111 protein-coding genes, 2 tRNA genes, 1 other RNA gene, 1 pseudogene and 1 other annotated feature (2 of these 116 running past the window's edge) are annotated in these 114,214 nt (G+C 49.0%); of the genes and pseudogenes, 67 read left to right on the forward strand and 48 right to left on the reverse strand.

Translation table 11 applies throughout. The features are described 5' to 3' along the window. Positions 1 to 304: the 5' portion of a protein kinase YeaG gene (yeaG, locus tag MPHASIOC01_RS04955; RefSeq protein ID WP_064595768.1), read on the reverse strand. Its footprint begins 1,631 nt before the window's first position; the window shows 304 of its 1,935 coding nt (coding positions 1-304); its start codon is at positions 302 to 304; its stop codon lies off the left edge, out of view. A 557-nt stretch (positions 305 to 861) separates the two neighbouring features. Here yeaG and MPHASIOC01_RS04960 point away from each other — a divergent pair. Together MPHASIOC01_RS04960 and MPHASIOC01_RS04965 are read left to right on the forward strand one after the other, a co-directional pair. After that, positions 862 to 1,602, forward strand: coding sequence for a MipA/OmpV family protein (locus MPHASIOC01_RS04960; RefSeq protein ID WP_156519010.1), 741 nt, complete (start codon positions 862 to 864; stop codon positions 1,600 to 1,602). Between the two features lie 136 nt (positions 1,603 to 1,738). Beyond that, a complete protein-coding gene (locus tag MPHASIOC01_RS04965; protein ID WP_064595764.1) occupies positions 1,739 to 2,593 on the forward strand; it encodes an aldo/keto reductase in 855 nt (284 codons plus the stop codon). A gap of 53 nt (positions 2,594 to 2,646) precedes the next feature. Here the strand turns inward: MPHASIOC01_RS04965 and MPHASIOC01_RS04970 are convergent, their stop codons facing one another. Both MPHASIOC01_RS04970 and gapA read right to left on the reverse strand, forming a co-directional pair. Beyond that, positions 2,647 to 3,528 (reverse strand): D-hexose-6-phosphate mutarotase, encoded by an 882-nt coding sequence (locus MPHASIOC01_RS04970; protein ID WP_064595762.1) that lies wholly within the window; start codon positions 3,526 to 3,528, stop codon positions 2,647 to 2,649. A 69-nt stretch (positions 3,529 to 3,597) separates the two neighbouring features. Continuing rightward, positions 3,598 to 4,593: a glyceraldehyde-3-phosphate dehydrogenase gene (gene gapA / locus MPHASIOC01_RS04975; protein WP_036108473.1), complete on the reverse strand. Its 996-nt coding sequence runs from the start codon at positions 4,591 to 4,593 to the stop codon at positions 3,598 to 3,600. 343 nt (positions 4,594 to 4,936) lie between these two features. On the opposite strand from gapA, the gene msrB reads away from it, so the two are divergent. Beyond that, entirely contained in the window at positions 4,937 to 5,350 is a 414-nt protein-coding gene (gene msrB, locus MPHASIOC01_RS04980; protein WP_064595760.1) for a peptide-methionine (R)-S-oxide reductase MsrB, read from the forward strand. A gap of 44 nt (positions 5,351 to 5,394) precedes the next feature. Next, a complete protein-coding gene (locus MPHASIOC01_RS04985) occupies positions 5,395 to 5,676 on the forward strand; it encodes a YeaC family protein (protein ID WP_064595823.1) in 282 nt (93 codons plus the stop codon). Positions 5,677 to 5,914: 238 nt separating this feature from the next. Here the strand turns inward: MPHASIOC01_RS04985 and pncA are convergent, their stop codons facing one another. The 3 genes from pncA to sppA form a co-directional block, all read right to left on the reverse strand. Continuing rightward, positions 5,915 to 6,556, reverse strand: a complete 642-nt coding sequence (pncA, locus tag MPHASIOC01_RS04990; protein WP_064595758.1) for a bifunctional nicotinamidase/pyrazinamidase — start codon at positions 6,554 to 6,556, stop codon at positions 5,915 to 5,917. 11 nt (positions 6,557 to 6,567) lie between these two features. Next, positions 6,568 to 7,581 (reverse strand): asparaginase, encoded by a 1,014-nt coding sequence (ansA, locus tag MPHASIOC01_RS04995; RefSeq protein WP_064595756.1) that lies wholly within the window; start codon positions 7,579 to 7,581, stop codon positions 6,568 to 6,570. 85 nt (positions 7,582 to 7,666) lie between these two features. Beyond that, positions 7,667 to 9,517 (reverse strand): signal peptide peptidase SppA, encoded by a 1,851-nt coding sequence (sppA, locus tag MPHASIOC01_RS05000; RefSeq protein WP_353614111.1) that lies wholly within the window; start codon positions 9,515 to 9,517, stop codon positions 7,667 to 7,669. A 176-nt stretch (positions 9,518 to 9,693) separates the two neighbouring features. Between sppA and MPHASIOC01_RS05005 the strand changes: the two genes are divergently transcribed. The 4 genes from MPHASIOC01_RS05005 (at position 9,694) to MPHASIOC01_RS05020 (ending at position 13,583) form a co-directional block, all read left to right on the forward strand. Further along, a complete protein-coding gene (locus tag MPHASIOC01_RS05005) occupies positions 9,694 to 10,245 on the forward strand; it encodes an NAD(P)H nitroreductase (RefSeq protein ID WP_064595751.1) in 552 nt (183 codons plus the stop codon). A 118-nt stretch (positions 10,246 to 10,363) separates the two neighbouring features. Further along, positions 10,364 to 11,407, forward strand: coding sequence for a selenide, water dikinase SelD (gene selD, locus MPHASIOC01_RS05010; protein ID WP_064595749.1), 1,044 nt, complete (start codon positions 10,364 to 10,366; stop codon positions 11,405 to 11,407). Positions 11,408 to 11,410: 3 nt separating this feature from the next. After that, a complete protein-coding gene (locus MPHASIOC01_RS05015; RefSeq protein WP_353614112.1) occupies positions 11,411 to 13,381 on the forward strand; it encodes a DNA topoisomerase III in 1,971 nt (656 codons plus the stop codon). After that, positions 13,305 to 13,583, forward strand: a complete 279-nt coding sequence (locus tag MPHASIOC01_RS05020) for a YnjH family protein (protein ID WP_074388773.1) — start codon at positions 13,305 to 13,307, stop codon at positions 13,581 to 13,583. The genes MPHASIOC01_RS05015 and MPHASIOC01_RS05020 overlap by 77 nt, the downstream gene beginning before the upstream one ends. On the opposite strand, the gene MPHASIOC01_RS05025 is transcribed toward MPHASIOC01_RS05020, so the two are convergent. Together MPHASIOC01_RS05025 and xthA are read right to left on the reverse strand one after the other, a co-directional pair. Then, positions 13,540 to 13,956, reverse strand: a complete 417-nt coding sequence (locus MPHASIOC01_RS05025; protein WP_064595745.1) for a pyrimidine (deoxy)nucleoside triphosphate diphosphatase — start codon at positions 13,954 to 13,956, stop codon at positions 13,540 to 13,542. The two genes, MPHASIOC01_RS05020 and MPHASIOC01_RS05025, sit on opposite strands and share 44 nt — an antisense overlap. Positions 13,957 to 13,988: 32 nt before the next feature. Beyond that, the gene (xthA, locus tag MPHASIOC01_RS05030) at positions 13,989 to 14,795 is read right to left on the reverse strand and encodes an exodeoxyribonuclease III (protein WP_064595821.1); all 807 of its coding nucleotides are present in this window, start codon (positions 14,793 to 14,795) and stop codon (positions 13,989 to 13,991) included. Positions 14,796 to 15,223: 428 nt separating this feature from the next. On the opposite strand from xthA, the gene MPHASIOC01_RS05035 reads away from it, so the two are divergent. From MPHASIOC01_RS05035 to MPHASIOC01_RS05070, 8 genes are all read left to right on the forward strand, one after another. Then, the gene (locus tag MPHASIOC01_RS05035) at positions 15,224 to 16,444 is read left to right on the forward strand and encodes an aspartate aminotransferase family protein (protein WP_064595743.1); all 1,221 of its coding nucleotides are present in this window, start codon (positions 15,224 to 15,226) and stop codon (positions 16,442 to 16,444) included. Beyond that, positions 16,441 to 17,472, forward strand: a complete 1,032-nt coding sequence (astA, locus tag MPHASIOC01_RS05040) for an arginine N-succinyltransferase (protein ID WP_064595741.1) — start codon at positions 16,441 to 16,443, stop codon at positions 17,470 to 17,472. Before MPHASIOC01_RS05035 ends, astA begins: the two co-directional genes overlap by 4 nt. Then, positions 17,472 to 18,953: a succinylglutamate-semialdehyde dehydrogenase gene (astD, locus tag MPHASIOC01_RS05045; RefSeq protein ID WP_353614113.1), complete on the forward strand. Its 1,482-nt coding sequence runs from the start codon at positions 17,472 to 17,474 to the stop codon at positions 18,951 to 18,953. The genes astA and astD overlap by 1 nt, the downstream gene beginning before the upstream one ends. Continuing rightward, positions 18,950 to 20,278 carry an N-succinylarginine dihydrolase gene (astB, locus tag MPHASIOC01_RS05050; protein WP_353614114.1) on the forward strand — a complete coding sequence of 443 codons (1,329 nt, stop codon included), beginning with the start codon at positions 18,950 to 18,952 and terminating at the stop codon, positions 20,276 to 20,278. The genes astD and astB overlap by 4 nt, the downstream gene beginning before the upstream one ends. A gap of 20 nt (positions 20,279 to 20,298) precedes the next feature. Then, positions 20,299 to 21,285 carry a succinylglutamate desuccinylase gene (gene astE / locus MPHASIOC01_RS05055; RefSeq protein WP_353614115.1) on the forward strand — a complete coding sequence of 329 codons (987 nt, stop codon included), beginning with the start codon at positions 20,299 to 20,301 and terminating at the stop codon, positions 21,283 to 21,285. Between the two features lie 401 nt (positions 21,286 to 21,686). Beyond that, positions 21,687 to 22,181, forward strand: a complete 495-nt coding sequence (gene spy / locus MPHASIOC01_RS05060) for an ATP-independent periplasmic protein-refolding chaperone Spy (RefSeq protein WP_064595732.1) — start codon at positions 21,687 to 21,689, stop codon at positions 22,179 to 22,181. A 388-nt stretch (positions 22,182 to 22,569) separates the two neighbouring features. Beyond that, a complete protein-coding gene (locus MPHASIOC01_RS05065) occupies positions 22,570 to 22,866 on the forward strand; it encodes a YfcZ/YiiS family protein (RefSeq protein WP_064595730.1) in 297 nt (98 codons plus the stop codon). 436 nt (positions 22,867 to 23,302) lie between these two features. Further along, positions 23,303 to 23,851 (forward strand): HutD family protein, encoded by a 549-nt coding sequence (locus tag MPHASIOC01_RS05070; RefSeq protein ID WP_064595729.1) that lies wholly within the window; start codon positions 23,303 to 23,305, stop codon positions 23,849 to 23,851. Positions 23,852 to 23,888: 37 nt separating this feature from the next. Here the strand turns inward: MPHASIOC01_RS05070 and yddG are convergent, their stop codons facing one another. Together yddG and nadE are read right to left on the reverse strand one after the other, a co-directional pair. Further along, positions 23,889 to 24,821 (reverse strand): aromatic amino acid DMT transporter YddG, encoded by a 933-nt coding sequence (gene yddG / locus MPHASIOC01_RS05075; RefSeq protein ID WP_064595727.1) that lies wholly within the window; start codon positions 24,819 to 24,821, stop codon positions 23,889 to 23,891. A 138-nt stretch (positions 24,822 to 24,959) separates the two neighbouring features. Further along, a complete protein-coding gene (gene nadE / locus MPHASIOC01_RS05080; protein WP_353614116.1) occupies positions 24,960 to 25,784 on the reverse strand; it encodes an ammonia-dependent NAD(+) synthetase in 825 nt (274 codons plus the stop codon). A gap of 254 nt (positions 25,785 to 26,038) precedes the next feature. On the opposite strand from nadE, the gene osmE reads away from it, so the two are divergent. Both osmE and cedA read left to right on the forward strand, forming a co-directional pair. After that, entirely contained in the window at positions 26,039 to 26,377 is a 339-nt protein-coding gene (gene osmE, locus MPHASIOC01_RS05085; RefSeq protein ID WP_064595723.1) for an osmotically-inducible lipoprotein OsmE, read from the forward strand. A 196-nt stretch (positions 26,378 to 26,573) separates the two neighbouring features. After that, positions 26,574 to 26,807 carry a cell division activator CedA gene (gene cedA / locus MPHASIOC01_RS05090; RefSeq protein WP_064595721.1) on the forward strand — a complete coding sequence of 78 codons (234 nt, stop codon included), beginning with the start codon at positions 26,574 to 26,576 and terminating at the stop codon, positions 26,805 to 26,807. Between the two features lie 93 nt (positions 26,808 to 26,900). On the opposite strand, the gene MPHASIOC01_RS05095 is transcribed toward cedA, so the two are convergent. The 4 genes from MPHASIOC01_RS05095 to hxpB form a co-directional block, all read right to left on the reverse strand. Further along, a complete protein-coding gene (locus MPHASIOC01_RS05095) occupies positions 26,901 to 28,292 on the reverse strand; it encodes an L-cystine transporter (protein ID WP_064595720.1) in 1,392 nt (463 codons plus the stop codon). Between the two features lie 120 nt (positions 28,293 to 28,412). Beyond that, positions 28,413 to 29,003, reverse strand: coding sequence for a metal-dependent hydrolase (locus MPHASIOC01_RS05100; RefSeq protein ID WP_064595818.1), 591 nt, complete (start codon positions 29,001 to 29,003; stop codon positions 28,413 to 28,415). A gap of 105 nt (positions 29,004 to 29,108) precedes the next feature. Then, positions 29,109 to 29,870: a 2-dehydro-3-deoxy-D-gluconate 5-dehydrogenase KduD gene (gene kduD, locus MPHASIOC01_RS05105; RefSeq protein WP_353614117.1), complete on the reverse strand. Its 762-nt coding sequence runs from the start codon at positions 29,868 to 29,870 to the stop codon at positions 29,109 to 29,111. A gap of 88 nt (positions 29,871 to 29,958) precedes the next feature. Continuing rightward, complete coding sequence (hxpB, locus tag MPHASIOC01_RS05110; RefSeq protein WP_064595717.1) at positions 29,959 to 30,624, reverse strand: hexitol phosphatase HxpB; 666 nt, start codon at positions 30,622 to 30,624, stop codon at positions 29,959 to 29,961. 165 nt (positions 30,625 to 30,789) lie between these two features. On the opposite strand from hxpB, the gene MPHASIOC01_RS05115 reads away from it, so the two are divergent. Then, a complete protein-coding gene (locus tag MPHASIOC01_RS05115) occupies positions 30,790 to 31,326 on the forward strand; it encodes a YniB family protein (protein WP_064595715.1) in 537 nt (178 codons plus the stop codon). A 9-nt stretch (positions 31,327 to 31,335) separates the two neighbouring features. Here the strand turns inward: MPHASIOC01_RS05115 and MPHASIOC01_RS05120 are convergent, their stop codons facing one another. Together MPHASIOC01_RS05120 and pfkB are read right to left on the reverse strand one after the other, a co-directional pair. Further along, a complete protein-coding gene (locus MPHASIOC01_RS05120) occupies positions 31,336 to 32,196 on the reverse strand; it encodes a fructosamine kinase family protein (RefSeq protein ID WP_064595713.1) in 861 nt (286 codons plus the stop codon). Positions 32,197 to 32,352: 156 nt separating this feature from the next. After that, positions 32,353 to 33,282: a 6-phosphofructokinase II gene (pfkB, locus tag MPHASIOC01_RS05125; RefSeq protein ID WP_064595711.1), complete on the reverse strand. Its 930-nt coding sequence runs from the start codon at positions 33,280 to 33,282 to the stop codon at positions 32,353 to 32,355. Positions 33,283 to 33,568: 286 nt separating this feature from the next. Here pfkB and MPHASIOC01_RS05130 point away from each other — a divergent pair, with 286 nt between their 5' ends. The 3 genes from MPHASIOC01_RS05130 to MPHASIOC01_RS05140 all read left to right on the forward strand — a co-directional run bounded on the left by MPHASIOC01_RS05130 (position 33,569) and on the right by MPHASIOC01_RS05140 (position 35,437). Continuing rightward, positions 33,569 to 34,327, forward strand: coding sequence for a YdiY family protein (locus MPHASIOC01_RS05130; protein ID WP_064595709.1), 759 nt, complete (start codon positions 33,569 to 33,571; stop codon positions 34,325 to 34,327). A 265-nt stretch (positions 34,328 to 34,592) separates the two neighbouring features. Beyond that, positions 34,593 to 34,835: a hypothetical protein gene (locus tag MPHASIOC01_RS05135; protein ID WP_353614118.1), complete on the forward strand. Its 243-nt coding sequence runs from the start codon at positions 34,593 to 34,595 to the stop codon at positions 34,833 to 34,835. 263 nt (positions 34,836 to 35,098) lie between these two features. Further along, positions 35,099 to 35,437, forward strand: a complete 339-nt coding sequence (locus tag MPHASIOC01_RS05140; RefSeq protein WP_064595707.1) for a GlpM family protein — start codon at positions 35,099 to 35,101, stop codon at positions 35,435 to 35,437. Positions 35,438 to 35,547: 110 nt separating this feature from the next. On the opposite strand, the gene MPHASIOC01_RS05145 is transcribed toward MPHASIOC01_RS05140, so the two are convergent. The 4 genes from MPHASIOC01_RS05145 to MPHASIOC01_RS05160 form a co-directional block, all read right to left on the reverse strand. Continuing rightward, entirely contained in the window at positions 35,548 to 37,539 is a 1,992-nt protein-coding gene (locus tag MPHASIOC01_RS05145) for a methyl-accepting chemotaxis protein (protein WP_353614119.1), read from the reverse strand. Positions 37,540 to 37,745: 206 nt separating this feature from the next. Continuing rightward, on the reverse strand, positions 37,746 to 39,335 hold the full coding sequence (locus MPHASIOC01_RS05150) for an EAL domain-containing protein (protein WP_064595703.1): 1,590 nt from the start codon (positions 39,333 to 39,335) through the stop codon (positions 37,746 to 37,748). A 366-nt stretch (positions 39,336 to 39,701) separates the two neighbouring features. Further along, entirely contained in the window at positions 39,702 to 41,699 is a 1,998-nt protein-coding gene (betT, locus tag MPHASIOC01_RS05155) for a choline BCCT transporter BetT (protein WP_064595701.1), read from the reverse strand. Between the two features lie 345 nt (positions 41,700 to 42,044). Continuing rightward, entirely contained in the window at positions 42,045 to 42,485 is a 441-nt protein-coding gene (locus MPHASIOC01_RS05160; protein ID WP_064595700.1) for a multidrug/biocide efflux PACE transporter, read from the reverse strand. 115 nt (positions 42,486 to 42,600) lie between these two features. Here MPHASIOC01_RS05160 and MPHASIOC01_RS05165 point away from each other — a divergent pair, with 115 nt between their 5' ends. Beyond that, complete coding sequence (locus tag MPHASIOC01_RS05165; RefSeq protein WP_064595698.1) at positions 42,601 to 43,488, forward strand: LysR family transcriptional regulator; 888 nt, start codon at positions 42,601 to 42,603, stop codon at positions 43,486 to 43,488. A gap of 83 nt (positions 43,489 to 43,571) precedes the next feature. Here the strand turns inward: MPHASIOC01_RS05165 and MPHASIOC01_RS05170 are convergent, their stop codons facing one another. From MPHASIOC01_RS05170 to MPHASIOC01_RS05180, 3 genes are all read right to left on the reverse strand, one after another. Then, positions 43,572 to 44,333: an MBL fold metallo-hydrolase gene (locus tag MPHASIOC01_RS05170; protein ID WP_064595696.1), complete on the reverse strand. Its 762-nt coding sequence runs from the start codon at positions 44,331 to 44,333 to the stop codon at positions 43,572 to 43,574. 66 nt (positions 44,334 to 44,399) lie between these two features. Next, positions 44,400 to 45,125, reverse strand: coding sequence for an alpha/beta hydrolase (locus tag MPHASIOC01_RS05175; protein ID WP_353614120.1), 726 nt, complete (start codon positions 45,123 to 45,125; stop codon positions 44,400 to 44,402). A gap of 43 nt (positions 45,126 to 45,168) precedes the next feature. After that, positions 45,169 to 45,828: an HD domain-containing protein gene (locus tag MPHASIOC01_RS05180; RefSeq protein ID WP_064595692.1), complete on the reverse strand. Its 660-nt coding sequence runs from the start codon at positions 45,826 to 45,828 to the stop codon at positions 45,169 to 45,171. A gap of 200 nt (positions 45,829 to 46,028) precedes the next feature. On the opposite strand from MPHASIOC01_RS05180, the gene MPHASIOC01_RS05185 reads away from it, so the two are divergent. The 6 genes and pseudogenes from MPHASIOC01_RS05185 (at position 46,029) to MPHASIOC01_RS05210 (ending at position 49,298) form a co-directional block, all read left to right on the forward strand. Next, positions 46,029 to 46,994, forward strand: coding sequence for a GlxA family transcriptional regulator (locus MPHASIOC01_RS05185; protein ID WP_064595690.1), 966 nt, complete (start codon positions 46,029 to 46,031; stop codon positions 46,992 to 46,994). Between the two features lie 558 nt (positions 46,995 to 47,552). Further along, positions 47,553 to 47,805: pseudogene (locus MPHASIOC01_RS05190) on the forward strand (antiterminator Q family protein); the annotation flags it as partial. Positions 47,806 to 48,000: 195 nt separating this feature from the next. Beyond that, positions 48,001 to 48,228 (forward strand): hypothetical protein, encoded by a 228-nt coding sequence (locus MPHASIOC01_RS05195; protein ID WP_064595688.1) that lies wholly within the window; start codon positions 48,001 to 48,003, stop codon positions 48,226 to 48,228. A gap of 338 nt (positions 48,229 to 48,566) precedes the next feature. Then, positions 48,567 to 48,779: a cold-shock protein gene (locus tag MPHASIOC01_RS05200; protein ID WP_064595686.1), complete on the forward strand. Its 213-nt coding sequence runs from the start codon at positions 48,567 to 48,569 to the stop codon at positions 48,777 to 48,779. Positions 48,780 to 48,792: 13 nt separating this feature from the next. Then, entirely contained in the window at positions 48,793 to 48,984 is a 192-nt protein-coding gene (locus tag MPHASIOC01_RS05205) for a hypothetical protein (RefSeq protein WP_353614121.1), read from the forward strand. A gap of 86 nt (positions 48,985 to 49,070) precedes the next feature. Continuing rightward, positions 49,071 to 49,298 carry a hypothetical protein gene (locus MPHASIOC01_RS05210; protein ID WP_353614122.1) on the forward strand — a complete coding sequence of 76 codons (228 nt, stop codon included), beginning with the start codon at positions 49,071 to 49,073 and terminating at the stop codon, positions 49,296 to 49,298. Positions 49,299 to 49,461: 163 nt separating this feature from the next. Here the strand turns inward: MPHASIOC01_RS05210 and MPHASIOC01_RS05215 are convergent, their stop codons facing one another. Then, the gene (locus tag MPHASIOC01_RS05215; RefSeq protein WP_353614123.1) at positions 49,462 to 49,566 is read right to left on the reverse strand and encodes a YnaM/YnfT family protein; all 105 of its coding nucleotides are present in this window, start codon (positions 49,564 to 49,566) and stop codon (positions 49,462 to 49,464) included. A 667-nt stretch (positions 49,567 to 50,233) separates the two neighbouring features. Here MPHASIOC01_RS05215 and thrS point away from each other — a divergent pair. The 14 genes from thrS to MPHASIOC01_RS05285 all read left to right on the forward strand — a co-directional run bounded on the left by thrS (position 50,234) and on the right by MPHASIOC01_RS05285 (position 63,157). Further along, positions 50,234 to 52,162 carry a threonine--tRNA ligase gene (thrS, locus tag MPHASIOC01_RS05220; RefSeq protein WP_064595681.1) on the forward strand — a complete coding sequence of 643 codons (1,929 nt, stop codon included), beginning with the start codon at positions 50,234 to 50,236 and terminating at the stop codon, positions 52,160 to 52,162. A 3-nt stretch (positions 52,163 to 52,165) separates the two neighbouring features. Continuing rightward, positions 52,166 to 52,708 carry a translation initiation factor IF-3 gene (infC, locus tag MPHASIOC01_RS05225; RefSeq protein ID WP_072006946.1) on the forward strand — a complete coding sequence of 181 codons (543 nt, stop codon included), beginning with the start codon at positions 52,166 to 52,168 and terminating at the stop codon, positions 52,706 to 52,708. A gap of 90 nt (positions 52,709 to 52,798) precedes the next feature. Continuing rightward, positions 52,799 to 52,996 (forward strand): 50S ribosomal protein L35, encoded by a 198-nt coding sequence (gene rpmI / locus MPHASIOC01_RS05230; protein ID WP_001124225.1) that lies wholly within the window; start codon positions 52,799 to 52,801, stop codon positions 52,994 to 52,996. A gap of 158 nt (positions 52,997 to 53,154) precedes the next feature. Further along, complete coding sequence (rplT, locus tag MPHASIOC01_RS05235; protein WP_013366084.1) at positions 53,155 to 53,511, forward strand: 50S ribosomal protein L20; 357 nt, start codon at positions 53,155 to 53,157, stop codon at positions 53,509 to 53,511. A 113-nt stretch (positions 53,512 to 53,624) separates the two neighbouring features. Further along, positions 53,625 to 53,749, forward strand: a sequence feature (Phe leader region). Continuing rightward, complete coding sequence (pheM, locus tag MPHASIOC01_RS05240) at positions 53,630 to 53,674, forward strand: pheST operon leader peptide PheM (protein ID WP_106120997.1); 45 nt, start codon at positions 53,630 to 53,632, stop codon at positions 53,672 to 53,674. It overlaps the preceding feature by 45 nt. A 128-nt stretch (positions 53,750 to 53,877) precedes the next feature. Continuing rightward, a complete protein-coding gene (gene pheS / locus MPHASIOC01_RS05245) occupies positions 53,878 to 54,861 on the forward strand; it encodes a phenylalanine--tRNA ligase subunit alpha (protein ID WP_064595678.1) in 984 nt (327 codons plus the stop codon). A 14-nt stretch (positions 54,862 to 54,875) separates the two neighbouring features. Beyond that, on the forward strand, positions 54,876 to 57,263 hold the full coding sequence (gene pheT / locus MPHASIOC01_RS05250) for a phenylalanine--tRNA ligase subunit beta (protein WP_353614124.1): 2,388 nt from the start codon (positions 54,876 to 54,878) through the stop codon (positions 57,261 to 57,263). A gap of 4 nt (positions 57,264 to 57,267) precedes the next feature. After that, positions 57,268 to 57,567 (forward strand): integration host factor subunit alpha, encoded by a 300-nt coding sequence (gene ihfA, locus MPHASIOC01_RS05255; protein ID WP_036108549.1) that lies wholly within the window; start codon positions 57,268 to 57,270, stop codon positions 57,565 to 57,567. Between the two features lie 223 nt (positions 57,568 to 57,790). Further along, a complete protein-coding gene (btuC, locus tag MPHASIOC01_RS05260; protein ID WP_064595675.1) occupies positions 57,791 to 58,774 on the forward strand; it encodes a vitamin B12 ABC transporter permease BtuC in 984 nt (327 codons plus the stop codon). An 11-nt stretch (positions 58,775 to 58,785) separates the two neighbouring features. Next, the gene (locus MPHASIOC01_RS05265) at positions 58,786 to 59,337 is read left to right on the forward strand and encodes a glutathione peroxidase (protein WP_353614898.1); all 552 of its coding nucleotides are present in this window, start codon (positions 58,786 to 58,788) and stop codon (positions 59,335 to 59,337) included. After that, on the forward strand, positions 59,338 to 60,078 hold the full coding sequence (gene btuD, locus MPHASIOC01_RS05270) for a vitamin B12 ABC transporter ATP-binding protein BtuD (RefSeq protein ID WP_064595672.1): 741 nt from the start codon (positions 59,338 to 59,340) through the stop codon (positions 60,076 to 60,078). It begins immediately after the preceding gene. An 81-nt stretch (positions 60,079 to 60,159) separates the two neighbouring features. Further along, the gene (locus MPHASIOC01_RS05275) at positions 60,160 to 60,624 is read left to right on the forward strand and encodes an NlpC/P60 family protein (RefSeq protein WP_064595670.1); all 465 of its coding nucleotides are present in this window, start codon (positions 60,160 to 60,162) and stop codon (positions 60,622 to 60,624) included. 294 nt (positions 60,625 to 60,918) lie between these two features. Further along, positions 60,919 to 61,647, forward strand: a complete 729-nt coding sequence (locus tag MPHASIOC01_RS05280) for an EAL domain-containing protein (RefSeq protein WP_064595668.1) — start codon at positions 60,919 to 60,921, stop codon at positions 61,645 to 61,647. Positions 61,648 to 61,702: 55 nt separating this feature from the next. Further along, a complete protein-coding gene (locus MPHASIOC01_RS05285; protein ID WP_353614125.1) occupies positions 61,703 to 63,157 on the forward strand; it encodes a protein adenylyltransferase SelO in 1,455 nt (484 codons plus the stop codon). A gap of 10 nt (positions 63,158 to 63,167) precedes the next feature. Here the strand turns inward: MPHASIOC01_RS05285 and MPHASIOC01_RS05290 are convergent, their stop codons facing one another. Continuing rightward, complete coding sequence (locus MPHASIOC01_RS05290; RefSeq protein WP_353614126.1) at positions 63,168 to 64,223, reverse strand: 3-deoxy-7-phosphoheptulonate synthase; 1,056 nt, start codon at positions 64,221 to 64,223, stop codon at positions 63,168 to 63,170. A 114-nt stretch (positions 64,224 to 64,337) separates the two neighbouring features. After that, entirely contained in the window at positions 64,338 to 65,168 is an 831-nt protein-coding gene (locus tag MPHASIOC01_RS05295; protein ID WP_064595663.1) for a pyruvate, water dikinase regulatory protein, read from the reverse strand. Between the two features lie 652 nt (positions 65,169 to 65,820). On the opposite strand from MPHASIOC01_RS05295, the gene ppsA reads away from it, so the two are divergent. The 3 genes from ppsA (at position 65,821) to MPHASIOC01_RS05310 (ending at position 72,231) form a co-directional block, all read left to right on the forward strand. Beyond that, the gene (ppsA, locus tag MPHASIOC01_RS05300) at positions 65,821 to 68,199 is read left to right on the forward strand and encodes a phosphoenolpyruvate synthase (RefSeq protein WP_064595661.1); all 2,379 of its coding nucleotides are present in this window, start codon (positions 65,821 to 65,823) and stop codon (positions 68,197 to 68,199) included. A 258-nt stretch (positions 68,200 to 68,457) separates the two neighbouring features. Then, entirely contained in the window at positions 68,458 to 69,849 is a 1,392-nt protein-coding gene (locus tag MPHASIOC01_RS05305; RefSeq protein WP_064595659.1) for an MFS transporter, read from the forward strand. A 3-nt stretch (positions 69,850 to 69,852) separates the two neighbouring features. Further along, positions 69,853 to 72,231 (forward strand): glycoside hydrolase family 3 N-terminal domain-containing protein, encoded by a 2,379-nt coding sequence (locus MPHASIOC01_RS05310; protein WP_064595657.1) that lies wholly within the window; start codon positions 69,853 to 69,855, stop codon positions 72,229 to 72,231. 66 nt (positions 72,232 to 72,297) lie between these two features. On the opposite strand, the gene rprA is transcribed toward MPHASIOC01_RS05310, so the two are convergent. Together rprA and ydiK are read right to left on the reverse strand one after the other, a co-directional pair. Then, an RNA gene (gene rprA, locus MPHASIOC01_RS05315) (antisense sRNA RprA) lies at positions 72,298 to 72,403 on the reverse strand. 189 nt (positions 72,404 to 72,592) lie between these two features. Then, positions 72,593 to 73,690 (reverse strand): AI-2E family transporter YdiK, encoded by a 1,098-nt coding sequence (ydiK, locus tag MPHASIOC01_RS05320; RefSeq protein ID WP_064595655.1) that lies wholly within the window; start codon positions 73,688 to 73,690, stop codon positions 72,593 to 72,595. 232 nt (positions 73,691 to 73,922) lie between these two features. On the opposite strand from ydiK, the gene MPHASIOC01_RS05325 reads away from it, so the two are divergent. The 8 genes from MPHASIOC01_RS05325 to sufE all read left to right on the forward strand — a co-directional run bounded on the left by MPHASIOC01_RS05325 (position 73,923) and on the right by sufE (position 83,319). Then, positions 73,923 to 76,979, forward strand: coding sequence for an FAD-binding and (Fe-S)-binding domain-containing protein (locus MPHASIOC01_RS05325; RefSeq protein WP_064595654.1), 3,057 nt, complete (start codon positions 73,923 to 73,925; stop codon positions 76,977 to 76,979). Then, positions 76,976 to 77,386: a 1,4-dihydroxy-2-naphthoyl-CoA hydrolase gene (gene menI, locus MPHASIOC01_RS05330; RefSeq protein WP_064595652.1), complete on the forward strand. Its 411-nt coding sequence runs from the start codon at positions 76,976 to 76,978 to the stop codon at positions 77,384 to 77,386. Before MPHASIOC01_RS05325 ends, menI begins: the two co-directional genes overlap by 4 nt. Positions 77,387 to 77,775: 389 nt before the next feature. After that, a complete protein-coding gene (sufA, locus tag MPHASIOC01_RS05335; RefSeq protein ID WP_064595650.1) occupies positions 77,776 to 78,153 on the forward strand; it encodes a Fe-S cluster assembly scaffold SufA in 378 nt (125 codons plus the stop codon). A gap of 2 nt (positions 78,154 to 78,155) precedes the next feature. After that, positions 78,156 to 79,631 carry a Fe-S cluster assembly protein SufB gene (sufB, locus tag MPHASIOC01_RS05340; RefSeq protein WP_353614127.1) on the forward strand — a complete coding sequence of 492 codons (1,476 nt, stop codon included), beginning with the start codon at positions 78,156 to 78,158 and terminating at the stop codon, positions 79,629 to 79,631. Positions 79,632 to 79,654: 23 nt separating this feature from the next. Then, on the forward strand, positions 79,655 to 80,401 hold the full coding sequence (sufC, locus tag MPHASIOC01_RS05345; RefSeq protein ID WP_353614128.1) for a Fe-S cluster assembly ATPase SufC: 747 nt from the start codon (positions 79,655 to 79,657) through the stop codon (positions 80,399 to 80,401). Then, positions 80,376 to 81,656, forward strand: a complete 1,281-nt coding sequence (gene sufD / locus MPHASIOC01_RS05350) for a Fe-S cluster assembly protein SufD (protein ID WP_353614129.1) — start codon at positions 80,376 to 80,378, stop codon at positions 81,654 to 81,656. The genes sufC and sufD overlap by 26 nt, the downstream gene beginning before the upstream one ends. Further along, positions 81,656 to 82,876 carry a cysteine desulfurase SufS gene (gene sufS, locus MPHASIOC01_RS05355; protein WP_353614899.1) on the forward strand — a complete coding sequence of 407 codons (1,221 nt, stop codon included), beginning with the start codon at positions 81,656 to 81,658 and terminating at the stop codon, positions 82,874 to 82,876. The genes sufD and sufS overlap by 1 nt, the downstream gene beginning before the upstream one ends. Before the next feature lie 26 nt (positions 82,877 to 82,902). After that, a complete protein-coding gene (gene sufE, locus MPHASIOC01_RS05360) occupies positions 82,903 to 83,319 on the forward strand; it encodes a cysteine desulfuration protein SufE (protein ID WP_353614130.1) in 417 nt (138 codons plus the stop codon). A gap of 464 nt (positions 83,320 to 83,783) precedes the next feature. Here the strand turns inward: sufE and lpp are convergent, their stop codons facing one another. The 5 genes from lpp to mdtK all read right to left on the reverse strand — a co-directional run bounded on the left by lpp (position 83,784) and on the right by mdtK (position 88,044). Next, complete coding sequence (gene lpp, locus MPHASIOC01_RS05365; RefSeq protein ID WP_036108615.1) at positions 83,784 to 84,020, reverse strand: murein lipoprotein Lpp; 237 nt, start codon at positions 84,018 to 84,020, stop codon at positions 83,784 to 83,786. Between the two features lie 305 nt (positions 84,021 to 84,325). Then, a complete protein-coding gene (gene pykF, locus MPHASIOC01_RS05370) occupies positions 84,326 to 85,738 on the reverse strand; it encodes a pyruvate kinase PykF (protein WP_064595642.1) in 1,413 nt (470 codons plus the stop codon). A 615-nt stretch (positions 85,739 to 86,353) separates the two neighbouring features. Next, positions 86,354 to 86,430, reverse strand: a tRNA-Val gene (locus MPHASIOC01_RS05375). 13 nt (positions 86,431 to 86,443) lie between these two features. Beyond that, positions 86,444 to 86,520, reverse strand: a tRNA-Val gene (locus tag MPHASIOC01_RS05380). A gap of 150 nt (positions 86,521 to 86,670) precedes the next feature. Further along, positions 86,671 to 88,044 (reverse strand): MdtK family multidrug efflux MATE transporter, encoded by a 1,374-nt coding sequence (gene mdtK, locus MPHASIOC01_RS05385; RefSeq protein WP_064595640.1) that lies wholly within the window; start codon positions 88,042 to 88,044, stop codon positions 86,671 to 86,673. A gap of 227 nt (positions 88,045 to 88,271) precedes the next feature. On the opposite strand from mdtK, the gene MPHASIOC01_RS05390 reads away from it, so the two are divergent. Next, complete coding sequence (locus MPHASIOC01_RS05390; protein WP_353614131.1) at positions 88,272 to 88,928, forward strand: riboflavin synthase subunit alpha; 657 nt, start codon at positions 88,272 to 88,274, stop codon at positions 88,926 to 88,928. A gap of 122 nt (positions 88,929 to 89,050) precedes the next feature. On the opposite strand, the gene cfa is transcribed toward MPHASIOC01_RS05390, so the two are convergent. Together cfa and punC are read right to left on the reverse strand one after the other, a co-directional pair. Continuing rightward, complete coding sequence (cfa, locus tag MPHASIOC01_RS05395) at positions 89,051 to 90,199, reverse strand: cyclopropane fatty acyl phospholipid synthase (RefSeq protein ID WP_353614132.1); 1,149 nt, start codon at positions 90,197 to 90,199, stop codon at positions 89,051 to 89,053. A gap of 281 nt (positions 90,200 to 90,480) precedes the next feature. Then, on the reverse strand, positions 90,481 to 91,671 hold the full coding sequence (gene punC, locus MPHASIOC01_RS05400) for a purine nucleoside transporter PunC (protein ID WP_353614133.1): 1,191 nt from the start codon (positions 91,669 to 91,671) through the stop codon (positions 90,481 to 90,483). 107 nt (positions 91,672 to 91,778) lie between these two features. On the opposite strand from punC, the gene punR reads away from it, so the two are divergent. Further along, positions 91,779 to 92,708 carry a DNA-binding transcriptional activator PunR gene (punR, locus tag MPHASIOC01_RS05405; RefSeq protein WP_064595632.1) on the forward strand — a complete coding sequence of 310 codons (930 nt, stop codon included), beginning with the start codon at positions 91,779 to 91,781 and terminating at the stop codon, positions 92,706 to 92,708. Here punR and purR read toward each other — a convergent pair. Beyond that, the gene (gene purR / locus MPHASIOC01_RS05410; protein ID WP_064595630.1) at positions 92,705 to 93,730 is read right to left on the reverse strand and encodes an HTH-type transcriptional repressor PurR; all 1,026 of its coding nucleotides are present in this window, start codon (positions 93,728 to 93,730) and stop codon (positions 92,705 to 92,707) included. The genes punR and purR overlap by 4 nt on opposite strands. A gap of 292 nt (positions 93,731 to 94,022) precedes the next feature. Here purR and MPHASIOC01_RS05415 point away from each other — a divergent pair, with 292 nt between their 5' ends. Beyond that, positions 94,023 to 94,112, forward strand: coding sequence for a YnhF family membrane protein (locus MPHASIOC01_RS05415; RefSeq protein WP_036108633.1), 90 nt, complete (start codon positions 94,023 to 94,025; stop codon positions 94,110 to 94,112). Between the two features lie 268 nt (positions 94,113 to 94,380). Further along, positions 94,381 to 95,547, forward strand: a complete 1,167-nt coding sequence (locus tag MPHASIOC01_RS05420; RefSeq protein ID WP_064595629.1) for an MFS transporter — start codon at positions 94,381 to 94,383, stop codon at positions 95,545 to 95,547. Positions 95,548 to 95,611: 64 nt separating this feature from the next. Here MPHASIOC01_RS05420 and sodB read toward each other — a convergent pair whose 3' ends face one another. Together sodB and MPHASIOC01_RS05430 are read right to left on the reverse strand one after the other, a co-directional pair. After that, positions 95,612 to 96,193, reverse strand: a complete 582-nt coding sequence (sodB, locus tag MPHASIOC01_RS05425; RefSeq protein WP_036108636.1) for a superoxide dismutase [Fe] — start codon at positions 96,191 to 96,193, stop codon at positions 95,612 to 95,614. A gap of 121 nt (positions 96,194 to 96,314) precedes the next feature. Then, complete coding sequence (locus MPHASIOC01_RS05430) at positions 96,315 to 97,154, reverse strand: C40 family peptidase (protein WP_064595627.1); 840 nt, start codon at positions 97,152 to 97,154, stop codon at positions 96,315 to 96,317. A gap of 330 nt (positions 97,155 to 97,484) precedes the next feature. On the opposite strand from MPHASIOC01_RS05430, the gene MPHASIOC01_RS05435 reads away from it, so the two are divergent. After that, positions 97,485 to 97,829 (forward strand): Grx4 family monothiol glutaredoxin, encoded by a 345-nt coding sequence (locus MPHASIOC01_RS05435; RefSeq protein ID WP_064595625.1) that lies wholly within the window; start codon positions 97,485 to 97,487, stop codon positions 97,827 to 97,829. Positions 97,830 to 97,914: 85 nt separating this feature from the next. Here MPHASIOC01_RS05435 and rnt read toward each other — a convergent pair whose 3' ends face one another. The 5 genes from rnt to eptA form a co-directional block, all read right to left on the reverse strand. Continuing rightward, on the reverse strand, positions 97,915 to 98,580 hold the full coding sequence (gene rnt, locus MPHASIOC01_RS05440; protein ID WP_064595623.1) for a ribonuclease T: 666 nt from the start codon (positions 98,578 to 98,580) through the stop codon (positions 97,915 to 97,917). Positions 98,581 to 98,837: 257 nt separating this feature from the next. Continuing rightward, positions 98,838 to 99,248 carry a lactoylglutathione lyase gene (gene gloA / locus MPHASIOC01_RS05445; protein ID WP_036108645.1) on the reverse strand — a complete coding sequence of 137 codons (411 nt, stop codon included), beginning with the start codon at positions 99,246 to 99,248 and terminating at the stop codon, positions 98,838 to 98,840. A gap of 88 nt (positions 99,249 to 99,336) precedes the next feature. Further along, positions 99,337 to 100,434, reverse strand: coding sequence for an alkene reductase (locus tag MPHASIOC01_RS05450; RefSeq protein WP_064595620.1), 1,098 nt, complete (start codon positions 100,432 to 100,434; stop codon positions 99,337 to 99,339). Between the two features lie 43 nt (positions 100,435 to 100,477). Then, a complete protein-coding gene (locus tag MPHASIOC01_RS05455; RefSeq protein ID WP_064595812.1) occupies positions 100,478 to 101,080 on the reverse strand; it encodes a TetR/AcrR family transcriptional regulator in 603 nt (200 codons plus the stop codon). 78 nt (positions 101,081 to 101,158) lie between these two features. Further along, the gene (eptA, locus tag MPHASIOC01_RS05460) at positions 101,159 to 102,775 is read right to left on the reverse strand and encodes a phosphoethanolamine transferase EptA (protein WP_064595618.1); all 1,617 of its coding nucleotides are present in this window, start codon (positions 102,773 to 102,775) and stop codon (positions 101,159 to 101,161) included. A gap of 234 nt (positions 102,776 to 103,009) precedes the next feature. Between eptA and MPHASIOC01_RS05465 the strand changes: the two genes are divergently transcribed. Then, positions 103,010 to 103,252: a DUF1289 domain-containing protein gene (locus MPHASIOC01_RS05465; protein WP_197499257.1), complete on the forward strand. Its 243-nt coding sequence runs from the start codon at positions 103,010 to 103,012 to the stop codon at positions 103,250 to 103,252. Positions 103,253 to 103,305: 53 nt separating this feature from the next. After that, positions 103,306 to 104,199, forward strand: a complete 894-nt coding sequence (locus MPHASIOC01_RS05470) for an aldo/keto reductase family oxidoreductase (RefSeq protein ID WP_064595615.1) — start codon at positions 103,306 to 103,308, stop codon at positions 104,197 to 104,199. Positions 104,200 to 104,377: 178 nt separating this feature from the next. Here the strand turns inward: MPHASIOC01_RS05470 and MPHASIOC01_RS05475 are convergent, their stop codons facing one another. The 3 genes from MPHASIOC01_RS05475 to MPHASIOC01_RS05485 are packed head-to-tail and all read right to left on the reverse strand — an operon-like array spanning position 104,378 to position 107,504. Then, a complete protein-coding gene (locus MPHASIOC01_RS05475; protein WP_064595613.1) occupies positions 104,378 to 106,399 on the reverse strand; it encodes an FUSC family protein in 2,022 nt (673 codons plus the stop codon). Then, on the reverse strand, positions 106,396 to 107,262 hold the full coding sequence (locus MPHASIOC01_RS05480; protein ID WP_064595610.1) for an HlyD family secretion protein: 867 nt from the start codon (positions 107,260 to 107,262) through the stop codon (positions 106,396 to 106,398). Before MPHASIOC01_RS05480 ends, MPHASIOC01_RS05475 begins: the two co-directional genes overlap by 4 nt. Positions 107,263 to 107,267: 5 nt before the next feature. Then, a complete protein-coding gene (locus tag MPHASIOC01_RS05485; protein ID WP_064595609.1) occupies positions 107,268 to 107,504 on the reverse strand; it encodes a DUF1656 domain-containing protein in 237 nt (78 codons plus the stop codon). 176 nt (positions 107,505 to 107,680) lie between these two features. On the opposite strand from MPHASIOC01_RS05485, the gene slyA reads away from it, so the two are divergent. Further along, positions 107,681 to 108,115: a transcriptional regulator SlyA gene (gene slyA / locus MPHASIOC01_RS05490; RefSeq protein ID WP_156519006.1), complete on the forward strand. Its 435-nt coding sequence runs from the start codon at positions 107,681 to 107,683 to the stop codon at positions 108,113 to 108,115. Between the two features lie 271 nt (positions 108,116 to 108,386). On the opposite strand, the gene slyB is transcribed toward slyA, so the two are convergent. Then, the gene (gene slyB / locus MPHASIOC01_RS05495) at positions 108,387 to 108,854 is read right to left on the reverse strand and encodes an outer membrane lipoprotein SlyB (protein ID WP_064595606.1); all 468 of its coding nucleotides are present in this window, start codon (positions 108,852 to 108,854) and stop codon (positions 108,387 to 108,389) included. Between the two features lie 261 nt (positions 108,855 to 109,115). Between slyB and anmK the strand changes: the two genes are divergently transcribed. From anmK to pdxY, 5 genes are all read left to right on the forward strand, one after another. Further along, on the forward strand, positions 109,116 to 110,240 hold the full coding sequence (gene anmK, locus MPHASIOC01_RS05500; protein ID WP_064595604.1) for an anhydro-N-acetylmuramic acid kinase: 1,125 nt from the start codon (positions 109,116 to 109,118) through the stop codon (positions 110,238 to 110,240). Between the two features lie 83 nt (positions 110,241 to 110,323). Further along, the gene (locus tag MPHASIOC01_RS05505; protein WP_064595602.1) at positions 110,324 to 110,644 is read left to right on the forward strand and encodes an MliC family protein; all 321 of its coding nucleotides are present in this window, start codon (positions 110,324 to 110,326) and stop codon (positions 110,642 to 110,644) included. A gap of 56 nt (positions 110,645 to 110,700) precedes the next feature. Continuing rightward, the gene (pdxH, locus tag MPHASIOC01_RS05510) at positions 110,701 to 111,357 is read left to right on the forward strand and encodes a pyridoxamine 5'-phosphate oxidase (RefSeq protein WP_064595600.1); all 657 of its coding nucleotides are present in this window, start codon (positions 110,701 to 110,703) and stop codon (positions 111,355 to 111,357) included. 145 nt (positions 111,358 to 111,502) lie between these two features. Continuing rightward, positions 111,503 to 112,777 (forward strand): tyrosine--tRNA ligase, encoded by a 1,275-nt coding sequence (gene tyrS / locus MPHASIOC01_RS05515; protein WP_064595598.1) that lies wholly within the window; start codon positions 111,503 to 111,505, stop codon positions 112,775 to 112,777. An 80-nt stretch (positions 112,778 to 112,857) separates the two neighbouring features. Beyond that, on the forward strand, positions 112,858 to 113,718 hold the full coding sequence (gene pdxY, locus MPHASIOC01_RS05520; protein ID WP_064595596.1) for a pyridoxal kinase PdxY: 861 nt from the start codon (positions 112,858 to 112,860) through the stop codon (positions 113,716 to 113,718). Between the two features lie 65 nt (positions 113,719 to 113,783). Here pdxY and gstA read toward each other — a convergent pair whose 3' ends face one another. Further along, positions 113,784 to 114,214, reverse strand: the 3' portion of a protein-coding gene (gene gstA, locus MPHASIOC01_RS05525) for a glutathione transferase GstA (RefSeq protein ID WP_353614134.1). Its footprint extends 175 nt past the window's final position; 431 of the gene's 606 nt are visible here — the last part of the coding sequence; its start codon lies beyond the right edge, outside the window; it ends in the stop codon at positions 113,784 to 113,786.

Raw genomic sequence — 114,214 nt, forward strand, 5'->3', positions numbered from 1 at the left:
TCTCTTCGAGCCCCTGAGCCGCGTGTTTCAAATAAGAAACAATCTGTTCAATAGCTTCTTCCATGCCATAAAATTCTTCAAAGGCAGGATAGCGCGCGATGACGCGATTCGAAAAGAGACGGGATAGCCGTGGTTCTTGTGCTGTGTCCACCATCACCGGCTCGCCTATGGCCATCAACAGCCGTTCTGCCGCGTTAGCATAGGCACTGCGATCTTGCCGGCAAGTGGCGAGAAACTCCTGCAGTGTGAATTCTTCGTCCTTGGCAGCTTCGTAACGCTGACGATAGTGATCGAATATATTCATGGCGTACCGTCCTGTTATAAATTCTGGGAACATGTTACAGCTATCAGTTTTTCCTACTTTTAGCGGTGGTATGCAACGGCATTCAAAAACACAACACCGTCCTATTTGTTATGAGCGTCTATTGTCGATTGATCAAGTTGTTAGCGTGGCGGGATATTGCTGTGATTGGTTAAAAATTGAGCTGAAATTGGTTTATTGGTCTGTTTTTTATTTTAAATTAAGTGTAAATTTCTATTTTTTGTTTTATGTCGATATAATCAACCAACATTGAAGGGTGGCCAAATGTTGGTAAATTTTTAAATGATGTGCAGAAAAGCAAGATTGCAGCACAATTGGTGTGTTATCGCCTGAGAAAAGTATTCTGTTTTCTGTGCTGTAGAGAGTGGTTAGCTCTCAATTGGTTGTTAATAAAGAAATAACTCAGGTGATTATAATTAGCAGATAATAATGAATAAAAAATGACAACCAGTAAAAATGGGATTATCTGATTAAGGGTAAACAAAGCATCTGCTACACTTTGTGCGTTTTTATCGCTAAGGAATGAGCTAAAAGTGAATATGCGTTCTGTAATATTGATGAGCACACTGGCGTTTGGGGTTTGCCAGAGTGCAGGCGCAGCAAGCTGGTCTTTGGGCGCTGGCGCACTGGTTTCTCCAGACCCTTACGTAGGCTATAAAAATAAAGTTTATCCCGTTCCTGTGATTGGCTATGAAGGGGAGAGCTTTTATTTTCGTGGGTTTAATGGCGGCTATTATTTGTGGAATGACGAGAGCGACAAAGTTGCGTTAACGGCGTTTTATTCCCCCATTCACTTCCGCGCAAAAGACAGTTCGAACCATCAAATGAAACGGCTGGACAACCGTTATGCCACGGTTATGGGGGGAATTACCTGGACCCATAATACTGCGCAATTCGGCTCTCTGCGTACAGTACTGGCCGGTGATATGCTGGACAACAGCAATGGTATCACCTGGGATAACACATGGCTTTACCATTATCAGTATGGCCGCTGGAACCTGAGCCCGGGCGTAGGGATACAATGGAACAGCGCCAACCATAATGATTATTACTATGGGGTGAGCCGGTCTGAATCCAGCCGTAGCGGTATCCATTCATGGGATGCCGGAAGTTCGTGGAACCCGTATGTTGAGCTTTCTGTGAATTACGCTGTAACACCTTCCTGGAGTATTTTTGGCATGGGTCGTTATGTTCGCCTTGGCAAGGCGATTAAAGACAGTCCTATGGTAAACAGCTCATGGACGGGTGTATTACTGACAGGTGTTAATTACAGATTTTAAACTGAAATTTCAGGCAGTTTTACGGGGCGCTTGCGCCCCGTTTGTTTTACAGTCAGTGTAACCATAAGCAGATGACTGATAACCGGGGGAGCAGACGTTCCACCGGTATGGGTTTTAAAACCAGAGGTATCAGACGATGGATAAACGCAAGGTTGTGCTTCCTGACAACACCGCATTGCCCGCAATTGGCCAGGGAACCTGGTATATGGGGGAGCGCTCCAGTGATATTACCCAGGAAGTGCGCGCGCTTCAGGCGGGAATTGATGCCGGATTGACGTTGATTGATACTGCTGAAATGTATGCTGACGGTGGTGCTGAACGCGTAGTTGGCAAAGCGATTTCCGGGTGTCGTGATCAGGTGTTTTTGGTATCCAAGGTGTATCCCTGGAACGCGGGTGGCCAAAAGGCGATTGAAGCCTGTGAGGGTAGCCTGAAGCGGCTGGGGACTGACTATCTGGATTTATGGTTGCTGCACTGGCGGGGGAATATCCCACTGGAAGAAACAGTACGCGTGATGGAGAGCCTGGTTAAGCAGGGGAAAATCAGGCGGTGGGGTGTGTCTAACCTTGATGCCAGCGATATGCAGGAGCTGTGGGATATTCAGGGTGGTCAGGCCTGTATGGTCAATCAGGTACTCTATCACTTAGCTTCACGCGGTATTGAATATGATTTATTACCCTGGTGTAGCACCCACCATATACCTGTAATGGCGTATTCCCCGCTCGCTCAGGCCGGGCGCTTGCGCAGGGGGTTGATGCAGCATAGTGGAATACTGTCCATGGCCGCTGAGTTGGGGGTTACTGTTGCGCAGTTGCTGCTAGCCTGGGTGATTCGCCACCCCGGTGTGATGGCTATTCCCAAGGCGTCTTCTGTTGAACATGTTCAACAGAATGCACAGGCAGCAAATATTGTGCTGACCCAGGCGCATTGTGAGTTACTTGATTCTTTTTTTGTGCCACCGGTACACAAGATGCCACTTGATATGGTGTGAGTGAACGAGGCGCAAACTTGCCAGTTGCGCCTCGTTTTACAGTTTTTCAGGCGTTATTTGCTGACAGAGAGCACGCAAGCCAGGCGGCCCGGCTGGCTGGCAGTGACTTTTTGCGGGATGGTCGCATTAACGGCTTCAACACAAACGAAGGTTTTATAACCATCATCCGGAACATCACTCATACTGACAGATAATGCCGGGCCCGGATTCCACGCAACAACGTTGCAGTTATGGTGATGAACCACATCAATACGGCGCGGCAGGCTCTTATCGTGGATGACGCTACAGGCTTCAGCCTCAAGATAAACACGGTCAACCCGGTCCGGGAAGGTCTGGATGCCATCGCTAAGCTGGTCTTCAACACCGCCTTTAACTTTATCAATGAACCGGTGGCCCAGGCCACTCACGCTCACCGCGCTAATATCACCAACGGTGAAGTAGGTATGCAGTGCAGATTGCGTTTCAAATTCGCCGTGAGATTCCAGTTCCATTTCACAAGTTGCCCCAAGTTTAAAACGGGCATAAAGCGTGAAATCATGAGGCCAGTACTTACGGGATGCATCGCTACTTTTTAGTTCGAATGTTAATACAACACCGTTATTGTCTTCGTTATGAGCGCTGAGTTGCCAGTCCAGGTTACGGGCGAAACCATGGGACGGCAATGATGAATCTTTTGCCGGACCAAACCAGGGCCAACAAATGGGAACGCCACCGCGGATAGCCTGACCATGTTCAAACAGAGATGCTTCACTCAGCCACAGCACTTCTTTTTCCCCTGCGGGTTGCCATGACAGAAGATGTGCGCCCTGCAACGCAACGGAAGCTTTCACGGCTGGGTGATTGACAACCAAAATATCCAGTTCACCCAGCTGCCGGCGAGATATTGTAGCTGTAACCTGTTCCAGTACCGGTAGTGCAAAGATTTTTTCAATCATTAATGCCTTCCTCTGTGATGAAATAAAAAAGGGCGACCGAAGTCGCCCTTAGGATCAGATGCTCATCTCTTATTTAGAGATGTGAGCGATCAGATCCAGTACTTTGTTAGAGTAACCAGTTTCGTTGTCGTACCAGGATACCAGTTTCACAAAGTTGTCGTTCAGTGCGATACCCGCTTTGGCATCAAACACAGAAGTGCACACTTCACCGTTGAAATCGGTAGATACCACGTCGTCTTCAGTGTAACCCAGAACGCCTTTCATCGGGCCTTCGCTCGCAGCTTTGATAGCGGCTTTGATTTGTTCGTAGGTTGCAGCTTTTTCCAGACGTACAGTCAGGTCAACAACAGATACGTTCGGGGTAGGAACGCGGAACGCCATACCAGTCAGTTTGCCGTTCAGTTCTGGCAGTACTTTACCTACTGCTTTAGCTGCACCGGTAGAAGACGGGATGATGTTCTGAGCAGCGCCACGGCCACCGCGCCAGTCTTTGTGAGACGGGCCATCAACAGTTTTCTGAGTAGCGGTAGTTGCGTGAACAGTAGTCATCAGACCTTCGATGATGCCGAAGTTGTCGTTGATAACTTTAGCCAGCGGTGCCAGGCAGTTGGTGGTGCAGGATGCGTTGGAAACGATATCCTGGCCAGCATATTTTTCGAAGTTAGCGCCGCGAACGAACATCGGAGTGCTGTCTTTGGACGGGCCAGTCATAACAACTTTTTTGGCGCCAGCAGTGATGTGTTTACGAGCGGTTTCGTCAGTCAGGAAGATACCAGTCGCTTCTGCAACGACATCAACACCAACTTCGTCCCATTTCAGATTAGCCGGGTCTCTTTCAGCGGTAACGCGGATTTTTTTACCGTCAACAACCAGGTGGCCGTCTTTCACTTCAACGGTACCGTCAAAACGGCCGTGAGTGGAGTCATATTTCAGCATGTAAGCCATGTACTCAGCGTCTAACAGATCGTTGATTGCAACAATCTCAATGTCAGAACGTTTCTGAGCAGCACGGAAAACAATGCGACCGATACGGCCAAAACCGTTGATACCTACTTTGATAGTCATATATTCCACCAGCTATTTGTTAGTGAATAAAAGGTTGGCTGTAAAATTACAAAAACCTTACGCAGCGTCAAGCGGAATCGTGTCAATCATTGCGACAAATCAATCCTCTGCGTAAGCTTTGTGCGACTGACTGCCTCTTCATCCATTTGGGCTACAAGTCTCTATGGGGACTGCGCCCAGAATTTTAAAGTCAGCTCTATAGAATAATGTGACTTAGATCACAAATGAAATTGCGTCGCTTTTACAGGCTACAGTTTAGAACAAAAGTCGCGCCTTGAGTGTTAATGTTTTGTTAGAATCCTTGAGAGAATTTGATAAACCCATTAATGCCGGAAGTACACCCATGAGCAATTCATCCCAAAATGACGATATAAAAAAGACGCTGACTGAAATGCAATTTTTTGTCACTCAGGAACGTGGCACGGAACCCCCTTTTACCGGGCAATTATTGCACAACAAGCGTGATGGCCTGTATCACTGCCTGGTGTGTAATGCGCCACTCTTCAGGTCTGAAACAAAATACGATTCTGGTTGTGGTTGGCCCAGCTTTTTTGAGCCAGTCGACAGTAGGGCTGTTCGTTATCTGAATGACTATTCACATGGAATGCAGCGCACTGAAATTCGATGCGCACATTGTGACGCACATTTAGGGCACGTATTCCCTGATGGTCCGCGACCTACTGGCGAACGCTATTGTGTGAATTCCGCTTCGCTAAGCTTTACTGACGGGCAGTCTGGTGAAGAGATTAAAGGCTAATTGAAACGTTTCAGCAAATTATTCCAGCAAGGAGAGAAATGATGATGGATTTTGAGGCTGTATTATCCACAATGACACCGGAAATTTATCAGCGTCTTGCAACGGCGGTGGAACTGGGAAAGTGGCCTGATGGTGTTCCTCTGACTCCGGAACAAAAAGAAAACTGCCTGCAACTGGTCATGCTCTGGCAACAGCGAACCAATGCTGACCCGGAACATATGACAATTGGTACCAATGGGCAGATTATGATGAAAAGCAAACAGCAACTAAAAGCGGAGTTCGGCATTGAAACGTCACCGATTGTGACCCTGAAACCACAAGACTAACAACGTTGTGACTCTGGCAGCAGGAATGTACTTATTTGGCTTTTGCTGATGCGGGATTTTGTGACGTTGTCACGTTTGTCGGCGCCAGGTGCCTGGTAATCAACACCCTGGGTACTCTGGGGATAGTTTGACCACTAACACAACGTTTGTGCTGCAATTAAAAACGCGAGCCCGTGTGCAGGCTCGCGCGAGTATCAAGGTACAAACATTGCCTGCCGAACATGGCGTGTCAGTGGCCTCAACTTTCTGATTCTAACCAGTCTTCCAGTGTGTATAGAGTTGCGCCGGCACAGGACATATCCTGAAACGCGCGGGTACTGTCGCCTGCCTGCATTTCAACACCCCGACACCCATCGACAATGACTGCAACCTGATAGCCCAGTTTGAGTGCGTCCAGCACTGTATACTTGACGCAGTAATCCGTAGCCAGGCCCATAATAATCAATTGGTCTGCCTGAACATGCTGGAGCCAGGCGTGGAGCTGCGTTTCTTGCCGGTGCCCGTTGTCAAAAAATGCGCTGTAACTGTCAATCAGCGCATTTTCACCTTTGTGAAAACAGGCGGAGATGGACCCTTGTTTCAGTAACGGATGTAACTCGGCACCCGTCGTGTTCTGAACACAATGATCCGGCCACCAGGTCTGCTCAAGCCCATCCAGCATCCCTGTTGTGAAGGGCTCTGCACCCTGCACCCGTGCAAAACTACCGTGATGTTGCGGGTGCCAGTCCTGAGACGCGATAACAATTTCTCCGCGAGCCTCGCACCATTCTATCAACTGATTGGCAACCTCAACAGTAGCGTCACCTTCGGCGACAGCCAGTGCGCCCCCGGCACAAAAATCATTCTGGATATCAACCAGCAATAAGGCTCTGCGTGCCATGCAAACCTCCATCAGTCAGGAGTCAGTTCACCGCGTAAATTGCTCATCATCTGCTGGCGTACTGTTTCACTGTCCAGGTTCTGGCTGAGCAGATAATGTAACTTAGTCAGTGTCGCTTCCACGGTCATATCGTAGCCACTAATCACGCCCGCCTGGGCCAGCGCATTTCCAGTAGCATAGCCTCCCATATTGACTTTACCAGACATACACTGCGTCAGGTTTACGACAACAATACCCCGGTCGCAGGCTTCCTGTAATGTTTCAGTAAATGAGCGATTTTGTGGGGCATTGCCTACTCCGTAGGAACGCAGAATGAGGGCTTTTACGGGCTGGCGTACAAAGTTACGCACCACGTCGGCCGCAATACCTGGGTAAATTGTTACCACCCCAATTGGTTGCGGAGTAATGGGGTGCACCTGTAATTCTCCCAGTCCAGAAGGCGCGGGAGTGGTATTAAGGCGGCGAATATGAATGCCTGCTTCCAGTAATGGCGGCAGGTTAGGTGAGGCAAAAGCATCAAAACCATCAGCATGGGCTTTAGTTGTCCGGTTACCACGATACAGACGGTTATTGAAGAACAATGTCACTTCGTTGATAGGATAATTTGCCGCAATGTATAACGCATTTAGCAAGTTTATCTGCCCATCGGAACGCAGTTCAGCAAGGGGGATCTGCGAGCCGGTGACAATCACGGGTTTGCCAAGGTTTTCCAGCATAAACGACAACGCGGAAGACGTGAATGCCATGGTGTCCGTTCCGTGCAGGATAACGAAACCGTCATATTGGTCATAGTGTGCGGCGATATCATCGGCAATATGCTGCCAGTCCTCAGGCGTCATATCGGATGAATCCATCAGCGGCTGGTATTCATGAATGGTAAACGCAGGCATCTCAGGCCGGTGGAACTCAGGCATCTGCGCGAGCTGGCGCTGTAAATGACCAGAAACAGGTATATAACCATTCTCAGAACGTTGCATACCGATGGTGCCGCCAGTGTAAGCGACATAAATAGATTTTTTTTGCATATCAGGGCCCTGGGGTACGTAAACAGGCGCAGTATAGTGAGGAATTACTAAAAAATCAGCCCGGATATACCGGGCTGATATCTGGTTAACGAATGTCTGAACAGTTCAGGCACCAGGCATAACGATGGCGCGGGTCATTAAACAGCGCCAGGCTGTTACTCTGCGCCATAATTTCCTTACTGGCACTTGCCAGTGGGGCAGGTAGCATGGCCTGCAATGCATCGGGTAGCATAGCTTTAACCGAACCGTCAAACATGCCAATCACTTTATCCAGCATACTGGGCTCAGACTGGTAATAAACCTGGTGCCACTGCTTGAGTTTTGCCAGCTCAGCCGCTTTTTTCAGTGCATCGTCAAAATCCCCCAGACTGTCCACCAGACCGTTATTTTTGGCATCCTGCCCGGTCCAGACATGCCCCTGGGCAATTTGATCTATCTCGTCCGGCGTTTTATGGCGTGACTGTGCAACCAGTGTAATAAAGCGCTTATAGCCATTTTCAATACTCAGTTGCATCATCTGCTGTACTTCTGGCGGTAAGGCCTGTGTCATGGAGACCTGCGCCAGCGGGGAAGTTGATACCCCATCTGAGTGAACACCAATCGCGCTCAGACTGTTCTCGACAGTGTTGATAACACCAAAGATGCCGATTGAGCCAGTAAGGGTATTGGGGTTGGCAATAATGTAGTTGGCGGGAGTGGAGATCCAGTAGCCTCCAGAAGCTGCCATGCCGCCCATGGACACGACCACCGGTTTTCCAGCCTGGCGTGCTGCAGCCAGCTCTTCACGGATCAATTCAGATGCGTTGACACTACCACCAGGACTGTTCACTCGCAGCACAATCGCTTTGACACTCGGGTCGAGACGGGCTTCACGAATCTGTTCTGCGGTGGTATCCCCCCCCACATTGCCCTGGGTTTCCGGGCCATCCATAATGGCGCCATTCGCGAAAATGACCGCAATAGCTCCACCAGCATCAGACGGTGTTCTTAAAGGATAGTTGTAGATGCTGACTGCCCGGATCTGGTGGTTTTTCTTGTTCCAGCCAAACTGCTTAGTGAGTGCTTTTTCCACTTGAGCATGAGTAGCCAGTTCGTCGACCAGTTTGTTATCGAGCGCATATTTAGCGGTGTCGCCACCCGTTTGCTGTAACCCGGCCAGTAAAGCCTGTGCGCCAGGGAAGACCTGTTGCGGCGTGATATTTCGGTTAGCTGCAAGCGTATTCAGGTAGTTTTGCCATAGCTCACCAATCCAGCGGCTGTCTGCATCGCGAGCCGCCGGTGACATATCGTCACGGATAAATGGCTCTACTGCTGATTTATAGGTGCCGACCCGGAACACATGAGTGGTGATTTTTAGCTTATCAAGCAGTGACTTATAGTAAAGCCCGCTGGTAGCAAAACCGTGCAGGTCAACTGCACCTTGTGGTGCAAGATAAATTTTATTTGCGAAGCTTGCCAGGTAATACTGGCCCTGACTGTAATTACTGCCATAAGCAATAATCGGTTTGCCACTGTCGCGGAATTCACGCAGCGCTTTGCCAATATACTGCATGGACGGTTGGTCGGCGCCGGCGAAATCTTTTAAGTCCAGTACGATACCGGTGATGTTGTGGTCATCTTTTGCCTGCCGGATTGCATCCACAATATCAAACAGTGAGTTTTCTTGCAGGCGGTCGGAGTTGGCGCCCAACAATTGCCGGCTGATGATACCCAGTTTATTGGTGACAGAAGGTTTATCGACAATCACTCCTGTTATATCCAGAAGCAGGGCACCACGCTGCGGCACCTCCGGAGGCGTGCGTAACTGGTACCACATTCCAACACCAACCAGTACCACCAGAATAAAGATCAGGTTGAGTACCAGATTGCGAAAAAAGCTTAGCAAACGCCATGTCCATGTAAAAAAACCACTAATAATTCGCCAAAGAGTGCGCATGTATTCTCCATATCAATTTCGGTGGGCTCGCCTGGTTCTGATTCAGTGCTGCACCGTACAGTGTCATTATCCTAAATAGCTCGCGCGCAGTTGTCAGCATGAATCGCGGTGGACGCTGTAACAAAACCTGTTGCTGTGTTAATTTTGTGAGTAAAAATTAACACAGGAGCTAACAGATGGACGCACTGGAATTACTGGTTAACCGCCGTAGCGCTTCACGGCTGGCTGAACCCGCACCACAAGGTGATGCGCTGACACAAATTTTACGAGCCGGGATGCGTGCTCCGGATCATGGCGCACTTCAACCGTGGCGTTTTGTGCTGATTGAAGGTGAAGGGCGAGACCGTTTCAGTTCTCTGCTGGAACAGGCGGCTCTGGCAGACAAAATGGATGAAAAAGCAGTAGACAAAGCAAAGAATGCGCCGTTCCGGGCTCCGCTGATTATCACTGTTATCGCACATTGCGAAGCACACCCCAAAGTACCTGTCTGGGAACAGGAAATGTCCGCTGGTTGTGCTGTTATGGCAATGCAGATGGCTGCAGTGGCACAAGGGTATAACGGTATCTGGCGAACAGGAGCATGGACCGGGCACCCACAAGTTCGTGAAGCAATGGCCTGCCGCGAGCAGGATAAAATTGTCGGCTTTTTGTATTTAGGAACACCACAGTTAAAAGCAGCACCGACAGTTGCTACTCCTGATATGACAAATTTCGTCCGACATTTCTGAGTTATTGATATGACTGCCTGACAGATAAGCAAAACTGTAATTATTCAGACAGTCATACTTACCTCGCTGTCAGAGAATCGTTACCATAGTGGGCAAAAAGACTGACAGGAGATTGTCCATGAGTGAAGAGCCGATTCGTTTAACACAATACAGCCATGGAGCAGGCTGTGGGTGTAAAATCTCGCCAAAAGTTTTGGAAACAATCCTTCATTCGGAGCAGGAAAAATTTTGTGACCCACATTTGCTGGTAGGCAATGAAACCCGCGATGATGCCGCAGTTTATGACCTTGGTAATGGAACCTGCATTATCAGTACTACCGACTTTTTCATGCCTATTGTTGATAGCCCTTTTGATTTTGGCCGCATCGCGGCAACCAACGCTATCAGTGACATCTATGCTATGGGGGGCAAGCCCGTTATGGCGATTGCTATTCTGGGCTGGCCCATAAACAAACTGGCTCCGGAGATTGCTGCACAGGTGGTTGATGGTGGTCGGTTTGCCTGCCGGGAGGCTGGCATTGCGCTGGCGGGTGGGCATTCAATTGATGCGCCTGAACCTATCTTTGGGCTGGCTGTTACTGGCGTGGTGCCTACGGAACGAGTGAAACAAAACTCAACGGCCAGCGCTGGTTGCCAGTTATATCTGACCAAGCCACTGGGGATTGGTGTGCTGACAACGGCGGAGAAAAAAGGATTATTACAACCTGAGCATGTTGGCCTTGCGACGGAAGTCATGTGCCGGATGAACAAAGCTGGTGCAGATTTTGCCGCGTTGGATGGAGTAAAAGCCATGACTGACGTAACAGGTTTTGGCCTGCTGGGGCATTTAAGTGAAATGTGTCAGGGAGCAGGCGTTCAGGCTGAAGTTGTATACAGTAAAGTGCCAACCTTACCTGGCGTTGAAGACTATATTGCTCAGGGATGTGTGCCGGGTGGTACTGAACGTAATTTCGCCAGCTATGGGCATTTAATGGGGGAAATGCCAGCCGCGTGGCGTAATTTGCTCTGTGATCCACAAACTTCTGGTGGTTTGTTGCTTGCTGTCAGCCCACAAGCAGAATCTGAGGTAAATGCTGTTGCTGAACAGTATGGCATTACATTGCAGGTGATTGGTGAACTGAAAACCGCACGAGCCGGGCGCCCAATGATAGAGATCCGTTAATCTATGCGGTTGTTTATTGCAGAAAAACCCAGTCTTGGGCGCGCTATTGCGGATGTTTTGCCAAAGCCGCACCGCAAAGGCGATGGCTTTATTGCTTGTGGTGATAACCAGACGGTGACCTGGTGTATTGGCCATCTGTTGGAACAGGCTGAACCTGATGGCTATGATGCACGGTTTTCCCGCTGGAATCTGAGCGATTTGCCTATTGTTCCGCAAAAGTGGCAATTGCGCCCACGGGCCGCTTCCGCCCGGCAACTCAAGGTTGTGGAACGCCTGCTGGGGGAAGCAAGTGAAGTGGTTCATGCGGGTGACCCGGATCGCGAAGGGCAATTACTGGTTGATGAAGTTCTGGATTACCTGCAGCTCGCGCCGCAAAAGCGTCGAGAGGTTAAGCGTTGTCTGATCAATGATCTGAATCCTCAGGCGGTTGAGCGGGCCATAGAGCGTTTGCGTGATAACAGTGAGTTTGTACCGCTATGTGTGTCCGCACTGGCACGGTCTCGTGCAGACTGGCTCTACGGTATTAACATGACGCGAGCCTGGACTCTTGTAGGGCAACGCGCCGGGTTTAAAGGTGTCCTGTCTGTTGGCCGGGTACAAACCCCGGTTTTGGGGCTGGTGGTGCGGCGCGATGAAGAGATAGCGAATTTTGTGCCACGGGATTTCTTTGAAGTCCGGGCGCACATTGTTACCCCACAGGATGAGCGTTTTGTCGCTATCTGGCAGCCCAGCGATTCATGTGAGCCCTGGCAGGACGAAGAAGGGCGGTTGTTACACCGCCCGCTGGCTGAGCATGTGGTCGCCCGCATAACCGGGAAACCAGCGCAGGTAACCAGCTACAGCGATAAACGAGAATCTGAAACCGCACCGCTTCCATTTTCGCTTTCCGCTTTGCAGATAGAAGCGGCAAAACGTTTTGGGCTAAGTGCCCAGAATGTGCTGGATATTTGCCAGAAGCTCTATGAAACCCACAAACTGATTACCTACCCGCGTTCTGATTGCCGTTACTTGCCGGAGGAACATTTTGCGGGCCGCCATGCTGTGATGAATGCCATCGGTGTGCATGCCCCATCACTACTCCCGCAACCCGCAGTGGATCCCGAGCGGCGTAACCGTTGCTGGGATGATAAAAAAGTGGATGCGCACCATGCCATTATCCCCACTGCCCGTACTGCTTCAGTGAAGCTTTCTGAAAATGAAGCTAATGTTTATACACTGATAGCCCGACAATACCTTATGCAGTTCTGTGCTGATGCCTGGTACCGCAAATGTGTTATTGAACTGGATATTGCCGGAGGCAAGTTTATCGCCAAAGCCCGTTTTCTGGCTGATGCTGGTTGGCGTGTGCTACTCGGTGGCAAAGAACGTGATGAAGAAAACGATGGTATGCCATTACCGGTGGTCAGCGAAGGCGACACCTTGTTATGTGAGTCTGGCGAAGTGGTGGAGCGTCAAACCCAGCCTCCACGCCATTTCACCGATGCCACATTACTTTCAGCCATGACCGGTATTGCACGCTTTGTTCAGGACAAGGACCTGAAAAAAATCCTGCGTGCGACCGATGGCCTGGGTACTGAAGCCACCCGCGCTGGTATCATTGAATTGCTGTTTCGGCGTAATTTTCTGGAGAAAAAAGGGCGCTATATACACGCCACACCTGCCGGGTGTGCCTTGATTCATTCGCTTCCTGAAAGCGCCGGGCGGCCAGATATGACAGCACACTGGGAATCTGTGCTTACGCAAATCAGTGAAAAACAGTGCCGGTATCAGGATTTTATGCAACCGCTGGTTGCAACCTTACATCAACTTATTGAACAGGCGCGATCTGCACAGCCAGCACAGTTTCGCGGTATTCGGGCTACGCAGGGCGCCACAAGTACGAAAAAAGAGGGAAACCATGGTAAAGCATCTGTTCGCCGTAAGCCTCGTGTTGGGCGTAAGTCTGGGAGCGGCCGCCCAGAACCGGCAGCCTGACGTGCAAGTAAATGTCCCTTCTGAAGTCTTCACTACGCAAGGACAGCAGCAGATTCCGCCTTGTAACCAGTGCTGTATCTACCAGAACCAGAACTATTCGGAAGGTGCCGTCATTAAAATGGAAGGCGTTTTGCTGCAGTGCCAGCGTGATGACCAGGTTATGGGAACAAACCCGCTGATATGGCGGCGGGTGAAACCATGAACGCTTCAAGCAAAGGGATATCTGCCGGTGCCAGTGAATACTGGCGAGCTTCCTGAGGTGTAACCCAAACCAGCTCGCTATGGTGGTGGTTATTGGGGGTACCGGATATGATGGGCACAAACCAGCCATGCAGGTTAATCAGGCGCCCATTTACAGGGCGGCTGTGGCTGGCTATATAGCTTTCTGGTTGTGCGTCTATACCCAGTTCTTCATGCAGTTCCCGGCGTAGCGCCTGTTGTTGGGTTTCCCCCGGCTCAATTTTCCCACCAGGAAATTCCCACAGCCCCGCCTGGTCACCCTGGGGAGGGCGTTGAGCGAGCAACAGCTTGCCATTGTTCACTATGATGGCGGCAACAACCTCAATCACTCCCATAGGTTCTCCCCGGGGTATTTATGATACTGGGCTCAGAGTGAAAATTCAGCCCAAACAGGGGCATGATCGCTGGGTTTTTCCATTGCACGAATCTCGTAATCAATCCCGACACCTGTGCAACGGCTTGCCAGTGGCTCACTTGCCAGTAACAAGTCAATGCGCAGCCCGCGGTTTTCGTCGAAGCCACGGGAGCGGTAATCAAACCACGAAAACTTATCCTGAGTATCCGGGTGAGCGGCACGGAAGGTATCGACCAGGCCCCATTCCAGCAGACGAGCCATCCACTCACGCTCTTCCGGCAGGAAGGAGCATTTTCCTGTGCGCAGCCAGCGTTTACGGCTATCTTCGCCAATACCGATGTCGTTATCTGTTGGGCTGATGTTCATGTCACCCATAATCAGTACCGGATTGGTGCTGTTGAGGGACGTGGTCAGGTAATCCTGAAGGTCGGCGTAGAACCGTTGTTTAGCAGGGAATTTCACCGGATGTTCACGGCTTTCACCCTGCGGAAAATAGCCGTTAATCACTGTCAGTGTTCCCAATTCGGTTGGGATATCTGCCATGATTATGCGCCGCTGCGCGTCTTCGTCGTCGCCTGGAAAACCCCGCCTTACTGCCAGTGGCTCTGCTTTTGTTAACAGGGCAACCCCATAATGGCCTTTCTGCCCGTGGAAAAAAACGTGGTAACCCAGCTTCGCGACGTCTTCGAGCGGAAACATGTCGTCGTGTACTTTGGTTTCCTGCAGCCCAATAACATCTGGCTGGTGTTGTGCCACGATGGCTTCCAGTTGGTGTGGTCTTGCACGCAGTCCATTGATATTAAAAGAGATAAACTTCATCGTTCTGCTCCGCCCTGAAACAAATTTAAAACGGGATGTTAACAGAAAACCCAGGGTTGTGCTCTTCATTCCTGACAGTTTACTGCTCTTGTTGTGAAAGGTTCCTGCACTTGACAGGTGCATGAGGCACTAAAAAAGTGCGTTTCGAGTGAATATATTCCATGTCTGATCACAGAATCAGCATGATCTTTTATAGATGCATATATTTTCTTCTTTTTATCTTGCAAGTGGCGTCATGGAGTAAATTTATTCACTTTTTATGCAAAATAAGTGAATAGAGAGCTTTGTAACTTATTGATTTTTTGTTTTCAAAACAGTGTTATTCATTTTTATCTATTGGCTGGCACGTTCCCTGCAATCTACATTAGTTATCAGTAATTCTTTTTTTACATAAATAAAACATTTGATTAACTAAGGCAGGCGTAATTATGGTTCAGCAAGTCACCCGGGAACAATTCGATGAGTTTATGGTTCCTGTCTATGCCCCGGCACCTTTCATACCGGTGCGGGCGGAAGGATCACGTCTGTGGGACCAGCAGGGTAATGAGTACATTGATTTTGCCGGAGGGATTGCTGTTAATGCGCTTGGCCATGCACATCCGGCCCTGAGAGAAGCTCTGGCGGAGCAGGCTGCAAAACTGTGGCATACCGGGAATGGCTACACGAATGAACCTATTTTACAACTTGCGCGCCAGATAACGGAAGCCACCTTCGCGGACAAAGTCTTTTTCTGTAATTCAGGTGCTGAAGCCAATGAAGCTGCACTGAAACTGGCACGTAAATATGCCCATGACCAGTCAGATGGTGATAAAAGCCAGATTATTGCCTTCAATAATGCGTTCCATGGCCGCACGTTGTTTACTGTGAGCACGGGGGGGCAACCGGCTTATTCCCGGGATTTTGCGCCGCTCCCGCCGCAGATTGACCATGTTACATTTAACGATCTCGAGTCTGTCCGTGCGGTGATGAGTGAAAAAACCTGTGCGGTCATTGTTGAGCCGATTCAGGGAGAAGGCGGGGTAATCCCGGCATCTCCCGCTTTCCTGCAAGGTTTGCGTACATTGTGTGACCAGTTCAATGCCCTTCTGATATTTGATGAAGTTCAAACAGGTGTTGGCAGAACAGGAGATTTGTACGCATACCAGCATTACGGTGTGGTGCCTGATATTTTGACTACGGCCAAAGCACTTGGCGGTGGCTTTCCGATTGGCGCGATGTTAACTACCGCGCGAATTGCCACGCACTTCACACCAGGCACGCATGGCACAACTTATGGCGGGAACGCACTGGCTGGCGCCGTTGCCGGGTGTGCGTTCTCGCTTATCAATACACCTGAAATGCTTGCAGGTGTTAAGCATCGCCACGCCCTGTTTGTTGCGCAGCTTGATGAGCTGAATCACCACCTGGGATTGTTTCGTGATATCCGTGGCATGGGGCTGCTGATTGGCTGCGAACTGAATGAGGCGCATGCGGGGAAAGCCAAACTGATTTCGCAGCGAGCGGCACAGGAAGGGGTAATGATTCTGATTGCCGGAGCGGGTGTAGTGCGGTTTGCCCCGGCACTGAATATACCTGAAGAAGATATTCGCGAAGGGCTAAGCCGGCTGAAACGTGCCTGTGAAGCTTTGATTGCGGAGGGCGCGTTATGATGGTTATTCGCCCTGTCAGGCATGATGATTTGGCCGGGTTATTACACCTTGCCAGTAAGACAGGTGGCGGCCTGACTTCTCTGCCTGAAGATGCGGATACACTGCGCGCCCGTATTTCCCGTTCTGTTGATACCTGGGCTGGTGTTTTGCCTCGTGCTGAACAAGGCTATGTCTTTGTTCTCGAGGATACAGAGCGTGGGCAGGTGGCAGGCATTTGCGCTATTGAGGTTGCCGTGGGGCTGAAGGAACCCTGGTATAATTACCGGGTTGGTACTTTGGTTCATGCTTCAAAAGAGCTGGATATTTATAATGCATTACCCACGCTGTTTCTCAGTAATGATCATACTGGCAGTAGTGAATTGTGTACGCTCTTTTTAGATCCAGACTGGCGGCACTCCTCAAATGGCTACTTGCTCTCCAAGTCCCGATTCCTGTTTATGGCCGCGTTCAAAGAAGCGTTCAGTAATAAAGTGGTGGCAGAGATGCGCGGCGTCATTGATGAACAAGGCTTTTCACCGTTTTGGGAGAGTTTGGGGCAGCGTTTCTTCTCGATGCCTTTTTCTCGGGCAGATTATTTGTGCGGAACTGGCCAGAAAGCATTCATTGCAGAATTGATGCCCAAACATCCTATTTATACCGACTTTCTGTCTGAACAGGCGCGCGCTGTGATTGGTGAAGTTCACCCCCAGACGGCACCTGCCCGCCGTGTGCTGGAAAAAGAAGGTTTCCGTTACCAGAACTATATCGATATTTTTGATGGCGGCCCGACACTGGAGTGCGAGCTGAGCGCTATCAGGACGGTTGCCGGCAGCCGGCAGCTCACTGTGAAAATTTGTGAGGCTCAACAGAATACACTGCCACTGTGTCTGGTAGCGAATGACGATTACGAAAATTACCGCGCAACATTAGTTCATGCAGACCCACAGGGAACATACCTGGAGATGGATGCGACAACCGCAAATGTACTGAATTGCCGGGCGGGTAGCACTGTACGGTTGGTGCAGTTATGCCCGGAGGAGACAAAATAATGACACAGTGGATTAATGGTGAATGGCGACCCGGTACTGCTGGTGCCATGGAAAAGCGCGATCCAGTAAACCTGGATTTATTATGGCAGGGTCGCAGTGCTGACAGCCTCCAGGTAAACCAGGCATGCCAGGCTGCACGCGGTGCATTTCCTGGCTGGGCCCGTCGCACGAGGCCTGAACGCCAGACTATTATTGAAGCCTTTGTTGGGTTACTGGAACAACATAAAACCCGGCTCACGACAACCATCGCTCGTGAAACAGCTAAACCCCGCTGGGAAGCGGAGACTGAAGTGACAGCGATGATCAACAAGCTGGCTATCTCAGTCAAAGCGTATGAGCAGCGTACAGGTGAACAGGTGTCACCACTGGCAGATGGCGCTGCTTCATTACGCCATCGCCCGCATGGCGTACTGGCTGTCTTCGGGCCGTATAATTTCCCAGGCCACCTGCCTAACGGACATATTATTCCGGCACTACTGGCAGGAAATACGGTGGTGTTTAAGCCCAGCGAACTGACGCCAGGCACTGGCGAATGTGTTATGCGTTTATGGGAACTGGCCGGTATTCCTGCGGGGGTTATCAATCTGCTGCAGGGGGGGCGGGAAACCGGGCAGGCGCTGGCCGCTAACCCTGAGCTTGACGGTTTGCTGTTTACCGGAAGCTCCGGTACCGGTTTCCAGTTACACCAGCAATTCGCCGGGCAACCGGACAAAATTTTGGCACTGGAAATGGGCGGCAATAACCCTCTGATAGTTGACGACCCTGTTGATATTGACGCAGCTGTACATATCGCTATTCAGTCTGCTTTTATTACCGCGGGCCAGCGTTGTACCTGTGCTCGTCGCCTGCTCGTGAAAAATGGTCCGCAAGGAGATGCATTTTTAGCGCGTTTGCTGGAAGTCGCAGGCCGTATTAAGCCCGGTGCGTGGGACAATGATCCGCAACCCTTTATGGGAGGCCTGGTTTCAGCCAAGGCTGCTTTGCATGTATTAAAGGCCTGGCAAGGGCATCTGGACCGTGGTGGAAAGCCTTTACTCACGCCGCGCATCCTTGAGACGGGGACATCACTGATAACCCCTGGAATCGTCCTGGTCAACATGGCGCAAGAGGTGCCGGATGAAGAGGTGTTTGGCCCGTTGTTGACAGTATTGCGTTACGACACACTGGATGATGCTATTACTCTGGCAAACCAGACGCGCTTTGGCCTTTCATGCGGGTTGATTTCACCGGATCGTGCGGCATTTGACCGGTTATTAATTGAGGCGCGAGCCGGGATTGTTAACTGGAACAAACCGTTAACCGGTGCGGCCAGTAGTGCGCCTTTTGGTGGCGTTGGAGCATCGGGCAATCATCGTCCGGGTGCCTGGTATGCCGCAGATTACTGCGCCTGGCCCATGGCTTCACTGGAAAGTGACAGCCTGATAATGCCGAAAACACTTAACCCAGGGCTGGATTTTAGCGCCGGAGAGCAGCAGGCATGAGAGTTCGTGAAGCAAATTTCGATGGTTTACCCGGGTTAACTCACCACTATGCAGGTCTGTCATTTGGTAATGAGGCATCTGCGCGCCATCAGTACCAGGTATCGAACCCAAAACTGGCAGCCAAACAAAGTCTGCTGAAAATGAAAACCCTGGCGGATGCCGGGTTTTGGCAGGGGGTGATTCCACCACAGGCCCGGCCTAATATTCCGGTTTTACGCCAGCTTGGTTTTACCGGGCGTGACAGCGAGGTGTTGGCAAAAGTCTGGAAGTATTCGCCAGACCTGTTGTCTGCAGCCAGTTCTGCGTCATCAATGTGGGTGGCTAATGCGGCAACAGTTTGTCCTTCAGCCGATGCGATGGACAAGCGAGTGCATTTTACTGTTGCCAACCTGAATAATAAATTTCACCGGTCAAGTGAAGCGCAGCAAACAGAACGCACCCTGCGAGCGATATTTGCTTCCGGGAAACATTTTTCTGTCCATGAGGCACTACCGCAGGTGGACTTATTTGGCGATGAAGGGGCCGCTAACCATAATCGTTTTGGTGGCGCTTATGGTGAGCCGGGGCTTCAGCTCTTTATTTATGGGCGTCAGGGTAATACAAATGGGCTTGCACCTTCTCGTTATCCAGCTCGTCAGACCCGGGAAGCCAGTGAAGCCGTGGCCCGCCTGAATCGGGTGAGGCCTCAGTCATTACTCTTCGCACAACAAAACCCCGCAGTGATTGATCAGGGGGTATTTCATAATGATGTTATTGCGGTCAGTAACCAGCAAGTATTGTTCTGCCATGAACAGGCGTTTGTCGACCAACAGGCCTTGTTAAGTACTCTTCATGAGCGCGTTCCGGGTTTTTGCCCGCTGGTTGTTCCTTCCCAGGCAGTATCTGTTGCAGATGCGGTAAATACCTATCTGTTTAACAGCCAGTTGCTGAGTCACGAATCGGGGGGAATGACTCTGGTTTTACCACAGGAAGCGCGTGAGCATGAAGGTGTCTGGCAGTACCTGAATTTTCTGTTGGCTGAAGATAACCCGATTGAGCGGTTGCACGTTTTAGACTTACGGGAAAGTATGGCTAACGGTGGAGGGCCTGCCTGCCTGCGCCTGCGAGTGGTTTTGACCGAAGACGAATACCAGGCGGCTAATCCGGCAGTAATAATGAATGATACTCTGTTCACTGTGCTGAATCAGTGGGTTGACCGTTGGTATCGTGACCGCCTGACTCAGGCCGACTTAGTGGACCCACAATTATTGCAAGAGGGGCAGGATGCGCTTGATGAACTGACCCGAATACTTAACCTCGGTGCTGTTTACCCATTTCAGCAATAGCTGCGCAGGGAGATGTAATAATGGATGAGTTTGTACAAAAGACACTGGCGGGGTTGGTTCCTGCACAAACAAAAGGAGAAGGCCCCGGGTTTCGCTGGCAATGGCTGGAGCAGGGGGTTATCCGGCTAACACCACACAGTAAGGTGACTCAGTCGTTAATATTGTCAGCCGGAATCCATGGCAATGAAACAGCGCCAGTGGAAATATTATCGCAAGTGCTTGATGCTCTGTGGCGGGGTGACATCAATTTATGCTGGGATGTCCTGGTTGTATTAGGTAATCCACTGGCACTGCAAACCGGTAAGCGCTACCAGTCCTGCGACCTTAACCGCCTGTTTGGTGGGCGTTGGGCGAAATTCGAACCAGGCACTGAATGTGCGAGAGCTGAGTTGCTTGAACAGGTGGTGGGTGACTTTTTCGCAAACAGCGCTCCGGTTCGCTGGCATTTGGATATGCACACAGCCATTCGCGGCTCACTCCACCCGCGTTTTGGGGTGTTACCTGCCCGTAATACCGCCTGGCCTGCGGCTTTTTTGCACTGGCTGGAGCTGGCCGGTTTGGAAGCACTGGTCTTTCACCAGACACCGGGGGGAACCTTCACACATTTTACAGCGCAATATTATGATGCTCTCAGTTGCACAATGGAACTGGGTAAAGCAATGCCATTTGGGCAGAATAATTTGAGTGTGTTCTCTGTAACCCGCCATGCACTGGGAGAATTGTTAGGTCGTGGCCCGGAGACGTTGCTGGCTCAGCAGCAACCTGTTGCGCGTTGCTACAAGGTTAGCCAGCAGTTAACGCGCACCGGGGAGAAATTTATTCTGCACATTCCTGATGATACGGTAAATTTCACACCGTTCAGTAAGGGGGTGTTATTGGCAGAGGATGGTAAGAATAAACAGGTCGTTCAGCAAGAAACCGAGTATGTGTTGTTTCCCAACCCGCTGGTGGCACAAGGTCTCCGTGCCGGGTTGATGCTGACAGAAATACCACATCCGTATGGGTAAGGATCCTGCGCCAGACAGCGGTTATGTGCCATGGACGGTACAGCTATGCGGCTCAGGCAGTGCTGTGTCAGCATAGCCAGAATGCTGGAACACACAACCAGCACCATTCTGATATTGCACCCAGCCATGGAATAAATAAATCAGTGAATATGCCTTTTCTTTATGCTAAATTAACAATTAATAATGAACTCTTCGCCATTATTTAAATATATCCTCATTAATTCTCCTTATTTTAATCATAATTGGCTTATTTTTGCTTTTTATCCTTTCATGGCTTTACGCTCGTTTTGGTTTGTTGACGAATTAGCACGTAGAATTATTTTCGTCAACGCAACAGAATGTTGTTGCTTATTTAAATGAATCCGCAATTTCGGGTTTGTTCTATAAAGAAAGGATAATATATGCGTAAGTTAACTGCGATTTTAGTAGCATCTGGTCTGGCCCTTGGCGCAGCTAATCTGGCCCACGCGAATGATACCTCTGCACAGACTTCAGATAATGGCCGTCCAATGATGAAACACCACCGTGGTCATCCCGGTGGCCCTGAAGGGATGATGTTCCGTGGACTGAATCTGTCAGATGCCCAGAAACAGCAAATCCGCGATATCATGAAAGCGCAACGCGAAGAAATGAAACGCCCGTCAGTGGAAGAGCGTCAGGCAATGCACGATATTATTGCCAGTGATACATTTGACAGCGCAAAAGCGCAGGCTCAGGTGGATAAAATGTCACAGCAAAATAAACAGCGTATGCTGGCTCGCATGGAAGCGCAGAACAAGATGTACAACATCCTGACACCTGAGCAGAAAAAGCAATTTAATGCTAATTTTGAGAAGCATCTTAAAGATAATGGCCCTGCAGAAGGTAAAATGCCTCCTCCACCAGCCGCTGAGTAATCAGGCTAAACCAGATTGAATATGGTGCGGCACACTCATAATACGTAAGCTAAACTTATTCAGAACCGTCATTTTTGCCCATCAAATGTAGTACAGGTGGGCATGGGTGGCGGTTCTATTTTTTAACGGCAGACTAATCTTATTTTTTCTTTCACTTTATTTATTTGTTGTCATTAGCAAAACATGTCGGCATAACCAGATCAAAGAAACCCGGTAGGGGAATTGTGCGTAATCGCGGGTTATTATGATCCTGGTCAATCTACACAGAAAGGCATTGCGGTTTATACTATCACCATGTTTATATGCCGGTGGCTTTCAGGTTGGCGCCTTTTGTACCACCTGGCGTGTTGTATCAATCACTGTATCAACAATAACCATGGAATAGCAGATGAAAACAACCTGTGATAGCACGTCAACACGTGAAAAAGAGACCTGTGGCTGCATGGATGTCGGCACCATTCTCGACAATGCAGATTGCGTCGCAACTTACAGCAAACAGTTTGCGACTAAAGAGGACGCGCTGGCCGCTCAGGAATCACTGGTCGCCAAAGCCCGGAGTATTGAATCTGAACCTTGCCAGATTTCCGCAGATTTAACTCAGGTGGGCAATGCTTACCAACTTGATATGAGTTTTGTATTCAGCTGCCAGGCTGAAACACTGATTTTTCAGTTAGGTACTCGTTAATTTCCAGCCACAGGGATGAGGTTACCCTCATCCCTGTGGCTTGTGTACTGCTGCCTTTCCCTTCCCAGAGTTTGCCCAGGATCGTGTTTTTACGACACCGATGACCAAAAAAACATCACTGATTTATAGTGCCTATTGCCAGCAGATTTTTTATAGATATTCTCATATATCAGCGACACAGCATGCATGGTGGTTGGGTATAGCGAATGTGTACCTTCTCCAGCCATGTCAATAGCACAAATAAAGCATGCCCTGATTAATGCCGGTAGCATTTTGTACGCCAGGTAATATGGCGGTGGGGAATGCGATAAAAGTACGCTGCACTCGGTGCCAGGAATGGCAATACCTTGGCTTCAGGGGATTTCGCACGTTATACGTGTATTTTATGGTGGGTATGAGAGCCGGCTAAGAATGACGGCAGGCTCCAGGAGTCACAATGGAATTTTTCGAACTGAGCAAACTCCCGGTTAACTTGTGGCGTAATGGCGCGGGTGAATCCAGGGAGATTTGTTGCTTTCCTCCGGATACGGGTAATTTCAACTGGCGAGCGAGTATTGCTTCCCTCGCCAGTAGTGGTGAGTTTGCTTCCTTTGCCAATGTGGACAGGGCGATAACCTTACTGGAAGGGGGGGAAGTGTTGCTGGATGGTGTGGGCAATTCCGGGCATGTGCTAAAACGCCATCAGCCCTTTTTTTTCCCGGGCGATAAACGTGTTTATGCGGAATTGACCCAGGGGATGATGTCAATGAACTTTAACCTGATTACCCAACGGGCGCGTTGCAAGGCGCGAACACGCGTGGCGGACAGAACCTTTAGTACACTGGGTACCCGGGGAGGAATAGCTTACGTATTGAGTGGTGAGTGGCAGTTTGGTGACAAACTATTACGCCCGGACCAGGGCGCCTGGTGGGGTGATGGGTTGCACACTGTCAGGTTATTAAAAAATACCGGCACATTGCTCTATAGCGAAATCACCTATCTCTAGCCCGTGCTGACTCCGGCCTGAACGCCGGAGTTTGGTATTATTCTTTGGCTGAAGAGGTGGATACAAGGTCTGAATGTGCTGAGGCCCGGCGTGTTGCCAGCCAGCACAGCAGAGAACCCGCTACGACCAAAAACACACCCTGCCAGAACCCCCACCCTGGTGTCAGACCCAGCCATAATGAAGCAATGAAGGCCGAAAGCACTGGCGTGAAATAAGAGGCTGTTGCCAGTAGTGTCAGGTTGCCATGTTGCAAACCATGATTCCAGGCTGAGTAGGCAACAGCGGTTGAAATTCCCATAAACAGTAGCTCAGGCATTGTTCCGCTATTGATATGCATGGGAGGTTGTGGAAAAAGCAGGTATTTCACCCATAGCACCAGTGCCGTAGCACAGAAAAAAAGTGGCACAGGGTTTTGCCCGTCAGACCAGCGACGGGTAAGATTGCAATAGAGAGCCCAAATAATTGCTGCACCGAATGCCAGCCCGTATGCAACAGGGTTACCCGCCAGGTTATGTACAAGCATTGCCGGGCTCCAGTCACTATCGCCTCGCATCACCTGTATAACACCGCCAAGTGCCAGTAACAGGCCGGGCACAATAAACCATTGCGCCCGTTGCTGGTTAATATACAGTGCGAACAGTAGTGTAAGACCCGGCCATAAATAATTGATCATGCCCATTTCAAGTGCTTGTGTGCGAGAGCTGGCAAGACCAACCGCCAGTGCCAGGCTGATTTCATACACCACAAACAGTGTGCCTGCTGCCAACATGTGCCATGACAGTACCAGTTGAAGCAATGCCTGCCTGTTACTTATAACCAGGCACAGGGCACTCACGGTGTAGATAAGCGCGGCGCCGCCTGTTGGCCCAAGCGCTTCACTAATACTGCGCAGTAGCCCGACAGATGTGCTCCAGAGCACTATTGCCAGCAACCCGGCAATAGTGGCCCGGGGGCCAGTTAAACAGGGCATAATCGTTATCCTGAATGGAGATGCGGCCTGTTGCCAGACCGCGATAAGAGAAGAAATAACCAGCCGGAAGAAAAACGATTATTTTTTCAGTGTCGCTGTGTTAGCCCTGAAAAATAATCCATGAAAATGACAGGCGGCTTATTTCCAAAAATCATCGAATACAGTAATTGGCGGGCGGCGCTTGTGCTCGGTTTTAATATACCAGCTCTCAATAATCTGGCTGACTGCGTGGTCGAGGGTTTTGCCTTCCAGATAGTCGTCAATTTGTGCGTAGGTTACCCCCAGAGCTGCTTCATCGGGCAGAGAAGGGCGGTCATCTTCCAGGTCCGCAGTGGGGGCTTTGATATATAAATGTTCCGGGCAGCCAAGTGATTGCAGTAACTGTTTACCCTGGCGTTTATTCAGACGGAAAATAGGGTTGATATCGGTACCGCCATCACCGTATTTGGTGAAGAAACCAGTAACTGCTTCTGCTGCGTGGTCCGTTCCCACCACAACACCATGAGTCATGCCGGCAATGCTGTATTGTGCTTTCATTCTTTCGCGGGCCTTTTCATTGCCGCGCACAAAATCACTCAGTGTAATACCGGCATCTTTTAATGTTTGTTCGCTTGCCAGTACGGCTGCTTTAATATTTACCGTCAATACCCGGTCTGGCTGGATAAAGTTGATAGCATCCAGGCAATCCTGCTCATCGGCCTGGACACCATAAGGCAGGCGAACAGCAATAAACTGGTAGCTGTTATCACCTGTTTCCTCACGCAATTCGCGAATTGCCATCTGGCAGAGTGTACCTGTCAGTGTGGAGTCCTGCCCGCCACTCAGGCCCAGAACCAGGCTTTTTAAGAAGGGGTAGCGCGAAAGGTAAGCTTTGAGAAAGTCGACACTACGCCGAATTTCTTGCTGAGGGTCGATTTGTGGTTGTACACCTAACGCCTGAATAATTTCTTGTTGCAAAGTCATTTGGGCCTCTCCTGTCCGCGGGCCTGATAAGGCCTGGTGGCAAAAAACAGATATGCTAAAGCTACCGCTTTGCCATTAAAACAACAAGCTGTGTACAATAGTAAAAACCTCTGAGTGCTGGAAATTAAAGCAGTTTTACGCAAATTTTCCTGGAAAAGAATAGTCTTAAAGTGGTTCAATTTCTGCTATCAGGTTGAAAAAACGGGGGCAGTCAACCAGGCTTGACTGGAACCGCAACGAAAGGAGGATAAAATATGAACAAAAATGTAACAGGGTTAGTCATGGTGGCGGCGGCACTGGCAGTCCTTGCGGGCTGTACAACTTATGACAGAGCAAAAGATCAATTTACTGAACCTGTCGTGAAAGATGTTAAAAAAGGTATGACGCGTGAGCAGGTAAGCCAGATTGCCGGTAAGCCCGCGTCTGAAGTCACGATGATCCATGCCCGCGGCACATGCCAGACGTATATTCTCGGCAAACGGGACGGGCAAATGGAAACCTATTTTGTCGCGCTGGATGACACGGGGCATGTTATGAACTCCGGGTATCAAACCTGCGCAGAATATGACTCAGATCCGCAAACTCATAAATAATCTTTTGTGGCTTTTGTCAGCACTGTACCTAAAATGCCAAAAAACGATTTTCAGACCGTTTTTTGGCATTTCCCACCCAATCAGTGAGCTGGCGCACCAGAGAGTAATCATATTGCCATTTTCAGAGAAAGCACCGCGGGGAAAAATCCGTTATTATGGGTGCTACTGTTAACGTGTTTTATTGTATTTTCCCGTTATGAAAACATTTCGTCACCCAAATAAAGCGATTATTACGTATAAACCGCGAGTGGAGCCTGCTCCGCCTGAGCACGCATGGCGTGTGGAAGGTTTCAAAGATGTCTATTTATTGCGTGGCAACTATGTCGCTTTTGTGCTGGTTGGCAGCAGTTTCCAGCGCTCACCTGTTTTCACGTTACCTGAATCTGCCCAGCGCTGGGCAAACCAGGTGCGACAGGAAAATGATGTTTAAATAAGCGGACAGATATTATGAATCCCTAACCGCCCCATTTCAGGAGCGGTTTTTCTCGTGAGAGATGTTTTTTTAACTGTTCAGAAGCAGCGCTTAAAGTTGAGCCAGTTCAGTATCGTCATCACTGTGCAAACGGCTGGCGTCTGTTTGCTTCATTAGCTGGCTGGTCACTGTTCCCGCGGTCATGGCACCATTGACGTTCAGCGCTGTTCTGCCCATATCAATGAGTGGTTCAACCGAGATAAGCAACGCGACCAGTGTTACCGGTAGCCCCATCGCAGGCAGAACAATCAGCGCAGCAAATGTTGCACCACCCCCAACACCAGCCACACCTGCTGAACTCAGTGTGACAATGCCTGCCAGTGTGGCAATCCATACCGGATCCATTGGGTTGATGCCGACGGTTGGCGCGACCATCACTGCAAGCATTGCAGGATAAAGGCCCGCGCACCCGTTCTGACCAATCGTTGCCCCAAATGAGGCAGCAAATGTAGCAATAGATTCAGGGACACCCAGACGGCGTGTTTGCGCCTCCACATTCAGTGGGATGGATGCTGCGCTGGAACGGCTGGTGAATGCAAAAGTCAGTACCGGCCATACCTTACGGAAATACTTGACTGGGCTGACGCCGGCAATGCTCAAAACAATGCCATGCACCACAAACATAATGCCAAGCCCAAGGTATGAGGCCACAACAAAGCTCCCCAGTTTGATAATGTCCTGCATGTTTGACCCGGCGACGACTTTTGTCATTAAGGCCAGTACACCATAAGGTGTGAGTTGCATCACCAGGCGTACCAGTTTCATGACCCAGCTTTGCATGACATCAATGCCAGCAATAACTCGCTCACCCTTTGGTTTATCATCAGCAAGAAGTTTGAGTGCCGCCATGCCCAGAAAGACAGCAAAAATGACAACGCTGATAATGGACGTGGGGTTGGCACCGGTCAGGTCAGCAAAGGGATTTTTGGGAATGAATGAGAGTAACAACTGTGGGACACTGAGATCGGCCACTTTGCCCATATACTGGGTTTCCAGAGTATTTAACCGGGTACTTTCAACTGCCCCCTGAACCAAACCTTCGGCAGTAAGACCAAACAGGTTGGTGACAAAAATCCCCACCAGTGCGGCAATCAGTGTAGTAAAAAGCAGTGTGCCGATAGTCAGAACGCTTATCTTCCCCAGAGAAGATGCGTTATGCAGGCGGGCAACAGCACTCAGAATCGACGCAAATACCAGCGGCATCACAATCATTTGCAGTAACTGCACATAGCCATTACCCACAATGTTGAACCACTGTACTGACTGCCTGAGGACAGCGCTGTTATCACCATAAATCAGTTGCAATCCCAGGCCAAAAAATACACCCAGTACCAGCCCCAGCAAAACTTTCTTCGCCAGGCTCCAGTTCGTTTTTCGAGTGGCGGCCAGCCCCATTAGTAAAATAACAAACACAACAAGGTTTGCTATAAGTGGAAGATTCATCTCCATTCTCCTGATTATATTTTTACCCTTACCGGGCTCGCACGAAGAATAGCAGATGACGTTTGGCGTTGATTATAACTAAACGTTATTTATTATGTTTTTTGCGGCCTTGTTGGCGAATTATTCTTCTTTTTGTGCGGTTACATAGCGGTAAAATGCATTTTGTAGTGCATTAATGGTTTGTGATGACCAGCGTATTGCGCTGTTTTCCGGTAATGACTGTGGCATCCATAAAGCAAAACTGAACAGGGCGATACAAAGTACTCGTTCAAGTTGGTTACCTTTTTGAGGACGGATAATCGGCAGGCAAAAGCGCCAGCGGCACGGCCACAATAATGGTACCCCTGCCGGGGTCAGCATATCAGCGAGAATATGACTGAGGTACCCGATTACCATGCCCTGCAATACATCCGCAGGGATAATCCAGCTTTGAGGCACTTTTAAATAAAACAACGCCAGGGTAACAAATACAGCCAACAAACTATGAGTAAACCCGCGGTGCCCAAAGGCTCGCGCGATGGGTTTAGATAACCAACTGAGTCGCTGGCCGAGAAATGACTTTGGGTGGTCAATATCGGGTAGCAGGCAGGTCAGTACTGCTGCGGGCACGACATGCCACCAGTCACCATTGGTGAGCACAGGTGTCAGTTGCGCGTTTTTGGCAAACACGGCGCAGGCAATAGAAAAGAGCAGGTGACCTTCGGCCGTCATGATAAAACCCGGTATAACTGTCAATTCATCCAGTATAGGGTTTTTATACAGTAGGAAAAAGAGGTGACGTTGTAACACTTTGTCAATATCACCTCAAGTGATTAATTATCGTGCAAGCCAGCCACCATCTACGGCCAGTGTGTAACCATTGATATAGTCTGAAGCACTTGAGGCAAGAAAAACAGCGGGACCTTTCAGGTCTTGAGGTATACCCCAACGACTAGCGGGAATACGTTCCAGTATCGCCTGATTGCGTGCTTCATCATCACGCAGTTGCCGGGTATTGTTGGTTGCCATATAACCCGGAGCTATCGCATTCACGTTTATCCCGTGAATGGCCCATTCGTTCGCCATTAACCGGGTTAGCCCCAGAACGCCACTTTTAGAAGCTGTATATGACGGAACGCGGATTCCACCCTGGAAAGAGAGCATGGAGGCAATATTGATTATCTTTCCTCCTGAACCCTGGGCAATAAATTGCCGGGCAACAGCCTGCGAAAGAAAGAAGACCGATTTCAGATTCAGGTTGATTACATCGTCCCAGTCTTTTTCGCTGAAATCGATGGCATCATTGCGGCGAATCATACCTGCGTTATTAACCAGAATATCCATACGGCCCATTTCACTGACAGCCTGTGTCACCAGGCCGGGAATAAGCTCCTGGCTGCTCAGATCTGCCTGTAAAGCCAGAAAACGCCTGCCCAGAGCGATGACCTGTTCAGCTGTTTCATGGGGGATTTTACGGTTGACACTGATAATATCGCATCCGGCTTCCGCCAGCGCCAGCGCCATTCCCTGACCCAGGCCCGTGTCACAACCAGTGACCATAGCGACTTTCCCGGCCAGGTTAAACGCGTTCAATATCATAGTTACCTCGGATTATGCTGTGCAGGTGAGTATTCAGGCACAGCATAGTCCGGCTGAACAGTTAATTCAAATAAAATGAAATATCGTTTTATTTTAAGTGTGCAGCGGTCAATTCTTCGAGGCTGCTCAGATGGGCATCGGCCAGAACCCAGCGCGGATTGCCTGCATTCTCTCTTGAGGGCACAACAATTGAGCGCATACGGGCTGCTTTGGTGGCAATCATCCCATTCACAGAGTCTTCCAGTGTGACGCAGTTCAGCGGATTTATACCCAGTTTTTCAGCCGCATTGAGGTAAACTTGTGGGTGTGGTTTGCTCCATGCAAGATGTTCGGCAGAAGCCAGAGCGGAGAAATAGGGGCGCAATGAAAACATTTCCAGTACTTGCTCAAGCATGTGTAAGGGGGATGCGGACGCCAGGCCGATTCTCAGACCAAGGTTTTGGCATAAACTCAGCGCCTCCCGTACTCCGGGCAACAGTGGGCGGGTTTCTTCAACCAGCTCGATAGCACGACGTATAATTTGTTGTGTTACTGTTGCGCGGGAGGCTCCTTTCCAGGGTTGTTGCGCATACCAAAGGTCTACAACCACGTCAATTCGCAAACCCAGCAGGTCGGGGAGTTCGTTGCGGCGCGTAATGTCTACACCCTGAGAGGCGATAACCTCCAGTTCAGCCTGGTCCCACAATGGCTCTGAGTCTATCAGTAATCCGTCCATGTCAAATATTGCTGCGAGGGTTCCTGTTACACCTGGCATACGCTATTGCTCCTTTTTACGATACGATTTCCATGAAAAGTAACATATAATTCACGACCCTGGGTGAGAGCATTAAAAAACAGGCATAATTTGCCCGTCTGGGTAGACTTGAAGACGTAACGTGAATACTTCAGCTTTCTGTATGGGAGCTGGTGAGGGGAAAAAATGACTTACCAACAAGCTGGACGCCTGGCGATTGTAAAACGCATTGCAGGATGGGTGATTTTCATTCCTGCTGTAATCTCTACGTTGATTTCGCTGCTGAAGTTCATGGATCAACACAGTGAGAAAAAAGCGGGCATAAATGCTGTTATGTCAGATTTTGCTCATGTCATGATTGATATGATTCGGTTTAATACGCCATTTTTGAACATCTTTTGGTACAACTCGCCGTTGCCTGATTTTGCTCACCAACTCAATGTGTTGTTCTGGATTATTTTTGTGCTGGTTTTTGTCGGTATGGCATTGCAGTCTTCAGGCGCTCGTATGAGCCGGCAAGTGCGTTTTATTCGCGAAGGGCTTGAAGATCAACTGATTCTGGAAAAAGCAAAAGGGGACAGCGGGCTTACTAAAAGCGCACTGGAAGAAAAAATTGTTGTGCCGCACCATACCATCCTTTTGCAGTTTTTCCCGCTGTATATATTGCCCATCGTCATCATTGTGGTTGGTTATGTCTTTTTCTCTCTGCTTGGCTATATTTGACTACCTCTGTCAATTATCCAGTATCTGCTCAAGGACCTGTTGCGCGACTGGCAGATGCTGGCCACCAAACAACCTGGCCCGGTTGAGTAGTGTATACAACTGGTAAATGGGCTGGCGTTCAATAAAATCATTGGGAAGCGGGCAGACAGACTGGTAGCCATCGTAAATTTGTGCAGGCTGTTCTGGATGCAACGGGAGCATTGCCAGGTCACATTCCCTGTCGCCCCAGTAACATGCTGGATCGAATATATAAGGGCCATTTGGCCCTACCGCGCAATTTCCAGACCACAAATCGCCATGGAGCAATGACGGTGCAGGTTGGTGCGAGGAAAGACGTTCACGTACCTTTTCAACGATGATATCTATATTACCGAACGTTATCCCTTTTTCGGCTGACAACTCAAGTTGCCAGCCAATGCGCTGCTCGGCAAAAAACGTTGACCAGCGCCGTTGCCAGGTATTGGGTTGGGGAGTGGTGGCAAGATGGTTGTCGTAATCCAGCCCAAACTGCAGTTGTTCACTCCATTGGTGAAGCTTTGCCAGCTGCTGGCCTAATAAAAATGCATTGTGGGCATCAAATGGCCGGGGAGCAAGGTAGTCCAGAACTAAAAAGCTTTGTTCACGCTCACTGCCAACCGCCCACACGCGTGGAACATTTACTGTCTGGCTACGGGCCAGCAGTATCAATTGATCGGCTTCGGCAGTGAAAAGTGGCAATAATGCCCGGTCATCACATTTAATAAATAAATCATGGCCAGCATAGCGGGCACTCCATGCACTGTGCACCTCGCCACCGGGAAGGGGGCGTTGGTCTTCGAACGTAGATTCTCCCAGAGTGTCCTTAAGTAAACGACTGATAGCCTGCCACATAGCATCTCTCCCGTGTCGTCCGATAGAAAATAAAGTTAATGTATTTCTTTCTGATAAAAGGCGATACAGCGCACATCTGAGCGGCAAAGCCACGTAAAGCCTGGCTTTTACGTGGCCTGAAGATAATTAGAGTTACCCACATGGGCGTTGTACTACTTAACTTTGCAGGAAGTAACGGTAAATTTTCTCGGTATTCTCAAAGGAGCATAAGCGTGTGCCCTGGTTTAATGTAGCCGCGCTACCTGCTGCCACACCATAACGCACCATATCTTCCAGCCCTGCCCCGTCTGCCAGTTTGAGTGTCATCGCACCTACCATACTGTCGCCAGCACCAACAGTACTCTGGCTACGAACAGGTGGTGGAACCACCTGAACGCAGGCATCACGGCTTACACCCATGGCACCTTGTGGGCCCAGAGAGACAACCACGTTTTGTGCTTTACCACTTTGAATGATTTCTTGCGCTGCAAGCCGAACATCATCAGGTTGGTTGAGAGGGTGTTTGACCAGAGCACTTAATTCTTTCTGGTTCGGCTTAACCAGTGCAATATTGCCCACTTCCAGCGCCGCACTCAGCGCATCGCCAGAACTGTCTATAATACAGCGAATACCTTGTTTTTGTGCCAGATGAATCAGGCCGCATAAATAGTCGGTATCTGTTCCCGGAGGCATACTTCCACTAATAACTAACAGTGAATCAGCCGGGATGGCTTTAATTTTGGCCGCCAGTTGCTGGCATTCAGCACTACTTAACATAGCACCCGGCATTACAAAACGGTACTGTTCACCACTGGAATCAATGTGAACATGCAGGTTCTGCCGGGTCCATTCTTGTGCGGGGACGGGAATAACTGCCACATCCTCTTCCTTTAAGAGGTGGCACAAGTGCTCGCCTGTCGCACCACCTGCGGGGAAAATAGCGGTTGCGTTCCCCCCCAGATGATTGATTGCGCGTGCCACATTAATACCTCCGCCTCCTGGCTCAAACACTGGTGCACTACAACGCAATTTCCCTTCAGGATAGATTTGACTGGTACGCGTTGCACTATCCAAAGAGGGCGCCAGCGTAAGTGTATATATGTTCACTTTTTTCCTCCGGTTGCAGTTTATCTTAAATGGTAGCACTACCTTAAAAGGTATGCTGAAAATAACTCAATGATTTATTGATGGAATTGTAGAGATCGCACAGGTTTATATATAAATATAATCTCTTTTTAAGACGCGCCTTATTCAAAAAATGAAATAAGAATTCATTGCTATGTTATTCGGAGATTTTTATAATTTGTAACCTTTCCTGGGCACATAATCCGTTGATCCTCGGAAAAGTTTCCGGGACCTTTGTGGTCTCTTTTTTTGTTGTGCGGACATTATAATGAAGCTTTTTAAGACAGTACCTGCGGCAATGTTGCTGGCAGGGGGAATGCTGGTAAGTCATATCGCCAGCGCAGATGATTCTGTTTTTACTGTCATGGATGACCCTTCGACGGCAAAACAGCCGTTTGAAGGATCGGTTAATGCGGGTTACCTGGCGCAGTCAGGTAACAGTCGCAACTCTTCGTTAACGGCGGACAGCACGTTAACCTGGTACCAAACGTCCACTGCATGGTCTTTGTGGGGCACAGCGAATAATACGTCTTCCAACGACGAACGTTCTTCTGAAAAGTACGCAGTCGGTGGGCGTAGCCGGTATAATATGAACGGTAGCAACTACCTGTTTGGTCAGGCCAGTTGGTTATCAGACCGTTATAACGGCTACCATCAACGTGACGTGCTGACGGCAGGTTATGGTCGCCAGATCCTCAATGGTCCTGTTCATAGCTTAAGGCTGGAATTCGGTCCTGGTGTTCGTTATGACGAGTATACCGATGGCACGGATAAAACGCAGGCATTAGGTTATGCTGCCGGTTCTTACACCTGGCAGTTCACTGACAATGCTAAGTTTATCCAGGGGGTTTCCGTTCTGGGCAGTGATGACACGACAGTCAACTCTGAAACAGGGCTGGAAGTTGCGATTAACGCCCATTTTTCTTTGAAAGTGGCTTATAACGTAACCTGGAATTCTAATCCACCTTCAACTGCACCTGATCACACTGACACCAAAACATCAGTTACATTGGGTTATAAAATGTAAATCACTGGGCCGAATATATCGGCCCATTTTTTTATTTCTCTCTTTTGTTGTTTTAATTGTTTTAAAAAACCATTCTGGATTACTTTCTTTAAATATCCTTACACTTCGTTCCATCCTTCCTTCATTTTTTATTGCTACTTTTTTGCATGTGTTATTTTTGGCACAAATAGTTAAATAATCGCACTGGAAAAAAGTGTGATCCAGATCTACCATAATGATATGGCTTAATCAGGCCAGAATAAATGAGTTAACCGAGAAAAATATTATGAAAACTGTAAACATTACCGTCGCAGCCCTGGTGCTGTCAGCGATGTCTTTTAGTACATTTGCTGCGCAGAGTACACAAACTACCTCATCAAATACGACCATTACAGCAACAACCGCTAACCTACAGCATGCCAGTGATATTGAAGCTGGCTCTAATATTGCGCAGAGGTCACAAAGCACCGGGCAGTCCATGGATGATGCATTTAACGTATACACACTGGTTGCTGGTGGTTGGTCGTAATAACATTGCTTATTGATATTATATTATCTTATGAAGAATAAAGCCGGAGAACGTTGTACCGGTTTTTCTTATCCAAAACTCACTCCCTTTCATCAAAAAACTGGTGCTGAGAAATAATTTGCGATAACCAATACTTAGGAATTTTTTATATATTCGGTTATTTAGATTGTTTGTCCAATACCATTCGTTAATTATTGTTTTCTGGTGTTGAACCCCCCCTGTTGGTATGCTGCTGTCTTTATACCAGACGTTTGGTGGGTTAGATGGGGTTATTGTTTAAATCAGTGATTGGTGCTGCGGTTGTTGTCCTGATAGCTTTACTTTCTCGCACCCGCAATTACTACATCGCGGGGTTAGTCCCCTTGTTCCCAACCTTTGCATTGCTGGCTCATTACATTGTTGCCTCTGAACGAGGAACGGCTGCGTTGCGCACTACTGTTATTTTTGGTATGTGGGCTATCATTCCCTATTTTGTTTACCTGCTGGCGTTGTGGTACTTCAGTTCATTAATGAGAGTGCCTCTGGCATTAGTGAGTGCCGTATCATGCTGGGGTGTGGCAGCCTGGTTACTGATTGTTTGCTGGACCCGGTGGCATAGCTAACGCCGTGACAATAGACTATCTGCATATCATGTGTGTATGACATATGTCATATGACAAAGAGCAGGGGGAGCGACCTGAAAACGCTCCCCCTGCTGTTGATGTGCATAAACTTAATCCGCAGTGTCTGCCAGCATTAGTGCTTCCTGAGGCGCCATTGCATGCGAACTAACGGTTAACTGGAAAAAGGCCATCGTTTCTTCCAGTACTTTTGCCTGCTCCTCCAGTGACATTGCTGCCGCTGAGATTTGCTGCACCAAAGAGGCATTTTGTTGTGTGGCTGTGTCCATTTCATTGACTGCGATAGTCACCTGGCTGATACCCTGAGTCTGTTCATCCAGAGCCTGAACGATGCCAGTTATGACGTGCTGAATATCTTCGACTGCCGTCATAATTTGCTTCATCATTTTGCCGGTATTATTAACCAGTTCCACACCGTGAGTGACGCGCTGCGCAGACTCATCAATTAACTCTGAAATTTCTTTTGCTGCATTAGCACTGCGTTGTGCAAGGTTTCTTACTTCCCCGGCAACAACTGCAAAGCCCCGGCCTTGTTCACCGGCCCGGGCAGCTTCAACGGCAGCGTTAAGCGACAGAATATTAGTCTGGAAGGCAATACCATTGATGATGTTGGTAATATCATTGATTTTGCTGGAACTCTCATCAATTTGCGACATGATAGTGACAACCTCACTCACCAGGGTGCCGCCCTCGGCAGCGATGCGTGTTGCGTCATTTGCCAGAGAAGTTGCAGTATGAGCATTATCCGCATTGTTTTTTACCGTTGATGTGAGTTCTTCCATACTGGCCGCAGTTTGTTCGATTGCCGCAGCCTGTTGCTCCGTACGTGACGCAAGATCCAGGTTTCCGGCGGCAATTTCGGCACTGCCGCTACGTACTGAGTTGCTGGCAACATGAATGTCACTGACCATATCATGCAGGCGTGTTTGCATGGTATTCAGTGCGTAGAAAATACTTTGCTTATCTGAAGGGGCGACAGGAATAGAATTACTCAGTATTCCCTGTGAAACTGACAATGCTATCATTGCAGCATCGCCGGGTTCACCACCAACCGGGCGGGCTACTTTGCGGGTAAATATTAAGCCAATCACTACACTGACTACGATAATGCTCACCAGCATCAGCAAAAGTGACTGGGTCAGATCGCGCCATGCCTTAGCCATTACCACGCTGACCGGCGTGACAATGGCCAGTTTCCATGGTGTATTACTGTTACCTACTATAATGGGTTCCCAGGCAATAAAAGCGGGCTCTTTCAGTACTGGATCATCAAACTGGGTAACTTTTTCGCTGAACGGTTGGCCTTGCCATTTTTTACCTGTCTGTGCAGGCACAGGGCTTGCCACAACCCGTTGCCCGGCCGACAACAGTACGGCATAACCTGCGCCATCCCAGGGTTTAATGGCGTGAATGGTTTTTTGCAGTGTTTCCAGTGAAAAATCGGAAGTAACTGACCCCATAAACTCACCATTGCGTACAATGGGAGCAGCAATTGATGTCAGCATGACATCCACCCCGTTGTAAGGGTAAACATAGGGTTCAATGATGACGTCGGTTTTACGTTGTTTCGGCAGTAAATAATAATCGCCTGCGCCAGGCGTTGTGTAATCTACCAGGTTGTGTAACGCAGGGTTTCCGTCGGGGCCACGATCGACATATTTGGCATAGGAGCCAAAACTATTTTGCCCCGGTTTATTGGCGAACTCAGCGTCTTTACCATCGAATGCGTTATGTTCAAAACCGAGAGACATTGATAAAAAACTGGGGTGGGTGTTCAGGTATGTTTTCATCAGTTGATCAAGCCCGGCGCGGTTTGTCATTCCTGCCTCTTTCAGTGCCCATGCACTGTCCCCAAGATCGCGGGCAGTAACCAGTGCATTATTGAGTTGCCTTTGCACCTTGAGTGATTCACTTTGGGCTATCTGTTGGATATAACGTTTAGCGACAATCTCTTTTTGTGACATTGATTGCCAGGTCAGGTAGCCAATCGTAAGAACAAACCCTAGAGTGATGGTGAGAAAACTGCTGACCAACATCAATGTGCGGGTTTTGATTTTCCGTGGTGGAGTTGTAAGAAGAGCCATAGAGCCCCCAAAATGTAAAAAGAAATGCTCCTGCAGCGGTATTCCTTACTTGTGTTATCGGTTTCGGTTCGGAGAACGTTACAAATAAATCTCTGAACGGATACAATTCAGCAACAAAATGTGAGCAAACTTAAGCATCAGAAACTATGACTGCGCAGGATACTGGAGAGAAAGGTGAGTACGGTGCGTGATTTACCCCGCGCTGGTTAACCCATCGGGGAGTGTGGAGAGTATTCTTCGTTGCTATTTTGGGAAAACATTTCCTGTATTTCAGGCAACTCACGCGCCTTTGAAAAAAACCACCCCTGGCCAAGGGCATTCGGAAAATGTGCCAACAGGTAATCAACTTGTGCTTGTTTTTCAATACCTTCAAATACTACCGTCGGGTGCATGTTTTTTAATAAACTAATCAGGTTGGGGAGCAACACTTTATTGAGTGAATCGGTTTCAATAGAATCTGTTATCGACTTATCAATCTTTATTTCATCAATAGACAGGTGAGAAAGCCAGTTCAGATTGGAATACCCGGTGCCAAAATCATCAATAGCGATATTGACACCACTGAGTTTGAAGCGTTCAACCATCTCTTTAAGCGAATTGGTATTTGCACCCTGACGCTCAGTGATCTCAAGGACCAGGTTGCTGGCCGGGAATTGTGCATCTGTGATGGCATGTTGTAGAAAAAGGAGATAGTCAGTCGAACACAAGTCATGTGAGCTAATATTGATACTGATATAGAGGTTATGTTTCCTGACCAGCTCACCTGTATCATGAATAGCTTTTCGGGTAACGAGTTGTGTTATTTGTGTCATCAACCCTTTTGCTTCCGCCAGAGGAATGAAAATATCAGGGGAAATAAAACCAATATCCGGGTCTTTCCAACGTAGCAAGGCTTCAATACCAATAATTTTATTTTTTTTAAGATGGTAAATAGGCTGGTAAACCAGATGCAGTCGGTCTTTGTTAATCGCATCAAGCAGTCGTTTCTCAAGAGAACGTTTTTTATCGATATAAAGGTTGATGCTTAATGAAATAAGCAGGCCGATAAAAATAGAAATAAAAATTAGCGATGAAAGAAGCACCGCGCTGGCATTCACTATACTGTCTGGCTTACCACCCGCGATAACACAGAAATCGTACTGCTGTGAACAGGTTTTCCATACAAGAAAACGCAGGTTACTGGTGTTTTGTTTATCTCCTTCCAGCTTGTTTACATCACGGCCGTAGGTGATGATATTGTGTTGCTGATTTTTATTACTGATAATAAAGCTTAATTGGTGGCGGTCGGTGTCATCTTTGAAAGATCTGAAGACATAAGGTGATAACACAATAGCATAATTACCAAACAGCACCAGATCACCATAAATATTCTCATCAATGCCAGCATTGATAACCCAGGTGCTGTCTTTCAGTTTTATTTTTTGGTTATATAAATTAATTGCCAGAGGTGGGGATAGTTCATCCCATAATGCAGTACATATCATAGTATTGTTCTGCATCCAGCCAATGTCTTTGATCAACGTGAACGACCACAAACTGAGGCGTAAACGGCGTAAAAAGGCGGCGCTGCACGGGGTATATAACTCGAATGACTGGCTTTTGTGTTTTACAGTACTAATTTCGTTAAACAGCGTATTACTTCTGTTCGTCAATGCTTCAGAGAAGGCCTGAACATGCTGTTTACTGGCGGAATAAAACCAAGCTTCAGCCAGAATCATAACAATAGCCAGGGTCACAGCAGTAGTGGCAAGTGTAATGGGAAGACGCCTGTAAATAACCCGAAGTAATGTCTGCACTACTCACCTGAAAATGTCACATTGCCAGTATGTAAGTTACAGATTGATAGGGAATTCAATAAAAATCAAGTGGAAAAAAAATGAAGATGTGAGATATACCATCGCCGTCGGATAATTTAATTTATGGTGAGGTAATTGTATGGTTGATAAAAATAAATTATCTCATGACAATGATGAGATGATTTTAATTAAGTTGTTTGCTTTTCAATGAGATGGCTATCTAATTTTTGATGGGCTTGTTTTAATATGACCGATTCAGCTGTAAAACGGGATGCTAATTTTTTGAGGTGCAACGCCTGGGTATATAAACGGGCAGGGCATAACGTATCAGATAAGGCCCCTCTATTGGGTAAAGGGGCCTGCCCATTAGCGCACTAAATGCAGGAAGTGGAGGTGTTTTTCATACTGATCAAGAATGTCGTGAATGATTTGCTCCTGGTTCCAGCCCATCAGGTCGTAATCCTGTCCACCTTCTTTCAGGTAAACTTCAGCACGATAATAACGGTGTTGCTCAGCATTTTGACTGTCATTATCGAGGCCCGACATGGCAAATGCTGGCTGGCTATAACCGCGTAACCGGACTTCATAGATGAAATTGAGTGCTTCGCCTAAATCAACTTCCAGATGCAGCCTGTCGTCAGAAGATGAATCAATAACACTCCGTGTGCCCTGTTTGCCCAGTTCTTCTTCAACCAGTACCATGGCGGGCTGAATGACTTCATCCAGGAAACGTTTGACCTGAGAACGTTTAGGAAGATAAGAGATGTTTCGTAACCTGCGCTGCCACGGAATCGGGTTACGCGATGCAGTCGGTGCTATTGTTGCCAACGTCTGGCTGTCGCGTTTGGTGATATCCACTCTCAAGGCTTTAAGTAGCCCATAGATGGAAATCAGCAGGATAATTGAGAAGGGCAAGGCACTGGCTATTGTCACTGTTTGTAATGCACTTAACCCGCCAGCTAAAAGCAGTGCGATAGCGACAATCCCCATGGCGGCGGCCCAGAAAATACGTTGCCAGACAGGCGTTCGTTCTGCTCCGCCGGATGCCAGTGTATCAACGACCATTGCACCGGAGTCGGCTGATGTGACAAAGAAGACGACGACCATAGCCATAGCAATAAAGGACAGTACGGTCGAAAATGGGAAATGCTCAAGAAAATTAAACAGAGCGAGCGACACATCCTGTTGTACGGTATTGGCGAGGTCCAGGGCTCCTTTATCTTTTATCAGATAAATGGCGCTGTTCCCAAAAAATGTCATCCACATCAATGTAAAGCCAGCGGGCACAAACAGCACGCCAGTTACAAACTCACGAATGGTTCGCCCACGGGAAACACGGGCAATAAACATGCCTACAAACGGCGACCAGGAAAGCCACCATCCCCAGTAAAGTAAGGTCCAGCCACCCAACCAGTTGCTGGATTTTGGCTCGTAGGCATACAGATTAAATGTTTTACTGACTATTTCTGAAAGATAACCCCCGGTATTTTCAACAAAGGATTTCAGCAACAGAACCGTTGGGCCCAGAATAGCGACAAGCAACAGCAGTAACACGGCAAGGCCGAGGTTTAGCTCTGATAATATCCTGATGCCTTTATCCAGACCGGACACAACAGAGATTGTTGCCAGTGCTGTAATAACCACAATCAGAATGACCTGGGTTGTTTCATTTATAGGCACACCAAACAGGTGATGCATCCCGGCATTGACCTGCAGTACGCCATAGCCGAGCGAGGTGGAAACACCAAATACTGTACCGATGACGGCAAAAATATCAACGGCATGCCCCAATGGGCCGTAAATACGTTCGCCAATGATTGGGTAGAGTGCTGAGCGCAAGGTCAATGGCAACCCGTGACGATAACTGAAGAATGCCAGAATGAGTGCAACAATGGCGTAAATGGCCCAGGCATGCAGGCCCCAGTGGAAGAATGTAAGCCTCATTGCTTCTTTGGCGGCTTCCACTGTTTCAGGCGTACCTACTGGCGGTGAGAGGTAGTGCATTACCGGTTCGGCAACACCGAAAAACATCAAACCTATCCCCATACCCGCGGAGAACAACATCGCGAACCAGGAAACGTAGCTGAAATCAGGTAATGCGTGATCCGGCCCGAGCTTGATGCCGCCATAACGGGATAACCCAAGGAAGGTTACAGTCAGGAGGATGAGTGCGACGGTCAGAATATAAAACCAACTGGCATTGGTGAATATTTGTTGTTGTAGTGCTTTAAATTTTTGATCGGCTATTTCAGGAAATAGTGCTGCAAAAGCTACTACGATGACGATGAGTGCAGCAGAAATATAAAAAACGGGCGGATTAATTTGCTTGCGGGGAACACCCGTATTAAGTTCAGTCTGAGACATAGTGGTTATAGTCCGTTAAGTTAAAATTAGGTGATTTCTCCGTTTGACAAAAAGCCAGGATACCCGTCTATATTAGTATAATTCACTGTTTGTTGCAATTTTTGTGATATTAGTGATTGAACTGTCTTATTTTCTGGTGACGAAAAATTGCTTTAATCTTCGTGCCAGCCCATAAGGCAGAGTCCCATCCTGGCATATTACGATGGTATTACCTCGATAATCATCGTAATGAACACCTGACAGAACATTACCTACTTATATGGAGATTGGGGGGCCAGCGGGGCTTTATTCCATAACCGTTGTGTGCTGCCCGGCTGGCCCGGGCTCGACTGGTAAGTGAGTGTGCTACACACGCAGCCCGATAAAACGAGCTCGTAGTGTGTCATACCCCCAATTATAGAAAAGTGTATAGGGCAAAAAGAAAAGTAAAAAACCGACCTCAAGTAGAAACGCGTTCAGGAGTGTCGTACTGAGAAAAAAAGCAGCAAGTGAAACACCTATTATCAGAAAACCACCTTCAAATCCTGATGCATGAATAAGGCGTATTTTCAATGTCCTGGCTGTTTGATTATGGGGTACGAAAATATCAAATACTGCGTTATAAAGGATATTCCACAGCATGGCTGCAGTCGCCAGGAGCAGAGAAAGCATCCCCATTTCAAGCAGTTCACGTTGCATTATCCAGGCTGCCAGTGGTGCGAGTATTACCGTTGCTAACCCTTCGAAACAGATAGCGTGCAGTAATCGTTCAGGTAGAGTTCGGTGCACGGTATTGACTTTTTTCATATCTATTGTCCTTGTCATTACGGTAATCAACACAAATGTGTGATGTAATGACTGGCGATACTATCGATATTTAAGATAAAATAAAGATAGATACCATCTGGAAAATCGATACATTATGCGTTATTCCCCGGAAGCCCTGCTTGCCTTTGTCGAAACCGTCTCGGCAGGTTCATTTTCTGCCGCGGCACGGCGTCTGCGAAAGAGCCAGTCAACAATCAGCTCTGCCGTGGCAAATTTAGAAACAGACCTGGGTATCACGTTATTCGACCGTTCTGCCAGACAGCCAGTTTTGACACAACAGGGCGAGCAAGTGTTGAGCTATGTGCAGGCTATCCTTGCCGCCAGTAATAGACTGGATGATCTCGCTGTGTCATTGGTGGCAGAAACGGAAGCAAAATTGTCATTTGTGCTCTCCGACACACTGGATGCAGATGTCCTTGAAAATTTACTTGCCGGGTTCGCCAAACACTTTCCTCATACTGAATTTGAATGCCTGATTGGTGAGAACGAGGATGTTATTGATTTATTGCAAAAAGAGAGAGCACATATTGGTTTGATGGAAGCACGAGAGCATTATCCTAATTTTATTGGTGCCAGCCGTATGCCTTTACTCAGTTATATGGGGATTTATGCTGCTCCCGGACACCCACTGGCAATACGTGAGAGCCTGGTGTTTGATGAGTTACATGCCTGGCGAGAGTTACGGCTCACTACTTATATCGACAGAGGTGACAACGCGGGGCGTGGGCCTGTTTGGTCAGCACCAAACTATTTATTACTGTTGAGTATGGCTGTCCAGGGGTTTGGCTGGTGCGCGCTGCCCTGTGCACTGGTGGAGGAGTTCGCGGGTGAAGGAAAACTGGTGGCATTACCTGTCGCGGGCTGGCCCAGAGCACTGTCTGTTGATGTGGTCTGGAATAAAAATGCGCCACCTGGGGTGGCGGGGCGTTGGTTAAGAGAATATTTGCTGAATCGCAACCATGAACACCATACACAGAAGTGAACAAGGCCTGGTTTACCTGGCCGGATTTTTCTGAAAATTCAGCTATTCGGCGCGGCCTTGAGCAGTTTTGACACTAAATTTGACTAATCATGTTGGTGTCCACATTTGCCTGAAGCGCATGAATTGCCTCCCAGTCTCGCCAAAGCTTGAGCATGGCGCAGCACCTCTCGAGCCGCCAAAGGCCCCCCGTGACCCATGTGAAAACGCAGTCCGCCATTTTCCACCATCCGAATCAGTTCGCGCGACACAGTGGCGGGGTCATCTTCGAACGGTGGCCGGATTGCGCGTCCCTTCATCATTAATCCACCGATAAGAATGCCTGAGGCGACCAGGTCTCCGACCATCATGTCTTGTGAGGATAGCTCTACCGCAATTGATCCCGGTGTATGGCCCCCCGTGTGCCGCACGACACCATCTACTCCAAAATCGAGTAGATTGAACGCATTACCGTGGTTCATCATGATGTCAGGGATAAAACCTTCATACACTTCATGCGGAACTGGGGTCTTGAGAAACAATTTTCCGACCCAACTCGTCGTGCAATACGTCATCGGTTCCTTGCGGCTATAAAAATCTGCGTCGTCCTGATGAGCAAGAATGGGCGCACCTGACAATTTGCGCAAGTGTACGGCGCTGCCGGCGTGGTCGGTATGGGCGTGCGTGACGACGATCAGATTAATGTCGCGGAACGTCAGGCCATGTTGTGCAAGAACCTTACCGATCTTGAACTCTGATCCGGGAATGCCCGTGTCGATGAGTATGCAGCCAGCATCGCTGCGGATAAGATGAGCATTGACCATACCGAAGGGTAAAATCGGAATGGTAATAATCTGGGGTTGATACATGGATTATCCTTAGATATGTAAACGCCGATGACATTCGGCATATCGTATGCTGAGGTACGCATGACATTACTCCTGAAACAACCTACCGTTATGCATGTTACCACCACCTTGACATCCGGCAGCAGCCAGAGCGATGAAGTCAGCCACGACAAGCGGATGTGACAACATCGGAACATGGCTGGAAGCGACTCGTTTGATCGTTGCATTCATACGCGTGGCCATGCGTTCCTGCTCAACGGGCAGGATTGCCAAATCATTCTCGCCAATCAGATAGAAACCAGGACGACTGCGCCATGCGGCCTGTGTCAAGGTGCCGCCGAGTGCGGCGCCATTGATCGGGCCCTGAGTTGCATGCAGAATCGTCTGCTCGGTGGGATCGAGATCTTGTGCAAACAGGGTGGCAATACCTTTGGGGGTTAGCGACAGGAAGCCTTCTGCGTCGGGCCTGATTTCGTTATTGAGAGGAGCGGCTTCAAACTTGGCGAAGAGTGATCCTGCCGATTCTCCTGCGTCCGGTGCAAATGCGTCGATATAGACAAGCCGTTTCACCTTTGGTGCGTTGCCTGCCTGCCCGATCACTGCACCGGCATAGCTGTGCCCAACCAGAACGACATCCCCCTGCGCGAGCGCAATTGCACGGCTAACCGTCGCGACATCGGCATCGAAACTGGTAAGCGGGAGTTGGACGGCTGCGACAGTCATACCTTTGTCTCTCAGCAGTGGAATGACTTTGGCCCAGCTGGAGCCATCAGCCCAGGCACCGTGAACAAGGATGATGTTAATAGAACTCATGATATTTCTCCTTTGGTAATAATGGATTTGACGGGAAAGACTATTAGCCGTGCCAATGTGAGCATCGGATGAGGGAGCAGAAATTACCGCGATGGGAATGCGGTTCTTTGTCGGCGATCACGTCTGCCTTGACGTTGCCAAAGGTGGTAGCGGGCTTATGTTTGATGCCGTCGTAAAAGGCCTGGATGATATCTTCTTTGAAATCTGGTGTGCGGGGATAGGCTGCGACCACGGCCTCTCGGATTTCAGCGGAAAAGCGGTCATAAGTAAGACCCAGTACATCCATTTCGACGCCAGCGGTCGTCAGGGCGATCACCGGGTCCATGAATTCCGGTATACCCGGTGTGGTGTGCAGCGCAATGCCAGTCCACACTTTTTCAATGTCGGCCGGATCAAGCCTGTAGCTTTGCAAGAAGTCACGGGCGGCATTCGCGCCATCGACTTCGAAGCGAAGTTCGGTGCTACTATAAGATGGCATCAGGCCAATATCGTGAAACATCGTAGCGGCATACAGCAGCTCTGGATTGGCGTTCAGGCCACGTAGCTGCCCGGCGATGGCCCCGAAAAAGTAGACCCGGCTCGAATGATTGAAAAGCAATTCTGTTTCAGTGTCGCGTACAAACTCAGTGATGGCGCGGGCCAGGGTACTGTCGGGAACGACGATACCGTGAATCGCCTGCGCTGCGTAGTGAAGGCTTGTCAAAATATGTTTCCTGTTGTGTAGGTTGGTTTTCGAAGAAGGCCTTATAGCCTACCTACTCATCATCACGGCAACTGAGCCTGGCAGCAATCGCATTGCTACGCTGAAAGCTGCCAAGTGTCTGTGATAAACTGCCAAAGGCAGTTTTAGCGGGTTAGTTACCAGAACCTCGGATCATTTTTGACAAAAGTAAAAGGGTCCTGATGGCAAAGAAAGAAGTTGCACTTGTCATTTTCGAAGGCGTTCAGGCGCTCGACGTTGCCGGTCCGCTCGATGTGTTCACAACGGCTAATGGCTTTTTGCCCGAAGAGGACCATTACCACTGTGTCCTGGTGGCGGCCAGCACACAGCGTCTGCGCAGCTCCAACGGAATGTGGATGGTTGCTGACTTCACGTTCGATCAGGCCGGGCAATCTTTTCACACAGTTCTGGTGGCAGGTGGCCCGCATCTTCCTACCACTCTTCCCGACGCCGCCATGTCAGAGTGGCTAAGGCAGTGGGGTGTTGCGGCGCAAAGATATGGCTCGATTTGCACTGGCGCTTTCGCTCTGGGTCATGCCGGCCTTCTCGATGGGCGAACTGTCACGACCCATTGGCTTTGTTCGGAGCAGCTTGCAAGTCAGTTCCCCTCAGCGCGGGTCGAGCATGATCGAATCCATGCGCGCGACGGTCGGCTGGTGACCTCCGCCGGTGTGACTGCAGGCATTGACCTTAGCCTCGCTTTGGTTGGAGAAGATTATGGGCAGGCCATATCGCTTGCATGTGCCAAGGCACTTGTCGTTGTGGCACAACGGCAGGGTGGCCAATCCCAGTTCAGCCCGCTGCTTGTCGCTGGACGCGCTTCTGAAACTCCGCTGGGAAAGGTACAAACCTATGTTATGGAGCACATGGGAGAATCCTTTCCGGTTGAGCGGTTGGCGGATATTGGTGGTGTCAGTCCGCGCAGCATTGCGCGTCTCTTCGTAACAGAATTGGGCGTCACACCGCATGAATATGTGGAAGGAATACGTCTGGATCAGGCCCGAAACCTGCTTGAATCTACTGAGTTACCCCTCAAAACAATCGCTTTCGACTGTGGTTTTTCCGGCCCCGATCAGATGCGTAGTGCTTTTCAGCGGCGAATCAGCGTCACGCCCCTGCAATATCGAGGAAGCTTCAGACGCGTGTAAACGACCATTGTTCCGTGGTCTTTCATACAACTTCTGCCAAAACCAGACTTTATAATTTTACTGTATTTTCATGCAGTAGTTTGTTGTGAGAGGGAATAATGAAAAATGAGTTACCTATTGATCTGATGAAGAAACTTCCAGAAAAAATCATAGCAAAACCTGGACCAGGGTTACTTCCGAGGCTTAACGGCCAGGTCGTTTTGACGAGGTAGAATATAAAGGATGAACATCTTTTGCAGGAAACCAGGAAAAGAGCCGACCAGAGATTTTATTAATCGAGTGAACTTCACTGGAGCAGTTACGAAGAGTATCGCTGTTTGCGTTCCCCTGGCTGTTCCCGCCAAATGTTAACTGCGTCAATATGTCGCTTCGGGGGAAATAGTGTGCGGTTCCTACGCCTTTAATGTAGATGATCAATGGTATGACGTGGTCAGAAGGGCCGGTACAGCAGTTATCTATAGCTTCCCGTTAAATGGAAGATATCTGTTTTATCGAGTAAATGGATTAGTTTCATTGCGTCCCTTGCTTGAGGATGAAGAAATATTCACTCAGAAGGGTGAAATGCGGTTGTCATGCAGTGATAACGTTGGACTGATTATCGAGAGCTGTCTTTGCCGGTTGAAAGAAAAACGGCCGGACGAACACACTTGGTAATAATGCACTATTTTTATGGTATCCCCAAAAGGCGGCTTGCCCGGATGAGGAAAAAGATGAAAAGCTGATCTGTGCCGAGTTACAGATGGCTGAAGGGTTTGTAGATGGTTGCCTGTCAATGCTGAATGTCAGGTTGGATATGGATATCGAGTTTTGAATATCTGACTCAGAAATTTATTTTTGCCAGCCTGTCTTCGGTGGGCAGGTTTATGTCGAAAGCGGACATAAAAAACAATATATGTCAGTAGTAAGTAATAAACAGGTCAATAGTCTGCATGCGAGTGTATTACGACAGGTAATCAGGCAATGGATGTGATACGGTTGATTTTTAATCGATGAAGTGGACTGTGTAATGAAAAAGGTGATGGTTTTCTTCAACCATGAGCCTGTGGTTGCTCTTTCAGTAATGAGTGGGGTTTCAACAATTCGACGTTCTTATCCCAATGGAGAAGGAGTATCTTTAAAAATTATGTCAGTAAGTGTGTCAGAACCGGGATTCGAACAAAAAATTGTACATGTCGCATCTGACCGGGAGTTGTCTTATGATGAAATAAAAAACGCTGTCAAAAAACACCTGTGAATTTGTGCCTTTTTCCCTAAGAACATTTATTACGACGATTTTTTACTATAACTATCAGTGCCATGAGTTTTCTTTTTATGCAGTTAAATTTTTGTTGACTTTTTTCTGATTTTACCATTTTAACTGCCATTAAATTAAGGTTTGCAATGAAGGATAGATTGTGTGTTAATGAATGTCTGGTTTGATTTGCAGATACTTTTTGCTGGTTTTTAAGTGAAATATTCTTATCTCTAAGTGTCCTCTCGATATCTCTTTTTTGAGCTTCACACGTTGATTTGCTTTCATCTGTAGTCAGACTGTCATGCCGCAAGGTAATCATATTGAAAAGGTAATTAATTATGTCTACTACAATGACTGGTAAAGTTAAATGGTTCAACCCGGAAAAAGGGTTTGGCTTCATTTCTCCAGCGGATGGAAGTAAGGATGTTTTTGTCCATTACTCAGCTATTCAGGGAAGTGATTATAAGACATTGTTTGAAAATCAGGATGTTAGATTCATTCTTGAGAATGGAGCCAGAGGCCTCGCCGCATCTAATGTGGAGGTGATTTAAGGATGTCTCAAAATTGATGCCAAAAATACACTTTCGTTGCCCAAAGTGTCATGGATCACAATACCGAGTGTCATTGCTGAATATAACAGAAAAAAATCCTTACGGTGCAACGTGTGTGTTTTGTAAATCTGTAATGATAAAAAATGCAGATTATATTTTTAAGGCTGCAAGTCCTGTTCTTAGCTTAGTGAAAGACAGGTCATGAAGGCAAATTATGGGCCTGACATTGACGTCCGGTTTAAAACCCTTCGAGTGTGAGCATTTTTGTCTGTTCATTGATGGGGAAAATATATGAAAGATGTGTTGGTTTTTTTTGACAATCAACCAGTAAAAGTTGTTAATGTCACTGCTCCAGAAAAGACGGTATTATGTGAGTGTGTATCTGGTGAGGCGGTTGAGCTTGACATCATGGTTGCAGGAATTCATTCAATCACTGGTGACCATAAAAAAATATGCATTGCTACAGATAGAGAGTTGAATCCGGACGAAATTGTCATTGCGGTCGATCTTCTGCTCTGATTTAGAATATATCATAAGAACTTGCTGGAAAATTTAAAGAGTTGGTTACGCAGGCCACTGATAAAATCAGTGGTTTTTTTTGGATGCTTCTATGACTTTTTGCGTGGCCACGATGAAATGCAATAATATTTTTAATATAATAAATTTTCCTTTCTGGACCTCATCAGAATTTATCCGGATTATTTGACACACCTATCCAGAGCTGAATAACACCAACTATAGTTAACAAAATAGCGGCTAAGGTGCCAGCAACAAGCATTAATGTCATAAGGAAAATTCCTGAAAGGTTATGTATCTACTGGTTAGACAATGACTTTTATGGATGGTTTGCTTTTCTTTAAATATATTTATACAAGGTACTCCATTTTCAGTCTACGATAATGGGGAATGCTAATTTTTAATTTAAGAAAGGATGCTAACGTGTTCTGAAAATGATGGTGTACTGTTATAGGAGCGTCACAGAGACGCAACGCTTATTAGTTCAGAAACCTCGTTTGCGCGGTTTTTTTGCGTTTAGTGGCTTAATGCCTGGGCTTCTGGCCCCACAACTACATTCTTAACTTTATGCATGCACTGGTTTTTCGGGGGGATTACCGAACCTCTAATGTGGTCGCGATAAACGCCAGATTCGAAAAAGAGCGGTGCAGCACAAAACTCAATGTCAACATCCGGGAGTCTGTGCTGCTATCTTATTGATGGATTGCGCGATGAAGATTGAAACCAAAGGAAAACATGGTTGATTGACCTCAAAGCGTGTACTATTCGGGGCGAGCTTATCAATTGCCCACAGGCTACATTTGGTAATTTGTTCACTGAAATGTACACATTCCGCAGAGTGAAGCGAGAATCCCTGTGTAATCTGTTGATAAATATGTTAAATATGATTTTGTATGTGATCTTTCGTGTGGGTCACCACTGCAAATTAAGGAATTAGAATGCCTGTAATTACGCTTCCTGATGGCAGTCAACGTAGTTTTGACCATGCTGTAAGTCCACTGGATGTTGCGCTGGATATCGGTCCAGGGCTGGCGAAAGCCTGTGTTGCCGGGCGGGTAAATGGTGAACTGGTTGATGCGTGTGATTTGATTGAAAGCGACGCAACCCTGGCTATCATTACCGCAAAAGATGCTGAAGGGTTGGAAATCATTCGCCACTCTTGTGCTCACTTATTGGGGCATGCCATCAAGCAATTATGGCCTAAAACAAAAATGGCTATTGGTCCGGTAATTGACAATGGTTTCTACTATGATGTTGACCTGGACCACACCCTGACTCAGGAAGATATTGACCAGCTGGAAAAGCGTATGCACGAGCTGGCAGAGAAGAATTACGACGTCATTAAGAAAAAAGTGTCATGGGCAGAAGCACGCCAGGCATTTGTTGAACGCGGCGAAAGCTACAAAGTCGCGATTCTTGATGAGAATATCAGTCATGATGACAGACCTGGGCTTTATCATCATGAAGAATATATTGACATGTGCCGTGGGCCACATGTGCCAAATATGCGTTTCTGTCACTATTTTAAATTGATGAAAACGGCAGGTGCATACTGGCGTGGCGACAGCAATAATAAAATGTTGCAACGTATTTACGGCACTGCCTGGCCAGATAAGAAACAATTAAATTCTTATCTGCAACGCCTGGAAGAAGCAGCAAAACGGGACCACCGTAAAATTGGTAAGCAACTGGACCTGTATCATATGCAGGAAGAAGCACCAGGTATGGTGTTCTGGCATAATGACGGCTGGACGGTCTTCCGTGAACTGGAAACTTTTGTTCGCTCCAAGTTGAAAGAGTACCAGTATCAGGAAGTGAAAGGGCCATTTATGATGGACCGTGTGCTGTGGGAAAAAACCGGGCACTGGGACAACTATAAAGATGCCATGTTCACCACTTCTTCAGAGAACCGTGAATATTGCATTAAGCCAATGAACTGCCCGGGTCATGTGCAAATTTTTAATCAGGGTTTAAAATCTTACCGTGATTTGCCGTTGCGTATGGCTGAGTTTGGTAGTTGCCACCGTAATGAGCCTTCCGGTGCGCTTCATGGACTGATGCGTGTGCGTGGCTTTACTCAGGATGATGCGCATATCTTCTGTACAGAAGAGCAGGTGCGTGATGAAGTAAACAGCTGTATTCGCATGGTCTACGATATGTACAGCACCTTCGGTTTTGAAAAAATCGTTGTTAAGCTGTCTACTCGCCCTGATAAACGCATTGGTACTGATGAAATGTGGGACCGTGCTGAAGCAGACCTTGCTGTGGCACTTGAAGAAAATAATATCCCGTTCGAGTATCAACCGGGTGAAGGCGCGTTTTACGGGCCGAAAATTGAATTTACTCTGTACGATTGTCTCGATCGTGCATGGCAATGTGGTACTGTCCAACTGGACTTCTCTTTGCCGTCTCGTTTGAGTGCATCTTACGTGGGTGAAAATAACGAACGCCAGGTGCCGGTTATGATTCACCGTGCAATTCTGGGTTCAATGGAACGCTTTATTGGTATTCTGACCGAAGAGTTCGCCGGTTTCTTCCCAACCTGGCTGGCTCCTGTTCAGGTTGTCGTTATGAATATTACTGACGGACAGGCAGAATATGTGAACGAATTGACCCGAAAATTGCAAAATGCGGGCATTCGTGTAAAAGCAGACTTGAGAAACGAGAAGATTGGCTTTAAAATCCGCGAGCACACTTTACGTCGGGTGCCCTATATGTTGGTCTGCGGTGATAAAGAGGTCGAAGCTGGCAAAGTGGCCGTTCGTACCCGCCGTGGTAAAGACCTTGGCAGTCTGGACGTAAATGAAGTGATCGAGAAGCTGCAACAAGAAATTCGCAGCCGCAGTCTTCATCAAATGGAGGAATAAGGTATTAAAGGCGGAAAACGAGTTCAAACGGCGCGTCCGAATCGTATTAATGGCGAGATTCGCGCTCAGGAAGTTCGCTTAACAGACATTGATGGCGAGCAGATTGGTGTAGTGAGTCTGAGAGAAGCTCTGGAAAAAGCTGAAGAAGCCGGAGCCGACTTAGTAGAGATCAGCCCTAACGCCGAGCCGCCAGTTTGCCGTATTATGGATTACGGTAAATTCCTCTATGAAAAGAGTAAGTCTTCTAAGGAACAGAAGAAAAAGCAGAAAGTTATCCAGGTTAAGGAAATTAAATTCCGTCCTGGTACTGATGAAGGTGACTATCAGGTAAAACTCCGCAGCCTGATTCGCTTTCTCGAAGATGGCGACAAAGCCAAAATCACCCTGCGTTTTCGTGGGCGTGAAATGGCACACCAACAGATCGGTATGGAAGTGCTTAATCGCGTGAAAGACGATCTGAATGAACTGGCAGTAGTCGAATCCTTCCCTACGAAGATCGAAGGCCGTCAGATGATTATGGTGCTTGCGCCGAAGAAGAAACAGTAGGCTACCAAGTAACCAGGCCGGTAGAGCTTGCTCCGCTGGCCCGGTTCGCCTTTGTTTCATTTATTAACAATGCGAAGTGGAAGTAAAAAAATGCCAAAAATTAAGACCGTACGCGGTGCTGCTAAGCGCTTCAAAAAAACCGGTAAAGGTGGCTTTAAGCATAAGCACGCTAACCTGCGTCATATTCTGACTAAAAAAGCGACCAAACGTAAACGTCACCTGCGTCCGAAAGCCATGGTTTCTAAAGGCGATCTGGGTCTGGTAATTGCGTGCCTGCCGTACGCATAAGTCGTTAACTTTAAACTTTTATCGCCCAACAGGTTGGTATTTTCCGGTAACAGTTACTGATTCCCGGTCTGTTCAGACAAGAGTCTGCAGGAAGAGAATTAGTCTGGCTGAGTAAATACGCCAACCGGGCTTACAGAATATAGATACAGGAGAGAGCCATGGCTCGCGTAAAACGTGGTGTGATTGCACGTGCACGTCATAAGAAAATTTTGAAACAAGCTAAAGGTTACTACGGTGCGCGTTCTCGCGTATACCGCGTTGCCTTCCAGGCTGTTATCAAAGCTGGTCAGTACGCTTATCGTGACCGTCGTCAGAAAAAGCGTCAGTTCCGTCAACTGTGGATTGCACGTATCAACGCAGCAGCACGTCAGAACGGTATTTCTTACAGCAAATTCATCAATGGCCTGAAAAAGGCTTCTGTTGAAATCGACCGTAAGATCCTGGCTGATATCGCTGTATTCGACAAAGTGGCATTCACTGCACTGGTTGAAAAAGCGAAAGCAGCTCTGGCGTAAGCCAGATGGAGAGGGAGCATATGCTCCCTCTTTTCATTTGTTGCAAACGGGATTGACATTTCGCAACAAAATCAGTTGAATAGAACCGTTACACCTGACTAAAAAGGTAACTGCAAGCATGAATGCTGCTATTTTCCGCTTCTTTTTTTACTTTAGCGCCTGATTCAGGGGGGCTTTGCGCGTAAGAAAAGAAACGGAAAATAAGCGCTAAAAGCCTCCAGATGGAGGCTTTTTTTTTACCTTTCCCGGCCCCTTTGCCAGACTTTTGAGCAGCATTATGATGGCCGGGTAAACAAAGGCTAAGGCTTGTCGTTTTCGAACCGAGACTAACTACTCCGGCAATTGTGCCGGCACAAGAGGAATACCATGCCACATCTCGCAGAGCTGGTTGCAAGTGCAAAGGCAGCCATAAACGATGCCCAGGATGTCGCCGCGTTAGATAATGTACGCGTTGAATATCTGGGCAAGAAAGGGCACCTGACCCTCCAAATGACAACCCTGCGTGAACTTCCCCCCGAAGAACGTCCTGCAGCTGGCGCGGTAATCAACGAAGCCAAAGAACAGGTTCAGCAGGCACTTAACGCACGCAAGGATTTTCTGGAAAGTGAAGCGTTAAATGCCCGTCTGGCCGCAGAAACCATTGATGTGACCTTGCCAGGGCGACGTATTGAAAATGGTGGCCTCCATCCGGTAACGCGCACGATTGACCGTATTGAAAGCTTCTTCGGTGAGCTGGGCTTTACCGTGGCAACCGGCCCGGAGATTGAAGATGACTACCACAACTTCGATGCTCTGAATATTCCGGGCCACCACCCGGCCCGTGCAGACCACGACACTTTCTGGTTTGATGCAAGACGTCTGTTGCGTACACAAACATCAGGTGTGCAGATCCGTACCATGGAAAACCAGCAGCCGCCGATTCGTATCATTGCGCCTGGTCGTGTATACCGTAATGATTACGATCAGACACACACGCCGATGTTCCACCAAATGGAAGGGCTTATTGTCGATAAGAACATCAGCTTTACCAATCTGAAAGGTACGCTGCATGATTTCTTGCGTAACTTTTTTGAGGAAGACCTGCAAATCCGTTTCCGCCCGTCTTACTTCCCGTTCACTGAACCTTCTGCGGAAGTGGATGTAATGGGGAAAAATGGTAAATGGCTTGAAGTGCTGGGTTGCGGCATGGTGCACCCGAACGTTTTACGGAATGTGGGTATTGATCCAGAAGTCTATTCCGGCTTCGCGTTCGGCATGGGGATGGAGCGTTTGACTATGTTGCGTTATGGCGTAACTGACTTACGTTCATTCTTCGAAAACGATTTACGTTTCCTCAAACAGTTTAAATAAGGCGGGACTCTGCAATGAAATTCAGTGAACTTTGGTTACGCGAATGGGTTAATCCGGCGCTGGACAGTGACGCACTTGCCGGCCAAATAACCATGGCAGGTCTCGAAGTGGATGGTGTTGAGGCTGTTGCGGGAGCATTTACTGGCGTCGTGGTTGGCGAAGTTGTGGAATGCGGTCAGCACCCTAATGCTGATAAGTTGCGGGTGACAAAAGTGAATGTTGGTGGTGAACGCCTGCTTGATATCGTCTGTGGCGCGCCGAACTGCCGTCAGGGCCTGCGGGTTGCGGTGGCAACTGTGGGGGCTGTATTACCGGGCGACTTTAAAATTAAAGCCGCAAAATTACGCGGTGAACCTTCAGAAGGGATGCTGTGTTCTTATTCCGAACTGGGTATTTCAGAAGACCACAGCGGTATCATCGAGTTGCCAGCGGATGCTCAGCCTGGTACGCCTCTGCGTGACTACCTGAAACTTGACGATGTCGCCATTGAAATCAGCGTGACGCCGAACCGTGCCGATTGCCTGAGTATTGCGGGTGTGGCCCGGGATGTAGCGGTACTGAACCAATTGCCGGTTACTGAACCAGAAATTGCGCCTGTGGCCGCAACTATTACAGATTCTTTCCCGATTACGGTTGAAGCAACTGATGCCTGCCCGCGCTATCTGGGGCGCGTGATTAAAGGTATTAATGTCGCTGCGCCATCGCCGTTGTGGATGCGAGAAAAATTGCGTCGCTGCGGTATTCGCTCTATTGATGCTGTTGTTGATGTGACCAACTACGTGCTGCTTGAACTGGGCCAGCCAATGCATGCATTCGATCTTAACCGGATCGACGGTGGTATTGTGGTGCGTATGGCTAAGCAAGATGAAAGCCTGGTGCTGCTTGATGGTACTGAAGCCAAACTCAATAGTGATACTCTGGTTATTGCTGACCAGAGCAAAGCACTGGCAATGGGGGGGATCTTCGGTGGTGAGCATTCTGGCGTGAACAGTGAAACTCAGGATGTTTTGCTGGAGTGTGCCTGGTTTAACCCGCTGGCGATTACTGGCCGTGCCCGCCGCTATGGCTTGCATACAGATGCATCTCACCGCTATGAACGTGGTGTTGACCCGCAACTGCAATATAAAGCCATGGAACGTGCAACTGCGCTGTTACTGGCTGTGTGTGGTGGGCAGGCAGGCCCGGTTATTGATGTGACTGCACAGGACAAATTGCCGCAGCCTGCGACAATTACTTTACGCCGCAGCAAACTGGATCGCCTGATTGGCCACCATGTGCCGGATGCACAGGTCGGTGATATTTTACGCCGCCTGGGTTGCCAGGTAACTGAATCTGAAGGCCAGTGGTTGGCTGTCGCACCATCCTGGCGTTTTGATATGGAAATCGAAGAAGACCTGGTTGAAGAAGTTGCCCGTATTTATGGTTATAACAGTATTCCGGATGAGCCAGTCAATGCGTCACTGATTATGGGTGAGCATCGTGAAGCGAATCTGTCGATGAAACGTGTGAAAACACTGCTGGTAGATAAAGGTTACCAGGAAGTGATCACCTACAGTTTTGTTGACCCGAAAATTCAGCAAATGCTGCATCCGGGTGAAGACGCACTGATTCTGCCCAATCCGATTTCTGCCGATATGTCGGCAATGCGCCTTTCTTTATTAACAGGCCTGCTCAGCACACTGGTATATAACCAGAATCGTCAGCAAAACCGTGCGCGTATTTTTGAAACCGGTTTGCGATTTGTCCCTGATACACAGGCAGACCTTGGGATCCGTCAGGATGTTATGCTGGCTGGCGCAATCTGTGGCAACCGCAATGAAGAACACTGGGATCTGGTAAAAGGCAGTGTTGATTTTTACGATCTCAAAGGTGATTTAGAGTCACTGTTCGAACTTACCGGTAAATTGTCTGAAATTGAATTTCGGGCAGAACGTCATTCAGCCCTGCATCCGGGGCAGAGTGCTGCAATTTATTTACACGGTGATTATGTTGGATTTATTGGTGTTGTTCATCCTGATCTGGAACGTAAACTGGATTTGAACGGCCGTACACTGGTGTTTGAATTGTTGTGGAACAAGCTTGCAGACCGCGCTGTGCCTCAATCTCAGGGGGTTTCACGCTTCCCGGCGAACCGTCGGGATATCGCTGTTGTGGTCGCTGAAAATGTGCCTGCAGCAGATATTCTGGCAGAGTGTAAGAAAGTTGGCGTAAATCAGGTAGTTGGCGTAAACTTATTTGACGTGTACCGCGGTAAGGGTGTGGCAGAGGGTTATAAGAGCCTTGCTATCAGCCTGACTCTTCAGGATACCAACCGTACACTGGAAGAAGAGGAGATTGCTGCTACCGTTGCAAAATGTGTGGCGGCATTAGAAGAGCGATTCCAGGCATCATTGAGGGATTGAACCTATGGCGCTTACAAAAGCTGAAATGTCAGAATATCTGTTTGATAAGCTTGGGCTTAGCAAGCGGGATGCCAAAGAGCTTGTTGAGCTGTTTTTCGAAGAGATCCGTCGTGCTCTGGAGAATGGCGAGCAGGTAAAACTCTCCGGCTTTGGTAACTTTGACCTGCGGGACAAAAACCAACGCCCGGGGCGTAACCCCAAAACGGGAGAAGATATTCCTATCACCGCCCGTCGTGTTGTTACGTTCCGACCCGGCCAGAAGTTAAAAAGCCGAGTGGAGAATGCAACCCCACAGAACGACTAATCTGACATGTTTTAAAAAGGCCGGTTTTTGCCGGCCTTTTTCTTGTCTGCAGAAAACCCTGGTCCGGGCAATGGCTTCGTTTGTCTGCTGTTCTGCCTTTTTAACTGTATAAATACGTGTTGCCCTCCGGCCATTCACAACATCCGCACTTGTCATACTTCTCCTGCATTCTGTGAACACGTAGAATTATGGCTGGTTATTCACTGGGAACGTTTTTTTGCACATGCACTTATTAGTTGAGCGGCAACAGCGGCAGGCACGTTATGTACTGGCTGGTTTGCTAAGTGTCCTGCTGGTCGTGGTTGTTATCAGTCTGTCCAGTGGTGAGCGTTGGATATCACCATGGCACTGGTTAGCTGCAGATAACACGCTGTTTGTCTGGCAAATTCGATTACCGCGCATGGTTGCTGTTGTGCTGACAGGCGCTGCACTGGCCGTTTCCGGCACAATGATGCAGGCATTATTTGATAACCCACTTGCCGAGCCGGGCTTACTGGGGGTTTCAAATGGAGCTGGTCTGGGGTTGGTGACTGCAATGCTGTTAGGGCAAGGGCATATACCTGACTGGGCTCTGGGAATGAGTTCCATGGTGGGCGCCCTGCTTATCACATTATTACTATTGCGGTTTGCCCGGCGTCGGCTCACTACCAGCCGTTTATTACTGGCGGGTGTTGCACTGAGTATCATTTGTAGTGCACTAATGACGTGGGCTGTTTATTTCACAACCAGTGCTGATCTGCGTCAGTTAATGTACTGGATGATGGGCGGATTTGGTGGTGTGGACTGGCGGGCAAAAGGCTTCATGCTGGCAATTGTACCGGTTCTCTGGTGGGTAATTCACCAGTGGCGGCCCTTGAATATGTTGGCACTGGGAGAAACTCCGGCAAGGCAACTGGGCCTGGCTTTGCATCGCTGGCGCTGGGTGTTAGTGATAGCGACAGGCTGGCTGGTAGGGGCCAGCGTTGCTTTGGCAGGGTCCATTGGATTTATTGGCCTGGTTATCCCTCACTTATTACGTCTTTGTGGCATCACTGACCATAAAACCTTACTTCCCGCCAGCGCGCTTGCGGGAGCCGTGTTATTGTTAATTGCAGATATGGTGGCCCGCCTGGTTCTGGCTTCAGCCGAATTACCAGTTGGTGTTGTCACTGCGTCACTCGGCGCACCCCTGTTTATCTGGCTACTCTTAAAAGTCAGACATGAATAAAGGAGAAAATGATGCAGGCAGATGTTCTTACTACTGATGTCGTCACTATAGATGGTCGTCCCGGCACGTTAACGGCATGGCAAGGGAAAGTCTTGCTGATTGTGAATGTTGCATCAAAATGTGGTTTGACACCGCAATATGAACAACTGGAAGACTTACAAAAACAGTACGAAGAGCAGGGCTTTGCAGTGCTTGGGTTCCCGTGTAACCAGTTTTTGGAACAGGAGCCCGGGAGTGAAGAGGAAATTCAGACCTTCTGCCGTACCACATATGGTGTCACCTTTCCCATGTTCAGCAAAATTGAAGTTAATGGTGAACAGCGCCACCCGTTGTATCAAAAGCTGGTTGCCCTGGCTCCTGTTGCAAAGGCACCTCAAAACAGCGGTTTTTATGAGCGAATGGCCAGTAAAGGGCGGGCGCCAAAACAACCTGGTGATATTTTGTGGAACTTTGAAAAGTTTCTGGTTGACCGGCAAGGCAAGGTTGTTGGGCGCTTCTCTCCTGACATGTTGCCCGATGCGCCAGAACTGGTGGCTGCAATTGAACGTGCTCTGGAACAATAGATGCCACTGCTGTCGTTAAACCATATAGCGGAAAAAGGTCGGTTGGCACCATTATCTGCCGGGGTTGCATCGGGCTGCTGGTTGCATCTGGTGGGGCCAAATGGAGCGGGAAAGAGTACACTCCTGACGCGTATTTCCGGTATGAGCGAAGGGCCAGGTGATGTATGCCTGGCCGGTAAGTCTGTGTCTGCCTGGTCCGGACCTGAACTTGGAATGCTGCGCTCCTGGTTGCCGCAACAGCAAGTACCCCCGTTTGCAATGCCGGTATGGCACTATCTGTTACTACATGCTCATGGTGCCCCTTTGGAAAAACTGGCCCCGATAATTGATGCTTTGTGGCTGGCAGATAAATTGCCGCGACAAGTTGCTCATTTATCCGGCGGAGAATGGCAACGGGTGCGTCTGGCTGCTGTTATCGCTCAGATCCACCCGGATATTAATCCGGCTGGTCGGTTGTTATTACTTGATGAACCAGTGAACAGCCTTGATGTTACCCAGCAATCGGCGCTGACTCATCTGCTTAATGAACTCGCCCAAAAAGGGGTGGCGATTATTATGAGCAGCCATGATCTTAATTACTCACTGGGGCATGCTCACCAGGTTTGGTTAATGCTGAAAGGTAACGTCGTAGCCCAGGGAAGCGCCAGTGAAGTGTTAACGCCTGAGAATTTGCATTCTGTTTATGCTTTGCCATTTCGGCGTCTTGATGTGGATAACCATAAAGTTCTTATTTGTTCCTGATCGCGTTGAAATGCTTGCCAAATTAAATACTGAAGAGCTACATTACACTGGTAGAAAATAGCCTGGAGGCAACAGCCAGTCATGAAATTGTGGGGGCTTGTCCTGTTATCTTTATTATTAGTCGGATGCAGTCACCACCGGGCACCTGCACCAGATGGCCGGTTATCTGACTCTATTATGGTTATTGCCAGGCTGGATTCGCAATTAAGTGAATGGCGGGGAACCCCTTATCGTTATGGTGGAATGTCCAGACAAGGTATTGATTGTTCAGCATTTGTTCAATTAACATTTCGTGACCAGTTTGCACTTCAACTTCCACGTAGTACCCGGGATCAGGCCAAAATTGGCACACGCATTGATAAAGACGAGCTATTGCCGGGGGATCTGATTTTCTTTAAAACAGGCTCTGGTGACGAAGGCTTGCATGTGGGGATTTATGATACTGACAATCAGTTCATTCACGCTTCCAGTAGTCATGGTGTGATGCGTTCATCACTGAATAATGTCTATTGGCGGGATAAATACTGGCAAGCCAGGCGCATTTGATTTTTTTACTTTAATATAAGTAGGCTTCGTTTACTTCGCTAATTCTGATGTGAGTATTATTTATTTCCTCTGGTTCTGGCTGATTGGTGATTTTTTTCAAAGACCGTTCTTTGCCATTTATTTTTCAGCTCATCATTAATTCAATTCCGTTCTTTTGTGTTAGCAAAGCGTGCTGGCGAAAATCCTGAATGTTTCTAATTGTGCAAAACAGTAGTGATATCACGGGTAACACGATTGAATTCCTTTTCTGTTTCAGTCAGGATGAAAAAAACCACCAGGTAGTGGGATTGTGACATGGTCGTGACTCTGGAGTGCGCATACTATTCCCAGTGCTTGTTCCAGCCATTCAGGCGGAGCGATGGGTCTCTGTATGGCGTTGAACTGGTCACCCGCTTTGTGACAGAAGATGGCGTTGTACAGATGCCTGAGTCTCTGGTCAGTACAAGGTTATCTCCTTTGCAGCATAGCCAGCTTCTGGAAGAAAAAGTAACGTTATTACGCAGTTTCCAGGCTGCGTTTCTAAAGCATAATCTGGTGATATGGCTGCCTGTTGAGCAAAACAGTGCTCGTTGTATTTTATCTGATGAAAGTCTTGTCAGGTATTTAACCAATATTCCAGGTTTGCATTTAGGAATAACAGAGCAATTTCTGGCATCTGGTGACCATTATTTAACGAATCTTTTCTCATCACTGGAGCGCCATTTTTTACTGGCATTGTTAAATTATGGCGCCGGACATATTTCTGGGCAGTTGATTTTTCAGCGGCAATTTAATGCCATAATGCTGGATAAACAGTTCGTTCAGTCTTGTCTGAAGAAGACCTCATTCCGTTCTGTAATGTATGCCATTCTTAACCAGGTGGGTGCTGTTTGCCATGCATTAGTCATCAATGGCATTGATGATGAAAAAAGTTTTACCCGTACTCGCCTTTTACCGTTTACGGCCATGCAGGGTGCGCTCTGGCCCCCAGAGATCCCAGAAAACCTGATGTTGTTACTGTATGGTAATCCCTTATACCCCTGATAACTGCCCGTGTTTAGCTGGCGCAACTGCCACTACACTACAGGCAGGAGGGCCTATGGCTGAACAACCTGTATTTACCCATGCCTGGCATGATTTATTGCCTGGCTTTTCGCAGCAAGTCACCCCACAACCTTTGTTGTCTGCTCGTTTGCTGTGGCATAACAGCGAACTGGCAGCTCAACTGGGGCTGGCAGAAAATTTATTCAACTACAACGGGCCTGCCGGAGTGTGGGGCGGAGAAGCATTGTTGCCTGGCATGTTGCCGGTTGCTCAGGCATACAGTGGCCACCAGTTTGGCGTTTGGGCCGGGCAACTGGGCGACGGGCGTGGGCTGTTGTTGGGCGAACAGCAACTGGATGACGGACAGCAATTTGAGTGGCATCTCAAAGGTGCGGGATTGACCCCGTACTCGCGTATGGGTGATGGCCGTGCGGTGATTCGCTCCACTGTGCGTGAATGCCTGGCTTCAGAGGCGATGCATCATCTCGGGATCCCCACAACACGCGCACTGAGCATGGTTATCAGTGAAACACCGGTATACCGTGAACAGACCGAAAAAGGTGCCATGATGATGCGTCTGGCACAAAGCCATGTGCGCTTTGGTCACTTTGAACATTTTTATTACCGCCGTGAACCGGAGAATGTCCGACGGCTTGCTGAGTACGTGATGACACGGCACTGGCCCCATTTGCAGGATGAATCAGAGCAAGATAAATGGCGGTTATGGTTTGAGGATGTTGTTGCACGTACAGCCAGACTAATTGCGCAATGGCAATGTACCGGCTTTTCTCATGGCGTGATGAATACAGATAATATGTCGATTCTGGGGCTGACTATTGATTATGGTCCCTGGGGTTTTATGGATGATTACCAGCCGGGTTTTATTTGTAATCATTCTGATTATCAGGGCCGCTATTCATTTGAAAACCAACCTGGAGTTGGCCTGTGGAACCTGCAACGCCTGGCACAGGCTCTGTCGTCCTTTATTAGCGCAGAGACACTGAATACGGTACTGGACACATATGGGCAACACTTACAACAGGCCTGGGCGAGCCAGATGCGTGCCAAACTGGGGTTCACCCATGTCCGGCCCGAAGATAACGCTCTTCTGGCGGAGTTATTCAGCTTAATGACGCGGGAAGGGAGTGACTATACAAGAACATTTCGGTTACTCAGCCATACAGAAACAGGAACGGCTTTGTCGCCACTTCGCGATGAATTTATTGACCGTGCTGCTTTTGATTCGTGGTTTGCCCGTTACCGGCAGCGCTTACAGATGGAGCCACTGGATGATGCCGAACGCCAGAAAAGGATGCAGTCTGTCAATCCGGCTGTGGTGCTGCGTAACTGGCTGGCACAACGTGCTATTGAAACGGCAGAACAAGGTGATGCAGGCGAAATGCATCGCCTGCTTGCTGTGTTGCGCGACCCGTTCAGTGACCGGGCGGATGATTATGTAAAACGCCCGCCTGACTGGGGCCGACGGCTTGAAGTCAGCTGTTCGAGCTGACTGCATAGTTTCAGAGGTTGTTTAACCGGTGTTTCACCGCATCGGACAACATGGCCAGCAGTGTTTCAGTATCATCCCAGCCAAGGCACGGGTCAGTGATGGACTGGCCATAAACTAACGGTTTACCGGGCTCAATCGCCTGGTGACCGGGTTCAATAAAACTCTCAGCCATGACACCCGCTATTGCCGTTGAACCGTCGCGAATTTGTTGGCAAATATTCTGAGCAACATCCAACTGGCGGCGGTGTTGTTTCTGGCAATTTCCATGGCTGAAGTCAACCACCAGTCGCTGTGGCAACTCAAAGGTTCCAAGCGCTTTAGTGGTCGCCTCTATATCTTCAGGGTAAAAGTTGGGTTGCTTACCACCCCGCAAAATAATATGCCCGTAAGGATTGCCGCTGGTCTGGTAAACCACCATCTTTCCGTGTTTATCAGGGGACAGGAACATATGGCTGGCTCGAGCTGCACGAATGGCATCAATAGCAATACGTGTATTACCGTCAGTGCCATTTTTAAAACCAACCGGGCAGGACAGAGCGGAAGCCATTTCACGGTGTACCTGGCTTTCAGTTGTGCGGGCACCAATAGCTCCCCAACTGATCAAATCGGCAATATATTGCCCAACAACCATATCAAGGAATTCAGTTGCCGCTGGCAACCCAATAAGGTTGACCTCCCGCAAGAACTTGCGTGCCTGCTCCAGACCTTTATTTACACGGCAACTACCATTGAGGTCCGGGTCTGAAATCAACCCCTTCCAGCCAATGACGGTTCGTGGTTTCTCGAAGTAGGTGCGCATAACCACTTCCAGTGTATCCTGGTATTTATCATGCAATATTTTTAGTCTGCGGGCGTAGTCCAGTGCTGCTTCGGGGGAATGTACCGAGCAGGGGCCGACAATGACCAGTAACCTGGAATCCTTACCGGAGAGGATGCGCTCAATACGTTGACGGGAAAGTGTAATGTGGTGTGCGAGGGGCTCTGTTACCGGGTAACGCTGGCTAAGTTCATCCGGTGTGACCAGAAAGCCAATTTGCGCGATGCGCAATTCATCTGTTTTATTCATTTACAATCTCAATACCGGGTTGGTTGGCGATACCGCCTTAAGCAAAATCAATAAACTGGCTGTGCCGTTAAACACACAGTATGTCACAATAATTCGTACCATTGAACTAGTTTGTTAGTACATGCGTCTGTTCAGCCCCATTAAATCCAGGATTTTGGTTGCGATTTCTTCCACTGAATAGTTGGTACTGTTGATGTACCTGATTTGATGTTTGCGATAAAGCGCTTCAACCTCTGCAACTTCCATGCGGCACTGGCGCAATGATGCATAGCGACTGTTTTCCCGGCGTTCCTCCCTGATAGCGGCCAGTCGCTCGGGGTTGATGGTCAGGCCAAAAAGGCGTGAACGCAGGGGCTGTAATTCTGCTGGCAAACGCAGGTTATCCATATCATCAGCAATAAAGGGGTAGTTGGCGGCACGAATCCCAAATTGCATTGCCAGATAAAGGCTGGTTGGGGTTTTCCCGCAACGCGACACGCCAAGCAAAATAACTTGCGCCTGGTCGAGGTTGCGCATCGAAATACCATCATCATGGGCCAGCGTGTAATCAATCGCAGCAATACGGGCATCATATTTGCCAAGATTAGCCGGATTCAGCCCGTGTGTACGGTGAGCGATTGGCACCGGGTCAACTTCAAGTTCTTGCTGAAGTGGTGCGACGAGCGCCTGAACGATGTCCTGGCAGAAACCTGCACTCTGCAAAATAATGGTGCGTATCTCAGGCAACACAATTGAATAGAATACCAACGGCCTGCAGCCTGTCTGCTGGTAAATAGCATCAATTTGTTCCTTCACCGCGCGGGCCCGCAGTTCTGTTTCAACAAATGGCAGGGTCACACTGTGTACGTTTACCGGAAACTGCGACATTACCGCATGACCAAGCACTTCCGCTGTAATTGCAGTACCATCTGAAATATAAAAAACATGCCGGTTTGGTATATTCACTCTTTGCGTATCCTGGTAGTTTTTACAAGATAAAGCATAAAGTAAAACCTCTCAGGGTGTGAGTCCTTTCCGTGAAATTCATCGAGCGCCTCACCGGGTTGAGTGGTGAGCGCAATACCATAGCCCGGCAAGTGTTTTGATAGCAGTTACCCGTCATCAGAATGCCAGATATTGTCATGAACAGGTGAGAATTACCTCGAATCTTACGGTCAGTGTATATGAGTATTAATAAGCAGTTCATTGTTTATTCGGGGTTTTTATCAATTTAATCACGGGGCAATAAAATAGAAACAATGTTTTTAATAAAATTGAATAACACGTTTCATTTTTCATCTCATTGATTTGCAGTCAAATAATAACAGTAGATTATTTTCCTGTTGCGCTTCATTTCATCTATTTAAGGTTGTTCTGAAATGGCTGTTTTTTATTTGCTTGAACGATTCACTGTTTTTAACTCCTCAATAATTGTGCCAAACTTAACCCGTGGCCCATTCAAAATAAGCAGTGTCTCGCTGGTGGATTTCTGGAAAGATGTTTTTGTTTGTGTTGTCACTAACTCAATAGAAACATCTGATTGATTAGAGATCAGCGAATGGGCCTGAACACTCCCATTATTTCTGTACCTGTTCATAATCAAAAAAGGATTGTTTCGATGTCCAATCATGGTGTGTCACCGCTCGTTCTTTGGTATAACCAGCTTGGCATGAACGACGTAGAAAAGGTTGGGGGGAAAAACGCCTCCCTGGGTGAAATGATAACCAACCTTTCCGGTTCTGGGGTCTGTGTTCCCAACGGGTTCGCGACAACGGCCGATGCTTTTAACCAGTTTTTGGATCAAAGTGGTGTCAACCAGCGTATCTATGCTCTGCTGGATGAAACCGATATAGATGATGTGCAGGCACTTGCAAAAGCAGGCGCTGCAATTCGGCAGTGGATTGTCGAAACACCCTTCCCACCCGCGCTGGAAGAAGCGATTCGTGGTGCTTATACCCAGCTTGCGGCAGATAACGATAAAGCGTCTTTTGCTGTCCGTTCCTCAGCCACGGCAGAAGATATGCCTGATGCTTCGTTTGCCGGCCAACAAGAAACTTTCCTGAATGTGCAGGGCATTGATGCCGTAATGGTTGCGGTAAAACATGTGTTTGCGTCGTTGTTTAATGACCGGGCCATTTCTTACCGGGTACATCAGGGGTATGACCACCGTGGTGTTGCGCTTTCAGCCGGAGTGCAACGTATGGTGCGCTCAGACCTGGCGGCGTCCGGGGTTATGTTCTCCATAGATACGGAATCCGGTTTCGACCAGGTGGTATTTATTACCGCCGCCTGGGGGTTGGGGGAAATGGTGGTGCAGGGCGCGGTCAACCCTGATGAATTCTATGTGCATAAACCTACCCTGAATGCCGGTCGTCCGGCGATTGTGCGCCGCACCATGGGGTCGAAAAAAGTGCGCATGGTTTATGGCGAAACTCAGGAACATGGTAAACAGGTACGCATTGAAGATGTGGCACCAGAGCAACAATCGGTTTTCTGCCTGAGCAGTGAGGAAGTTGAAGCGTTGGCACACCAGGCGCTGTTGATTGAGCAGCACTATGGTCGCCCGATGGATATTGAGTGGGCGAAAGATGGCCACACCGGTGAACTGTTTATTGTCCAGGCCCGCCCGGAAACGGTGCGTTCTCGTAACAAGGTAACGGAGCGTTACACACTGCATTCCCAGGGCGATATTCTGGTTGAGGGGCGTGCGATTGGGCAGCGTATCGGTGCCGGAAGTGTCAAGGTTATTCACGATATCAGTGAAATGAACCGGATTGAAGCTGGTGATGTACTGGTAACGGATATGACCGACCCGGACTGGGAGCCTATTATGAAAAAGGCTGCCGCGATTGTGACAAACCGTGGTGGGCGGACATGCCACGCAGCAATTATAGCGCGTGAACTGGGGATTCCGGCGGTAGTGGGGTGTGGCGATGCAACTGAGCGGCTGAAAAATGGTCAGCGGGTTACGGTATCCTGTGCCGAAGGTGATACCGGCTATGTATACGCGGATTTGCTGGACTTCTCCGTAAGTAGTTCCAGCATTGATACCATGCCTGACTTACCTTTGAAGATCATGATGAACGTTGGTAATCCGGACCGGGCGTTTGACTTTGCCTGTCTGCCCAATGAAGGTGTGGGCCTCGCTCGTCTGGAGTTTATCATCAACCGTATGATTGGTGTGCACCCACGCGCATTGCTTGAGTTTGAAAAGCAAGAACCGGCATTGCAGGCCGAAATTCGTGAGCTAATGAAAGGGTATGATTCCCCGGTTGAGTTTTACGTTGGCCGGCTAACGGAAGGTATTGCCACTCTTGCTGCGGCATTTTGGCCCAAACGCGTGATTGTGCGTTTGTCTGACTTCAAATCCAATGAGTATGCCAACCTGTTGGGGGGAGAACGTTATGAACCTCATGAAGAAAACCCGATGCTGGGTTTCCGTGGTGCTGGCCGCTATGTTTCGCCGGATTTCAGAGCGTGCTTTGCCCTTGAATGCGAAGCCGTAAAACGCGTCCGTAACACGATGGGGCTGACCAATGTTGAAGTGATGATCCCCTTTGTTCGTACTGTTAGCCAGGCGAAAGCTGTGGTTGATGAACTGGCAAGTCAGGGGCTCAAACGGGGTGATAATGGCCTGAAAGTGATAATGATGTGCGAAATTCCGTCAAATGCGCTGCTGGCTGAAGCGTTCCTTGAACACTTTGATGGTTTCTCCATCGGTTCAAATGACATGACTCAGTTGGCGCTGGGCCTGGACAGGGACTCTGGCGTGGTTTCTGAGTTGTTTGATGAACGTAATGATGCAGTGAAAGCGTTGCTCTCTATGGCAATCAAAGCGGCTAAAAAACAAGGTAAATATGTGGGTATCTGTGGGCAGGGGCCTTCTGACCATGAGGATTTTGCTGCCTGGCTGATGGAGCAGGGTATAGACAGCCTGTCACTTAACCCGGATACGGTGGTACAAACCTGGCTTGATCTGGCAGAACTTGCCAAATAATCACCTTACTGCTTTGTTATGTAAAACGCCATGCATCTGCATGGCGTTTTTCTTTTCCACACACCGCGTCACTTCACACTTACGCCTTTTAAGCAAAAAAACATAATAGCCGGATAAATTTCGGCAATTGTTGTTTCTTGCCCGCTGCGAAATAGTTACTGGGTACCTGAGTGTTACCCACAAACAACAAAAAACAACAAGCTCCCAGTTTTCAACTATGAAGGCTTAAGGAGCTCAGCTGATGAAAGGTGGAACATCATGAATACTGTGCCGGTTCTTACATTGAAAGATAAAATTGGCTATGGGTTAGGTGATATGGCCAGTGCGCTGGTCTGGCAAACAGCAACGCTGTTTCTGGCCTGGTTCTATACCGATGTGTTTGGGTTACCTGCAGCTATTATGGGCACGATGTTTTTGGTGGTGCGGGCCATCGATGCAATTACTGACCCTTGTATAGGCGCTATTGTTGACCGGACACGTACCCGGCATGGGCGTTTTCGCCCCTGGTTATTGTGGTTTGCCATTCCTTTTGGTGTGAGTTGCCTGATAACGTTTTATGTACCGGATGTGGGGCCGACAGGTAAAATTATCTATGCCTGTGTGACCTATACACTCCTCAGCCTTGTGTACTCCGCTATCAATGTGCCTTATTGCGCCATGCCTGGTGCCTTGACACTGCATCCAGGTGAACGGCATTCGTTACAGTCCTGGCGTTTTGGTCTGTCATTTACCGGTGGGTTAATCGTCACTGTGCTGGCTTTGCCCTTGATGGAGTGGCTGGGTCAGGGTAACCAACAGAAAGGTTTTTTTCTGGCAATGAGCCTGATGGGTTTACTGGGGATTGGTTTGTTTTTCTGCTGTTTTGCCATGACCCGCGAACGCTATATACCTGAAAGCAGCGCGCCAGGCAGTATGCTGGCGGACCTGAAATCGCTGGCGAAAAACAGCCAGTGGCGTTTGGTATTTGCGTTGAATATTCTGTTGTTGACGGCGGTAGTGGTGCGCGGGTCAACCACGATGTATTACGTCAAATATCTGTTGATGCGCCCGGACATGACTTTTGTCTTTATTGTCAGTGGGATGGTAGCTGCTTTGTCTGGCGCATTGTTGTCCGGTTGGGTTCTGGGCCGGGTGGACCGGGTAAGAGCCTATCAGTTCACTACCCTGATTTTTATGGTGCCGTGCATCGCTATCTTTTTTATCCCTGCAGCGTATATCGGCTGGATACTGGCCCTGAATATTGTGTTCAGCTTTATTCAGAACCTGACCACGCCTCTGCAGTGGTCCATGTTATCAGATGTCGTCGATTATGAAGAACACCGCACAGGCCGCAGGCTGGACGGTCTGGTCTTTTCCACGGCCCTGTTCGCCATCAAAATGGGGCTGGCATTGGGGGGCGCGGTCGTGGGCTGGATTCTGGGGCTGGTCAGTTACCAGGCCAATGTCACCGAACAGGCTCCGGCTGTTCTGCATACCATCAACGCATTATTTACCTTCATTCCCGCGGCGCTGTTTTTGTCCATCGTCGTACTGTTGTGCTTCTACAAACTGAATAACCGTAAAGTGGCTGCCATCGCTAATGAACTGGCGGCCAAACGCCAACATATTTCTAACCCGGAACCCGGTTTAAACCCGGCAATACAGGAGTAACTCATGACGATGTATACAGATCCCCGCCAGCCTGTTAAGGCTCGGGTGGCTGACTTACTGGCCCGGATGACACCCGAAGAAAAGTTCGCCCAAATGGGAGCAATGTGGCTGGTGCTATCGCCGGAAGGTTTCCATAAAGAACGTCTGGATATGAGCGATACGTTTTCAGGTGCGACACAGCAAATTGCTCTGGCTGAGCAGTTGAAAAAAGGAATTGGTCAAATAACTCGTCCACTTGGTACCCACAGTGTCTCACCGCGAGAAGGTGTGATGGCGGCGAATCGTCTGCAAAAAACGCTGGTGGAAGAGAGCCGGTTAGGGATACCGGCGTTGTTCCATGAAGAGTGCCTCGTGGGGGTATTGTGCAAAGATGCCACGTTATTTCCATCACCACTCAATTATGCATCAACCTGGGATCCGCAACTGATTAACGCGGTTGCCGGTGCAATTGGCCGCGAAGCCAGAGCGATTGGCTGCCATCAGGGACTTGCGCCAGTGCTGGATGTTTCCAGGGATGTGCGCTGGGGGAGAACAGAAGAAACCTTTGGTGAGGATCCTTACTTAGTTGGGGTCATGGCTACACAGTATGTAAAAGGGTTACAAGGGCCAAACCGTGATTTGCTGGCAACCCTCAAGCATTATGCCGGCCACTCGTTTAGCGAAGGAGCGCGGAACCATGCGCCTGTGCACCTCGGCTTTTGCGAGCTGAATGACACTTTTCTGTTGCCTTTCGAAATGGCGGTACGCCTTGCCAATGCCGGTTCAGTGATGCCCGCCTATCACGATATCGATAACCAGCCCACTCACAGTGATACTTTCCTGCTTACCCGGGTATTACGTGACCAATGGGGCTTTGACGGGCTGATTGTCGCTGACTACGGTGGTGTGAGCCTGCTGCATCAGCATCATGGTGTCAGCCATAGCCCCATGGAGTCTGCTGCACAGGCATTTAATGCCGGGCTGGATATTGAACTCCCTAAAGCGGATTGTGCCAGCCATCTTGCCGAAGCGGTGGCTGAAGGTCTGATTACTATGGACAAGATTGATGAGATTGTCTCTCGTGTGTTGACCGAAAAATTCCGGCTTGGTCTGTTTGAACACCCCTATGCAGATCTGGATAAGCTTGCTTTACAGGAGCCAGAAACACGTTCCCTTGCCAGAGAGTGTGCGGCACGTTCTGTCACTATGCTTGAAAACAACGGCATTTTACCACTCACCGATACGCCTTCACTGGCGGTGATTGGTCCGGTAGCAGACGATCCTTTGGCTTTGCTGAGTGGCTACAGTTTCCCTGTTCATCTGATAATCAGTGATGCTCAGGAACAGGCAGATCAGGTTGTGACATTACTTGCCGGAATCCGGCAGCAGTTTGGTGAAAATCGGGTTCGTTACGCCAAAGGGTGCCACATTATTGAGCACCGCCAGGCGGGTGCTCCGGTCTTTCCTGGTGAAAGTGAAGGGAAACCCCGCCAGTCGTCTCCGGTTTCACAGGATACCAGCTTAATCCCTGAGGCCGTGTCGGCGGCTCAGCAAGCAGATGTGGTGATTGCCTGTGTGGGTGACCTGGCTGGTTTGTTTCAAAGTGGTACCTGTGGTGAGGGCTCTGATACCGATACACTGGCACTGCCGGGTGTACAACAGGCATTGCTTGAGGCGCTGGTCCACACCGGAAAACCCGTTATTGTGGTGATGACTGGCGGGCGCCCGTACCATCTGGGTGGGTTGGAACAACAGGTCGCGGCATTGTTAATGGCGTGGGCTCCGGGCCAGGAAGGTGGCCATGCTGTCGCAGACATTTTGGCGGGGAACCGGGAGCCTGAAGGGCGTCTGGTATTATCTGCGCCCAAAAGTGCCGGAGCGATGCCATATTACTATAACCACAAGCTGAAAAGTGGTGGCACACCTTATGCGTTTCATTTTGGTGCCCGCTATCCCTTCGGGTTTGGTCTGGGGTGGGGGGATTTTGTTCTGGACCAGGCTGAGTTACATGAGGCAACGCTACCCGCGCAAGGAGGAACCATTAATATCGCTTTATCAGTCACCAATCGCGGCGTGCGCTCTGGCAGTGAAGTTATCCAACTTTATGTGCATGATAAAGTCGCCTCGCTGGTGCGCCCGGTGAAGGAATTAAAAGCATTCCACCGCGTCAGGCTGGCCCCGGGGGCGACTACCCGGTTAACTATCTCGGTGCCGACCGATATGCTGAATTTCACCAATAAGATGGGCCAGCGAGTCGTTGAACCTGGTGAATTTGAGCTGATGTTAGGTACTAACAGTGACGCTATCCAGCAGTGTGTTACGGTCAATCTTACGGGAGATAAACCCGTTGTTCTGGCTCGTGACTGGCGCATGTTAAGTCATACAGAGGAAACCGCAGGGTAAAAACTAACGGTAACGCGCCTGTCAACGGTGGCGCGTTGCGTTTTCCAGTGTGTCGGATTACCGGAGCAAAAAAAAAGCCCATCGTGGGAGATGGGCAAAGACTACACACAGCAATTCGTTGTTTCACTCAGGGGATTCATGTTTATAAACCAGATGTGATTTATAAGACTGGGCTTATGATAGTCATCACGTCACTGAGTCGTCGATCGGATTCGTCTCAATAGTTAAATGTTTATAAATAGTAAAAAATGTTATTCAGTGTAATGAAAAAGAATGAGTGCGAAGAGTGGGCGAAAAATGAATAAATCAATAAGCTTTGCTGAACAATCGAGTACGAAAAACCCGATTGTTCAGGTGGCAATTACCCTTGTGAAGAAGGTGGGGTATCTGTGGGAATATTTTCAATAGAGGGGACTTTTTCGTTAACCCAGGCTGCAAATAACCGGTAAGACACGGCCAGTACTACCGGGCCAATGAATACACCAATCATGCCAAAAGCAATTAACCCACCAATAACACCGGACAGGACAACAATCATCGGCAGGTCTGCCCCCATGCGGATAAGTATGGGACGAATCACGTTATCCAGCGTACCAACCACTGCACTCCATACCAGCAGAACCGTTCCCCAGGTGTTATCCCCGCTCCAGTATAGCCAGATGATTGCTGGTATCAGCACCAGCAATGGGCCAATCTGCACCAGGCAGCAAAGCACCATCACTACACTCAGTAATGTTGCATAAGGGATACCACAGATAGCCAGGCCAATACCGCCCAAAATCCCCTGAACCAGGGCAGTGACGACAACGCCTAACGCGACCGCGCGGATTGCCTGAGCGGCCAGCACAACAGAGGCATCACCGCGCTCAGACGCGAGCCGTCGGGCGAAACGGCGCAGTCCATCAGCGACGTCTTCACCACGCCAGTAAAGTAAGGCGCTGAACAGCACCATCAGAGCGCAGTGCATCAGAAAACGCCCCAAATGTGCCGCCTGGCCAACAAACCAGCCAGTAGTTGTACCAATATACGGTTTCACTTTAGCAAGCAGTGTTGTGCCGCCGCCATCGAGCAGGGCATGCCATGAACTGTAAAGTTTATCACCAAAGAACGGGATGCTTTGTAACCAGGCTAAATCGGGTGGAGCGAGTTGACCAGAACTGGCTGATTTAACCAGTGGAGCGCTGGTATCCACCAGGCTATTCACTAATAACGAAATGGGGATAACAAACAACAGTATCAGCAGCAGTGTCATGACCAGAACGGCCAGAATACGTTTTCCCCACAGCAGCTTTTGCAACCGAATTAATACCGGCCAGGTGGCAATAACCACAGTTCCGGCCCAGGCAAAGCCCAGAATGAACGGTTGAACTATCCAGATACACGCGATAATCATTAACGAAATAAACAGCACAGAGATAAGGACCCGTGCAATGTCCTGGTGAGGCTTTATCGTTTCCATAATTGTGTCATCAGCCAGTAATTACGCCATGATACCCGGTAAAAAGCATCATGGTTAGCATAAGTGTCCATAATATATTGCAGTTCTAATGATGATGTATTCCGCTATCTTTTTACAACTTAAAAGCGAAATAAAATCCTCCAGGCGTGGTATGCAAAAATGTGATAAAACCATGAGTGTGCTACGCAAACAATAACTCATCTCTTTTTTTGTCAGACAGAGTCAAGTGCGAATGATCCCACAAATTTCTCAGGCACCAGGTTTAGTGCAGCTGGTTGTGAATTTTTTAGAAGCACTGGAGCAACAGGGTTTTACCGGCGATACCGCTACAAGTTATGCTGATCGCCTTACAATGGCGACCGATAACAGCATTTATCAGCTACTCCCGGATGCCATTCTTTTTCCTCGTTCCACCGCCGATGTGGCATTGGTTACCCGCATTGCCAGTGAAGAACGTTTTGCAAGCCTGGTTTTCACCCCGCGCGGTGGTGGCACGGGTACCAATGGACAGGCACTGAACCACGGCATAATTGTCGACATGTCGCGGTACATGAACCGTATTATTGAGATTAACCCGGAAGAAGGTTGGGTCAGAGTTGAGGCCGGGGTAATAAAAGATCAACTTAATCAGTTTCTGAAACCTTACGGCTATTTTTTTGCACCGGAACTGTCAACCAGTAACCGGGCAACACTCGGGGGCATGATTAATACCGACGCTTCCGGCCAGGGTTCACTGGTCTATGGCAAAACCTCTGATCATGTATTAGGTGTCAGAGCTGTTCTGTTAGGGGGGGATATTCTTGATACCCGTCCAATGCCCGTATCTTTGGCTGAATCACTGGCTGAGGAAACAACCGTAACGGGGCGCATCTACAATACTGTGCTGAATCAGTGCCGTAATCAGCGTGAATTGATCCTCGAAAAATTTCCTAAGCTCAACCGTTTCCTCACTGGGTATGACTTGCGTCATGTATTCAGCGATGATATGCAACAGTTCGACCTGACACGCATCCTGACCGGTTCAGAAGGTACGCTGGCATTTATCACTGAAGCCAAACTGGATATCACGCCCATTCCCAAAGTGCGCCGCCTGGTGAACGTGAAGTATGACAGTTTCGATTCAGCGCTGCGCAGTGCCCCTGTCATGGTCGAAGCCAGTGCTTTATCGGTTGAAACCGTTGATTCGCGGGTACTCAACCTCGCCCGTGAAGATATTATCTGGCATTCAGTGAGCGAGTTGATTACTGATGTACCGGATAAAACGTTGCTCGGCCTGAACATTGTGGAATTTGCCGGCGATGACGAAGCTCTGATAGAAAACCAGGTAAGTGAATTATGTGAACGGCTGGATGGCCTGATTGCCCGTGGGGAGTCAGGTGTTATTGGCTGGCAATTATGCAGTGAATTACCCGGTATTGAGCGTATTTACGCGATGCGGAAAAAAGCGGTTGGCTTGCTGGGCAATGCTAAAGGCGCTGCAAAACCTATTCCATTTGCAGAAGATACCTGCGTGCCACCAGAACACCTTGCCGACTATATTGTGGAGTTCCGCGCTTTGCTCGACAGCCATAATTTGAGTTATGGCATGTTTGGCCATGTGGATGCCGGGGTACTGCATGTCCGCCCTGCACTGGATATGTGCGACCCGCAACAGGAAGTGCTGATGAAGCAAATCTCTGATGACGTGGTGGCGCTTACCGCCAAATATGGCGGGTTGTTGTGGGGGGAGCATGGTAAAGGCTTCCGTGCGGAGTACAGCCCGGCGTTCTTTGGGGATGAACTCTACAATGAATTGCGGCGTATCAAAGCGGCGTTTGACCCAGGTAACCGCCTGAATCCGGGGAAGATTTGCCCACCGTTGGGTGTGGATGCGCCGATGATGAAAGTGGATGCGCCTAAGCGTGGCACTCTTGACCGCCAGATCCCTGTCGCAGTTCGTCAGTCATGGCGTGGGGCGATGGAGTGCAATGGTAATGGCCTGTGCTTCAACTTTGATGCGAAAAGCCCGATGTGCCCGTCAATGAAAGTCAGCCAGCACCGGATCCATTCACCAAAAGGGCGTGCAACCCTGGTACGTGAATGGTTGCGCTTACTGGCCGACAGAGGTGTAGACCCGAACAAACTGGAAAAAGCGTTGCCGGGTGGGCACAGTAGTTTACGTAATTTGGTGGAGCGTGTACGTCACACCTGGCATGCGCACAAGGGAGAGTACGATTTTTCACATGAAGTGAAAGAAGCCATGTCCGGGTGCCTGGCCTGTAAAGCCTGCTCCACCCAATGCCCGATTAAAATAGATGTTCCTGAATTTCGTTCACGCTTCCTGCAACTTTACCACACGCGCTATCTGCGCCCGGTTAGGGATCACCTGGTTGCCAGTGTGGAAAGCTATGCACCGTTAATGGCTCGGGCACCCAAAACATTTAACTTCTTTTTACGTCAGAACTGGGTACGGGATCTGACGGCAAAACATATTGGCATGGTTGACCTGCCGTTATTATCGACCCCCACACTGCAGCAACAACTGGTGGGGCATCGTTCTGCCAATATGACACTGGAACAGCTTGAATGCTTGCCAGCAGAAGAGCGGGAAAAAACGGTGCTGATAGTCCAGGATCCATTCACCAGTTATTATGATGCGCGTGTCGTGGCGGATTTTGTCAGTCTGGTGGATAAACTGGGCTATAAACCGGTAGTGCTGCCTTTCTCCCCAAATGGTAAAGCGCAGCACATCAAAGGGTTCCTGGCGCGTTTTGCCCGGACTGCGCAGAAAACATCAGAGTTTCTCAACCGCATTGCAGAGCTCGGTATGCCAATGGTGGGTGTGGATCCGGCGCTTGTGTTGACGTATCGCGATGAATACCGCCAGACACTGGGCGATGCCCGTGGCGATTTTTCTGTGCTGTTGGTGCATGAATGGTTGTCTCAGTCACTGGAAAAACTCAGCACTCGTGAGCTCGCGGGAGAGGCATGGTACCTGTTTGGTCATTGCACTGAAGTGACGGCACTGCCTGCGTCGACCAGTCAATGGGCGGGGATTTTCAGGCACTTTGGTGCCCGTCTGGAAGGCGTCAGCGTCGGGTGCTGTGGCATGGCGGGCACTTATGGCCATGAACAGAAAAATCACCAAAAATCCCTCGATATCTATGCGCTTTCCTGGCAACAGGCAATTGAACGTCTGCCACGCCAGCGTTGCCTGGCCACAGGCTACTCATGCCGCAGCCAGGTAAAACGTATCGAAGGTAGCGGTATGCGCCATCCTGTGCAGGCTCTGTTGGAGATACTTTCATGATTTGGCTGCGAGCAACAACTTTACAAACGCTCAATACCATGGGCGAGGGTAATATGGTTGGGCACCTTGGGATTCGTTTTACCCAGTTGGGTGATGATCATCTCGAAGCTACCATGCCCGTTGATTCGCGTACCCAACAGCCTTTTGGGTTACTGCATGGTGGGGCATCCGTTGTGCTTGCTGAGACCCTCGGCTCGGTGGCCGGGTACTTGTGTACGGAAGGGGAGCATAAGGTGGTGGGGCTTGAAGTTAACGCCAACCATTTGCGTGCTGTCACTCATGGGGAAGTTACAGGGCACTGCAAGGCGGTGCATCTGGGTGGCCGGCACCAGGTCTGGCAGATTGATATCTATAACGATAAAAACCAGCACTGCTGTACTGCACGCCTGACAACCGCAGTCGTCTGATAATACCCGCTATTTATTTAACTGCACCTTGCGTGAAGACATTCACCAGGTGCAGTTTTTGTCTGCCAGTAAACCATGTCTGTTATGTATCAATGCCAGCTAAATCAGGGCCAGCAATAGCGTTTTGCGTGGCCTGTTTGATAAATAGGTATTGCCTATACATGTTTTATTCTCCCCCGGGAAGTACCTTTCTGGAAGCAATAAAAACTTGAGTATCAATTAATTAAAAAACGTAACCGACAACAGGTAGCACGTTTTTTGAGCGTCTATGCTTATTAACAGGTAGCAAAAAATCATAATCCGGCAATACCCTTGGTATCTCAGGGTTGAATCGATAATACGTATCATTAACATTAGCTTTACAAGCTAAACATAGGTTGAGGTGATACATGGCAACAGACTCCGGTTTATTTGACCCCGCCGAAATGAACTGGCAGGGCATAACACTGACAGATGCGGCTGCGCAACAGATAGTGCACTTAGTTGAAGTGACTCCCGGCCTTCAGGGAGTGCGGCTTGGTATCAAAGTGTCGGGCTGTGCGGGTTTTGCTTATGTACTGTCCGGGGTAACGGAGCCACCACCAGACTGTCTGTTGTGCGAGCACGGCCAGGCCAGGCTCTGGGTTGAACTGGCAGCGCTGCCTGTCATCGATGGTACTCATGTGGATTATGTGCGTGAAGGCCTGAATCAGGTGTTTAAATTTCACAACCCCAAAGCCCAGCATGAATGTGGATGTGGTGAAAGCTTTGGGGTTGAAGCGGAGTAATTATGGCACGAGACACACAAGCAACAGGCTACTGGCAAGGAAAACTCAATTACAAGGAGGGATTTTTCACACAGTTGCCAACTGATGAACTGGGCAAAGGCCTGAGCGAAGAGGTGGTCAGGGCGATTTCAGCACGGCGTAATGAACCCGACTGGATGCTGGATTTTCGACTGAATGCCTTTCGTGCCTGGCAGAAAATGAAAGAGCCGCACTGGCTCAAAGCCCATTATGACAAACTGAATTACCAGGATTTCAGTTATTACTCAGCACCTTCTTGCGGGCACTGCGATGATAGCTGTGCCTCCGAACCTGGTGCTATTCAGCAGGCCAGTGGGGAGAATTTCCTGACAGAGGAAGTTGAAGCTGCGTTTAACCAGTTGGGTGTTCCGGTACGGGAAGGCCAGTCAGTGGCGGTTGACGCCATCTTTGACTCGGTATCTGTCGCCACCACTTACCGTGAAACGCTGGCAGAGCAGGGTATTATCTTCTGCTCTTTTGGCGATGCCATCGCGCACCACCCGGAACTGGTGAAACAGTACCTGGGAACGGTGGTTCCGGCCAATGATAACTTCTTTGCGGCACTCAATGCGGCAGTCGCTTCCGATGGCACATTTATATACATACCCAAAGGTGTGCGTTGCCCAATGGAACTCTCCACCTATTTTCGCATTAATGCGGAAAAGACCGGGCAGTTTGAACGAACCATACTGGTTGCCGATGAAGGCAGTTATGTGAGTTACATCGAAGGTTGCTCAGCGCCGGTTCGCGAAAGTTACCAGCTGCATGCGGCTGTAGTGGAAGTCATTATTCTCAAAGACGCCGAAGTGAAGTACTCCACGGTACAAAACTGGTTCCCCGGGGGCAACAATACCGGTGGCATCCTGAATTTTGTTACCAAGCGTGCGCTGTGCGAAGGCCAAAACAGCAAAATGTCATGGACCCAGTCAGAAACGGGCTCAGCAATTACCTGGAAATATCCCAGTTGTATTCTTAAAGGCGACAATGCCATTGGTGAATTTTTCTCGGTGGCTCTGACCAGCGGCCACCAACAGGCGGATACTGGCACCAAAATGATCCATATCGGGAAAAATACCCGTTCGACCATTATTTCAAAAGGGATTTCCGCCGGGCGGAGCCAGAATAGCTACCGTGGTCTGGTGAAAATTATGCCAACAGCCACTAACGCCCGTAATTACACCCAATGCGACTCCATGCTAATTGGCCCTGATTGTGGCGCACATACCTTCCCTTATGTGGAGTGCCGCAATAACAGTGCGCAACTGGAGCATGAAGCCACTACGTCACGTATTGGTGAAGACCAGTTGTTTTATTGCCTGCAAAGAGGAATTAGCGAAGATGATGCTATCTCAATGATTGTGAATGGTTTTTGTAAGGATGTGTTCTCCGAGTTGCCTCTCGAGTTTGCCGTCGAAGCACAAAAATTACTGGCTATCAGCCTTGAACACAGCGTTGGCTAAAACTCAAAGGTAAGGAATAAAGTATGTTGCAAATTAAAGATCTCCATGTGAGCGCAGAAGGGAAAGCGATTCTGCAAGGGCTGAGTTTGTCCATCAGTCCAGGGGAAGTCCATGCCATTATGGGGCCGAATGGTTCAGGCAAGAGTACCTTGTCAGCCACTCTCGCCGGGCGTGAGGATTATGAAGTTACTGAGGGAAGTGTCCTGTTTAAAGGAAAAGACTTATTAGCTCTGTCACCGGAAGAGCGCGCTGGTGAAGGGGTCTTTATGGCTTTCCAGTACCCGGTTGAGATCCCGGGAGTGAGTAACCAGTTCTTCCTGCAAACTGCGCTGAACGCTGTCAGAGAATACCGGGGGCTGGAGAAGCTGGATCGTTTTGATTTCCAGGATTTACTGGAAGAAAAAATTCAGCAACTGGGCATGCCGGAAGATTTGCTCACTCGCCCGGTAAATGTTGGTTTTTCCGGGGGCGAGAAAAAACGTAACGATATTCTGCAAATGGCAGTTCTTTCACCCAGTTTATGCATCCTCGATGAGACTGACTCGGGGCTGGATATTGATGCACTGAAAATTGTCGCGGCAGGTGTTAACGCGCTGCGTGACGGGCAACGCGCCTTCATTATTGTTACCCATTACCAACGGATTCTGGATTACATCCAGCCGGATAAAGTGCATGTGCTCTACCAGGGACGCATCGTCAAATCGGGTGATTTCAGTCTGGTAAAACAACTGGAGGAGCAGGGTTATGGCTGGCTTAGCGAAGGGAAATAATCCACTGCAACAATGGCACCATTTATTCGCCGCCAGTGATAACAGTAAAAACGGTGAAGCACAGGCGCATATGCAGCAGTTATTGCGGGAAGGGTTACCAGACCGCAAACAGGAAAACTGGAAATACACCTCACTGGATGCGCTATCACGTTATGTGTTCGTGCCGCCAGAAACAACTCTGCCTGGGCGTGATGTCCGTGACGGGCTGGCATTACCCATGGATGCCGTGTGTGTGGTGCTGGTGAATGGCCGCTATTCGCCGGAGTTAAGTGACGACCCAACAGCCTGTGGCTTCAGGGTGCAGTGGCAAAACCATCCGGGTAGTGTACCGGACGCAATACAGCAAGAGATTTTCCTGCACCTGACAGAAAGCATGGCCCCGGGTGTTTTGCACATAGAAGTGCCGCCAGAACGGGTAACTGATAAACCACTGGTGCTGATGAATATCAGTATGAGTAGCGGCAATGACCATGACGCTCTGCCATTTAGCCATACGCGTTGTCACCTTACGCTGGGGAGCAACAGCAAGGCTACGGTAATTGAATACTATGCCAGTCAACATACCCAGGCGCATTTCACGGGGGCGCGTCTGAGCATCGTTGCCGGTGAAAACAGCGAATTGCACCACGTTAAACTGGGGTTTGAAAACCCACGGGCTTACCACTTCTCCCATAATGACCTCTGGGTGAACCAGGATTGTCGTGTGTTCAGCAATAGCTACTTGTTAGGCGGCCAGCTGGTACGCCATCACACCAGTGGGCGTATCGACGGTGAGAATGCCACAGTGCGGATAAACAGCCTGGCATTACCAGTGGGACGTGAAGTGTGTGACTCCCGGACCTGGCTTGCCCATAACAAGGGCTATGGCAACAGCCGGCAATTGCATAAAACAATTGTGCAGGATACTGCGCGTGCGGTGTTTAACGGGCAGATAACGGTAGCGCCACATGCCATCAAAACCGACGGGCAAATGACCAATAACAATTTGTTACTTGGCCGTCTGGCTGAGGTGGATACCAAACCACAATTAGAAATTTATGCCGATGATGTGAAATGCAGCCATGGAGCCACGGTCGGGCGCATAGATAACGAGCAATTGTTTTATCTGCAAACACGGGGAATAAGCCAGTCTGCAGCCCGGCGCATGATTATTTATGCGTTTGCTGCGGAACTGACCGATGCCATCGCCGATGAATCATTGCGTGGCGTTGTTCTTGAGCGCATTGGGTTGCGGCTGCCGGAAGAGAGGCAATGATGAATGAGAAAATAGCACAGGCGCGGTCTGATTTTCCTGTACTGGCACAGATGGTGAATGATAAACCGCTGGTGTATCTCGACAGTGCGGCAAGCGCACAGAAACCACTATTTGTTATCGAAACCCAGTCCGACTTTGAGCAGCACCACTATGCGGCAGTACATCGGGGCATACATACCCTTAGCGCAGAGGCCACGTCGCGCGTTGAGGCTGTACGCCAGCAGGTGGCCGATTTCATCCACGCTCAGAGCGCCAGTGAAATTGTATTTACCAGCGGAACAACAGAAGGGATTAACCTTGTGGCAAACAGCTGGGGCAACCAGCATGTCAGTACTGGCGACAATATCATTATTAGTGAGATGGAACATCACGCCAATATCGTGCCCTGGCAAATGCTGTGTGAGCGCACAGGCGCCTCTGTGCGCGTAATTCCTCTTAATAGTGATGGAACCCTCCAGATTGATGCGCTGGACACACTCATCGACAGCAGAACGCGCCTGCTGGCTGTTGCTCAGGTTTCAAATGTACTGGGCACCATTGCACCACTTGAAACACTGATAGCTAAAGCAAAGCAGGCGGGAGTGACGGTACTGGTTGATGGCGCACAGGGTGCAGTCCATGGCCCGGTAGATGTTCTGTCGATGGGGTGTGATTTTTATGTATTCTCCGGCCATAAGTTGTACGGGCCATCGGGCACCGGGGTGTTATATGGGCGGGCTAATATTCTGGAATCTATGCCGCCCTGGTCTGGTGGTGGGGCAATGATTGAATCTGTCAGCCTTACGGAGGGGACACGGTATGCCCGTTCGCCGTGGCGCTTTGAAGCTGGAACGCCCAATATTACCGGAATTATTGGCCTGGGTGCGGCAATAGAGTATGTCACCCACCTGGGTATGGACGCTATTCATGACTGGGAGACTGAGCTCATCCACTATGCCATGGAAATGCTGCGAACGGTGCCAGACCTGCGCATCTACGGGCCGGCTGAACGGGAAGGGGTCATTGCATTCAATTTGGGGCAGCACCATGCTTACGATGTTGGCAGTTTTCTGGATAGCTACGGTATTGCCGTGCGTACCGGGCACCACTGTGCCATGCCGCTGATGTCGCATTACCAGGTACCGGCAATGTGCCGGGCATCGTTTGCGCTGTATAACACATGTGAAGAAGTGGATGAGCTGGTTACATCCCTGCACCGTATTCAGCAATTGCTGGGCTGAGCAAGAAGTGCCAATGGAGGCGTTGAGTGGCTGTATTACCTGACAAAGACAAACTGGTTAAAAATTTTTCCCGTTGCGCCAACCGTGAAGAGAGGTACCTGTACATGATTGAACTGGGGCAAAGACTGGATACTTTGCCCGCAGATTTACACTGTAAAGATAACCTGGTTGAAGGCTGCCAGAGCCAGGTATGGCTTGTTCTGGGTGTTACCGAAGAGGGACGGGTCCGTTTTAGGGGCGACAGTGATGCCGCTTTAGTTAAGGGACTGCTGGCTATCGTTTTTTCCCTGTACCAGGGGCTGACGCCAGAAGCGGTGGTGGCATTGGATGTTCGTCCCTGGTTTGAGCGGCTGGATATGGCTCGCCAACTTACACCATCCCGAACCCAGGGGCTGGAAGCTATGATACGTACCATAAAAAGAAAAGCCGGGCAGTTAATGTAACTACCAACAACAGTGTTTAGTGTTTACTTGCCTTAATAAAAATTTAAATACAGAACAGTCTTAATTCTAAAAAATGTCATGGTTCTGATTTTTTATTACCAAAAATTAGGTAGTACGCCTGGCGCTAAAACTTTTTTAAATAACTCAGATAACCGGTAACAACAAAACCAACTCTATATTAATGCAAAAGTTTTATGCAAAAATAACTGCTGTAAATATTGACAGTGAAAAAGCGGTATTCCTGTCAGAAAAATGGGACGGGAAAAGTTTGTCAGTCCCGGAGTAAGAGGAATCTTAGATTTTAAAGGCCGGGAGCAGTATCAGGAATCGTTGTGTTTACTGCCTGTGGTATGGAGCTGGTAAACGTAGTGGGAACACTCAGGGGGACACAACGGGCAGAAGAAGAAAGACTGATTACAAATAAAAATGCCGCACAAAGTGCGGCATTTTCATCACACGGGCTCTTACTTACGGTAAGAGTGAGCCATGTTGTCCAGACGCTGGTTAGCGCGAGCTGCGTCATCTTTAGCAGCCTGAACGTCGGAACGCATTGCGTTCACGTCGTTGCTCAGCTGGTCAACTTTAGCGTTCAGAGTCTGAACGTCAGAAGACAGCTGATCGATTTTAGCATTGCTGGAGCAACCAGCCAGCAGAGTAGAACCCAGGATTACCGCGCCCAGTACCAGTTTAGTACGATTCATTATAAATACCCTCTAGATTGAGTTAATCTCCATGTAGCGCTACAAGTATTACACAAACTTTTTTAGTATGAGAATATTTTTTTGATGGGAATACACCTATTTTTGATCGTTCGCTCAAAGAAGCATCGAATGTACACTTCCAGTTAAAAATTCGCGATTAATTCTGTTCTTTTCATCGGATTAAACTTCCATTAACGGAATTTAAATAGTAAAGGCCTATCGGTATTTTTTTTAAAAGTGTACTGGAAAAATAAAAAAAGGCGCCAGAGGCGCCTTTAACAAAGCATAAACTGCGTAAAATAAATTTAAAGTACATGTACAGAAGCGGTGTTGGTAGTACCGCTTGGTACCAGAGCACCAGAAACCATAACCACAACATCGCCTTTACGTGCTAAGCCGCTGGCCAGTGCTGCTTCTTTACCCTGGCGGTAGAAATCGTCAGTAGAGGCAATTTCAGTGACCTGCTGAGCAATAACACCTTTGCTGAGTACCAACTGGCGAGCAGTCTGCGGGTTAGTTGTCAGCGCCAGAATGGTTGCATTCGGGAAGTATTTACGAACCGATTTAGCGGACTTGCCACCCTGCGTTGCGACAACAATCAGAGGGGCATCCAGTTTCTCAGCCGTTTCCACCGCACCACGGCAAACAGCTTCGGTGATACGCAGTTTACGGCTGTCGTGGTTATCATCAAGGCGGCTGCTCATCACACGGTCAGTGCGTTCGCAAATAGTTGCCATGATAGAAACGGCTTCCAGTGGGTATTTGCCTTTGGCGGATTCGCCAGACAGCATAACGGCATCAGTGCCATCAAGGATTGCGTTAGCCACGTCACCCGCTTCTGCGCGAGTAGGACGCGGGTTCTTGATCATAGAGTCCAGCATTTGCGTTGCAGTGATAACCACTTTGCGTGCGCGGATACATTTTTCGATCATCATTTTCTGAGCGAAAATAACTTCTTCTACCGGGATCTCTACACCCAGGTCGCCACGGGCAACCATAATGCCGTCAGATGCATCAAGGATATCGTCAAAATTGTTCAGGCCTTCCTGGTTTTCAATTTTGGAGATTATCTGAATGTTGTCACCACCATGAGCTTGCAGGTGGGCACGAATTTCTTCAACGTCGGAACGTTTACGAATAAAAGATGCTGCAACGAAGTCAACGCCTTGCTCGCAACCAAAGATCAGGTCCTGTTTATCTTTTTCAGCAAGTGCTGGCAGTGCGATGGAAACACCAGGCAGGTTAACCCCTTTGTTTTCACCCAGGTCACCGTTGTTCAGTACGTTACACACAACACGGTTGCCTTCGATGGCGGTTACTTCCATACCAATCAGGCCATCGTCAACCAGAACGGTATTACCCACAGACAGGTCAGTCGTAAGGCCTTCATAAGTCACAGCAACCATTTCGCTGTTACCAACCACAGTCTTGTCAGTAGTAAACGTGAAAGTCTGGCCCGCTTTCAGAGAAACATCATTGCCGCCTTCCAGTTTCATGGTGCGGATTTCAGGGCCTTTGGTATCCAGCAGGATTGCTGCGTGCTTACCGGTTTTTGCCACGACATTACGCAGGTTTTTGATGCGCTGACCGTGTTCTTCGTAATCTCCGTGAGAGAAGTTCAAACGCATCACATTCATGCCCGCTTCGAGCATTTTAGTCAGCATTTCTTCAGATTCGGTTTTTGGGCCGATAGTACAAACGATTTTGGTCTTTTTCATGACAATCTTATCTGTAAGTTGAGAAGGTTGAGGAATTGTTCTCCAGCCGCCGGTTGATAGCAGCCAGAGCGGAAATCAGAATTACAGTGTTGCGACACCACCCGAAAGTTAAGGATAGGTGACGAAAGAAAAGCGTGCAGAATTAAGTGTGCTTGAGTTTCAGGCTGTGGAGGCGAGTAAGGGCAATTTTGCAGAAAGAAACTGTCCAATTTGCTGAAACCATTCAAAACCAATGATAGCCACTATTATAATCCTAAATCCCAGAAGAATGAAAATAAAAACGGTGTTTCATAGGGAATTCAGGCACAGTTACAATGATTTGTTATCATCAGGTTAGTTTTGTTTTATGCGCTATGAGAAGAAAGGGGGAAGCAGGCTGAAAGGTGCACAACAAGAGGGCTGAAGAACCATGAACTGTATCACTGACAGAAAAAGTATTCAAAATAGCTGTTTTATACATTTACTTGCCTGAAATGGGCATTTCTTACTTCTTTTAACAAAAAAGATGTCTTGTCACCAGCCAGAAAAAACACGGAGAGTACAAACAATATGTGCGACTGAAGAGGTGAATCAACTGGGAGAAAATACAGAACTGACGAAGAGTATTATTTAGAATGGTGCGTCCGAGTGGACTCGAACCACCGACCCCCACCATGTCAAGGTGGTGCTCTAACCAACTGAGCTACGGACGCACAAAAGTAAGAATGGTGCGTTCAATTGGACTCGAACCAACGACCCCCACCATGTCAAGGTGGTGCTCTAACCAACTGAGCTATGAACGCATCACAGTGCCTTACAGCGGGACGCATATTAACGGCAGTGCCGTTTGGTGACAAGAGAAAAATAACAATTTTCTTTTGCCATTCACGCAATTGCTGGACAAGTGTGCAGAACGATGCAAAAACAGCCACCAGCACAGGGTGGCTGTTTGATTAGTGAGCTGCCCGGTGCAGAATGCGCTCAGCGGGTTGTTTTTGCAGGAAGCGCATCCGTATCATCATTAATATGGCGGCGGACGTTAACCCCAGGATAAACCCGGTCCAGAAGCCTGCTGGCCCCATCGGTGCAACGATAATATCTGTGAGTGCCAGCAGGTAGCCCGACGGCAGGCCAATAACCCAGTAGGCAATAAAAGTAATGTAGAAGATGGAGCGGGTATCTTTGTAACCACGCAGTATCCCGCTGCCAATAACCTGTATTGAATCCGAAATCTGGTATATTGCAGCCAGCAACATAAGATGTGCCGCCAGTGCCACAACGGCAGGGTTTTCGTTATACAGCGTGGCAATGTGATACCGGAAACTGACGGTAAACACCGCGGTAACAGCTGCCATACAAACACCAAGCAGCAGCCCGGATAATGCGGAAATTTTAGCTGCGGGTGTGGAGCCTTCCCCAAGGCGAAAACCGACCCGAATCGTGACAGCTGCGCCAAGAGACATGGGTAATACAAACATCAGTGAGCTGAAATTCAGGGCAATCTGGTGGCCTGCCACATTAACAATACCCAGAGGCGCAACCAGCAAAGCCACTACGGCAAATAATGTCACTTCGAAGAACAAGGCCAGGGCAATAGGCAGGCCGAGTTGCACCAGGCGCCATATCAATTTCCAGTCCGGGCCGGGAGAAATCTCCACCGCATAAATATCGCGCAGGCTGCGTGCCCGATGCGACCACCATAACATACAACCGAACATCACCCAGAACACCATCGCGGTGGCGACGCCACAGCCCACACCGCCCAGTTCAGGGAAACCGAAATGCCCATAAATGAACAAATAGTTAACCGGAATGTTGACCAGTAGCCCAATAAACCCCATTACCATGCCAGGTTTAGTTTTTGCCAGCCCCTCACACTGGTTACGCACGACCTGGAAAAAGAGGTAGCCAGGAGCCCCCCAGAGTAAGGCGTGCAAATAACCAACTGATTTATCCGCCATCGCCGGATCAATATCTTTCATGGCATGGATGATATAGCCTGCGTTCCACAACACGGCCATTATCAACACGGAAACAATACCCGCCAGCCAGAACCCCTGGCGTACCTGGGTCGCTACCTTGTCACGGCGACCGGAACCATTTAGTTGCGCAACAACCGGCGTCAATGCCAGTAACAGCCCATGTCCAAACAGAATTGCGGGGAACCAGATTGAAGTCCCTATCGCAACGGCTGCCATATCCGTGGCACTGTAGCCCCCGGCCATTACGGTATCCACAAAGCCCATTGCAGTTTGGGCGATTTGCGCAAGAATAACCGGAATAGCCAGTGCTAATAACTGACGCGCTTCTGTTAGATACTTCTGCACGAATACACCTATATCTTTTTGTTTTAGGAAAGAATTACATGCCGCCTCACCTGGCAGCAGGGGGATGAAACTGAGGAAATTGCCAGACTATTGTAGCGGGAGTTTACTATTACGCCAGTGAAAAAAATAGTGCCATTAATGGTTAGCTGGCATGCACCAGGGGCACCTGTTATTGTGCTTCTTATTTTGTAAAATTCAGGCGGGGTGAAACCGCTGCAGGAGAGAATATGTTTACGGGTATTGTGCAGGGAATAGCCACCGTAGTGGCTATTGATGAAAAAGAAAACTTTCGTACACACGTTGTAGAGCTGCCGGACGCTATGCTGCCCGGTCTGGAAGAGGGAGCTTCAGTCGCACATAACGGTTGTTGCCTGACAGTAACGGGAATAGACGCCAATCGCGTCAGTTTTGATTTAATGAAAGAGACACTGCGTATCACCAATCTTGGTGACATTACGCCAGGCTCGCTGGTCAATGTCGAGCGTGCGGCAAAATTCAGTGATGAAATTGGTGGGCATTTAATGTCCGGCCATATTATGACTACCGCTGAAGTGGCGAAAATCATCACCTCTGAAAATAACCGCCAGATTTGGTTTAAAATCCAGGATGCTTCCCTGATGAAGTACATTCTGCATAAAGGCTACATCGGTATTGATGGTATCAGTCTGACAGTCGGCGAAGTGACTGCCACCCGCTTTTGCGTACATTTAATTCCGGAAACATTGCAACGCACTACGCTGGGTACGCGTAAACTGGGGCAACGCGTAAATATTGAAATCGACCCACAGACGCAGGCGATTGTAGATACTGTTGAGCGCGTACTGGCAACCCGGGACGCCAGTGCCGCCAGCCTGAGCCAGGCACTGGCAGAAAAGCAGGGCTGAGTCGGGTATCCTTGCGCAGGTTTAGCGCGCCTGTTGAGCCTTGTACAGGCGAATAACGCCAGGTTCAAATAAAAAAACCACCTGCGGGTTGCGGGTGGTTTTTTTACATCAGGAACCTTTATTCAGCGCGGAACACGAAGGCCATTTTCAATGCCGCGGCTAAAGACAACCTGCCACAATTGAATGTCTCGTGCACGAAATGCACCTGCACAGGCGTTCAGATAATAAGTAAACATCCGCTTAAACCGTTCCGAATAATTATCTGCTATTTCTGGCCAGCACGCCAAAAACCGCTGGTACCATGCCATCAGCGTTTTGTCGTAATCTGAGCCGAAATTGTGCCAGTCTTCCATAACAAAATAAGGCTCGCTGGCCTGAGCGATATGTTTTACTGATGGCAGACAACCGTTGGGGAAAATGTATTTATTTATCCATGGGTCAACATTGTTGTCTGTTTTGTTTGAACCAATGGTATGCAGCAGGAAGATCCCTTCAGGCTTCAGACACCGATTGACAACAGCAAAGTAAGTCTCATAATTTTTGGGGCCGACATGCTCAAACATGCCTACAGAAACAATGCGATCAAACTGCATGGTCAGATCACGGTAGTCTTGCAGCAATATTGTGACATCCAGCCCTTCACAACGCGCCTGTGCAAGTTTTTGCTGTTCAGCTGAAATTGTTACACCGTATACCGACACACCGTAATTTTTTGCTGCAAATGCCGCAAGCCCACCCCAGCCGCAACCAATATCCAGCAAGGTCATTCCCGGCTTGAGCTGCAGTTTTTCGCAGATCATTCTCAGTTTATCCTGTTGTGCAGTTTCCAGGTCAGTGGCTTTTTTCCAGTAGCCACAGGAATATTGCATAAAAGGATCGAGCATTCTGGTGAAGAGGTCATTACCCAGGTCGTAATGCTCTTTACCAACAATCCAGGCTCGTTTACGGTTTTGCAGATTAAACAGGCGGGCGGACAGAATACGCAACGTATCTTTAAAATGATGGGGGAGTTGGTTTTCCAGACCATTTCTGAGCACTTTAGTGAAAAACAGGTCAAGACGGTCGCAATCCCACCAGCCGTCCATATAACTCTCACCTAATCCCAAAGAACCTTGCTGCAATATGCGTTTAAAAAAATCAGGATTTTTTACCTGGATGTCCGCAGGACTATTACCATTTATCGCGACACCCGCATGTGACAGCAATTCACTGACAATGCGGAACCATTCATTATCTTTTATCGCGGTTTCTTCTATACACGATGAACTCATAGTTTCTCCATCACCTGACTGTGAGCAGACACTAAAAAAGCGTAGTCGCTAATTTGACATTGTGAGTTGTCTCACAGCAAAAAAAAACATAAGCCCGGAACCGGACGCGATATAAAAGCAGGTGGTCGCCTGATGACAGGCCATCTGAAAACGGGAGTCGGGGCCCCCGAAAGAAAGAATGCAGGCCCGGTATCCCGAGCCCCATATCAGTATATGCCGCGTAACAATGTGATTCAATAGAAAATTGTTAGCAAGCTAATTACAAAAAAATGACATTATCGCTAACGTGTGGAGCGGACGGGATGAGGGGTTTTGGCAACGGCTATTGCCTGTAACTGGTAGCCTACCCAGGCAGGAACCAGGGTGCTTAACATAATGCTGGTTGTGGCAATCAGCGGTGTGGATACCATCATGGAAACCAGCAGGCTTGCCAGAAAACAAAGCCCCAGTTGCAGCGTGTTTTGTAATGCGGCTGCCCGCCCGGCAGCCTGAGGAAACGGCTGCAGGGCCTGTGCCACGACAACAGGATAAATTGCACCGTTTGCCAGCGCCATCAGGCAGAAGGGTACCAACAGGCTGACCAAAGAAGGCGATGTGGTCAGTGACACACCAAAAACAGTGGCAACACTCACGGTAAATATCCCCAGCATCCAGGGTAACATTTGCCGCCCTTGCCACTTTTTCAGTGCACTACGGCAACCAAAACCGCCCAGCAAAAAAGCCAGTGTTTGTGGTACATAGCTCAGTCCTATTGCCTCAGGCCCGAACCCCATTTGGTGAAGAATAAAGGGGGAACCTGTGAGCCAGGCAAAAAAACTGGCTGAGCAGGCCGCATATATGATGACATTGCCGCAGTACCCTTGATGACGCAACAAAGAGGAGTAAAGGGTGGGTTGAGAATGCGCTGTACGTTGTGGGCGTTGTGCACTGGTGTAATGCCTGAGGGGTAAAATCAGCAAAAGTGTAATGAATAACAGACAGGCGAATATTGCCTGCCAGGTAAAATGGCGCAGTATCCAGCTACCGGCAAGAGGAGCCAGTGCCGGGGAAAGCGCAACCAAAGGCATAATGGTGGCAAAGACGCGATTAGCCTGTTGCCCGGAGAAACGGTCAGTAACCAGTGCCTGCCAGCTTACTGTTGCGCAACATACCCCAACGGCCTGCATAAACCGCAAAACCAGAAATGCTGTTGGTGAAGTGACGAAAAAAATCCCGGCACAACTCAGTGCAAAAATCACCAGCCCGGTCAACAAAACAGGGCGGCGACCAAAATGGTCTGAGAGTGGGCCCCAAATTAACTGGGCCAGAGCGAAACCGGCGAGAAACACACTCAAACTGGCACTGATGGCAGACGGGGGAGCCCCCAGTGAGACCTGAATGGCACTAAACGCTGGCAGGTACATATCGGTTGCCAGAAAGCCCAGCATGCTTAGCCCTGCAAGCCAGGTAATAAAGAGACGGGAGGTACTCATGGTCAATCCTGATATAACAAAATTCGTGGCGTGAGTGTAAAAAGTGCATCCATCTTTGTGAAACGCTAAAATTTGCTTATTCCTTTCAAAATTTTTGCAGGCAGGTTATGTGGTCAGAATATGCACTTGAAGTGGTGGATGCCGTCGCTCGCAATGGCAGTTTTAGCGGCGCTGCCCAGGAGTTACACCGTGTACCTTCGGCAATCAGTTATACAGTGCGACAACTGGAATCCTGGCTGTCGGTCGAACTGTTTGAACGCCGCCATAAAGATGTAGAACTGACTGCCGCTGGCCGGTGTTTTTTACAGGAAGGTCGCAGTGTTATCAAAAAAATGCATGAAACACGCCTGCAGTGCCAGCAGATAGCGAATGGCTGGCGTGGTTCACTGGCTATTGCGGTCGACACCATTGTCCGTCCGGCAAGAACCCGTCAGTTGGTGCAGGATTTTTATCATCAATTCCAGGATGTGGAGTTGCATGTACGGCCGGAAGTGTTCAATGGTGTGTGGGATGCGCTGGCAGATGGGCGGGTCGAACTGGCGATTGGCGCGACACAGGCTGTGCCTGTCGGTGGGCGGTACGGCTTTCGTGATATGGGGAGCATGGCATGGCGTTGTGTGGTCGCTGCATCGCACCCGCTTGCGCAGATGACAGGTTTTATTGGCGATGACGTACTTCGCCAGTGGCCATCTCTGGTTCTGGAAGATACCTCGCGTGAACTGCCTAAAAGGATAACCTGGCAACTCAGTAATCAGCGTCGGATAGTGGTACCCGACTGGCAGTGTGGTTTTGCCTGCCTGAGTGAGGGCATCGGTATCGGCATGGTGCCGGCGCACATGGCACAGCCATTTATTGAACGCGGTGAATGGGTGAGTCTGCGGCTTGAAAATCCTTACCCCGATTCTGCCTGTTGCCTGACATGGCGGCAAAGTGATGCCTCGCCAGCTTTACAGTGGGTGCTGGATTATCTGGGAGATAGCGGCACTCTGAACAGTGAGTGGTTGCGGGAGCCGGGTCAACTCCCGCAGGATGATTAACGGCGATAATCCATGAACGGGCCATCAGCAACAGAACGACGTTCAATAAGGCGGGGATGAACCTCAATAGTCTGGGACTCTTCGCGCTTATTGATAATTCTGTCGAGCAGCATATTAAAAGCCGTCTCGCCGAGAGAATCTTTGGGCTGGTGAACCGTGGTCAGTGCCGGGGTAAAGTAACGCGCGTTGCGCACGTTATCGTAACCAATAATCGAGATATCCTGCGGCACACGCAGCCCCATTTCATCGGCAGCACAGATAGCCCCCATCGCCATTATATCTCCGCCACAAAACACAGCTGTTGGGCGTTGCGGACAGGTAAGGATTTGCTGCATAGCGTTGTAGCCAGACTCGGGTTCGAAATCGCCGTGAACAACCCATGACTCAGGGACATTGATACCGGCTTCGCTCATTGCTTTCATGAAGCCGGAAAGCCGTCCTGAGCCGGTGTTGCGTTCCAGTTGACCTGATATCACGCCAATTTCCCGGTGTCCACGCTCAATTAAATACCGGCCAGCCATGTAACCGCCTTCGAAGGCGTTATCAATGACAGAGTCGGTAAAATCTGCCCGTGCTTCACCCCAGTCCATAACCACCATCGGAATATGGCGGTACTCTTCCAGCATAGACAGCAGTTCCTGGGGATATTCTGAACACATAACCAGCAGGCCATCAACGCGCTTTTGCGCCATCATTGACAGGTAGGCTCGCTGCTTTTCAAAATTATTGTGCGCATTGCCGAGAATCAGTGTGTAGCCTTTGGCAAAACAGCTGTTCTCAACCGCTTCAATAATTTCAGCAAAATAGGGGGCCTCACTGCTCGTGGAAAGCAGACCAATAGATTTTGTGTGGTTCACTTTCAGGCTGCGTGCTACCGCGCTGGGTGAATAGTGCAGTTCTTTAATTGCTGCCCACACCGCATTACGGGTGTCTTCCGCAACAAAACGCGTTTTGTTAATAACGTGTGATACGGTTGTAGTGGAAACGTTTGCGCGTTTCGCGACGTCTTTTATAGTTGCCATTTGATGTCACTCCAGACCATACCCTAAACTCCTGAAATATAATTGGTTAAACGTTTGCCTGGGCTTATCCCTGTAAGCAACGAATTGGGTTGCCAGCATGCCGGGATTGCGACATAAAACGAAAAGGAGGGGATAGTGGCCGGTACGTAATAAGTCAGCGTGCGATTTTGTCTTATATTGAGTAAAAGTGGAAGTGCTAAAGCACATATCAAACTAAATCTTTAAGGATTTTACGGCCAAACTGTGTAAAAATGATCTACACCCACTTTTTACAGGGAATAAGGAATTAATCATGCCAACTGAATTGAGATATTCACTGACTACGACTGTTATTACCTTAGGTCTGATTGTTGCAACGGCGCTGATTGCCATCCTGCATTAAGGCCTGTACTGTTTTTACACAGTTATCGTTGCCCAGGCGGTGGCGTTGTTAGTTTTGTGCCTTACTGACAACTAATACACTATCGCCTGGCTGTTGCGTTTTTCTCCCTTTCTGCCCCGATACTACCTGCAGCACTGATTCTTTACCGTTTAGCAAAACTCTATTATCACTATTGCCACTTTTCAAAACGAAGTGTGACTGACATCATGTTTTCATCTTTTTTGTCTGTGCCTGCGTTGCTTTGCGCTGGCTAAAAATTGAGGTAGTGATGAAAGTCAATTTTCCATTACTCGCTCTCGCAGTAGGCGCTTTTGGGATTGGTACCACTGAGTTTTCACCTATGGGGCTGTTACCTGTTATTGCCGAAGGTGTGCATGTTTCGATTCCCGCAGCCGGGATGCTGATTAGCGCCTATGCCGTTGGGGTAATGATTGGCGCCCCTTTGATGACACTGTTGTTGTCGCGTTATTCACGGCGAAATGCCCTGGTTTTTCTGATGAGTATTTTTACTTTGGGTAATGTGCTCTCTGCTGTGGCTCCGGATTATGGCATGTTGATGTTTGCCCGTGTGATAACCAGCCTGAACCATGGGGCATTTTTTGGCCTGGGGGCTGTGGTGGCTGCCAGTGTTGTCCCCGCGAATAAACAGGCCAGTGCTGTCGCAACGATGTTTATGGGGCTGACGATTGCCAATATCGGTGGGGTGCCGGCGGCAACCTGGCTTGGACAGTATATTGGCTGGCGTATGGCTTTCCTGGGGATTGGTGCGCTGGGGCTGGTAGCCATGTTCAGTTTGTTTATGACAATTCCGGCTGGCATTCAGGGCCACAAGCCTGATGTGGCGAAGGAACTGAAGGTTCTTGTCCGACCTCAGGTACTGGCAGCACTGCTCACAACTGTCCTGGGTGCTGGCGCGATGTTCACGCTGTACACCTACATTGCTCCCGTACTTGAAACTATTACAGGCGCAACACCCGGGTTTGTCACGGCCATGCTGGTGCTTGTCGGTGTTGGCTTTTCTATTGGGAATTATTGGAGTGGGCGGTTAGCGGATAAATCAGTGACAGGCACGCTGATTGGTTTCCTGGTGCTACTGATTACCAGTATGGCACTGGTGCCCTGGGTGGGTAAAAGCTATGCCGGTGCCGCGTTGATGATGATTGTTTGGGGGGCTGCAACATTTGGTGTGGTTCCGCCTTTGCAGATGCGAGTTATGCGTGTTGCCAGTGAAGCTCCGGGCCTTGCTTCATCTGTTAATATCGGCGCTTTTAATCTGGGGAATGCGCTGGGAGCTGCAGCTGGTGGGGGGGTAATAACTGCAGGCCTGGGTTACAGTACGGTACCCGTTATGGGCGCAGTAGTTGCTGCGACAGGGTTGTTACTGGTATTGATTAACCGCCAGGTGGATAACCGTGTTTGTGACACAGTTGACTAAGTTCACACTTTTTCGGTCAAAAAAAAAGCGAAGCACGAGCTTCGCTTTTTTATCGTTACCGCGATTATGCAGCGAGATTTTTCGCAACAAATTCCCAGTTTACCAGAGCCCAGAAGTGCTCCAGGTAGTTAGGGCGAGAATTACGGTAGTCAATGTAATAGGCGTGTTCCCACACATCAACAGTCAGTAACGGTGTCGCACCTGCAGTCAGCGGTGTACCGGCGTTAGAGGTGGAAACGATAGCCAGGCTACCATCTGCCTGTTTAACCAGCCAGGTCCAGCCAGAACCAAAGTTCTTAGCTGCGGCATCGTTAAATTTTGCTTTAAAATCAGCAAAGCTACCGAAAGCAGCATTGATGGCATCAGCAATTGCACCAGTCGGTTCGCCACCTGCGTTAGGTGCCAGACAGTTCCAGTAGAAAGTGTGGTTCCAGACCTGAGCTGCATTATTGAACACACCACCTTCAGAAGAGCAGATGATCTCTTCAAGGGACTTGCCTTCGAAAGGGGTACCTTTAACCAGGTTGTTCAGGTTGGTCACGTAAGTTTGATGATGTTTACCGTAGTGGTATTCCAGTGTTTCCACAGAAATGTGCGGTTCAAGCGCATCTTTTGCATACGGTAATGCAGGTAATTCAAATGACATTGCTTCACTCCTTGTTATTGTGTACTTAACAAAAATAACACACTTTATAAGGCTTTATGTTACCAATATAAAACTAGAATAAAAAGAATGCCTTGCCTGCTCCAAAAAAGCAGGCAAGATTTTATCGCAGGGTTTTTGGCGTCATTACCCGGCGCGCACCTACATAATGGCGCTGCCAGTAATCTTCACTCAGGGAGGTTATCTGGATGTCCTGCCCACTACGCGGAGACTGAATAAATTTTCCACCCCCAATGTACACGCCTACGTGGTCTGCACTACCCCGGCCTTCAGTACGAAAGAACACTAAATCGCCACTTTGTAGTTCCCCTCGCTCAACAGGGGCTGCGTCTCTCAGGTGATACATTTCATTGGCGGTACGCGGAATATGGAATTTAACTAAATCTTTGTAGGCATAGTAGACCAAACCGCTGCAGTCAAACCCAGTACGTGGGGAACTGCCTCCCCAATGATAGGGTTTGCCAATCTGATTCATTAGGGTAGATATAGCTGCAGTTTTGGCCCGTAACACTTTCTTATGTGCTGCGGTTGTTAGCGGACGTGTTGTTTTTACCTTCACACAATGTTTTTTATGGCCTTTGCGTGCCCGTGAGCACTGCTCTGTCCACACCGTTTCCATTTGAACTTCATTGCGCACCAGGCGAGAAGACCTGCCCTGACGAACCGTGGCCCGGGTATGATTTTTAGCTGTATGTGTGGTGTGCCTGGTGGTTTTTATTACTGGCTTTTTGGCAGAAGCCGAAACACTGTGGGTTTTACGATTAGTGGATTTGGTGCTGTGGGTACTGGTTTTTTTGCTGCTGTGTTTGGGAATAACATTGCTGTGGTGCGCCTTCTGCAAAGCCGAATGGCGGGTATGTTCCGACGCCTGAGTTGAAGGCGTCCATGGCAAGGTTATTAGCAGTGCACAGAACGAAATAGAGAGTTTGCTTATCCGCGCCACTCGTCTGAGTCCCCTGAAAATGCAGGCTGCATGCCTGCCATAAAATGATTAAACCAAAGGATTCTAATATAGATAAGACGATAATGTTAATAATCTTTTTATATTGCCTTGCGCTTTTGTGTTCATGCGCGAAAAAAATAACCAAAATGACGTTTATCTGACCAGTGTTTGACCTGGCGCAGGGTATTCTCTGTTTGAGAAAACTGTTATCCTTAAAGCATGTTTAACGGTTTCGGTATTGTCGGCCAGGTAAGACAGCGCAGACCATGATTTTGTGGCCTGTTTACTGTGACCAGCAATGCCTTCCTGCCGCTTTGAGGAAGTAAGATAATGAGCTCTACAATTGAAAAAATTCAGCGCCAGATAGCTGAAAACCCAATCCTGCTTTATATGAAAGGCTCCCCTAAATTACCAAGTTGCGGCTTTTCCGCACAAGCGGTGCAGGCGTTATCCGCTTGTGGTGAGCGCTTCGCTTATGTTGATATTTTGCAAAACCCGGATATCCGCGCCGAGTTGCCGAAATACGCTAACTGGCCGACATTCCCTCAATTGTGGGTAGAAGGTGAACTGGTTGGCGGTTGCGATATCGTGATTGAAATGTACCAGCGTGGTGAGTTGCAGTCGCTGATTAAAGAAACAGCAGAGCGCCACCGCGAAGACAGCCAGAGCGAGTAATTAATTACCCGCAAATAAAAAGGCGACGCAGTGTCGCCTTTTTAATGCCCGTAGTCTGAGAAATGTCGCCAGAGTCTGGAGAACGTTACACCTGCCCGCTCTCTGCTGTATCTTGCGGCAGTACCACAGGCCAGCCACCGAGGCGTTTCCAGCGATTCACGATTTCACAAAACAGTAGGGCTGTTTGTTCAGTATCATACAAGGCGGAGTGCGCCTGAGCGTTATCAAATGCGATGCCTGCAGTCTGACAGGCTTTAGCAAGCACAGTCTGGCCTAACGCCAGGCCGCTGAGTGCAGCGGTATCAAATGTACCAAATGGGTGAAACGGGTTGCGTTTAAGTGAGCTACGTTCTGCCGCCGCCATTAAAAAACTGTGATCAAAATTAGCATTGTGCGCCACGATGATAGCCCGCGAGCACCCCTGTTCCTTGATTCCCTTACGTACCATTTTAAAAATAGCGTGCAGCGCCTCATACTCTGTAACCGCACCGCGCAATGGGTTGTGAGGGTCGATACCTGTGAAAGCCAGTGCTTCCGGGTTAAGAATGGCACCCTCGAACGGCTCGACATGGAAATGCAGAGTCTGGTCAGTTGAAAGCCAGCCTTCTTCATCCATTTTTAACGTGACAGCGGCAATTTCCAGCAGTGCGTCCGTCTGGGCGTTAAAGCCAGCCGTTTCAACATCAATCACAACAGGATAAAAACCACGAAAGCGGTCATTCAGACCGTTTAGTTGAACATTTTCCGACATCAGCGTCTCATTATTGCGGTAAAAGCTGCGCGCATTATGGCAAATTTCAGGAGGGGATGCAGCAGGCGGGCATAAAAAGCCCGCCAGAGTCTGATGACAAACCTCATGTCCGCACAGAAAGAAAGGATGTCACCTAATAAAAAACCAGGAAAATCAATTCATTGATTTTCGGCTGCTAACTAAAAAGAAGGGAAAACCACGTTTTTCCCTTCTTTTTCATCAATCTAAGGCGGGCATAAAAGCCCGCCAGAGAGTGATTACGCGTTGCCCAGGCCTTTGCCTGCATCTTTGGCTTCAATCAGCTCGATTTTATAACCATCCGGATCTTCAACAAATGCGATAACAGTTGTACCGCCTTTTACCGGACCTGCTTCACGGGTGACTTTCCCGCCGTTCTGGCGAATACGCTCACATGCCTGCGCGGCATCATCTACGCTAATGGCGATATGACCAAAAGCGGTACCCATTTCATAACTGTCAACGCCCCAGTTCCAGGTCAGTTCAATAACCGCTTCATCGCTTTCCTGACCATAGCCAACAAATGCCAGGGAGTATTTATATTCCGGATTTTCACTGGTACGCAGGAGCTTCATACCCAGAACTTCAGTATAAAACGCAATAGAGCGCTGGAGATCCCCGACGCGGAGCATAGTGTGGAGTAAGCGCATAATTTTCCTCTTCCGTTAGTGTTTCATCAGTTGGTACACAGGGGAATCAAGTATAGCGGCGAACCTGCGCCGCTATCAATGCAATGAGTCAGAGCGTGGGGTAATCGGTGTAACCCTGAGCATCGCCACCGTAAAAAGTTTCCGGGCGCGGGGGATTGAGCGGGGCGTTATGCTGGAGGCGAGCAACCAGATCAGGGTTGGAGATATAACTACGCCCAAAGGCGACGGCATCAATTAAACCGCGCTCGATAAGCGCCTGCGCTTTCTCAGGTGTGTAAGCACCGGCGCCAATGATAACCCCGCTAAAGCGGTCACGCACTGCCTGACGGAAGGCATCGCTATAGGGTTTGCCGCCTGCCCAGTCGGGTTCGGAAATATGCAGGTAAGCCAGCCCACGTTTATTCAACTCTTCAATAAAATAAAGTGCTGCTTCTTCCTGGTCTTCACCATTATCCAGACCATTAAAAGGCCCCAGAGGCGAGATGCGGATACCAATACGGTCGGCTGACCATGCTTCGCAGGCTGCATCAACCACTTCAAGGGCCAGCCGGGTGCGGTTTTCAATACTGCCTCCATACTGGTCAGTACGCTGGTTAGAAGCCGGAGACAGAAACTGGTGCAGCAAATAGCCATGGGCACTGTGCAATTCAATCAGGTCGAAACCGGCTGTTCTGGCATTAACGACCGCCTGGCGAAAGTCCGCCACTATTCCCGGAATTTCCTCTGTTGTTAGCGCCCGTGGTTCTGTGGTATCCACCCTTACTGCATGCCCGTTTTCATCTCTGAGTGTGGTGCGAGTTTCAGCACGAATAGCAGAAGGTGCAACCGGAGCTTTACCCTCTGGTTGCAGGGATGAATGGGAAATACGGCCTGTGTGCCACAATTGAACAGCAATATGGCCATTTTCCTGGTGGACGCTGTCAGTAATTTTATGCCATGCCGCAATCTGCGCTTCGCTGTGAATACCTGGCGCACCTTCATAACCCCGGGCTTGTGGGGAAATGTTAGTCGCTTCAGAAATAATCAAACCTGAAGATGCACGCTGGCGGTAATACTCAGCCATCAGTGCGGTAGGCACCTGCCCTGGTTCAATGCTACGCAGGCGAGTAAGTGGCGCCATCAGTACACGGTTAGATAAGGTAACTGCGCCCACTTTCAGTGGAGTGAATAATTTATCTGTAGACATAAAACCTCTTTAGTAGACCGGTCGTCTTGTTGAGAAGCAAAAATTAATCGGGTTTATTTGCAAAGAGTTGCTTCACATGGGCCAGTGCATTTTCCAGTGGAGCGACAGACCGCCCGGTCTTCGCCTGCAGGTTGGCACCAAGCCAGAGTGAATAAAGAACCTGGGCCAGGGCATAACTCTCAGTGTGAAGCGAGACAGCACCAGACTGCTTTGCCTGTTCAATCGTCCTGGCCAGATGTTCCTGCACTTTACAGGAGCCAGCTTCCATACTGGCGCGCATTGCTTCTGATAAATCGCAGACTTCCGCCGAGAGCTTTACCGCAAGGCAGCCTGTAATATGGGTTTGCTGACGGAACTGTTCTACCGCGTTCTCGAACCAACGAATTACCCGTACCTCAGGCGCATCCCCGCAATCACAACCAAAGAGTGTGGCAAGGCGGTTATCATATTGTGCGTAATACCGCTCCAGCATTGACACACCAAAGGCTTCTTTAGACGGGAAATAGTGGTAGAAGGAGCCTTTGGGAACACCTGCGGTTTTCAGAAGCTCACTCAACCCCATCCCCGTAAAACCTTTCTTCAGGCACAACTGCTCGCCTGTATTCAGGATATGTTCACGGGTGTCACGTTCGGCATGTTTTATCATGAGTGCAATGTAATAGACCAACTGGTCGCACGCAAGAGACAGGCCTTATCCTTGCGTGCGGTTTCTTTATTACGGGCCTTACTGGCGGCAGGTGGCCAGCAAGTCCAGACCTTGCTGGTAGACGTGGGTGCGAATATCCATCATCCCAAGCAGCGTGGAGAAAAGGTTGTCCTGAGAAACCTCATCATTTTTGCCTTTTTGCTGCAGGCATTGGCGGTTGATATGAAAACCCTGAGAGTAGTTATCCGACAGCCAGAATAACAGTGGAATATGAGTTTGCTGGTCTGGCGCGATAAGCCAGGGCGTACCGTGCAAATAGATTCCATTCTCGCCCAGTGATTCGCCATGATCGGATAAATACACCAGGGCGGTATTCATATCCGTGTGCTGTTTCAACATATCTATTGTGCGGCTGACAATATCATCGGTATACAAAATCGAATTGTCATAAGTATTGATGAGCGCTTCACGGGTGCAGTCCTGGATCTGGTTGGTATCACAGGTTGGCGTGAAACGGCGCATTTTGGGTGGATAACGTTCATAATACGCCGGGCCGTGACTGCCCATTAAATGCAAAACAATAACTGTATCATGCTGAATACCATCCAGAATATTTGGCAGACGATACAGCTCGGCATCATCCAGGCAAATACCATCGTGGCAGACATCGTTCAGGTTCCATTTAGTCATGTCGGTATGGGGAATTCGGGTACAGGCACCTTTACAGCCACCGTCGTTTTCCCGCCACAGCACATTAATACCACCATGAGCAAGAACGTCCATCAAACCTTCTCTGTGGTGTGCCAGGTCAGCATCATACTGGCTGCGGGTCATTCCAGAGAACATGCAGGGCACCGATACGGCCGTTTCCGTGCCGCATGAAGTGGCGTGGTTGAACCAAATAACATCACGCTTGCTCAGTTCCGGGTTGGTTTCGCGCGTATACCCACCCAGCGAATAGTCTTGCGCCCTGGATGCTTCGCCCAGAACCAGAATTACGACTGTTTTTTTACTCTGGCTGCGAATCAATGCACCTTTGGTCGCATCTTCACCCTGCCTGATAAGTTGACTGGTATTGCCAGCTATCTGTTTATGCGCGAACTGAATAAAACCGGTGACATAATTAGGCGGGGTCACCATCTTCACAATTTCCTTGTTATTACGAAACAGTGACGCATAATCTTTGTACAGTGTGCTGGCAGATAACAGAATAACCATAATGGCGCTGATAACCATTAATCCACGCAATAACAGCACACTCCACCAGCGCTCCTTGCGTATTTTAATGGCACACAATAAAGCCGCAGGAACAACCCCGGTAAGTCCCAGCCATACAAACAGTTGCGGTGTTAGCAGTGCCGTGACTTCCTGTGTATTGGTATCAAAAATGTTGAGCATCATGTTGCGGTCAATAACCGCACCATAGGTGAACATAAAATAGTTACTTGCGGCGCTGCCAACGAGCAGCAATACAAGCAAGGGCTTTCTCAGCCAGGGCAAAGCGAAGAGGCTGAAAATAATCGTCCAGGCGGAAAACAGCACCAGAGGAATACTCAGTGCAAACAGCATTGTATGCAGGCTGCCCGGATGAATTATTGCCCAACACCGTGCAATAAACAGGCTGTTAATCAAAGTAAAAATGAGCGCACTGAAAAGTGTAAACTGTGAATCGTTACACTGTAACTTATTAAACATTATTTTAATCGTAGTCAGGGAATTGAACAGACTATCAATTTATTCCGTTAAGATTAGTAAAACCTTAATCCCTTGATTAATGAGTGGTCAGTACAAATAAGGCGTATCAATTTCCTGATATATGCTATGAGTATTGAGTGTTTTTTCACATGCTCCAGTCAGGCTTATGGCCTGTGAAACTTGCACCACTGGCAGATAACGTCTTCAATAACTAAATGGGGTTGATGAGGTTGAATTGTGGCTGAGCAGTTAGAGTTTTTTCCGGTACCGAGCCCGTGTCGGGGAATTTGCCAGAGCGACGATAAAGGTTATTGTCGTGGCTGCATGCGTAGCCGCGAGGAACGCTTTAACTGGCAAAAAATGTCGGATGCGCAAAAACAGGATGTTATCCGGCTTTGTCGCCAGCGTATGCTGCGCAAATTGCGCGCAGGTAAGCCTGTGTCTGATGAGACAGACCAACAACCGTCACTGTTTTAACTGGCGAGGCGGGCTATACTCGCCTGAATTTTTTGTTAAAACAGGAACAGACTATGCAGCGTTTAGCCATCGCGCCCCAGGGGCCAGAGTTCTCTCGTTTTGTGATGGGGTACTGGCGGTTAATGGACTGGGGAATGTCGCCTCAGTCGCTGGTTACATTTATTGAGCAACATCTTGAATTAGGTATAACCACGGTTGACCATGCCGATATCTATGGCGATTATCAGTGTGAATCTGCGTTTGGTTCGGCGTTGAAACTGGCACCTGCGCTACGCGAAAAACTGGAGATCGTCACTAAATGCGGTATTGCCACGCTGGCTCGCCCTGGCAATACGATTGGTCACTACATTACTGATAAAAAGCATATTATTAGCAGCGCCGAAAACTCGCTACGCCACTTCTCCACAGACTACCTTGATTTACTCCTGATACACCGTCCGGACCCACTGATGGATGCAGACGAGGTGGCACAGGCTTTCCTTGAACTGCACCAGAGTGGCAAAGTGCGCCATTTTGGCGTGTCGAATTTTACACCGGCTCAGTATTCCCTGCTTCAGTCGAGGTTGCCTTTCTCCCTGGTCACGAACCAGGTGGAAATCTCCCCTGTGCACCAACCCCTGTTACTTGACGGCACACTGGATCAGATGCAGCAATTGCGTGTCCGCCCAATGGCATGGTCGTGTCTGGGTGGCGGGCGTCTGTTTTCTTCTCCTGAATTAGCTGCACTGCGGGATATGCTGGGGAAAGTTGCTGAGCAAACCGGCGCTCAGAGCCTTGAGCAGGTTGTATATGCCTGGATTCTTGCACTCCCGAGCATGCCACTGCCAATTATTGGCTCTGGTAAAATTAACCGGGTGCGTGATGCTGTGGGGGCGCAGGGCGTTAAATTAACCCGCACGCAGTGGTTCAGTATCCGCAAAGCCGCACTGGGTTACGATGTTCCCTGAATAAACCGTCTTCCCCACAAAAAAAAGCCCGTCCTGAGGACGGGCAAACAATACTGGAAGCAATGTGAGCAATGTCGTACGGTACGATTGAGGTCGTCACTCGCCGTACCGTGGAAAATAATCTAACAGTAATGATAATCATTATCAACCATGAGTTATGTAAGGTTGCGGTACAGGGTTATGTATTTTGCTCAATAGCGGGAAGAACGGGCGCCAGTTGTAACTGAGACAACGAGCAATATAACATCCAGATATGGGAAGCCAGATTACGGGCATCCTCCCGGTGATGGCGCTCAAGTGTTGTTGTCAGCGTTTTCAACGTTGCGAGCGCATTGTCGAGACTGTGGTGGTGAACTCCCCGCTCAGTCATCACGCCCTGTACCAGGTGAAGTGCAACATCACGTACCTGTGTCAGCGGGTCGCCAGGTGTGCCCCAGGAACGCAATTGCCATACAACATGAGAACAATTCAGTAGTACCACTCCCCAGCGCAGCAACCAGCGGCGGCTGGTTTCGTCTTTACTGCTATTCAACTGACTTACCAGGTGATACACCAAAGATTCGAACATTGACTGTGTACGTGCAGGGCGGCGACTTAACTGATCAATAAAAGCCCGGCGTAATGCGCGAATATGGCGACGGCTTTTCAGGTTATCAGACCCTGGCCTCAATACAGAAAAGGCGACCCATGCCACACCGACACCCAAAATTTTAGCCAGATTCTGATTCAGAAAGTCTGCAAAGTTATAAACCGGCGGGTTAGTGACGGCAATAAATGATCCCATAAAAACAATGAGCTGCCCCCATAGCCCGGCAAACCTGGGCTGCTGCTGTTTTATCAATTGCATGGTCAGTAATAAAGGGAACAGAAACAGCAGAAATTGCCACAACTGCGTTATCTGCACCATCAGGCCGAATTTCACTGCAAAGCTGAACAAAGACAGCAGTAACAGAGTACGCAATAACAGGGTTAAGGAAAATAATGCTGTGGGTGTAGTGGCATAAAGAACACAACAAATGGCTGCCAGCGTCAGGGCCGCGCCTCCTTCATCCCACTGGCTGCCAATACTCCAGGCACTGGTGACGCTAATCACACAAAAAGTGCGCAGTGCGGCCCAAACGGATTCAAGCCAGTCGGTATGGCGGGCAAGCGCGGGGGTACGTGGCACAGTTTTAACCGGGTGGCCTGCCGGCAACGTGAGTTGCAGAAGCTCCCGGCGGCAGTTTTGCAATAACTGGCAATAATGCGACAGACGAAACCATAAGGCACGGTGGCGGTAATCTGCGTGTTCTGGCGGCTTCAGTCTGGCAAGGCTTCGGGCAATATGCAGTGCATCTGCTTGTGGGTTGCCTAACTGCGCCAGTAACTGTTCAATTGCCGGCCAGAGATATGCTGGCGCATTGGGCCAGTTAATCAGTAAACGGCGTATACCCGAAGTGACACTGATTGCCCGTAAATATTGGTGCAGCAGGTAGTTAATGCGGGGGTTTTGGTGGCGAAAACGATAATGGCTCCAGAATGCCTGAACCCGCAGCAGGTTCGTGGTCAGGATCTGGCTTATCATGCGCTCGTGAGCTGTACGGATCTCATCCGTTGTTTCCTGGCGCCAGAGCAATTTAGCATGCTCAAGTAACCGTTGGTGCAGGTTGGTAAGTGTACTGATAAGGGTTGCCCCATCAGCGGTGCCTGGCAACGCCATCATCATTAACCCACCGCATAAAATCCCGACAATCACTTCGCACACTCGCGATTGCGCGACATCCCAAAGCTCGGTGGTTGATACTGTGTTGAGTAATGGAAATGCAATAATAGCCGCGGTATAACCCGCCAGAGAAAAACTGTAGGCAACATTGTATTGAAACTGGCTGGCCATTAGCGTGCACACAGCCAGCCAACTGGCCATCGCCCAGGTAAACAACCAGGGGTCATCAAGGGTGTGCCCGGCAATAAACAGCGCGGCAAATGCGCCCAGAACACTGCCTGCAATACGCCCGAGGCTTTTGCTGATAACGCCGCCCTGAGTGGGAAAACTGACAACGGCCGCCGATGTCATGGCCCAGTAGGGTTCGTCCAGTTGCAACGCATAAGCGATGGCAAGCGCAAGGCACATGGCAATGGCATTGCGTAAAGCATAGCGCCACTGCCCTGGCCGGGTATTAAACCAGGGCAGGGATGTGAGCCGAAAACTGTTCGGTGTCATCGTTTTTCTGGCTCAATGGCGACAGTACAGGTAGTCCCGGACACCAGCGTTACCCCCTGAGGAATGGTGTCCAGAGTAATTCTGACCGGGATACGTTGCGCCAGGCGCACCCATGGCACGTTGGGTTTGATATCGGCAATCAATCCGGAGTCAGCTTCCACGCTCTGGTCATAAATCGCCCTGCCAATGCTTGCGACCCTACCTTGTAATGGGGTGTCATCACTGTACAGCAGGATTTTCGCCAGGTCGCCGGGTTGTATGTGGCGGAGTTTGGTTTCTTCAAAATAACCGACAACATAGAAAGAGTGGCTTTCAACCAGAGCAAATACGGCTTTGCCCGCTGTGGCATAATCCCCCACGCGGGTGGATAAGTTAGTTACCCAGCCATCCTGAGGGGCACTGACAATAGCCTGGCTAATCTCCCAGTTGGCCTTATCCAGTGCCGCCTGTGCCGCATTAACCCCAGCCTGTGCTGTTTTCACATTGATGTTGGCGTTATCCATCTCTTCGCCTGCCAGCAGGTTTGCCGGCAGGTTATGGCGGCGTGCGGCTTCCCGTGTTGCTTTTGCCAGTGCAGTCTGAGCGCTGGCAAGTTTGGCTGTCGCATCAAGTTTTGCAATCTGCCAGGGGGTATCGTCGAGCCGGAACAGGACACTACCAGCACGGACAAACTGGTTATCCTTGACATTAAGGGCAACAATGCGCCCTGAAACCTGGGGAGTAATACCGATTTTTTCAGCCCTGACTTTGCCATCCCGGGTCCAGGGTGATTGCATATAGTAATTCCATACCATCCACCCGGCCACCAGAGCACAGGCAAGAATCAGCAGGCCAGAAAAATACTTAAGGGTCTTCAGGTTCATGCATGTTATCCCAGAGCAAGCATTAACATACCGCTGCTAACACACAGGGTAAAAAGTGAGAGGTCCATAAGCGTGGGGTGCCAGATGTCACCGGAATACATCCAGTCTCGCAATAATCTGTGCAGAATAAGCCAAATAAAGAAACCAATCAGAACCGCTTTAAATAGTGGTGGAAAATAGACCGAAGACCCGGTAACCAGGTCACGGGAGGCCAGTCCAGACGAGAAGACAAAAAAATTCACAGGAATATCCCTTTAAACCATGCAGATGCTGCCATTCACCCGACAACTATGTAGAATAAATTATCGATACTTGTTTAACTTCACTAAAACTAAGGGTTTGTATTGAAATCTGAGCGTCTGCAAACTAGTCTGTAACAAGTATAATAACTTAGCAAGCTAATTATAAGGAGATGAAATTGGAATCACCACTCGGATCTGACCTTGCTCGTTTAGTTCGTGTATGGCGCGCTCTGATTGATCTGCGGCTGAAGCCACTGGAGTTAACGCAAACCCATTGGGTTACTCTGCATAATATTCATCAGCTTCCGCCGGAGCAGTCACAAATACAGCTGGCTAAAGCTATCGGGATAGAACAGCCTTCTCTGGTTCGTACTCTCGACCAGCTTGAGCAAAAAGGTCTGATTTCACGCCATACCTGTGCAAATGACCGTCGTGCCAAGCGTATTAAGCTAACGGATAAAGCACAACCGATTATCGAACAAATGGAGCAGGTAATTAGCCGCACTCGCGGTGAAATTTTAGGTGGGGTAAGTCAGCAGGAAATAGACATACTGATTAGTCTTATTGGGCGGCTGGAACGGAATATTCTTGATCTACAAGCAAAAGAATAAATGATTCAAACGGGGTAATAGTCAGACGAACAAAGAAAAATCAAAAAAATAATAGAATAATGATGATACAGGCCATATACCGCAGTAGCGTACTTTGCTGCAATTTGCTGTGACCAGTTTGAATGCCGGCCTGTATGCTTTCCTGCTGAGGTAAGAGGCCGATACTGAGTAGGTATTCCCCTGCATTTTTGAGACGATCTGTATCATAGACAGCAATGAATGATACAGATCATCAGTCTGAGGTGGCCTGAACAGGCCACCAATAAGCATATTAGTTTGGTGAAACGGTGATTTGGCGGCCATCGGAGGCCATTTTCACACGCTGGCCCACAGAGAAACGGGTAGCACCCTGTTTCTGTACAACCTGGATGGTATTCCCGTCATCTTTACGAATAACCAGTTCTACCCCCTGAGTTTTGTTCATGGCGCCCTGAACGTTCTGGCCCGCAACGCCACCTGCAATGGCGCCAGCGGCTGTAGCCAGAGAACGACCAGTACCGCCGCCAACTGTATTACCCAAAAATCCGCCTAACACAGCACCGCCAATTGCACCAATAACGTTACTGTCGTCACCGCCCTGAATCTGAACCGGACGAACGGACACCAGGGTACCATAGGTCACGCTTTGTACTTGCTTAGCTTCAGACGCGCTGTACACATCCCCTGACAAGGTATCATTGTTAACACAGCCCGCCAGCGTAAGCCCGACGAAAGAGATAACCAGTACACGTGAAATCATCTATGACTCTCCTTTTTCCTGGTAATGCCCGGACAGGGCATCATCCTGGATAAATTATACGGTAATAAAGGGACGAATTTAATGCTGTCGCCAGGAAACATGCTCAAAATAATAAAAGTCCATGTTTGAACCGGACGTCAACATACGTCAGACCAGGGGCGAACGGCTGTAGTGAGTTGTTAGAAAATATTACGCTTTCATGGCAATACCCAGGGATATGTGGTGCAATTGTTAATGTAAAATAATGACAAAGGACGGTATATGAGATCGGGGCGATACATCGGCGTAATGTCCGGGACCAGCCTGGATGGTGTGGATGTGGTGCTGGTGGCGATAGACAGCCATATGGTGGCACAACAAGCCAGTATCACCTGGCCCATTCCTCTGGGAATCAAACAGGCTGTACTGGATATTTGCCAGGGGCAGGTATTGACACTCTCGACACTGGGGCAACTTGATTCCCGTCTTGGGCAACTGTTTGCCGATGCCATTCTCGCGTTAATGCACAATGAAGGAATACAGGCAAAAGACGTAGTGGCGATAGGTTGCCATGGTCAAACAGTGTGGCATGAGCCGTTGGGCGAAACACCGCATACAATGCAGATTGGCGACAATAATATTATTGCGGCACGAACCGGCGTGACTGTTGTCGGCGATTTTCGCCGTCGTGATATTGCTGTTGGCGGTCAGGGTGCTCCCCTGGTGCCCGCTTTTCATGCGGCATTGCTATCCCACCCCGTTGAGCGCCGTGTCGTGTTGAATGTTGGCGGCATCGCCAATATGACTATCCTGACGCCAGGTTTACCCGTCCGCGGCTACGATACCGGTCCGGGAAACATGCTAATGGATGCATGGATTTGGCGTAATAAAGGCAAACCTTTCGATAAAGACGCCTTGTGGGCTCGTAAAGGCCAGGTTGTAGTGCCGTTGCTACAACAAATGCAAAGTGACCCGTACTTTGGGTTGCCGGCCCCTAAAAGCACGGGGCGCGAGTATTTTAACCTTGGCTGGCTGGAACGGCATCTCTCTGCCTTCCCGGTATTACCTGCCGAAGATATCCAGGCGACGCTACTGGAGCTTACGGCAGGGTCTGTTGCTGAACAAGTTCAGTTAAGTGGCGGTTGTGAGCGGTTGCTGGTGTGTGGTGGTGGTAGCCGAAATCCACTACTGATGGCACGGCTGGCGGCGTTGTTGCCAGGTACCGAAGTGGGAACAACAGATAGCGCCGGGATCAGTGGTGATGATATGGAAGCACTGGCATTTGCCTGGCTGGCCGCCCGTACCATTGCTGGGTTGCCCGGTAATATGCCTTCGGTGACTGGCGCACGCGAGGAAACTATCCTTGGAGCCGTTTATCCGGCTAATAACAGGATAAATCAGAGTTAACTGACAGGGATGGCTTGCTAAACAGACTAGACTCAAACAAACGGAGTGATTGTGGCTCCGCTTGTTTGCGGATGGACTGCATTATGAAAAAAAGCCTGCTGCTTTTCCCGCTTATACTGAGCGGCTGCACTACTTACCAACATCTTATCGATGCGATTCACACCGATACATTTCACTACCAGTGTGATGAAAAACCCCTCACCGTTGAAATAAACCAACAAAAGCAGTCTGCCAGTTTTGTGCTGGACAATACGGTATTGCACCTGCAACAAGGCTTGTCGGCTTCAGGAGCCCGGTATACCGATGGCATATATGTCTTCTGGTCTAAAGGTGATAAAGCCACGGTATACCGGCGGGATACGGTGGTACTGCACAACTGTCAGTTAGTGGGTAACAAGGATTGAGATTTAGCGATGCGGGGCGCAGAATAGACCAACCTGTTGATTTCTGAATACCTGCTATGTCTGACAATGAATCCTTACAGCAGATTGCCAGTCTGCGCCGTGAATACACCCGAGGCGGGTTGCGTCGTAAAGACCTGACGGACGACCCGCTGACTTTATTTGAACGCTGGCTTGGGCAAGCGTGTGATGCCCGCCTTGCGGACCCGACGGCTATGGTTGTCGCCACTGTGGATGAGAACCAGCAACCCTGGCAGCGCATTGTACTGCTCAAACATTTCGATTCCCGGGGCATGGTGTTTTACACCAACTTAGGCAGCCGTAAAGCCGCTCATTTGGAGCATAACCCACGTATCAGCTTATTGTTCCCCTGGCATATGCTTGACCGCCAGGTCGCTGTGACGGGCAAAGCAGAACGCCTGTCCACTGTGGATGTAATGAAGTATTTTCACAGCCGCCCACGCGACAGCCAGATTGGCGCCTGGGTTTCCCGTCAGTCTTCGCGCATCAGTGCCCGCAATATTCTGGAAAGTAAATTCCTTGAGATAAAACAGAAGTTTCAGGCCGGAGAAATTCCGCTGCCCAGTTTCTGGGGGGGATTCCGGGTGAGTATTGATCAAATGGAATTCTGGCAGGGGGGAGAACACCGCCTGCATGACCGTTTTTTATACCAGCGTGATGCGGATACCTGGAAAATCGACCGCCTGGCACCTTAATCACCGGAAATAGTCTCGTTAGCGCTGGCGCAATGCAGGCCGGCGCTTTATTCTATTGCCTCCCTGACTTTTAATGTCTCAGCGCCAGTGCGCGACAGACTTGTGTACCGGTAAAGGTGCAATCGTATAAAACATGGAGAATTTGATGGCAAGCAGCAACTTGATTAAACAATTGCAAGAGCGTGGGCTTATTGCTCAGGTGACGGATGCAGACGCGCTGGTGGAACGACTGGCGCAGGGGCCAATCGCTCTCTATTGCGGCTTCGATCCGACTGCCGACAGCTTGCATTTGGGCCATCTGGTTCCATTGTTGTGCCTGAAGCGTTTTCAGGAAGCTGGCCACAAACCGGTTGCACTGGTTGGTGGCGCGACCGGGTTAATTGGTGATCCCAGTTTTAAAGCAACAGAACGTAAGCTCAATACCACCGAAACTGTTCAGGAGTGGGTCGATAAGATTCGCCGCCAGGTTGCGCCATTCCTTGATTTTGACTGTGGCGATAACGCCGCTATTGCTGCAAATAACTATGACTGGTTTGGCAGCATGAATGTGCTGACTTTCCTGCGCGACATTGGCAAGCACTTTTCTGTTAACCAGATGATTAACAAAGAAGCGGTAAAACAGCGCCTTAACCGCGACGATGTCGGTATTTCATTTACTGAATTCTCCTATAATCTGCTCCAGGGCTATGATTTCGCCTGCCTGAATGATTTACACGGCGTTGAATTGCAAATTGGCGGCTCAGATCAGTGGGGGAACATTACATCCGGTATCGATTTAACCCGCCGCCTTCACCAGAAACAGGTATTTGGCCTTACTGTACCGCTTATTACAAAAGCAGACGGCACCAAATTTGGTAAAACAGAAGGTGGTGCGGTGTGGTTGGATCCGAAGAAAACCAGCCCGTACAAATTCTACCAGTTCTGGATTAATACCGCCGATGCGGATGTTTACCGCTTCCTGAAGTTCTTTACTTTCATGAGCCTTGAAGAAATTAACGCACTGGAAGAAGAAGATAAAAACAGTGGCACTGCACCGCGTGCGCAGTATGTGCTGGCAGAGCAGGTTACTCGTCTGGTGCATGGTGAAGAAGGGCTGGCTGCGGCGAAACGTATTACTGAAAGCCTTTTCAACGGGCACCTGGAAGACCTTACCGAAAATGATTTTGCGCAACTGGCGCAAGATGGCGTGCCGATGGTTGAACTGGATAAAGGAGCAGACCTCCAGCAGGCTCTGGTGGACAGTGAACTACAACCCTCCCGTGGGCAGGCGCGTAAAACCATCGCGTCCAACGCGGTTTCTGTTAATGGGCAAAAACAGAGCGATGCTGAGTACAGCTTTACTGACGCAGACTACCTGTTTGGCCGCTACACTCTGTTACGCCGCGGTAAGAAAAACTACTGCCTCATTTGCTGGAAGTAACCAATAGTCATAAGGCGTGGGAAATCACGCCTTAATTTTTTGTCTCAATAACACTCACAACACTCATCACCGGGTTAGTCATGAAAAATATCCTCGCTATACAATCACACGTGGTTTTTGGCCACGCGGGGAACAGTGCGGCTGAATTTCCGATGCGCCGCCTTGGCGCTAACGTCTGGCCACTGAATACCGTTCAGTTTTCCAATCACACGCAATATGGCAAATGGACCGGCATCGTCATGACGCCATCGCATTTAACCGATATTGTCCAGGGCATTGCGGATATCGGCGAATTAGCACGTTGTGATGCTGTTCTTAGCGGATACCTTGGCTCAGCAGAGCAGGGGCAGCACATTTTACGTATCGTGGAACAGGTAAAGCAGGCTAATCCTTCAGCCCGTTATTTCTGTGACCCGGTTATGGGACACCCGGAAAAAGGCTGTATTGTGGCACCTGGTGTGGCGGAATTTCATGCCCGCAGTGCATTGCCGGCGGCAGATATTATTGCGCCGAATCTGTTGGAACTGGAAATGCTCAGTGGTCACTCTGTCAGTAACGTCGCCGAGGCTGTCAGCACTGCGCGTGAACTGATTGCCAAAGGGCCGGAAATCGTCCTGGTGAAACATCTGGCGCGAGCTGGTTATAATCAGGATTGTTTTGAAATGTTGCTGGTAACAGATGATGCCGCCTGGCATATCAGCCGTCCGTTGGTCGACTTTGGCACTCGCCAGCCCGTGGGCGTGGGTGATGTAACCAGTGGTTTGCTGTTAGTGAAATTGCTACAGGGTGCAACCGTTCAGGATGCGCTGGAGCACGTTACTTCTGCGGTGTATGCCATTATGCAAACCACAAAACAGATGGGCGAGTATGAGCTGCAAGTCGTTGCTGCACAGGACGAGATAGTCCGCCCTGAGCAGTGGTTTTACAGTAAACAGCTCTGACTGCACGCACAAGTGTTACTTATACGGTGCTGGCACAAGCATCGAGTGCTCCAGGGATGGAGCAATTATTTGAGTCCTTCAGCCTTCAGTGCCGCCACAACAGCCGGACGAGCACGCATCCTTTCCATAAATGCATTGATATGTTCGAACTGGCTCATATCCAGTGACAGCGCGTATCCCCAGTTGAGCACAGTAAATAAATAAGCGTCAGCTACGCTAAAACGCTGCCCCATCAACCAGGGTTTATCACTTAGCGCGTTGTTGACCAGCCCCATTTTTTTCAACAATTTAGCTATACAGGCAGATTTATATGCTTCGGGTGTCTCGGACGAAAACAACGGAGTGAAACCTTTGTGTAATTCCGTCGCAATGAAGTTAAGCCAGGAAAGCGCCTGGTAGCGCGACAACGTTCCGACCGGTGGAAGAAGCTGGCGGTCCGGTACCTGGTCTGCGATATATTGCACAATAACTGCACCTTCGGTCAGCAAGGTATCAT

This window comes from Mangrovibacter phragmitis (genome assembly GCF_040429585.1).
GTDB classification, from domain to species: domain Bacteria; phylum Pseudomonadota; class Gammaproteobacteria; order Enterobacterales; family Enterobacteriaceae; genus Mangrovibacter; species Mangrovibacter phragmitis.

Coding starts and splice junctions, on each gene's coding strand:
- MPHASIOC01_RS05015 (WP_353614112.1), top strand. CDS start 11,411: ATGCGGTTGTTTATTGCAGAAAAACCCAGTCTTGGGCGCGCTATTGCG.
- MPHASIOC01_RS05420 (WP_064595629.1), top strand. CDS start 94,381: ATGAAAGTCAATTTTCCATTACTCGCTCTCGCAGTAGGCGCTTTTGGG.
- MPHASIOC01_RS05140 (WP_064595707.1), top strand. CDS start 35,099: ATGGGGTTATTGTTTAAATCAGTGATTGGTGCTGCGGTTGTTGTCCTG.
- MPHASIOC01_RS05200 (WP_064595686.1), top strand. CDS start 48,567: ATGTCTACTACAATGACTGGTAAAGTTAAATGGTTCAACCCGGAAAAA.
- osmE (WP_064595723.1), top strand. CDS start 26,039: ATGAACAAAAATGTAACAGGGTTAGTCATGGTGGCGGCGGCACTGGCA.
- rpmI (WP_001124225.1), top strand. CDS start 52,799: ATGCCAAAAATTAAGACCGTACGCGGTGCTGCTAAGCGCTTCAAAAAA.
- yddG (WP_064595727.1), bottom strand. CDS start 24,821: ATGCCCTGTTTAACTGGCCCCCGGGCCACTATTGCCGGGTTGCTGGCA.
- MPHASIOC01_RS05305 (WP_064595659.1), top strand. CDS start 68,458: ATGAATACTGTGCCGGTTCTTACATTGAAAGATAAAATTGGCTATGGG.
- astA (WP_064595741.1), top strand. CDS start 16,441: ATGATGGTTATTCGCCCTGTCAGGCATGATGATTTGGCCGGGTTATTA.
- purR (WP_064595630.1), bottom strand. CDS start 93,730: ATGGCAACTATAAAAGACGTCGCGAAACGCGCAAACGTTTCCACTACA.
- anmK (WP_064595604.1), top strand. CDS start 109,116: ATGAGATCGGGGCGATACATCGGCGTAATGTCCGGGACCAGCCTGGAT.
- pdxY (WP_064595596.1), top strand. CDS start 112,858: ATGAAAAATATCCTCGCTATACAATCACACGTGGTTTTTGGCCACGCG.
- sodB (WP_036108636.1), bottom strand. CDS start 96,193: ATGTCATTTGAATTACCTGCATTACCGTATGCAAAAGATGCGCTTGAA.
- MPHASIOC01_RS05455 (WP_064595812.1), bottom strand. CDS start 101,080: ATGATAAAACATGCCGAACGTGACACCCGTGAACATATCCTGAATACA.
- tyrS (WP_064595598.1), top strand. CDS start 111,503: ATGGCAAGCAGCAACTTGATTAAACAATTGCAAGAGCGTGGGCTTATT.
- thrS (WP_064595681.1), top strand. CDS start 50,234: ATGCCTGTAATTACGCTTCCTGATGGCAGTCAACGTAGTTTTGACCAT.
- MPHASIOC01_RS04960 (WP_156519010.1), top strand. CDS start 862: ATGCGTTCTGTAATATTGATGAGCACACTGGCGTTTGGGGTTTGCCAG.
- sufC (WP_353614128.1), top strand. CDS start 79,655: ATGTTGCAAATTAAAGATCTCCATGTGAGCGCAGAAGGGAAAGCGATT.
- MPHASIOC01_RS05070 (WP_064595729.1), top strand. CDS start 23,303: ATGGAATTTTTCGAACTGAGCAAACTCCCGGTTAACTTGTGGCGTAAT.
- MPHASIOC01_RS05165 (WP_064595698.1), top strand. CDS start 42,601: ATGCGTTATTCCCCGGAAGCCCTGCTTGCCTTTGTCGAAACCGTCTCG.
- punR (WP_064595632.1), top strand. CDS start 91,779: ATGTGGTCAGAATATGCACTTGAAGTGGTGGATGCCGTCGCTCGCAAT.
- astB (WP_353614114.1), top strand. CDS start 18,950: ATGAGAGTTCGTGAAGCAAATTTCGATGGTTTACCCGGGTTAACTCAC.
- cfa (WP_353614132.1), bottom strand. CDS start 90,199: ATGAGTTCATCGTGTATAGAAGAAACCGCGATAAAAGATAATGAATGG.
- MPHASIOC01_RS05265 (WP_353614898.1), top strand. CDS start 58,786: ATGCAGGCAGATGTTCTTACTACTGATGTCGTCACTATAGATGGTCGT.
- MPHASIOC01_RS05175 (WP_353614120.1), bottom strand. CDS start 45,125: ATGAGTTCTATTAACATCATCCTTGTTCACGGTGCCTGGGCTGATGGC.
- msrB (WP_064595760.1), top strand. CDS start 4,937: ATGAGCAATTCATCCCAAAATGACGATATAAAAAAGACGCTGACTGAA.
- MPHASIOC01_RS05025 (WP_064595745.1), bottom strand. CDS start 13,956: ATGGGAGTGATTGAGGTTGTTGCCGCCATCATAGTGAACAATGGCAAG.
- MPHASIOC01_RS04970 (WP_064595762.1), bottom strand. CDS start 3,528: ATGATTGAAAAAATCTTTGCACTACCGGTACTGGAACAGGTTACAGCT.
- kduD (WP_353614117.1), bottom strand. CDS start 29,870: ATGATATTGAACGCGTTTAACCTGGCCGGGAAAGTCGCTATGGTCACT.
- MPHASIOC01_RS05195 (WP_064595688.1), top strand. CDS start 48,001: ATGAAAAAGGTGATGGTTTTCTTCAACCATGAGCCTGTGGTTGCTCTT.
- rplT (WP_013366084.1), top strand. CDS start 53,155: ATGGCTCGCGTAAAACGTGGTGTGATTGCACGTGCACGTCATAAGAAA.
- pheS (WP_064595678.1), top strand. CDS start 53,878: ATGCCACATCTCGCAGAGCTGGTTGCAAGTGCAAAGGCAGCCATAAAC.
- pncA (WP_064595758.1), bottom strand. CDS start 6,556: ATGGCACGCAGAGCCTTATTGCTGGTTGATATCCAGAATGATTTTTGT.
- astD (WP_353614113.1), top strand. CDS start 17,472: ATGACACAGTGGATTAATGGTGAATGGCGACCCGGTACTGCTGGTGCC.
- gloA (WP_036108645.1), bottom strand. CDS start 99,248: ATGCGCTTACTCCACACTATGCTCCGCGTCGGGGATCTCCAGCGCTCT.
- MPHASIOC01_RS05215 (WP_353614123.1), bottom strand. CDS start 49,566: ATGACATTAATGCTTGTTGCTGGCACCTTAGCCGCTATTTTGTTAACT.
- hxpB (WP_064595717.1), bottom strand. CDS start 30,624: ATGCCAGGTGTAACAGGAACCCTCGCAGCAATATTTGACATGGACGGA.
- cedA (WP_064595721.1), top strand. CDS start 26,574: ATGAAAACATTTCGTCACCCAAATAAAGCGATTATTACGTATAAACCG.
- MPHASIOC01_RS05505 (WP_064595602.1), top strand. CDS start 110,324: ATGAAAAAAAGCCTGCTGCTTTTCCCGCTTATACTGAGCGGCTGCACT.
- MPHASIOC01_RS05285 (WP_353614125.1), top strand. CDS start 61,703: ATGGCTGAACAACCTGTATTTACCCATGCCTGGCATGATTTATTGCCT.
- MPHASIOC01_RS05065 (WP_064595730.1), top strand. CDS start 22,570: ATGAAAACAACCTGTGATAGCACGTCAACACGTGAAAAAGAGACCTGT.
- MPHASIOC01_RS05290 (WP_353614126.1), bottom strand. CDS start 64,223: ATGAATAAAACAGATGAATTGCGCATCGCGCAAATTGGCTTTCTGGTC.
- MPHASIOC01_RS04985 (WP_064595823.1), top strand. CDS start 5,395: ATGGATTTTGAGGCTGTATTATCCACAATGACACCGGAAATTTATCAG.
- MPHASIOC01_RS05115 (WP_064595715.1), top strand. CDS start 30,790: ATGACTTACCAACAAGCTGGACGCCTGGCGATTGTAAAACGCATTGCA.
- btuD (WP_064595672.1), top strand. CDS start 59,338: ATGCCACTGCTGTCGTTAAACCATATAGCGGAAAAAGGTCGGTTGGCA.
- MPHASIOC01_RS04965 (WP_064595764.1), top strand. CDS start 1,739: ATGGATAAACGCAAGGTTGTGCTTCCTGACAACACCGCATTGCCCGCA.
- MPHASIOC01_RS05450 (WP_064595620.1), bottom strand. CDS start 100,434: ATGTCTACAGATAAATTATTCACTCCACTGAAAGTGGGCGCAGTTACC.
- ihfA (WP_036108549.1), top strand. CDS start 57,268: ATGGCGCTTACAAAAGCTGAAATGTCAGAATATCTGTTTGATAAGCTT.
- MPHASIOC01_RS05310 (WP_064595657.1), top strand. CDS start 69,853: ATGACGATGTATACAGATCCCCGCCAGCCTGTTAAGGCTCGGGTGGCT.
- sufB (WP_353614127.1), top strand. CDS start 78,156: ATGGCACGAGACACACAAGCAACAGGCTACTGGCAAGGAAAACTCAAT.
- selD (WP_064595749.1), top strand. CDS start 10,364: ATGAGTGAAGAGCCGATTCGTTTAACACAATACAGCCATGGAGCAGGC.
- spy (WP_064595732.1), top strand. CDS start 21,687: ATGCGTAAGTTAACTGCGATTTTAGTAGCATCTGGTCTGGCCCTTGGC.
- MPHASIOC01_RS05480 (WP_064595610.1), bottom strand. CDS start 107,262: ATGAACCTGAAGACCCTTAAGTATTTTTCTGGCCTGCTGATTCTTGCC.
- MPHASIOC01_RS05390 (WP_353614131.1), top strand. CDS start 88,272: ATGTTTACGGGTATTGTGCAGGGAATAGCCACCGTAGTGGCTATTGAT.
- pykF (WP_064595642.1), bottom strand. CDS start 85,738: ATGAAAAAGACCAAAATCGTTTGTACTATCGGCCCAAAAACCGAATCT.
- MPHASIOC01_RS05135 (WP_353614118.1), top strand. CDS start 34,593: ATGAAAACTGTAAACATTACCGTCGCAGCCCTGGTGCTGTCAGCGATG.
- MPHASIOC01_RS05100 (WP_064595818.1), bottom strand. CDS start 29,003: ATGACGGCCGAAGGTCACCTGCTCTTTTCTATTGCCTGCGCCGTGTTT.
- MPHASIOC01_RS05325 (WP_064595654.1), top strand. CDS start 73,923: ATGATCCCACAAATTTCTCAGGCACCAGGTTTAGTGCAGCTGGTTGTG.
- MPHASIOC01_RS05435 (WP_064595625.1), top strand. CDS start 97,485: ATGAGCTCTACAATTGAAAAAATTCAGCGCCAGATAGCTGAAAACCCA.
- MPHASIOC01_RS05275 (WP_064595670.1), top strand. CDS start 60,160: ATGAAATTGTGGGGGCTTGTCCTGTTATCTTTATTATTAGTCGGATGC.
- btuC (WP_064595675.1), top strand. CDS start 57,791: ATGCACTTATTAGTTGAGCGGCAACAGCGGCAGGCACGTTATGTACTG.
- gapA (WP_036108473.1), bottom strand. CDS start 4,593: ATGACTATCAAAGTAGGTATCAACGGTTTTGGCCGTATCGGTCGCATT.
- ppsA (WP_064595661.1), top strand. CDS start 65,821: ATGTCCAATCATGGTGTGTCACCGCTCGTTCTTTGGTATAACCAGCTT.
- ydiK (WP_064595655.1), bottom strand. CDS start 73,690: ATGGAAACGATAAAGCCTCACCAGGACATTGCACGGGTCCTTATCTCT.
- MPHASIOC01_RS05130 (WP_064595709.1), top strand. CDS start 33,569: ATGAAGCTTTTTAAGACAGTACCTGCGGCAATGTTGCTGGCAGGGGGA.
- MPHASIOC01_RS05020 (WP_074388773.1), top strand. CDS start 13,305: ATGGTAAAGCATCTGTTCGCCGTAAGCCTCGTGTTGGGCGTAAGTCTG.
- astE (WP_353614115.1), top strand. CDS start 20,299: ATGGATGAGTTTGTACAAAAGACACTGGCGGGGTTGGTTCCTGCACAA.
- betT (WP_064595701.1), bottom strand. CDS start 41,699: ATGTCTCAGACTGAACTTAATACGGGTGTTCCCCGCAAGCAAATTAAT.
- sufD (WP_353614129.1), top strand. CDS start 80,376: ATGGCTGGCTTAGCGAAGGGAAATAATCCACTGCAACAATGGCACCAT.
- slyB (WP_064595606.1), bottom strand. CDS start 108,854: ATGATTTCACGTGTACTGGTTATCTCTTTCGTCGGGCTTACGCTGGCG.
- ansA (WP_064595756.1), bottom strand. CDS start 7,581: ATGCAAAAAAAATCTATTTATGTCGCTTACACTGGCGGCACCATCGGT.
- MPHASIOC01_RS05185 (WP_064595690.1), top strand. CDS start 46,029: ATGGCAAAGAAAGAAGTTGCACTTGTCATTTTCGAAGGCGTTCAGGCG.
- MPHASIOC01_RS05280 (WP_064595668.1), top strand. CDS start 60,919: ATGGTCGTGACTCTGGAGTGCGCATACTATTCCCAGTGCTTGTTCCAG.
- lpp (WP_036108615.1), bottom strand. CDS start 84,020: ATGAATCGTACTAAACTGGTACTGGGCGCGGTAATCCTGGGTTCTACT.
- xthA (WP_064595821.1), bottom strand. CDS start 14,795: ATGAAGTTTATCTCTTTTAATATCAATGGACTGCGTGCAAGACCACAC.
- MPHASIOC01_RS05120 (WP_064595713.1), bottom strand. CDS start 32,196: ATGTGGCAGGCTATCAGTCGTTTACTTAAGGACACTCTGGGAGAATCT.
- MPHASIOC01_RS05005 (WP_064595751.1), top strand. CDS start 9,694: ATGGACGCACTGGAATTACTGGTTAACCGCCGTAGCGCTTCACGGCTG.
- rnt (WP_064595623.1), bottom strand. CDS start 98,580: ATGTCGGAAAATGTTCAACTAAACGGTCTGAATGACCGCTTTCGTGGT.
- MPHASIOC01_RS05160 (WP_064595700.1), bottom strand. CDS start 42,485: ATGAAAAAAGTCAATACCGTGCACCGAACTCTACCTGAACGATTACTG.
- MPHASIOC01_RS05170 (WP_064595696.1), bottom strand. CDS start 44,333: ATGTATCAACCCCAGATTATTACCATTCCGATTTTACCCTTCGGTATG.
- eptA (WP_064595618.1), bottom strand. CDS start 102,775: ATGTTTAATAAGTTACAGTGTAACGATTCACAGTTTACACTTTTCAGT.
- MPHASIOC01_RS05475 (WP_064595613.1), bottom strand. CDS start 106,399: ATGACACCGAACAGTTTTCGGCTCACATCCCTGCCCTGGTTTAATACC.
- sppA (WP_353614111.1), bottom strand. CDS start 9,517: ATGCGCACTCTTTGGCGAATTATTAGTGGTTTTTTTACATGGACATGG.
- pdxH (WP_064595600.1), top strand. CDS start 110,701: ATGTCTGACAATGAATCCTTACAGCAGATTGCCAGTCTGCGCCGTGAA.
- MPHASIOC01_RS05145 (WP_353614119.1), bottom strand. CDS start 37,539: ATGGCTCTTCTTACAACTCCACCACGGAAAATCAAAACCCGCACATTG.
- punC (WP_353614133.1), bottom strand. CDS start 91,671: ATGAGTACCTCCCGTCTCTTTATTACCTGGCTTGCAGGGCTAAGCATG.
- MPHASIOC01_RS05415 (WP_036108633.1), top strand. CDS start 94,023: ATGCCAACTGAATTGAGATATTCACTGACTACGACTGTTATTACCTTA.
- nadE (WP_353614116.1), bottom strand. CDS start 25,784: ATGACTTTGCAACAAGAAATTATTCAGGCGTTAGGTGTACAACCACAA.
- sufS (WP_353614899.1), top strand. CDS start 81,656: ATGAATGAGAAAATAGCACAGGCGCGGTCTGATTTTCCTGTACTGGCA.
- menI (WP_064595652.1), top strand. CDS start 76,976: ATGATTTGGCTGCGAGCAACAACTTTACAAACGCTCAATACCATGGGC.
- MPHASIOC01_RS05035 (WP_064595743.1), top strand. CDS start 15,224: ATGGTTCAGCAAGTCACCCGGGAACAATTCGATGAGTTTATGGTTCCT.
- MPHASIOC01_RS05095 (WP_064595720.1), bottom strand. CDS start 28,292: ATGAATCTTCCACTTATAGCAAACCTTGTTGTGTTTGTTATTTTACTA.
- pheT (WP_353614124.1), top strand. CDS start 54,876: ATGAAATTCAGTGAACTTTGGTTACGCGAATGGGTTAATCCGGCGCTG.
- MPHASIOC01_RS05210 (WP_353614122.1), top strand. CDS start 49,071: ATGAAAGATGTGTTGGTTTTTTTTGACAATCAACCAGTAAAAGTTGTT.
- sufA (WP_064595650.1), top strand. CDS start 77,776: ATGGCAACAGACTCCGGTTTATTTGACCCCGCCGAAATGAACTGGCAG.
- MPHASIOC01_RS05470 (WP_064595615.1), top strand. CDS start 103,306: ATGCAGCGTTTAGCCATCGCGCCCCAGGGGCCAGAGTTCTCTCGTTTT.